The sequence below is a fragment of the Pseudoalteromonas sp. MB47 genome (assembly GCF_011319765.1).
Classification (GTDB): domain Bacteria; phylum Pseudomonadota; class Gammaproteobacteria; order Enterobacterales; family Alteromonadaceae; genus Pseudoalteromonas; species Pseudoalteromonas simplex.
This window is the reverse complement of the sequence record NZ_VFBD01000031.1, coordinates 346,029-461,371: the sequence shown is the minus strand read 5'-3', so window position 1 is coordinate 461,371 and position 115,343 is coordinate 346,029. Positions and strand designations below refer to the sequence as shown.

The 115,343-nt window shown below is 42.2% G+C and carries 98 protein-coding genes and 1 tRNA gene (2 of these 99 cut by a window edge); 64 read left to right on the top strand and 35 right to left on the bottom strand.

What is annotated here, in order from left to right:
• From cyoB to cyoE, 4 genes are all read left to right on the top strand, one after another.
• A protein-coding gene (gene cyoB / locus IMPJCBKJ_RS20350) for a cytochrome o ubiquinol oxidase subunit I (protein WP_054554289.1) crosses the window boundary here: on the top strand, positions 1–920 show its final stretch. The gene continues 1,069 nt to the left of window position 1, outside the view; the window shows 920 of its 1,989 coding nt (coding positions 1,070–1,989); its start codon lies beyond the left edge, outside the window; its stop codon occupies positions 918–920.
• A complete protein-coding gene (gene cyoC / locus IMPJCBKJ_RS20345; RefSeq protein ID WP_054554290.1) occupies positions 917–1,552 on the top strand; it encodes a cytochrome o ubiquinol oxidase subunit III in 636 nt (211 codons plus the stop codon). Before cyoB ends, cyoC begins: the two co-directional genes overlap by 4 nt.
• Positions 1,552–1,911, top strand: a complete 360-nt coding sequence (cyoD, locus tag IMPJCBKJ_RS20340; protein ID WP_135923748.1) for a cytochrome o ubiquinol oxidase subunit IV — start codon at positions 1,552–1,554, stop codon at positions 1,909–1,911. Before cyoC ends, cyoD begins: the two co-directional genes overlap by 1 nt.
• 141 nt (positions 1,912–2,052) lie before the next feature.
• The gene (gene cyoE / locus IMPJCBKJ_RS20335; protein ID WP_054554292.1) at positions 2,053–2,937 is read left to right on the top strand and encodes a heme o synthase; all 885 of its coding nucleotides are present in this window, start codon (positions 2,053–2,055) and stop codon (positions 2,935–2,937) included.
• An 81-nt stretch (positions 2,938–3,018) separates the two neighbouring features.
• On the opposite strand, the gene IMPJCBKJ_RS20330 is transcribed toward cyoE, so the two are convergent.
• The 3 genes from IMPJCBKJ_RS20330 to ettA form a co-directional block, all read right to left on the bottom strand.
• Positions 3,019–3,927 carry a histone deacetylase gene (locus IMPJCBKJ_RS20330; RefSeq protein WP_166341830.1) on the bottom strand — a complete coding sequence of 303 codons (909 nt, stop codon included), beginning with the start codon at positions 3,925–3,927 and terminating at the stop codon, positions 3,019–3,021.
• A gap of 53 nt (positions 3,928–3,980) precedes the next feature.
• Positions 3,981–4,346: a PilZ domain-containing protein gene (locus tag IMPJCBKJ_RS20325; protein ID WP_138600217.1), complete on the bottom strand. Its 366-nt coding sequence runs from the start codon at positions 4,344–4,346 to the stop codon at positions 3,981–3,983.
• A gap of 114 nt (positions 4,347–4,460) precedes the next feature.
• The gene (gene ettA, locus IMPJCBKJ_RS20320) at positions 4,461–6,134 is read right to left on the bottom strand and encodes an energy-dependent translational throttle protein EttA (protein WP_130151038.1); all 1,674 of its coding nucleotides are present in this window, start codon (positions 6,132–6,134) and stop codon (positions 4,461–4,463) included.
• 246 nt (positions 6,135–6,380) lie between these two features.
• Between ettA and metA the strand changes: the two genes are divergently transcribed.
• The 4 genes from metA (at position 6,381) to IMPJCBKJ_RS20895 (ending at position 12,409) form a co-directional block, all read left to right on the top strand.
• Entirely contained in the window at positions 6,381–7,328 is a 948-nt protein-coding gene (gene metA / locus IMPJCBKJ_RS20315) for a homoserine O-succinyltransferase (RefSeq protein ID WP_166341828.1), read from the top strand.
• Positions 7,318–8,385 carry a homocysteine S-methyltransferase family protein gene (locus tag IMPJCBKJ_RS20310; RefSeq protein WP_058586491.1) on the top strand — a complete coding sequence of 356 codons (1,068 nt, stop codon included), beginning with the start codon at positions 7,318–7,320 and terminating at the stop codon, positions 8,383–8,385. The genes metA and IMPJCBKJ_RS20310 overlap by 11 nt, the downstream gene beginning before the upstream one ends.
• A gap of 9 nt (positions 8,386–8,394) precedes the next feature.
• Positions 8,395–11,025, top strand: a complete 2,631-nt coding sequence (gene metH, locus IMPJCBKJ_RS20305) for a methionine synthase (protein WP_166341826.1) — start codon at positions 8,395–8,397, stop codon at positions 11,023–11,025.
• 343 nt (positions 11,026–11,368) lie between these two features.
• Positions 11,369–12,409, top strand: coding sequence for a GGDEF domain-containing protein (locus tag IMPJCBKJ_RS20895; RefSeq protein ID WP_166341824.1), 1,041 nt, complete (start codon positions 11,369–11,371; stop codon positions 12,407–12,409).
• Between the two features lie 40 nt (positions 12,410–12,449).
• Here IMPJCBKJ_RS20895 and IMPJCBKJ_RS20295 read toward each other — a convergent pair whose 3' ends face one another.
• Positions 12,450–12,647: a CsbD family protein gene (locus IMPJCBKJ_RS20295; protein WP_138619436.1), complete on the bottom strand. Its 198-nt coding sequence runs from the start codon at positions 12,645–12,647 to the stop codon at positions 12,450–12,452.
• Positions 12,648–12,842: 195 nt separating this feature from the next.
• Positions 12,843–13,610 carry a transporter substrate-binding domain-containing protein gene (locus IMPJCBKJ_RS20290; RefSeq protein WP_240921066.1) on the bottom strand — a complete coding sequence of 256 codons (768 nt, stop codon included), beginning with the start codon at positions 13,608–13,610 and terminating at the stop codon, positions 12,843–12,845.
• 169 nt (positions 13,611–13,779) lie between these two features.
• On the opposite strand from IMPJCBKJ_RS20290, the gene hrpB reads away from it, so the two are divergent.
• Positions 13,780–16,200 carry an ATP-dependent helicase HrpB gene (hrpB, locus tag IMPJCBKJ_RS20285; RefSeq protein ID WP_166341822.1) on the top strand — a complete coding sequence of 807 codons (2,421 nt, stop codon included), beginning with the start codon at positions 13,780–13,782 and terminating at the stop codon, positions 16,198–16,200.
• 46 nt (positions 16,201–16,246) lie between these two features.
• Here hrpB and IMPJCBKJ_RS20280 read toward each other — a convergent pair whose 3' ends face one another.
• Both IMPJCBKJ_RS20280 and IMPJCBKJ_RS20275 read right to left on the bottom strand, forming a co-directional pair.
• Positions 16,247–16,549 carry a DNA-binding transcriptional regulator gene (locus IMPJCBKJ_RS20280; RefSeq protein WP_138600233.1) on the bottom strand — a complete coding sequence of 101 codons (303 nt, stop codon included), beginning with the start codon at positions 16,547–16,549 and terminating at the stop codon, positions 16,247–16,249.
• On the bottom strand, positions 16,542–16,916 hold the full coding sequence (locus tag IMPJCBKJ_RS20275; RefSeq protein ID WP_166341820.1) for a type II toxin-antitoxin system RelE/ParE family toxin: 375 nt from the start codon (positions 16,914–16,916) through the stop codon (positions 16,542–16,544). Before IMPJCBKJ_RS20275 ends, IMPJCBKJ_RS20280 begins: the two co-directional genes overlap by 8 nt.
• 238 nt (positions 16,917–17,154) lie before the next feature.
• Here IMPJCBKJ_RS20275 and IMPJCBKJ_RS20270 point away from each other — a divergent pair, with 238 nt between their 5' ends.
• Positions 17,155–17,592, top strand: coding sequence for an MBOAT family O-acyltransferase (locus IMPJCBKJ_RS20270; protein WP_166341818.1), 438 nt, complete (start codon positions 17,155–17,157; stop codon positions 17,590–17,592).
• A gap of 4 nt (positions 17,593–17,596) precedes the next feature.
• On the opposite strand, the gene IMPJCBKJ_RS20265 is transcribed toward IMPJCBKJ_RS20270, so the two are convergent.
• Together IMPJCBKJ_RS20265 and IMPJCBKJ_RS20260 are read right to left on the bottom strand one after the other, a co-directional pair.
• A complete protein-coding gene (locus IMPJCBKJ_RS20265) occupies positions 17,597–18,688 on the bottom strand; it encodes an alkene reductase (RefSeq protein WP_166341816.1) in 1,092 nt (363 codons plus the stop codon).
• Between the two features lie 100 nt (positions 18,689–18,788).
• Entirely contained in the window at positions 18,789–19,676 is an 888-nt protein-coding gene (locus IMPJCBKJ_RS20260; RefSeq protein ID WP_166341814.1) for a LysR substrate-binding domain-containing protein, read from the bottom strand.
• Positions 19,677–19,786: 110 nt separating this feature from the next.
• Between IMPJCBKJ_RS20260 and IMPJCBKJ_RS20255 the strand changes: the two genes are divergently transcribed.
• The 7 genes from IMPJCBKJ_RS20255 to IMPJCBKJ_RS20225 all read left to right on the top strand — a co-directional run bounded on the left by IMPJCBKJ_RS20255 (position 19,787) and on the right by IMPJCBKJ_RS20225 (position 27,609).
• Positions 19,787–20,968: an MFS transporter gene (locus IMPJCBKJ_RS20255; RefSeq protein WP_054554305.1), complete on the top strand. Its 1,182-nt coding sequence runs from the start codon at positions 19,787–19,789 to the stop codon at positions 20,966–20,968.
• Positions 20,969–21,056: 88 nt separating this feature from the next.
• A complete protein-coding gene (locus IMPJCBKJ_RS20250) occupies positions 21,057–21,524 on the top strand; it encodes a nuclear transport factor 2 family protein (protein ID WP_054554306.1) in 468 nt (155 codons plus the stop codon).
• Between the two features lie 293 nt (positions 21,525–21,817).
• The gene (gene betI, locus IMPJCBKJ_RS20245) at positions 21,818–22,408 is read left to right on the top strand and encodes a transcriptional regulator BetI (RefSeq protein WP_166341812.1); all 591 of its coding nucleotides are present in this window, start codon (positions 21,818–21,820) and stop codon (positions 22,406–22,408) included.
• A gap of 1 nt (position 22,409) precedes the next feature.
• Positions 22,410–23,873 carry a betaine-aldehyde dehydrogenase gene (gene betB / locus IMPJCBKJ_RS20240; RefSeq protein WP_166341810.1) on the top strand — a complete coding sequence of 488 codons (1,464 nt, stop codon included), beginning with the start codon at positions 22,410–22,412 and terminating at the stop codon, positions 23,871–23,873.
• Positions 23,873–25,546 (top strand): choline dehydrogenase, encoded by a 1,674-nt coding sequence (betA, locus tag IMPJCBKJ_RS20235; protein WP_166341808.1) that lies wholly within the window; start codon positions 23,873–23,875, stop codon positions 25,544–25,546. Before betB ends, betA begins: the two co-directional genes overlap by 1 nt.
• Positions 25,547–25,672: 126 nt before the next feature.
• Positions 25,673–26,890 (top strand): choline transporter, encoded by a 1,218-nt coding sequence (locus tag IMPJCBKJ_RS20230; protein WP_054554310.1) that lies wholly within the window; start codon positions 25,673–25,675, stop codon positions 26,888–26,890.
• Positions 26,891–26,901: 11 nt separating this feature from the next.
• Entirely contained in the window at positions 26,902–27,609 is a 708-nt protein-coding gene (locus IMPJCBKJ_RS20225) for a TorF family putative porin (protein ID WP_138600250.1), read from the top strand.
• Between the two features lie 85 nt (positions 27,610–27,694).
• On the opposite strand, the gene IMPJCBKJ_RS20220 is transcribed toward IMPJCBKJ_RS20225, so the two are convergent.
• From IMPJCBKJ_RS20220 to IMPJCBKJ_RS20210, 3 genes are read right to left on the bottom strand one after another with little or no spacing between them, the layout of a single operon-like run.
• The gene (locus tag IMPJCBKJ_RS20220) at positions 27,695–27,910 is read right to left on the bottom strand and encodes a hypothetical protein (RefSeq protein WP_054554312.1); all 216 of its coding nucleotides are present in this window, start codon (positions 27,908–27,910) and stop codon (positions 27,695–27,697) included.
• A 48-nt stretch (positions 27,911–27,958) separates the two neighbouring features.
• The gene (locus IMPJCBKJ_RS20215) at positions 27,959–28,849 is read right to left on the bottom strand and encodes a dienelactone hydrolase family protein (protein ID WP_166341806.1); all 891 of its coding nucleotides are present in this window, start codon (positions 28,847–28,849) and stop codon (positions 27,959–27,961) included.
• 48 nt (positions 28,850–28,897) lie between these two features.
• The gene (locus IMPJCBKJ_RS20210) at positions 28,898–30,049 is read right to left on the bottom strand and encodes a hypothetical protein (RefSeq protein WP_166341804.1); all 1,152 of its coding nucleotides are present in this window, start codon (positions 30,047–30,049) and stop codon (positions 28,898–28,900) included.
• Positions 30,050–30,176: 127 nt separating this feature from the next.
• On the opposite strand from IMPJCBKJ_RS20210, the gene IMPJCBKJ_RS20205 reads away from it, so the two are divergent.
• Together IMPJCBKJ_RS20205 and IMPJCBKJ_RS20200 are read left to right on the top strand one after the other, a co-directional pair.
• The gene (locus IMPJCBKJ_RS20205) at positions 30,177–30,641 is read left to right on the top strand and encodes a MarR family transcriptional regulator (protein WP_054554315.1); all 465 of its coding nucleotides are present in this window, start codon (positions 30,177–30,179) and stop codon (positions 30,639–30,641) included.
• 86 nt (positions 30,642–30,727) lie between these two features.
• Positions 30,728–31,477 (top strand): RIO1 family regulatory kinase/ATPase, encoded by a 750-nt coding sequence (locus IMPJCBKJ_RS20200; RefSeq protein ID WP_166341802.1) that lies wholly within the window; start codon positions 30,728–30,730, stop codon positions 31,475–31,477.
• Between the two features lie 32 nt (positions 31,478–31,509).
• On the opposite strand, the gene IMPJCBKJ_RS20865 is transcribed toward IMPJCBKJ_RS20200, so the two are convergent.
• The 7 genes from IMPJCBKJ_RS20865 to IMPJCBKJ_RS20165 all read right to left on the bottom strand — a co-directional run bounded on the left by IMPJCBKJ_RS20865 (position 31,510) and on the right by IMPJCBKJ_RS20165 (position 37,681).
• Entirely contained in the window at positions 31,510–32,922 is a 1,413-nt protein-coding gene (locus IMPJCBKJ_RS20865) for a family 43 glycosylhydrolase (protein ID WP_054554317.1), read from the bottom strand.
• Positions 32,923–33,171: 249 nt separating this feature from the next.
• Positions 33,172–33,642 carry a hypothetical protein gene (locus tag IMPJCBKJ_RS20190; RefSeq protein WP_054554318.1) on the bottom strand — a complete coding sequence of 157 codons (471 nt, stop codon included), beginning with the start codon at positions 33,640–33,642 and terminating at the stop codon, positions 33,172–33,174.
• Entirely contained in the window at positions 33,642–34,793 is a 1,152-nt protein-coding gene (locus tag IMPJCBKJ_RS20185; RefSeq protein WP_152967169.1) for a PepSY-associated TM helix domain-containing protein, read from the bottom strand. Before IMPJCBKJ_RS20185 ends, IMPJCBKJ_RS20190 begins: the two co-directional genes overlap by 1 nt.
• 100 nt (positions 34,794–34,893) lie before the next feature.
• On the bottom strand, positions 34,894–35,733 hold the full coding sequence (locus IMPJCBKJ_RS20180; RefSeq protein WP_054554320.1) for a mechanosensitive ion channel family protein: 840 nt from the start codon (positions 35,731–35,733) through the stop codon (positions 34,894–34,896).
• A 33-nt stretch (positions 35,734–35,766) separates the two neighbouring features.
• Positions 35,767–36,477: an LrgB family protein gene (locus tag IMPJCBKJ_RS20175; protein WP_166341800.1), complete on the bottom strand. Its 711-nt coding sequence runs from the start codon at positions 36,475–36,477 to the stop codon at positions 35,767–35,769.
• Positions 36,467–36,820 carry a CidA/LrgA family protein gene (locus IMPJCBKJ_RS20170; protein WP_166341798.1) on the bottom strand — a complete coding sequence of 118 codons (354 nt, stop codon included), beginning with the start codon at positions 36,818–36,820 and terminating at the stop codon, positions 36,467–36,469. Before IMPJCBKJ_RS20170 ends, IMPJCBKJ_RS20175 begins: the two co-directional genes overlap by 11 nt.
• Before the next feature lie 69 nt (positions 36,821–36,889).
• Positions 36,890–37,681: a crotonase/enoyl-CoA hydratase family protein gene (locus tag IMPJCBKJ_RS20165; RefSeq protein WP_054554323.1), complete on the bottom strand. Its 792-nt coding sequence runs from the start codon at positions 37,679–37,681 to the stop codon at positions 36,890–36,892.
• 258 nt (positions 37,682–37,939) lie between these two features.
• Between IMPJCBKJ_RS20165 and IMPJCBKJ_RS20160 the strand changes: the two genes are divergently transcribed.
• The 5 genes from IMPJCBKJ_RS20160 (at position 37,940) to IMPJCBKJ_RS20140 (ending at position 44,049) form a co-directional block, all read left to right on the top strand.
• On the top strand, positions 37,940–39,142 hold the full coding sequence (locus tag IMPJCBKJ_RS20160; protein WP_240921065.1) for an efflux RND transporter periplasmic adaptor subunit: 1,203 nt from the start codon (positions 37,940–37,942) through the stop codon (positions 39,140–39,142).
• A gap of 9 nt (positions 39,143–39,151) precedes the next feature.
• Complete coding sequence (locus IMPJCBKJ_RS20155) at positions 39,152–42,265, top strand: multidrug efflux RND transporter permease subunit (protein ID WP_166341796.1); 3,114 nt, start codon at positions 39,152–39,154, stop codon at positions 42,263–42,265.
• 118 nt (positions 42,266–42,383) lie between these two features.
• Positions 42,384–42,704 carry an HI1450 family dsDNA-mimic protein gene (locus IMPJCBKJ_RS20150; RefSeq protein WP_054554325.1) on the top strand — a complete coding sequence of 107 codons (321 nt, stop codon included), beginning with the start codon at positions 42,384–42,386 and terminating at the stop codon, positions 42,702–42,704.
• A gap of 44 nt (positions 42,705–42,748) precedes the next feature.
• Positions 42,749–43,558, top strand: a complete 810-nt coding sequence (locus IMPJCBKJ_RS20145) for a DUF481 domain-containing protein (RefSeq protein WP_054554383.1) — start codon at positions 42,749–42,751, stop codon at positions 43,556–43,558.
• Positions 43,559–43,572: 14 nt separating this feature from the next.
• On the top strand, positions 43,573–44,049 hold the full coding sequence (locus IMPJCBKJ_RS20140; protein WP_166341794.1) for a hypothetical protein: 477 nt from the start codon (positions 43,573–43,575) through the stop codon (positions 44,047–44,049).
• A 36-nt stretch (positions 44,050–44,085) separates the two neighbouring features.
• Here the strand turns inward: IMPJCBKJ_RS20140 and IMPJCBKJ_RS20135 are convergent, their stop codons facing one another.
• Together IMPJCBKJ_RS20135 and ygfZ are read right to left on the bottom strand one after the other, a co-directional pair.
• The gene (locus tag IMPJCBKJ_RS20135; RefSeq protein ID WP_054554327.1) at positions 44,086–44,571 is read right to left on the bottom strand and encodes a peptidylprolyl isomerase; all 486 of its coding nucleotides are present in this window, start codon (positions 44,569–44,571) and stop codon (positions 44,086–44,088) included.
• 12 nt (positions 44,572–44,583) lie between these two features.
• Positions 44,584–45,495 carry a tRNA-modifying protein YgfZ gene (gene ygfZ / locus IMPJCBKJ_RS20130; RefSeq protein WP_166341792.1) on the bottom strand — a complete coding sequence of 304 codons (912 nt, stop codon included), beginning with the start codon at positions 45,493–45,495 and terminating at the stop codon, positions 44,584–44,586.
• Positions 45,496–45,615: 120 nt separating this feature from the next.
• Between ygfZ and IMPJCBKJ_RS20125 the strand changes: the two genes are divergently transcribed.
• Together IMPJCBKJ_RS20125 and IMPJCBKJ_RS20120 are read left to right on the top strand one after the other, a co-directional pair.
• Positions 45,616–45,867, top strand: coding sequence for a succinate dehydrogenase assembly factor 2 (locus IMPJCBKJ_RS20125; RefSeq protein WP_054562257.1), 252 nt, complete (start codon positions 45,616–45,618; stop codon positions 45,865–45,867).
• Positions 45,860–46,267, top strand: a complete 408-nt coding sequence (locus IMPJCBKJ_RS20120; protein ID WP_138600272.1) for a protein YgfX — start codon at positions 45,860–45,862, stop codon at positions 46,265–46,267. The genes IMPJCBKJ_RS20125 and IMPJCBKJ_RS20120 overlap by 8 nt, the downstream gene beginning before the upstream one ends.
• Here IMPJCBKJ_RS20120 and nadB read toward each other — a convergent pair.
• A complete protein-coding gene (nadB, locus tag IMPJCBKJ_RS20115) occupies positions 46,242–47,864 on the bottom strand; it encodes an L-aspartate oxidase (protein ID WP_054554331.1) in 1,623 nt (540 codons plus the stop codon). The genes IMPJCBKJ_RS20120 and nadB overlap by 26 nt on opposite strands.
• Positions 47,865–48,257: 393 nt before the next feature.
• Here nadB and rpoE point away from each other — a divergent pair, with 393 nt between their 5' ends.
• From rpoE to pdxJ, 10 genes are all read left to right on the top strand, one after another.
• Positions 48,258–48,839 (top strand): RNA polymerase sigma factor RpoE, encoded by a 582-nt coding sequence (gene rpoE / locus IMPJCBKJ_RS20110; protein WP_036969086.1) that lies wholly within the window; start codon positions 48,258–48,260, stop codon positions 48,837–48,839.
• Between the two features lies 1 nt (position 48,840).
• Positions 48,841–49,467: an RseA family anti-sigma factor gene (locus IMPJCBKJ_RS20105; protein ID WP_138600274.1), complete on the top strand. Its 627-nt coding sequence runs from the start codon at positions 48,841–48,843 to the stop codon at positions 49,465–49,467.
• A gap of 4 nt (positions 49,468–49,471) precedes the next feature.
• A complete protein-coding gene (locus IMPJCBKJ_RS20100; protein ID WP_054554333.1) occupies positions 49,472–50,425 on the top strand; it encodes a MucB/RseB C-terminal domain-containing protein in 954 nt (317 codons plus the stop codon).
• Positions 50,426–50,428: 3 nt separating this feature from the next.
• Positions 50,429–50,878, top strand: coding sequence for a SoxR reducing system RseC family protein (locus tag IMPJCBKJ_RS20095; protein ID WP_054554334.1), 450 nt, complete (start codon positions 50,429–50,431; stop codon positions 50,876–50,878).
• Between the two features lie 70 nt (positions 50,879–50,948).
• The gene (gene lepA / locus IMPJCBKJ_RS20090; protein WP_054554335.1) at positions 50,949–52,736 is read left to right on the top strand and encodes a translation elongation factor 4; all 1,788 of its coding nucleotides are present in this window, start codon (positions 50,949–50,951) and stop codon (positions 52,734–52,736) included.
• A 26-nt stretch (positions 52,737–52,762) separates the two neighbouring features.
• Entirely contained in the window at positions 52,763–53,698 is a 936-nt protein-coding gene (gene lepB / locus IMPJCBKJ_RS20085; RefSeq protein WP_054554336.1) for a signal peptidase I, read from the top strand.
• Between the two features lie 2 nt (positions 53,699–53,700).
• Positions 53,701–54,378 carry a ribonuclease III gene (rnc, locus tag IMPJCBKJ_RS20080; RefSeq protein ID WP_054554337.1) on the top strand — a complete coding sequence of 226 codons (678 nt, stop codon included), beginning with the start codon at positions 53,701–53,703 and terminating at the stop codon, positions 54,376–54,378.
• Positions 54,368–55,300, top strand: coding sequence for a GTPase Era (era, locus tag IMPJCBKJ_RS20075; RefSeq protein ID WP_054554338.1), 933 nt, complete (start codon positions 54,368–54,370; stop codon positions 55,298–55,300). Before rnc ends, era begins: the two co-directional genes overlap by 11 nt.
• Positions 55,301–55,317: 17 nt before the next feature.
• Positions 55,318–56,004: a DNA repair protein RecO gene (gene recO, locus IMPJCBKJ_RS20070; protein ID WP_138600276.1), complete on the top strand. Its 687-nt coding sequence runs from the start codon at positions 55,318–55,320 to the stop codon at positions 56,002–56,004.
• Between the two features lie 43 nt (positions 56,005–56,047).
• On the top strand, positions 56,048–56,779 hold the full coding sequence (gene pdxJ / locus IMPJCBKJ_RS20065) for a pyridoxine 5'-phosphate synthase (protein WP_054554340.1): 732 nt from the start codon (positions 56,048–56,050) through the stop codon (positions 56,777–56,779).
• A 70-nt stretch (positions 56,780–56,849) separates the two neighbouring features.
• Here the strand turns inward: pdxJ and IMPJCBKJ_RS20060 are convergent, their stop codons facing one another.
• A complete protein-coding gene (locus IMPJCBKJ_RS20060; RefSeq protein ID WP_166341790.1) occupies positions 56,850–57,176 on the bottom strand; it encodes a hypothetical protein in 327 nt (108 codons plus the stop codon).
• 28 nt (positions 57,177–57,204) lie between these two features.
• Positions 57,205–59,973, bottom strand: coding sequence for a two-component sensor histidine kinase BarA (gene barA, locus IMPJCBKJ_RS20055; RefSeq protein WP_138600321.1), 2,769 nt, complete (start codon positions 59,971–59,973; stop codon positions 57,205–57,207).
• 80 nt (positions 59,974–60,053) lie between these two features.
• On the opposite strand from barA, the gene rlmD reads away from it, so the two are divergent.
• The 5 genes from rlmD (at position 60,054) to eno (ending at position 67,537) form a co-directional block, all read left to right on the top strand.
• Entirely contained in the window at positions 60,054–61,379 is a 1,326-nt protein-coding gene (gene rlmD / locus IMPJCBKJ_RS20050; RefSeq protein WP_166341788.1) for a 23S rRNA (uracil(1939)-C(5))-methyltransferase RlmD, read from the top strand.
• Between the two features lie 7 nt (positions 61,380–61,386).
• Positions 61,387–63,546, top strand: a complete 2,160-nt coding sequence (gene relA / locus IMPJCBKJ_RS20045; RefSeq protein ID WP_054554344.1) for a GTP diphosphokinase — start codon at positions 61,387–61,389, stop codon at positions 63,544–63,546.
• On the top strand, positions 63,546–64,346 hold the full coding sequence (gene mazG / locus IMPJCBKJ_RS20040) for a nucleoside triphosphate pyrophosphohydrolase (RefSeq protein ID WP_166341786.1): 801 nt from the start codon (positions 63,546–63,548) through the stop codon (positions 64,344–64,346). The genes relA and mazG overlap by 1 nt, the downstream gene beginning before the upstream one ends.
• 157 nt (positions 64,347–64,503) lie before the next feature.
• Positions 64,504–66,138: a CTP synthase gene (locus tag IMPJCBKJ_RS20035; RefSeq protein ID WP_054554346.1), complete on the top strand. Its 1,635-nt coding sequence runs from the start codon at positions 64,504–64,506 to the stop codon at positions 66,136–66,138.
• A 100-nt stretch (positions 66,139–66,238) separates the two neighbouring features.
• Positions 66,239–67,537, top strand: a complete 1,299-nt coding sequence (gene eno, locus IMPJCBKJ_RS20030; RefSeq protein WP_062566760.1) for a phosphopyruvate hydratase — start codon at positions 66,239–66,241, stop codon at positions 67,535–67,537.
• A gap of 50 nt (positions 67,538–67,587) precedes the next feature.
• Here the strand turns inward: eno and mutH are convergent, their stop codons facing one another.
• Positions 67,588–68,259: a DNA mismatch repair endonuclease MutH gene (gene mutH / locus IMPJCBKJ_RS20025; protein ID WP_054554349.1), complete on the bottom strand. Its 672-nt coding sequence runs from the start codon at positions 68,257–68,259 to the stop codon at positions 67,588–67,590.
• A gap of 540 nt (positions 68,260–68,799) precedes the next feature.
• On the opposite strand from mutH, the gene rppH reads away from it, so the two are divergent.
• From rppH to IMPJCBKJ_RS19935, 18 genes are all read left to right on the top strand, one after another.
• Positions 68,800–69,318, top strand: coding sequence for an RNA pyrophosphohydrolase (gene rppH / locus IMPJCBKJ_RS20020; RefSeq protein WP_054554350.1), 519 nt, complete (start codon positions 68,800–68,802; stop codon positions 69,316–69,318).
• A gap of 33 nt (positions 69,319–69,351) precedes the next feature.
• The gene (gene ptsP / locus IMPJCBKJ_RS20015; protein ID WP_166341784.1) at positions 69,352–71,628 is read left to right on the top strand and encodes a phosphoenolpyruvate--protein phosphotransferase; all 2,277 of its coding nucleotides are present in this window, start codon (positions 69,352–69,354) and stop codon (positions 71,626–71,628) included.
• A gap of 338 nt (positions 71,629–71,966) precedes the next feature.
• Complete coding sequence (locus IMPJCBKJ_RS20010) at positions 71,967–72,776, top strand: sulfite exporter TauE/SafE family protein (protein ID WP_166341782.1); 810 nt, start codon at positions 71,967–71,969, stop codon at positions 72,774–72,776.
• Positions 72,777–72,790: 14 nt separating this feature from the next.
• Complete coding sequence (gene lgt, locus IMPJCBKJ_RS20005) at positions 72,791–73,594, top strand: prolipoprotein diacylglyceryl transferase (RefSeq protein ID WP_138618689.1); 804 nt, start codon at positions 72,791–72,793, stop codon at positions 73,592–73,594.
• A gap of 13 nt (positions 73,595–73,607) precedes the next feature.
• Positions 73,608–74,459: a thymidylate synthase gene (locus IMPJCBKJ_RS20000; RefSeq protein ID WP_138600286.1), complete on the top strand. Its 852-nt coding sequence runs from the start codon at positions 73,608–73,610 to the stop codon at positions 74,457–74,459.
• A gap of 26 nt (positions 74,460–74,485) precedes the next feature.
• Complete coding sequence (galU, locus tag IMPJCBKJ_RS19995) at positions 74,486–75,367, top strand: UTP--glucose-1-phosphate uridylyltransferase GalU (protein ID WP_054554355.1); 882 nt, start codon at positions 74,486–74,488, stop codon at positions 75,365–75,367.
• A gap of 428 nt (positions 75,368–75,795) precedes the next feature.
• On the top strand, positions 75,796–76,305 hold the full coding sequence (locus tag IMPJCBKJ_RS19990) for an SPOR domain-containing protein (RefSeq protein ID WP_054554356.1): 510 nt from the start codon (positions 75,796–75,798) through the stop codon (positions 76,303–76,305).
• A 73-nt stretch (positions 76,306–76,378) separates the two neighbouring features.
• Complete coding sequence (locus IMPJCBKJ_RS19985; protein ID WP_082389317.1) at positions 76,379–76,987, top strand: SPOR domain-containing protein; 609 nt, start codon at positions 76,379–76,381, stop codon at positions 76,985–76,987.
• A gap of 111 nt (positions 76,988–77,098) precedes the next feature.
• Entirely contained in the window at positions 77,099–77,692 is a 594-nt protein-coding gene (locus IMPJCBKJ_RS19980) for a DUF4402 domain-containing protein (RefSeq protein ID WP_054554358.1), read from the top strand.
• A 19-nt stretch (positions 77,693–77,711) separates the two neighbouring features.
• Positions 77,712–78,179, top strand: a complete 468-nt coding sequence (locus IMPJCBKJ_RS19975; RefSeq protein ID WP_054554359.1) for a DUF4402 domain-containing protein — start codon at positions 77,712–77,714, stop codon at positions 78,177–78,179.
• 8 nt (positions 78,180–78,187) lie between these two features.
• Positions 78,188–78,979: a fimbria/pilus periplasmic chaperone gene (locus tag IMPJCBKJ_RS19970; RefSeq protein ID WP_166341780.1), complete on the top strand. Its 792-nt coding sequence runs from the start codon at positions 78,188–78,190 to the stop codon at positions 78,977–78,979.
• A 20-nt stretch (positions 78,980–78,999) separates the two neighbouring features.
• Positions 79,000–81,966 carry a hypothetical protein gene (locus IMPJCBKJ_RS19965; protein WP_206004331.1) on the top strand — a complete coding sequence of 989 codons (2,967 nt, stop codon included), beginning with the start codon at positions 79,000–79,002 and terminating at the stop codon, positions 81,964–81,966.
• A 13-nt stretch (positions 81,967–81,979) separates the two neighbouring features.
• The gene (locus tag IMPJCBKJ_RS19960) at positions 81,980–82,474 is read left to right on the top strand and encodes a hypothetical protein (protein WP_166341778.1); all 495 of its coding nucleotides are present in this window, start codon (positions 81,980–81,982) and stop codon (positions 82,472–82,474) included.
• Positions 82,475–82,636: 162 nt separating this feature from the next.
• Complete coding sequence (locus tag IMPJCBKJ_RS19955) at positions 82,637–83,230, top strand: FlgO family outer membrane protein (RefSeq protein ID WP_054554363.1); 594 nt, start codon at positions 82,637–82,639, stop codon at positions 83,228–83,230.
• Between the two features lie 14 nt (positions 83,231–83,244).
• Positions 83,245–83,919 (top strand): FlgO family outer membrane protein, encoded by a 675-nt coding sequence (locus IMPJCBKJ_RS19950; protein ID WP_166341776.1) that lies wholly within the window; start codon positions 83,245–83,247, stop codon positions 83,917–83,919.
• 3 nt (positions 83,920–83,922) lie between these two features.
• The gene (locus tag IMPJCBKJ_RS19945) at positions 83,923–84,588 is read left to right on the top strand and encodes a FlgO family outer membrane protein (RefSeq protein ID WP_138618699.1); all 666 of its coding nucleotides are present in this window, start codon (positions 83,923–83,925) and stop codon (positions 84,586–84,588) included.
• 109 nt (positions 84,589–84,697) lie between these two features.
• Positions 84,698–84,772, top strand: a tRNA-Arg gene (locus IMPJCBKJ_RS19940).
• A 360-nt stretch (positions 84,773–85,132) separates the two neighbouring features.
• Positions 85,133–86,089 carry an alpha/beta hydrolase gene (locus IMPJCBKJ_RS19935; protein WP_166341774.1) on the top strand — a complete coding sequence of 319 codons (957 nt, stop codon included), beginning with the start codon at positions 85,133–85,135 and terminating at the stop codon, positions 86,087–86,089.
• A 42-nt stretch (positions 86,090–86,131) separates the two neighbouring features.
• Here the strand turns inward: IMPJCBKJ_RS19935 and IMPJCBKJ_RS19930 are convergent, their stop codons facing one another.
• From IMPJCBKJ_RS19930 to IMPJCBKJ_RS19920, 3 genes are all read right to left on the bottom strand, one after another.
• Positions 86,132–87,196, bottom strand: coding sequence for a zinc-binding dehydrogenase (locus tag IMPJCBKJ_RS19930; protein ID WP_166341772.1), 1,065 nt, complete (start codon positions 87,194–87,196; stop codon positions 86,132–86,134).
• A 181-nt stretch (positions 87,197–87,377) separates the two neighbouring features.
• Positions 87,378–88,811: a sodium:proton antiporter NhaD gene (gene nhaD, locus IMPJCBKJ_RS19925; protein ID WP_054554368.1), complete on the bottom strand. Its 1,434-nt coding sequence runs from the start codon at positions 88,809–88,811 to the stop codon at positions 87,378–87,380.
• 232 nt (positions 88,812–89,043) lie between these two features.
• On the bottom strand, positions 89,044–89,772 hold the full coding sequence (locus IMPJCBKJ_RS19920; RefSeq protein WP_166341770.1) for a glutathione peroxidase: 729 nt from the start codon (positions 89,770–89,772) through the stop codon (positions 89,044–89,046).
• A gap of 109 nt (positions 89,773–89,881) precedes the next feature.
• On the opposite strand from IMPJCBKJ_RS19920, the gene IMPJCBKJ_RS19915 reads away from it, so the two are divergent.
• Positions 89,882–90,781, top strand: a complete 900-nt coding sequence (locus IMPJCBKJ_RS19915; RefSeq protein WP_054554370.1) for a LysR substrate-binding domain-containing protein — start codon at positions 89,882–89,884, stop codon at positions 90,779–90,781.
• Here IMPJCBKJ_RS19915 and IMPJCBKJ_RS19910 read toward each other — a convergent pair.
• Positions 90,764–91,954, bottom strand: coding sequence for a flagellar assembly protein FlgT (locus tag IMPJCBKJ_RS19910; protein ID WP_166341768.1), 1,191 nt, complete (start codon positions 91,952–91,954; stop codon positions 90,764–90,766). The two genes, IMPJCBKJ_RS19915 and IMPJCBKJ_RS19910, sit on opposite strands and share 18 nt — an antisense overlap.
• Before the next feature lie 110 nt (positions 91,955–92,064).
• Between IMPJCBKJ_RS19910 and IMPJCBKJ_RS19905 the strand changes: the two genes are divergently transcribed.
• The 3 genes from IMPJCBKJ_RS19905 (at position 92,065) to IMPJCBKJ_RS19895 (ending at position 95,303) form a co-directional block, all read left to right on the top strand.
• A complete protein-coding gene (locus tag IMPJCBKJ_RS19905; protein WP_054554372.1) occupies positions 92,065–92,523 on the top strand; it encodes an LPP20 family lipoprotein in 459 nt (152 codons plus the stop codon).
• 120 nt (positions 92,524–92,643) lie between these two features.
• The gene (locus IMPJCBKJ_RS19900; protein WP_082389319.1) at positions 92,644–93,351 is read left to right on the top strand and encodes a transglutaminase-like cysteine peptidase; all 708 of its coding nucleotides are present in this window, start codon (positions 92,644–92,646) and stop codon (positions 93,349–93,351) included.
• Entirely contained in the window at positions 93,345–95,303 is a 1,959-nt protein-coding gene (locus IMPJCBKJ_RS19895; RefSeq protein ID WP_166341766.1) for a LapD/MoxY N-terminal periplasmic domain-containing protein, read from the top strand. Before IMPJCBKJ_RS19900 ends, IMPJCBKJ_RS19895 begins: the two co-directional genes overlap by 7 nt.
• Here the strand turns inward: IMPJCBKJ_RS19895 and IMPJCBKJ_RS19890 are convergent.
• From IMPJCBKJ_RS19890 to IMPJCBKJ_RS19875, 4 genes are all read right to left on the bottom strand, one after another.
• Entirely contained in the window at positions 95,300–95,887 is a 588-nt protein-coding gene (locus IMPJCBKJ_RS19890; protein ID WP_166341764.1) for a response regulator transcription factor, read from the bottom strand. The genes IMPJCBKJ_RS19895 and IMPJCBKJ_RS19890 overlap by 4 nt on opposite strands.
• Positions 95,888–95,909: 22 nt before the next feature.
• Entirely contained in the window at positions 95,910–97,331 is a 1,422-nt protein-coding gene (locus IMPJCBKJ_RS19885; RefSeq protein ID WP_166341762.1) for an HlyD family type I secretion periplasmic adaptor subunit, read from the bottom strand.
• Positions 97,328–99,466, bottom strand: a complete 2,139-nt coding sequence (locus IMPJCBKJ_RS19880; protein ID WP_166341760.1) for a type I secretion system permease/ATPase — start codon at positions 99,464–99,466, stop codon at positions 97,328–97,330. The genes IMPJCBKJ_RS19885 and IMPJCBKJ_RS19880 overlap by 4 nt, the downstream gene beginning before the upstream one ends.
• A 72-nt stretch (positions 99,467–99,538) precedes the next feature.
• Positions 99,539–101,551 carry a TolC family outer membrane protein gene (locus IMPJCBKJ_RS19875; protein ID WP_228290594.1) on the bottom strand — a complete coding sequence of 671 codons (2,013 nt, stop codon included), beginning with the start codon at positions 101,549–101,551 and terminating at the stop codon, positions 99,539–99,541.
• Between the two features lie 244 nt (positions 101,552–101,795).
• On the opposite strand from IMPJCBKJ_RS19875, the gene IMPJCBKJ_RS19870 reads away from it, so the two are divergent.
• The gene (locus IMPJCBKJ_RS19870; protein ID WP_166341758.1) at positions 101,796–114,503 is read left to right on the top strand and encodes an Ig-like domain-containing protein; all 12,708 of its coding nucleotides are present in this window, start codon (positions 101,796–101,798) and stop codon (positions 114,501–114,503) included.
• Between the two features lie 147 nt (positions 114,504–114,650).
• On the opposite strand, the gene IMPJCBKJ_RS19865 is transcribed toward IMPJCBKJ_RS19870, so the two are convergent.
• Both IMPJCBKJ_RS19865 and flgM read right to left on the bottom strand, forming a co-directional pair.
• Positions 114,651–115,082: a flagellar protein FlgN gene (locus IMPJCBKJ_RS19865; RefSeq protein WP_054553315.1), complete on the bottom strand. Its 432-nt coding sequence runs from the start codon at positions 115,080–115,082 to the stop codon at positions 114,651–114,653.
• Positions 115,075–115,343, bottom strand: the 3' portion of a protein-coding gene (gene flgM, locus IMPJCBKJ_RS19860; protein ID WP_054553314.1) for a flagellar biosynthesis anti-sigma factor FlgM. Its footprint extends 52 nt past the window's final position; 269 of the gene's 321 nt are visible here — the last part of the coding sequence; its start codon lies beyond the right edge, outside the window — the gene reads right to left on this strand; its stop codon occupies positions 115,075–115,077. The genes IMPJCBKJ_RS19865 and flgM overlap by 8 nt, the downstream gene beginning before the upstream one ends.

Sequence of the window (115,343 nt, the reverse complement as noted above, 5' to 3'; positions counted from 1 at the left end):
TTGCGGTACCGACCGGGGTTAAGTTATTTAACTGGTTATTCACTATGTATCGTGGTCGTTTACGTATTACTGTGCCTGTCCTTTGGACTTTAGGTTTTATGGTGACGTTCACTATCGGTGGTATGACCGGCGTGTTACTTGCTATTCCTGGTGCTGACTACGTATTACACAACAGCTTATTCTTAATCGCTCACTTCCATAACACCATCATTGGTGGTGCGGTATTTGGTTATTTAGCTGGTTTTGCGTTTTGGTTCCCTAAAGCAATGGGATTCAAACTTGACGAGAGCTGGGGCAGACGATCTTTCTGGTGCTGGTTAATTGGTTTCTTCGTGGCATTTATGCCGTTATACGTACTTGGTTTCTTAGGTATGACACGTCGCTTAAACCACACGAACAACCCTGATTGGAACATTTGGTTATACATTGCAGCTGGCGGTGCGGTGATCATTATGTTCGGTATCTTGTTCCAAGTTGTGCAACTTGTAGTGAGCTTCAAAAACCGCGAGCAACTTGACGATACAACGGGCGATCCGTGGAATGGTCATACTCTTGAGTGGGCATCTGCTTCACCTCCGCAGTACTACAACTTTGCGAAAATCCCTCATGTTGATGACATCGATGCGTGGACAGACATGAAAGAGAAAGGCTTAGCTTACAAGCAAGAAGCCTCTTATAGCCCAATTCATATGCCAAAGAATACATCGGCAGGTGTATTAATGAGCGCAGCTTTAACAACCTTCTGTTTTGCCATGATCTGGCACATTTGGTGGCTTGCCGCCTTTGGTTTACTGGGTGCTATCGTGGTGTTCATCAAGCGTTGTTATACCAGCGATGTTGATTATTACGTGCAACCAGATGAAATTGTTGAACTAGAAACGGCTCACAATACAGCCGCTACGAAGGAGGTGAATGCATGAGTAGCATTTCTGCAGGGCTCGACACCTTAAACGGCGCACACGGTCATGTCGATGCACATGACCATGAGCACCACGATACAGGTGGTAACACCGTATTTGGTTTCTGGCTTTACCTTATGACTGACTGTCTGTTGTTTGCATCATTCTTTGCAACCTACGCAGTATTGTTTATGAACACTGCTGGCGGTGTGTCGGGTAAAGATATTTTTGAACTTGATTTTGTTGCGGTTGAAACTGCAGCTCTACTACTTAGTAGTATCACATTTGGCTTTGCGATGATCTCTGCTCACGGGCAGAAAAAGGCGGCTACGTTAACTTGGTTGCTGGTTACCTTTGCCTTTGGTGCAGTGTTTATTGGTATGGAAGTGTACGAATTTCATCACCTAATTGCGCACGGTAATGGCCCTCAGCAAAGTGCCTTTTTAACATCGTTCTTCTCTTTAGTGGGCTTACATGGTCTTCACGTTACAGCGGGTCTTATTTGGATGACTGTCCTGATGATTGAAGTTGTGCGCCGTGGTTTAAACCCACAAACAGTGACACGCCTAAGTTGTTTAAGCCTATTCTGGCACTTCTTAGATGTGGTGTGGATCTGTGTATTTACCGTTGTTTATTTAATGGGAGCAATGTAATGAGTCACAGTGAATCACATGTAATTAATAACTTAGAAGTTCATGCACATAATGAACAATCACATGGCAGCGTTAAAGACTATTTAATTGGTTTTGTATTGTCAGTGGTTTTAACGGCTATTCCATTTTGGGCTGTGATGAGTGGTTCGTTTTCTAAAACGACCACTGCATGGTGCATCGTGAGCATGGCGATTGTGCAAATTTGGGTGCATTTGAAATATTTCTTACACCTAAACTTCAAAACTGAAGACGGCAAGGCAAGTTCATTGTCGTTTATCTTTAGTGCTTTAATCATTGTAATGGTGGTTGGTTTGTCGGTGTGGATCATCTACGAATCGAACGCCATGATGATGTACTAATAACAATTACTTTGTAATTGGTAAAAGATTTACGAAAGGAGCTGGTTAGTCTGAGGTTGTGTCTCCAGTTCTTACAGTCTGTTACTAGCTAGTTTCTTTCGTAATATTGCGTTTGTGCTGAAAATTAGAGGAGTCGAGGAAGTGTTTCGACGTTATTTAAATGTCACTAAACCTGGCATTATCATGGGCAATTTGATCTCTGTCGCGGGGGGATTCTTGCTAGCCTCTCGCGGTGATATTGACCCATGGTTAATGATCGCAACCTTACTAGGGTTATCTTTAGTAGTGGCATCAGGATGCGCGATCAATAACGTGATTGATCGTGATATTGATGTTGCTATGGCGCGCACTCGCAAACGCGTCACAGTAACTGGCGAAATGTCAGCAAAGGCGGCTATGGCACATGGCATCGTGCTTGGTGTTATTGGTTTCGGGTTATTAGCTGTGTATACCAACGTAGTGGCACTCTTATTTGCTACTTTTGGTTACGTCATCTACGTAGGTGTGTACAGCTTATATATGAAACGTCGTTCTGTGTACGGCACCTTTGTAGGAAGTTTATCTGGCGCAGTACCGCCTGTAGTGGGTTATTGTGCCGTAACTGGGCAGTTTGATGCTGGTGCTGTGATTTTATTGGTCATGTTTAGTCTATGGCAAATGCCTCATTCATATGCAATTGCAATCTTTCGTTATAACGACTACCAAGCGGCCAGAATTCCTGTGTTACCAGTAGCGCAGGGGATCGAGAAGGCAAAGCATCACATTGTTTTATATATCGCCGTGTATGCGTTGGTTGTGATGTTATTAACCATTAGTGGTTATACAGGTTTAGCCTTTATGGCTGTAGCTTGTACAACGAGTTTTTGGTGGTTGCTAATGGCGCTTCGTGGCTATCGTCGCAATATTGATGTAAGCGGCTGGGCGCGCCAAGTGTTTGCTTTTTCAATTGTAAACATCACGGTTTTGAGCATAGCGATGGCTTTAGATTACCATTCGGTAGCTCCACAGCTACTTGTTTTAACTTAGAAAAAAGTTGCTAACATATCCCAATGTTACAGTAGCAAAGGCCCGGTTTTTTCTCCACCGGGCCTTTTTTCTTTGTTGTTTTTAAAATCGAGCAGCTTGCTCTACTACAATGCCATGACGAGCCGCTAAACGGCGATGGTCTTTATCATAACCACCACCAATCACGGTTGCGACAGGTACATTGTGCTCAAGGCAACGTTTGAGAACTAAATGGTCGCGTTGTGCTATCCCTTGCCAGCTTATATCAAGTTTTCCTAAGCCATCTTGCTGCCACACATCTACACCTGCATCATAAAGCACTAAATCTGGGTTTAGGGTGTTTAATAAATAACTCAGCGTATCGTCAACAACGCTTAGGTATTCACTATCAGCGACATTCGGTGCTAAACCTATGTCTAAATCGCTGGCTGATTTTCGAAATGGAAAATTCTTTTCACAGTGAATAGAGCAAGTATAGGCGTAGGGCTGATGCGCCAGCATTGCTGCGGTACCATCACCTTGATGAACATCTAAATCAAAAATAAGTATATTGGTTACTTCACCACTTTTTATCAGGGTTTCGCTGGTGAAAGCGAGGTCGTTTACCATGCAATAGCCTGAGCCAAAATCAGTATGAGCATGGTGAGTGCCTCCCGCTAAGTGGCAAGCAATGCCATGTTTAAGAGCTAAGCGTGCTGTTTGTAAGGTGCCCAGAGGAGCAGTAAAGGTACGTGCCATCAGCTCTTTTGACCAAGGTAAGCCAATACGGCGCATCGCTTTTTCATCTAAGCGGTTGTGCCAAAGGTCGTGGATATAATTTTCGCAGTGCACTAACTCAAGGGGCTCAGGGCTGCCAAGCATCGGTTGAGTTAGGTTGTCATTTATTAATCCAAGACTTTGTACATGCTCATATAAATAAGCAAACTTACTCATCACAAAGCGATGGTTAGGATCGAAACTAAACGAGTAATTTGGATGATACACCAAGGGTAAGTGGGGATTTAACTGCATAGCTTATTAAATAGCTGAATTTGCTACAGCATAACGAATCTAACGGCAAATGTTTACTCTGGCGCGTGAATTAAATGAGCTAACTCGCGATGTAATAATGCCTCATCACCCAGATTTAGCTCAATCAATCGTTTTAAGTGAGTAATACTATCAATATCGATATGATCGCAGCGAAGGCCTGCATGCTGATGCTCAACATGGCACAGCTCCACTTGCATTTTAATCTCGATAGTTGACTCTGGTAGGGTAAAGATTAAGTCAGCTTTACTATGAATAGGCACTAAAAATGAATCACTTTTAGTAATGAGCGCACCTTGCAAAGATAGATCAAGTAACTGACAGTGATAGTCGTTATCTTCGATACGAAGGACCGCAGGGCAAGAAAATAATACCCGCGAAAACTCTCTGCGTTCATTCATAGCTGTATCTCCAACTTTAGTTACTTAATAGTATAGATCATAATGGAGTGAGTGATAGCAAAGCTTAATACAACAAAAAAGCCCCTGAGTAGGGGCTTTTTGAGTATCAGCTAATTAGCCAATTTTTTTGTATTTAATACGCTTAGGTTGTGCCGCTTCTGCGCCTAAGGTTTTCTTCAACCATTCTTCGTATTCTGTGTAGTTACCATCGAAGAAGTTAATTTGGCCTTCATCACGGTAATCAAGAATATGTGTAGCAATACGGTCAAGGAACCAACGGTCATGCGAGATACACATTACACAGCCAGGGAACTCTAAAATAGCGTTCTCAAGTGCACGTAGTGTTTCAACGTCTAGGTCATTGGTTGGCTCATCCAGTAGTAATACGTTACCACCAGCTTTTAGTAACTTAGCTAGGTGTAAACGGTTGCGCTCACCACCTGATAGGTCTTTAACGAATTTTTGTTGGTCGTTACCTTTGAAGTTAAAGCGGCCAACATAGGCACGGCTTGGGAATTCAAAGTTACCAATTTTTAATACGTCTTGGCCGTTAGAGATTTCTTGGAAAACAGTGTTGCTTTCGTCCATGTCGCCACGGAACTGATCAACCGTTGCAAGCTCAACAGTGTCACCAACAATGATCTCACCGCTATCTGGCGTTTCTTCACCACTTAGCATTTTGAATAGCGTTGATTTACCCGCACCATTGGCACCGATAATACCTACGATAGCGCCTTTCGGCATTGCAAAGTTTAGGTCATCGATTAATACGCGGTCGCCAAAGCTCTTCTTCAGGCCTTTCACTTCGATAACTTGATCACCTAAGCGTGGACCCGGTGGAATAAATAGTTCATTCGTTTCGTTACGCTTTTGGTAATCGTTTTGCTGAAGCTCAGAGAACTGTGCCATACGTGCTTTAGACTTAGCTTGACGGCCTTTCGGGTTTGAACGAACCCATTCAAGTTCTTGCGCGATTGATTTTTGACGTGCTTTTTCAGATTTCTGTTCTTGTTGTAAACGTAAATCTTTTTGCTCAAGCCACGATGAGTAGTTACCTTCCCAAGGAATACCTTCACCACGGTCAAGCTCTAAAATCCAACCTGCTACGTTATCTAAGAAGTAACGGTCGTGGGTTACAGCAACCACGGTACCTTCATAGTCGTGTAAGAAGCGCTCTAACCAAGCAACTGACTCAGCGTCTAAGTGGTTGGTAGGTTCGTCAAGAATAAGCATATCTGGTTTTTCAAGTAGTAAACGACAGATCGCAACACGGCGACGCTCACCACCAGAAAGGTGTTCAATTTTTGCATCCCAAGGTGGAAGGCGTAATGCATCAGCTGCACGCTCTAACACGTTGTCGATATTGTGACCATCGTGCGCTTGGATGATAGCTTCAAGTTCGCCTTGCTCTTTAGCAAGCGCATCGAAGTCAGCACCATCCATTGCATACTCGTTGTATACTTCATCAAGGCGGTTTAGTGCATTTTTAACTTCGCTTACTGCTTCTTCTACTGTTTCGCGAACTGTTTTGTTCTCGTCTAGTACAGGTTCTTGCGGTAAGTAACCGATTTTAGTGCCTGGTTGAGGGCGAGCTTCACCTTCAAAGTCTTGGTCAACACCAGCCATAATGCGAAGCAACGTTGATTTACCTGCACCGTTTAGACCTAGCACACCAATTTTTGCGCCTGGGAAAAAGTGTAAAGAAATATCTTTTAAGATAGTGCGCTTAGGTGGCACAACCTTAGAAACTCGACTCATCGAGAATATAAACTTATCTGGTAACACCATGAAAGGAGCCTTCAATTTATAATAAAAATTAACAGCAAGTATTGTATACCCAAACTACCTCAAAATACAGAATTCAGCGTTTATGATAGGCTTAATATCAAGGTGTTATTTACTCAAAGAGTCATACATTTTAATTAATGACCACTCAGAAATATCACTTCATTTAGACATCTAAACATCTAGAGGTTGAAATTTCTAACTATCCGTTCATAATTAGCAGTCAGATAAGTATGCTCGGAGCCAGCTATGCCCATTACAGTAAAAGATGAATTGCCTGCCATTGCAAAGTTACGTCAAGAAAACGTGTTTGTAATGCCAAAAAGTCGTGCTAAAACGCAAGAAATCCGCCCAATGCGTTTGGCCATCTTAAACTTAATGCCAAACAAAGTTGAAACCGAAGTGCAGTTTATTCGCTTGTTAGCAAACTCACCGCTGCAAGTTAATGTTGAGCTGTTGCGCTTAGATACCCATCGCACCAGTAGTAACTCTGAACAGCACATGGATACGTTTTATCGTTATTTTTCAGAGGTGAAAGATAATAACTACGATGCCATGATCATAACGGGCGCGCCGCTTGCTCATTTAGAGTATGACGAAGTTGCTTACTGGGACGAACTAAAAGTTATTTTAGATTGGGCAGAGCAGCATGTGACGTCTACGCTGTTTTCGTGTTGGGCGGCCCATGCGGGTCTATATCATCACTATGGCCTCAAGCGCGAACTTAAACCAAACAAACTCAGTGGCGTATTTACCCATAAAAGCTATTTTGACCACGCAGCGCTAACGCGTGGCTTTGATGATACCTTTTTAGTGCCACATTCTCGTTATGGTCATATTGATATCGATAAGATTAATGCCTGCGAAGAGCTGGTGGTGTTAGCCGGATCAGAACGAGTAGGTGCCTACTTAATTAAAAATAAATCAGGTAGCCAAGTGTATATTACTGGCCATCCAGAGTACGATGCTCATACCTTAAAAGGGGAGTATTTACGCGACCAAGAAAAATCAGCGGATGCACCTAAGCCAGAAAATTACTTCCCTGACGATAACCCAGACAACGAACCGTCGAAAACGTGGCAAAGCCATGCCTTTTTATTGTTTTCGAATTGGTTAAACTATTATGTGTACCAAACTACACCGTATGATATTAACTTAGTTAGCCAAGATGTAAGGACTAACAACTATGCCGAGTAATGCAGTGAATAAACGCGAACAATTAACCGAGGCGCTAAAACAGCGAATTTTAATCCTCGATGGCGCGATGGGCACCATGATCCAAGAATATAAATTAGAAGAACAAGATTATCGCGGTGAGCGCTTTAAAGACTGGCACGTACTTATTAAAGGCAATAACGATTTATTAAGCCTAACTCAGCCAAAAATCATTGCTGATATTCATCGTGCTTACTTAGAAGCCGGTGCTGATATCATCGAAACGAATACCTTTAATGCCACGACTATTTCGATGGAAGATTACGACATGGCGAGCCTTAGCCGCGAAATCAACCTCGAGTCAGCGAAGCTTGCACGCAGCGTGTGTGATGAACTTGAAGCAAAGGATCCTAGCAAACCGCGATATGTAGCCGGTGTGCTTGGGCCAACGTCAAAAACCTGTTCTATTTCACCAGATGTAAACGACCCAGGTTATCGTAATATCAACTTTGATAAGCTGGTGGCGGCGTATGTTGAGTCAACACTGGCATTAATGGAAGGTGGTGCTGACCTTATTTTAATAGAAACCATCTTTGATACCCTTAATGCAAAAGCGGCTTCGTTCGCTGTAGAAGAAGCATTCGAGCAAGCTGGTCGTAGTTTACCTGTGATGATCTCGGGCACCATTACTGATGCCTCTGGCCGAACTTTATCAGGGCAAACCACAGAAGCATTTTATAACTCAATTCGCCATATTAAACCGCTATCAATCGGCCTTAACTGCGCCCTTGGCCCTGACTTACTGCGCCAGTATGTTGAAGAGTTATCGCGCGTTTGTGAAACCTTTACCTCGGTGCATCCCAATGCCGGTTTACCGAATGAGTTTGGCGAGTATGATTTAGAAGCCCCTGAAATGGCAAAAGAAATTATCGACTGGGGCAAGTCTGGCTTTATCAATATTGTAGGTGGTTGTTGTGGCACTACACCAGCTCATATTAAAGCGTTTGCGAAAGGCCTTGAAGGTGTTAAACCTCGCCAATTACCTGAGCTTGAAGTGCGTATGCGCTTATCGGGCCTTGAAGCGTGTAACTTAAACTAGGAAACCGACATGACTGACCAAATTGCTGTATTTACTAACGTCGGTGAGCGTACCAATGTAACAGGCTCGGCTAAGTTTAAGCGCTTGATCATGGAAGAAGATTACGAGACCGCTCTCGATGTTGCCCGTGAACAAGTAGAAAATGGCGCGCAAGTAATTGATATCAACATGGATGAAGCCATGTTGGACTCGAAAGCGGCGATGGTAAAGTTTTTAAACTTAATTGCCTCAGAGCCTGATATCTCAAAAGTACCTATCATGGTCGACTCATCTAAATGGGACGTGATTGAAGCAGGCTTAAAGTGTATTCAAGGTAAGGCCATTGTTAACTCAATTTCACTTAAAGAAGGTGAAGAGCCGTTCATCCGCCAAGCTAAGCTAATTAAACGCTTTGGTGCTGCTGCGGTTGTAATGGCGTTTGATGAAACTGGGCAAGCAGAAACTGCTGATCGTAAGTTCGAGATTTGTCAGCGTAGCTACAAAATACTCGTTGATGATATTGGCTTTCCGCCAGAAGACATTATTTTTGACCCGAACATTTTTGCCGTCGCAACGGGCATTGAAGAGCACGATAACTACGCTGTTGAGTTTATCGAAGGTACGCGTCGAATTAAGCAAGGCTTACCGCACTGTAAAGTGTCGGGCGGTGTATCGAATGTGTCTTTCTCGTTCCGTGGTAATAATCCAGTTCGTGAAGCTATTCACTCTGTGTTTTTATACCACGCGATTAAAGCGGGTATGGACATGGGCATTGTTAATGCGGGTCAGTTAGCGGTTTACGACGATATCCCCGAAGAGCTGCGCAAAGCTGTAGAAGATGTGATCCTCAATACCGACCCAGGTGCTGGTGAGCGACTTGTTGAACTTGCACCAAAATACTCAGGTATGGCACAAGCAGAGAAAGTAGAAGATTTAGAGTGGCGTACTTGGCCTGTCGAAAAGCGCCTTGAACATGCGTTAGTAAAAGGCATTACCGAGTACATCGACGAAGATACCGAAGAGTGCCGCAAGAGCAAAGCTAAGCCTATCGAAGTGATCGAAGGCCCGCTTATGGACGGCATGAACGTAGTAGGTGACTTATTCGGTGCGGGTAAAATGTTCTTACCTCAGGTTGTTAAGTCAGCTCGTGTGATGAAGCGCGCCGTTGCCTATCTTGACCCTTTCATTGAAGCTGAAAAAGAAGAGGGCGCAACCAATGGTAAAGTGGTTATGGCAACCGTTAAGGGCGACGTACACGACATTGGTAAGAATATTGTAGGCGTGGTACTGCAATGTAATAACTACGAGGTTATCGACCTTGGTGTGATGGTGCCGGCAGAGAAAATCTTGCAAACCGCCATAGACGAAAAAGCCGACATTATTGGTTTATCAGGGCTGATTACCCCATCACTTGATGAAATGGTACATGTTGCGAAAGAAATGACTCGTCGTGGTTTTGAATTACCGTTACTGATTGGTGGTGCAACAACCTCTAAAGCGCATACCGCGGTTAAAATTGAGCCTCAGTATGATAAAGGTGTGGTTTACGTAAATAACGCCAGCCGCGCTGTGGGTGTGGTTTCTAATTTATTGTCGAAAGAGTTAAAGCCGGCATTTTTAGAGAAAACCAAGGCTGAGTATGAAAAAGTACGTGAACAACAAGCACGTAAAAAGCCACGCTCAAAACCCGTTACTTTACAGCGTGCTCGCGACAACGCTGTAAAACTTGATTGGGATAACTACACGCCACCTGTACCGAAAAAGCTGGGTGTGACTGAGTTTAAAGATGTTTCGATTGCGACGTTAAGACAGTACATCGACTGGACACCATATTTCATGACGTGGTCAATCGCTGGTAAGTACCCACGTATTCTTGAAGATGAAATTGTTGGTGAACAGGCTAAAAGCTTATTCGCTGATGCCAACGCAATGCTTGATGAGCTTGAGCAATCAGGTGCGCTGCAACCTTTAGGTGTCATTGGTTTATTCCCTGCAAACCGAGTAGGGGATGACATTGAGATTTACACCGATGAGTCGCGTACAACGCTTTTAACTACATCGTGTCATTTACGTCAGCAAACTGAAAAAACCGACTTTGCTAACTATTGTTTAGCTGATTATATTGCGCCAAAAGGCACTCCTGACTACTTTGGTGCGTTTGCGGTTACTGGTGGTCTTGAAGAAGATGACCTTGCCGATGCCTTCGATGCTAAGCAAGATGATTATAATAAGATTATGGTTAAAGCCGTTGCAGACCGTTTAGCTGAGGCGTTTGCTGAGTACTTGCATGAGCAAGTGCGTAAAGAGTATTGGGGCTATGCGGTAGATGAAAACCTATCGAACGATGAACTTATTCGTGAAAACTACCAAGGTATTCGCCCAGCGCCAGGTTATCCGGCTTGTCCTGAACATACAGAGAAGAAGAAAATCTGGCAGTTACTTGATACCGAACAGCGTATCGGCATGAAGCTAACAAGTTCATACGCAATGTGGCCGGGTGCGGCGGTTTCTGGTTGGTATTTCTCTCACCCTGAAGCTAAGTACTACGCAGTGGCGCAAATTCAACAAGATCAGGTTGAAGATTACGCTAAGCGTACCAACATGACGCTTGCAGAAGCCGAGCGTTGGTTGTCGCCTAACTTGGGCTATGAACCGGAATAATAACCTTTAGTTATTAGCTTTTGTTTAAATTAAAAACGAGCCCCCAAATGGCTCGTTTTTTTATGCCCATTTTTTATCATACTTTTTTCTTTTTAATTGCTTTAATACTGGCAAATTCCTTCTAATTTATATATTTGTGTTAAAGTTATACCAATTCGCTTAATAAAGTGGTCTATTTTGAGGCAATAAAACCTCGTTGATAACAAGGCAAAAATTTCGTTATTTAGTTGTTCTAAATCAGAAATTTTTAACGCAGGTAGCGACAGGTTTAATCCCTCAAAATGATTAAGTATTATTGCGGATTGGTATTGTTGAGATTGATCAAAAAATCTAAGGTGAAATAGTGATTGATACAGTGAATGCAAGTGACAAAGATAAAGCACGATTTTTACGTGTTTTTGCATTTATTGGTTCAATCACCTCGTTTTTAATGGCGATCACCAGCTATCAAGATGGTTACCATGCCCTTAGCTATTTATTGATTATTGGCGGCTTTGTGTTTGCCTCACCTTTTGTCATTAAAAATCGTGACGAAACCATCGCAGTACTTATGCTGTACGCTCTCTATTCGATGATGTGTTATTTAATTGTCTCTGGGGGGAGTAATGGCACTGGGCCGTTATGGCTATTTATCGTCTCTCCTGTGACATTTTTTATTCGTGGTTTAAAGCGCGGGGCGTTTGATCTTATCTTGCTTGCCATTATTATCTCGGTGCTTTTTTATTTTACTGATCAATTTGGCTATTACAGTTATCCGAGTCATTATTTTCCTACACGGGTCATGCTGTGCTTCTCTATTTTATGTATTTTGGGTGGCTTCTACGAATATTATCGCAACAAATACAGTTTGCAGTTAATGGAGCAACTTAAACTTAATCAAAAGCTGGCTCGCACTGACGCGATGACAGAACTCGCTAACCGTCGCTACGCAACCGAATGTTTGCAAGATAAGCGCTTTGGCGAAGGGGCTGTGTTCTTGCTGATGGATGTTGATAACTTTAAGCAAATCAACGACACATACGGTCATCAAGTGGGCGATGAGGTGCTAATATTTTTCGCTAATGTATTTAAAAACGTGTGCACAGAAGAAGATATTATTTCCCGTTGGGGCGGCGAAGAGTTTTTAATTGTGATCCCAACAGGGCATGAGCTTAGAGCCAGAAAAGTCGCTGAAAAAATCCATAAGAAGCTCGCTGAAAAGCCATTTACGAGTGACCAGCACCGGTTTCATGTCACCTTAAGTATTGGCCTGTACGTGCGCGTCGCTGATGAGAGCATGGATCATTGCTTAAACATTGCTGATAAACGACTTTACCGCGCTAAATCACAAGGTAAAAATCAAACGGTTGCTGAAGTAGATTTAGCAAAGCATGAGCCTGCTTGATAAATAAAGCCGCAATTAGCGGCTTTATTGATTGCTCAAATTAATGGCTTTTTTCAAAGTCGCTGACTTCACGTTCAGCTTCTTCCTTTGATTTACCGTATTTTTGCTGAAGTTTACCAACCAGCTCTTTACGGCTACCTTCAATTTTATCTAAATCATCATTGGTAAGGTCACCCCATTTACGTTGTGCTTTACCTTTAAGCTCTTTCCAGTTGCCTTCTAAACGATCGCTGTTCATCATAATCTCCTTACTCTGTTAAACATTCACCTTAGTAAGAGCAATCGCTGTACCAATTTGGTGAAACTTGTTAAATTATTGATTTGTAGTTGTTTTATGTTTTTAAATCTAATGAGTGGAATTTAAAAGTTTGCAATTACTACGTAGTTTTTAGAATCAGCCTGTAATATTTTCTGTTGCGCTAGTTTTAGATACTTAGTGGCTCTTAGAGGTATAGCGATTGATTATCCGCGTGTATTCTTCAGTTGATTTTAGTTTACGTAAACTCTCGTTAAACCGGTCTCTTAAGGCTTCATCATGAAACAAAAAACCATTGGGGCTTTTGCCGAACAAAGCAAACCGCTGCACCGGTTCAGACACATCAACCTCCTCATGTTTTGTAATTAACGCTCGGTAGTAGTCAAAAATTTTTCCGTCCATTTGGATCACTTCATACCGTTCACGATATAAAAGCCGTACTTGGGTTGATTGGTCGTATGTTTCTGAGTAATTAGGGTTTTCTTTTGCCATGTCGCGATATTCAGGTGAAAGTCGCGCTTTAGCACCTTGCCAAGATAGCACGGTATGATGTTTTAGTTGGGCGATGGACTTGAGGTCGAAATTTCGCTTGGCTAGGCTAAACGCAAAGTTCTCATAGTTGTAAGCAATATCTGAAAAGTAACCGCTCATTTGATTAGCTTCAATAACTTTATTGTTTATATCAGATACTACATCAACTAAGTTTTCATTATATAAAAGGATCCGTCTTGCATAAGGCACGTAGACGAATTGTAGTTGATAACCTTGAGCACCCAGTGTCGCGCGAAGTAAGTCAGGAATAATGCCTGTGTTGTCTTCAGCCATCACCCAAGGTGGAAGTGTATTGCCAAGTGCAACCGTAATCTTTTGCTGGCTATATGCTTTTTGAAGCGGTAAAGCTAAAAATAGCAAGGTGATTAAAATACGGGTGTAAATCCTGAACAAGTTTATTCCTTATTCTGACTTTTGTGCGGTCGTTTAATCAAGAATAAATCTAAACTGGCAGAATGCAATGTTTTCACTTTTAAAGCCCGAAATAGAAAATAAGCCTATAGCCATCGCAATTTTTAGTTTTTTGATACAATGCGTGAAAAGAAAGTAAGAGATACCTAACGTGCTGCCAGTTCAAGATATTTATCAATCCCTGTTAACCACATTACAGAGTAACCCAATGGCCTTATTGCAAGCGCCACCGGGAGCGGGTAAATCAACATGGCTGCCTCTTACCTTAATGCGCGAAGGGCACTTTAAACGCATTGTTATGTTAGAGCCAAGACGACTGGCCGCACGCAATATTGCCCAGTATTTGGCAAGTCAGCAGAATGAAATAGTCGGTGACAGTGTCGGCTTACGCATTCGTGGCGAATCAAAAGTAAGTTCTACAACTAAACTCGAAATTGTCACGGAAGGCATGCTGACGCGTATGTTGCAAAATGACCCAGAGCTTAGTGATGTAGACTTACTTATTTTTGATGAATTTCACGAGCGCTCAATTGCCGCAGATACGGCTTTGGCATTTGCCCTCGAAACACAGGCAGCACTTCGCGATGATTTAAAAATATTGCTGATGTCGGCAACCTTAGATGGCGAACGTTACAGTGAGTTTTTCAGCTGTCCTATTATTTCATCACAAGGTCGAAGCTACCCTATTGATGAAGTGTATATTCCACTTAAAGACGAAAGCCGTTGGCTCGATGACATACCTGCAGTAATAAAACAGGCGCTTAGTGAGCAATCGGGCAGTGCTTTAGTGTTTTTACCTGGACAGCGTGAAATCATGCGCGTTCAGCAGTCTTTAAATGATTTAAATGATAGCGTTGAAGTATTTAGCCTGTATGGTGAGCAAAATAAAAAAGAGCAACAAGCTGCTATTGCGCCCGCTAAAAATGGCAAACGCAAAGTGGTACTAACCACCAATGTCGCTGAAACCAGTTTGACCATTGAAGGAATACGCATTGTGGTTGATAGCGGCAAACGCCGTGCTGCCAATTTTAATTTAAAAACCGGTGTTACAGAGCTTGTTACGCAGAGTATTTCTCGTTCTTCTGCCATACAGCGCGCTGGTCGTGCTGGGCGAATTGAGCCGGGGGTTGTGTATCGTTTAGGCTCTAAGCAAACCTTTGAGCGCCGTAACAGTCATGATGCGCCAGAAATTCTGACCAGTGATATTAGTCAGTTGTTATTAGAGGCAAAGCAGTGGGGGGCATCACTTGCTGAGCTTAGCTTACTCGACTCACCTAGTAACCAGCAAATTAAACAGGCAACGGCACTTTTGAAAATGCTCGAAGCCATTGATAAAAATGAAAAGCTAACACCCCTTGGCAGTCAAATGCTGAGTTATGGAGCCGATATTCGCCTCTCGCACATGCTCATTAAGGCAAAGCAACTGGATCAGCGCATGCCTGGTATTTATGTATTAGCGGGGTATTTAACGGCGCTGCTTGAAAGCCGCATTAGTATGCCAGCTGATCTTAATTTGGCATTACATAGTCAGCACAGCAAACCACACCTAGTATTTAAGCAGCAATTAAATTATTGGCTATCGCGCTTGCAACTCAAGCCGGTTAATGAGCTTAAAACAGAGTACTTGTCGCTGCTGGTGGCACTTGCTTTTCCTGATCGCCTAGCCAAAAAGCGCGGTAATGGTTATTTACTTGCCAATGGTGCAGGCGCCGATTTAAGTGAGGAGTTTTGGCATAACGATGATTATATTGCTATTGCGCATATGGGCGGCCATAAGGGAAACCGTGTTTTTGCTGCTGTTGCCTTTATGCCAAGTGAGCTAGAAGATGATCTTTCGCATTTATTTACTGAGCAAACTCGCTGCGAATACGATGAAAAAGCAGGGCGCTTTATCCATCAAGATGAGCTCAAGCTCGGTGCTATCACCATAGCGAGTCAACCAAGTAAACAGCCCCTAGATAAGAGCGAGCGCACTAAAGCGTGGTTAAACTTATTTAGTAAGCAGGGCTTTTCGTTATTTAATGAACAGCCCGATAGTGAGCAGTTACTTATTCGAATGAGCTTGGCAAGTAAGCTGTTACCAGAGTCATTCCCGCTTTTAAATCACGATGAATTAATTGCCGATAACCAATGGCTTGCACCTTATTTGGATGATATTAAAAACCTTGAGCAATTAAAAAAGTTCAATTACAGCGAAGCAATTAAAAGCTGTTTTGATTGGCAGCAGCAAAGTTTATTGAATGAATTGCTCCCCTTACGATTAACGGTGCCAAGTGGTTCAAATGTAAAAGTGACCTATCAGCTAGATGGTCCTGCGAAGCTAAGTGTGCGCATGCAAGAGGTGTATGGCATGACCAGCACGCCTTTGCTGGCACAAGGTAAATTGCCATTATTAATGGAGCTATTATCACCAGCGCGGCGACCACTGCAGTTAACTCAAGACTTAGCTAACTTTTGGCAAACAAGTTACCGCGATGTGCAAAAAGAAATGAAAGGGCGTTACCCAAAACATTTTTGGCCAGATAACCCCGCAACCAGCCAAGCGACTAATAAAGTAAAAAGTAAGATGTGATTTTAATGAAGCTGAATGCTCAAAATTACAACACTTTGGATTAGGCTTAAGCGATTACTTCTAACCCTTTTTGCTCTGCCAGAGTGAGCATTTTCAATGCTGCTCCTCTTGGTGAGCTATCACCTTGCTCCCATTTTTTAACTAACTTGTCACTGACATTTAAGTATTGAGCAAAGACCGGTTGTGAGAGATTGTATTTCAGTCTTAAGTTACGAACTTGTTCGGGGGTAAATTCATGAACACTTGTAAGGCATAATGCGTCAAATTTACGCATCGTCGTTTTGTCTATAACTCCTGACTTTTTTAATCCACTCACTGTTTTGTGAACTGACTTTAATATGTCACTCATGATCATCACCTACAATTAAAAGTTCGCCATCATCGACTAGTTGTTCAAGTTCACTTTGGGAAAAACGAATAAACTCTTTTGCTAACTCTTTTAATGCTAATTTTTCTTTAGCATTTATATTAGCTCTAGCGTTTTTAGCAAACGCATAGAGAAAGAAATATTTATCACCAATTACCGCCCCGACGATAGTTCTATAACCAGTTCTTTTTCCTTTACTGCCCATGGCTACGCGCTTTTTATAAACATTACCACCTAGGTCTGCATCGTAAAGGCCTGCTGACATCTCTTTGCAAGCGTTTATTAAATCAGCATCAGACAGGCTTTCTTTTTTCGTGCGCGAAACAAAATCCTTTGTTTTATAAATCATAGTATACTCCGTTAGGGTACACTTTCAATGTTTCACTCAGTAGCCAATCAATGATAATGAGGTTTTCATTGGTGTCCCTCTAATGTTGATAGCAGAAGTAATGGGTGATTACCAGCTATCTATCTGCGCAAAACCAATACGAATAAAATAAACCGTTACAATTTCTAACCCTGTTTTGGTTTCTCTTTTATTGGCTGTTTAGTAGTCTAATTGAGTCATTAGTAAAAAGAGAAAGCCAGTGTCTGCAGCTATTTCCCTTGCTCAATACGTTAAAAAACGCACAGGTGTGCCCCTAGGGCATAAAGATTCGCTGCGCAATATGCTGACACGCTCGCTGGGTGCTAGCTCGTTTTATTTATTTTGGCGATATTGGAATCCGGTGTGGAGCTATTACTTATCTCGGTATGTCATGAAGCCTTGCAATGACATTATGCCGGTTTGGTGTGCCCTTGTTATTACTTTTGCCGTCAGTGGTGCGTTGCACGATTTAGCGGTGAGTTTAGTGAAGTTAAAGCCACTATTCTTTTTTACTCCTTGGTTTACTGTGATGGGCGCTTTGGTATTAGTAAGCAAGTACAGCCAACTCCAGTTTAGCTCTGCTCCTTGGTGGTTAAGAGCGCTCGCCAACATCAGCTTTATTGTATTGAGCTATTGGTTGACGAGCCACTTTTTTTAGTGCGTTACTGCGTTGCTAAATGGTAGTCAGTGTAGCCTTTAGCACCGCCTCCAAATAGGGTATCTGGATCATGCTGAGCCAGTTCAATGCCTTGTTCAATGCGCGCTGGCAGATCTGGGTTGGCAACAAACGGGCGACCAAAACCAATTAAATCAGCCCAGCCTGCGGCTAATGCTTGCTCTGCTTTATCGCCAGTGTATTTGCCCGCATAAATCATTAATCCAGCATAGTTTTCACGTAGCGCTTGCTTAAAACTTTGCTCCATTAAAGGTGCATCATCCCAATCAGCTTCGGCAATGTGCAGGTAAGCAACGTTAAGGTCATTGAGTACTTTTGCTGCGCCAATATAGGTTTCAAACGGGTTATCATCGACCGTCCCATTGAGGGTTGTGAGTGGAGCAAGGCGTACGCCAACTCGCTCAGCGCCAATTTCATCACATACCGCTTGTGTCACTTGTTGTAAAAAGCGTAAGCGGTTTTCTAAACTGCCGCCGTATTCATCAGTGCGTTGGTTCGACTCTGAATCAATAAATTGATTAATTAAGTAACCATTGGCAGCGTGAAGTTCAATACCATCAAACCCTGCATCAACTGCATTACGGGCAGCTTGGCGATATTCGTTTATAACCTGTTTGATGTCGTCATGGCTCATTGCGCGTGGCTGTGCAGTGGCAACAAAGTCGGGTTTGTCATCTTCATCAATAAAAACTTTTACGTCTTTAGCTGCAATCGCAGATGGCGCAATTGGTTGCTCGCCACCTGTATTACTTGGGTGAGATACGCGGCCAACATGCCAAAGCTGAGCGAACATAATGCCACCAGCTTGATGAACTTTGTCGGTTACTTTTTTCCAACCGGCAATTTGCTCGGCAGTGTAAATACCCGGTGTCCAAGCATAACCCTTACCTAGGGCTGATATTTGTGTACCTTCGCTAATAATTAAGCCAGCACTGGCACGTTGTGCATAGTAGTCGGCCATTAATTCATTGGCGATATCACCCGGTTGTGATGAGCGAGAGCGAGTCATCGGTGGCATGACAATACGGTTTTTTAAAGTATGACCGGCAAGTTGTATAGTATCGAATAATTTGTTCATTACGGCTCCTTGAAAGCGAATATGCTTTCAGCATAACGAAAATTATTTATGAAATTAATGCCGGTAATCACAAAACACTTTTGTTAAAAGTGCAAAAAAACTACAGCGTTAACCTGGGTGCTATAAAGTCTAAAAACGCTAATACTCGTGATGATACACCGCTGTTTTGATAATACACCGCATGCACTTTTTCGCGACGATTAGGGCTCAGTACTTCGCCTTCGAGCACTTTAACTAAACGGCCTGCTTTTAAATCTTCGTTGATCATAAATTCCGACAACAAGGAAATGCCATGACCTTGAATACAAAGCTGGCGCACAGTTTCACCACTTGATGCACTGATTGAAAATTTAAGATCTAAAGGCGTGGTCAGCGGCCAGTGATTTAAATGCGGCGCATCGGTAAAACCAATAAGCTGGTGCGAGGCTAAATCGGTTAGCTCATTTAATGGCGGTGCCGCTTTTAAATAATCAGGGCTGGCAACGAGCTGTAACTTACTAACTCCCAAAGTGCGCGCATGCAAGTTTGAGTCAGCAAGTTCGCCAATACGAATAGCAATATCGGTTTTATGCTCAAGCAAATCGATAATGTTGTCGTGGCTGGTGATCTCAAGTTTTATGTCAGGATAAGCTTGGTTAAAGGCTTTTAAATGTGGTGCTAATTGGTGAAACACAAAAGGACTTGCGGCATCGACTCTTAATTTTCCTGAAGGGGCGCAGTGTAGAAGCTTTAAGGCTTCTTCGCCTTGTGCAAGCTGACTCAGTGCTTCTCTAGCATAGCCTAAAAATAACTGACCTTCTTCGGTCAGCTCAATACGTCTTGTGGTGCGGTTGAATAAGGTAACGTTTAATGATTTTTCAAGCCGAGTTACCGCCCGTGATATTTTTGCTACTTGCTCATCTAAGGCATTGGCTGCACTTGAGAAGCCGCCGGTATCAACCACGCTAATAAATGCTTCTAAATCTTGGGTGTTGGAGATCACGCTCATGGTTTTACCTTTTCATTTTTGACAAAAGTATTTTGTCACTACTGCTATTTTTTGCAAATTTAATTTTAGCCACAATAGCCGCACTTTCAAAATTAAATAGAGGATATGTGATGCCAATAGCATTACTTGCATTAACTCTCAGTGCGTTTGCCATAGGCACCACTGAGTTTGTGATTGTCGGCTTAGTGCCAACCATCGCTGATGATTTAGCGGTTTCGTTACCGAGTGCCGGGCTACTTGTTAGCTTGTACGCATTAGGGGTTGCGGTGGGGGCGCCAGTATTAACTGCGCTTACCGGACGCTGGAATCGAAAACATGTATTACTTAGCTTAATGAGCCTATTTGTAATTGGTAATTTACTGGCTTGGCAAGCACCTAGTTATGGTAGCTTGATCACCGCAAGGATTCTAACAGGCCTTGCCCATGGAGTGTTTTTCTCAATTGGTTCAACCATCGCTACAGGGCTTGTCAGTAAAGATAAAGAAGCTAGTGCCATTGCGATTATGTTTACCGGTTTAACGGTTGCATTAGTAACCGGTGTGCCATTAGGAACGTGGATTGGTCAGCACTTTGGCTGGCGAGCGACCTTTTTAGTGGTGTCTTTACTGGGATTAATTGCACTGATCGGTAGCGCGTTTTTAATTCCGAGCAACTTAAAGCAAAGTAAACCAGCTACTTTGAGTGAGCAGCTAAAAGTAATGGTGCAACCTAGGCTTTTACTGGTGTACTTGATGACCATACTTGGTTATGGCGGCACATTTACTGCCTTTACCTATTTAGCGCCAATTTTAGAGCAGCAAACTGGATTTGCATCAGCCACCATTAGCTTAATTATGCTGGTATATGGGGTATCGGTTGCTGTTGGCAATATCTACGGCGGTAAGTTAGCTGATAAAAAAGGCCCGATTAGTGCGCTGACCATTATCTTTAGTGCTTTGAGTATTGTGCTGTTAGTGCTGACCTTTACCATGCAATCTAAAGTCGCTGCGGTACTGACCATACTTGTATGGGGGGCATTTGCGTTTGGTAATGTGCCTGGGCTGCAAGTCTATGTGGTTAAACTTGCCGAAAAGTTCACACCGAATGCTGTCGATGTTGCCTCAGGGTTAAACATTGCAGCGTTTAATATCGGTATTGCGCTGGGCTCAGTGTTAGGTGGTGTTGTTGTTGAAAACTACTCATTGCAAGACACTGCTTGGATTGGTGCTATCATTAGTCTAGCGGCGTTAATTGCAACACGATACAGCGGTTATTTAGATAAACGTGAGACCCCAAGGCCACAAACAGCTTAAACTAATATATTGATAGTTCGGGGCTTTGTCGTTATTTTAGGTGCATAGTTTGATTATTAGTCAATAACTAAAACCACAAGGAATAACGATGAAGCACCTTTATTTTCTAGCTATTTGCCTGTTAAGCACATTTACTAGCCAAGCAAAGCAAGCTAACCCAGAGCTCACAGCATTAGCACAGCAGTACTTCAATACCATGGTTGCAACACAAGCACCTAATGCTACCAACAAAGAGCTAGAAGCTTTTTTAGCTTTATTAACTGATGATGTAGCAAACCAACATTTACCTTATCAAACAGATGATTCAAGAGAGCCAGATGGCAAAGCGATGATGCGCAAAGGCATGACTTTTTACCTTGGTGCGCACACTGAATACCAAGCAAACTTACTCGATACCTTTATTTTTAATGATTCTGCCATTGCTTTGCGTTATACCCATCATGCTAAAGGTATACATCCGCAAAACCAGCAAGAAATTGAATACACGCAAACCATTATGGATGTGCTCGAAATCGAAGATGGCAAGATAGCGGTTATTCGTAAATACCACGAATGAGCCTCGCTTAACTTTTAGCCTAATATGAGCGCTTTTATAAGCGCTTTTTTATTAAAAATACGCCTGCAATAAATTTTCTCTTTTTTCCGTATTTCAGCCTAAATTCATACTTTTTAGGCTTTATTTTGAATAAATTTAAAACTTTTTTATATTTCGGATAATAAACGTAAGAACAGTGGGTTAGCTTAACTTACGAGTGTAGCTTTGCGGTTGTTTACAATTTGTCAACCTTGAATTGCCATGCTCATTACCTTAACCTTTATTTTAATTGAACGTTCAATCAATAAAAAATTATGCCGAAAGTTGGAATGGAACCTGTTCGTCGTCAGCAGTTAATTGACGCCACAATAGAGTCGGTTGCAGAGCTTGGTTTGCAAGGCACCACCATAAATAGCATTAGTAAAAAGGCGGGCTTATCGTCTGGCATTATCAGTCATTATTTTGGTGGTAAGCAGGGCTTAATTGAAGCCACTGTGCGTTATTTATTGACCAGCTTAAAGCAAGCTCTGATGAACCAAGTAACGCCGCAGACCAGCCCTGAGCAACGATTAATGTTTATCGTTGAAGCAAACTTTTCGCGCATTCAGCAGCAAAGCAATAACACCAAAACTTGGTTGAGCTTTTGGGCGCATTCAATGCACGACGCCCAGTTGCATCGCTTACAAAACGTAAATAGTAAACGTTTATTTAGTAACTTATTAAGCTCATTCAAACAGTTAATGAGCGATAGTGATGCCAAATTAGCCGCTGAGTTAAGTGCAGCCATGATCGATGGTTTATGGCTAAGAGCTGTATTAAGTAAGTCAGACCAAGATCAATTCGAACATAGTGAGCAATTAGCTAAAGACTACATTCGTTCACTGATAAAACAGTATGGAGCCTAAAATGACCACACCTGTTTACGAAAACTTTATTAATGGCCATTTTTTAAAGAATCAAACTGGCGATACCTTTGCGGTTAAGAACCCTGCAACGGATGAAGTGATTTATCACGTTGAAATCGCTGATGAGTTTATTCAAAACGCGGCAATCGAAAGCGCAAAACAAGGGTTTGCAGCATGGTCTGCAATGACGCCAATTGAGCGTAGCCGTATTTTATTAAAAGCCGTGGCAATCTTACGCGAACGTAACGATGAACTGGCAAAAGTAGAAGTACTTGATACGGGGAAGCCTTGGCAAGAAGCCGAGTGTGTCGATGTTGAAACAGGCGCCGATGTTATCGAATATTTTGCTGGTCTTGCTCCTGCGCAAGTGGGTCAGCAACAAATGGTTGGCAATGACTTTTACTACACACGTAAAGAGCCTTTAGGTATTTGTGCCGGTATTGGTGCATGGAACTATCCACTGCAAATTGCGTGTTGGAAATCAGGCCCAGCACTGGCTGCGGGTAATTCGGTTATTTTCAAACCTTCTGAAGAAACACCACTTGGTGCAATTAAACTTGCAGAGATTTTCATCGAAGCGGGTGTACCTGCTGGCGTATTCAACGTTGTGCAAGGCGCTGCTGAAGTAGGGCAATGGTTAACAGCAAACCCAAATATTGAAAAAGTGTCTTTCACTGGTGAAGTAGGCACAGGCAAAAAAGTAATGGCAAGCGCTGCTGGTTCACTGAAAGATGTGACCATGGAGCTTGGTGGTAAGTCACCGTTATTAGTATTTGATGATGCCGATGTATCACAAGCTGTTAGTGCGGCAATGTTAGGTAATTTTTATACGCAAGGCGAAATCTGCACTAACTGTACGCGCATTTATGTGCATAAAAATGTTTATCAGCAGTTTATTGATGAGCTGAAAACACGCACAGAGCAAAATATTATCGCTGGCGACCCAATGGATCCGGAGGTGAATTTAGGGGCGCTTATCTCTAAAAAACATCAAGAGCTTGTACTTGGCTATATCGATAAAGGTATTCAAGAAGGCGCAACCTTACTAACCGGTGGCAAGGCTCTGTCACCTGCATCTGCACCAAACGGTTACTTTGTTGAACCGACCGTTTTTGTCGACTGTAAAGACGACATGACCATAGTTAAAGAAGAGATCTTTGGCCCGGTAATGAGCGTGTTGGTGTTTGATGATGAAGATGACGTTATTCAGCGTGCAAACGATACCCACCTTGGCTTAGCCGCAGGCGTGTTCACTAAAGATATTCAGCGTGCACACCGCGTGATCCATCAATTACAAGCCGGTATTTGTTGGATAAACAGCTATGGTAATTCACCTGCAGAAATGCCAGTAGGTGGTTATAAGCAATCAGGAATCGGCCGTGAAAACGGTATCGAAACCTTAGATCACTATACCCAAACTAAATCGATTTATGTGGGTATGAGCAATATAGAGAGTCCATTTTAATGAGTACACAGAACTATGATTACATCATAGTCGGTGCTGGCTCAGCAGGCTGCGTGTTGGCAAACCGACTATCAGCAGACCCTTCTAATAAGGTGTTATTACTTGAAACGGGCGGTAGTGATAAAAGCATTTTTATAAAGATGCCTACCGCGCTATCAATCCCAATGAATACTGACAAATATGCATGGCAATTTCATACCGAGCCAGAGCCATATTTAGATAACCGCCAGATGCACTGCCCGCGAGGTAAGGTGTTGGGTGGTTCATCATCGATTAACGGCATGGTGTATGTACGTGGTCATGCCAAAGATTTTGATGAGTGGCAGCAACACGGCGCTAAGGGCTGGGATTACCAAGCATGCTTACCGTACTTTAAACGTGCTGAATCATTCTACTTAGGTGGTAACAGTTACCGTGGCGATAACGGCCTATTAGGGGTTAATAACGGTAATGAAATGGCTAACCCGCTTTATAAAGCCTTTATCAAAGCGGGCCAACAAGCAGGTTATGCGCAAACTGATGACTACAATGCAGCCCAGCAAGAAGGTTTTGGGCCAATGCATATGACGGTAAAAGACGGCGTAAGAAGCTCTGCTAGCCGTGAGTATTTAGACCCAGTTAAGTCACGTAAAAACCTAACGCTAATCACCGGTGCTTTAGCTGAAAAAGTTTTGCTCGAAGGCAAAAAAGCCGTTGGTGTTGAGTTTTCAGTGTCTGGCTCTAAGCAGCAGGCATTTGCAGCAAAAGACGTTATTTTAAGTGCGGGCCCAATTGGTTCACCGCATATTCTGCAATTATCAGGTATTGGTGATAAAGATATCCTGAGCGAAGCGGGTGTTGAGGTTAAACATCATTTACCAGGTGTTGGTCAAAACTTACAAGATCACTTGGAGTTTTACTTCCAATATAAGTGTAAGCAACCAATTACTTTAAACGGCAAATTAGGCCTTGTTTCAAAAGGGCTAATTGGTGCTCGTTGGCTATTAAACCGCTCAGGTTTAGGGGCAACGAACCATTTTGAATCATGTGCATTTATTCGCTCAAAACCGGGTGTTGAATGGCCAGATATTCAGTATCACTTTTTACCAGCAGCCATTCGTTATGACGGTAAAAGTGCCTTTGATGGTCATGGTTTCCAAGTTCATGTTGGGCATAACAAACCAAAAAGCCGTGGTGCAGTAACGATTAAGTCGGCGGATCCACAGGTTGCGCCAAAGATCCAATTTAACTACTTACAGCATCAAGATGACATTGAAGGCTTTAGAGCTTGTGTACGTCTAACTCGCGAGATTATCGAACAAGGTGCGTTTGATGAGTATCGCGATGGTGAAATTCAACCCGGTAAAGATGTTCAAAGCGATGAAGAAATCGATGCGTTTGTTCGTCAAGCGGTTGAGAGTGCTTACCATCCGTCATGTTCGTGCAAGATGGGTGAAGACGAGATGGCCGTGGTTAACTCGCAAACTCAAGTACACGGTATCGAAGGTTTACGGGTTGTAGATTCATCTATTTTCCCAACCGTTCCAAACGGTAATTTAAATGCGCCAACCATTATGGTGGCAGAAAAAGCGGCGGACCACATCTTAGGTAAGCCTGTGTTATCGGCATCAACTGCAGATGTTGCTATGGAAAAACAATGGCAATCAACGCAGCGTAGTTCGGAGATCAAATAAGGCCACCCGCAGTTTCGGCTGTGGGGCTTGCAGTGGCGCGCATCACGAGTTGTTTGTGATGCGTTAATGCGAGGAATAAAACTGGAGAAACAATGAAGTATTATTACTTATTTTGGGGGGGTAACTATGACCTTTTGGCTTAGTGCTGGCATCATTTTTACCCTGTTAGCAATTGCGGTTATTTTATTTAAATGGGGTACGGTAAGGTGTGTTGGCGTCACACCGGTTAGAACGTTTACGTTCATTGCAATTTTATTTACATCGGGCCTAGATGTTGGCTTGATTATGTTTCCACTGACAGAGTTTGCAGGTTATGCAGACATAAAAGCAAGCCCAGAGTATGCGTTTGCCAATCCATTAGCCATCGAGTTTGGTTTTTGGGGCTTCTTGATCTGGGGATTTTATTTCCTTACGTGCTTTTATTTCTGCGTAATAGAGCCCAAAGTAAAATTTTTTGAAATTGCTTGGGTAAAACTAATAAATAACATCGTTATTATTGGTACATGCGCATTTACTGCATTTTTACTGCTGTCGAATTTACCTTGGTATTTGCCGTCGCTTGGTGATGGTGAGTCAATTATTCCGACATTCTACTTAATGGTGTTTGCAGCGATTTGTTTTGCTGTGTATTCGAGCACAGACATTAAGTATGTACGCTTTTTAAGTATTTCTACTACTTGGTTGTTTATCGCTTTAATCGCATTTATGTGGTTCGGTGCCTTTGTGGGTTCTGATGCACAAACATCAGCATTTGTTGATAATCTTGCGTTAATTGGCAGCTACTTTGGCAACATCAATGAGTTTGTACTACCACTAAATGATTACCATGCCTTCTACCTGTTTTGGTGGTTTGCTTGGAGCATTATGATTGGTCAATTTACTTCGCGCTTTGTGGGTGGTTTAAAAACTTACCAAGTGCTGGCAGCTATGTTGATTTTCCCGTCTATTCCAATCGCTATCTGGTTTAGTGTTTTGTATCAATACCATGAAGCGGGTATTGCAACAGCAGGCCTGAAAAACATCGCTATGGTGTTTGTTGGTGTGGTGTTTGTGATCAACTCACTTGATTCTTTGATCCGTTTATACACAGATAACCTAAACTTAACGGTGAAACGTTTAGGTAAATTTAATTATATTGCCTTAAATGTGGTGGCGCTTTCATTGTTAACCCTGCTGTTTAAGTTCGACTTTTTACAGATCCAATGGGTTGGTGCGCTCGTTATTGCATTATTTTTCGGCTGTGCTGCGTTTATTGGCTACAGCAAGTTAAAAACAGTGAAAAATATCGAAGGCTCACCAAAAGACAATAAATTAGATTACACAAAAATAGAAACAGTTAGCTAGGGGAAACCAACATGACAACAAGACAAACAGTATTAGCAGCAGCGTTGCCATTGGCATTACTATCGACATCAGCCATGGCTGACTTATCGACTACGGTTACATTGGCATCAGATTACACCTTCAATGGTGTAAGCCAGACTCAGAATGATCCTGCAATTCAAGGTAGTTTAGATTACGCCTTTGCCGATTCAGGTATGTATGTAGGTACTTGGGCTTCAAATGTAGATTTTGGTGAAGGTACTGACATTGAGTGGGATGCTTATTTTGGTAATTATGTTGAGATAAACGATGCCCTTAGTGTTGATTATGGTATTGCTTATTACTCTTACCATGGTGAAGATTACTCAAGCGACGGTAATTATTTTGAGACTTATGCAAAGTTTGGTTACACCAATAGTCTGGGTTTCACAGAACTTAACTTTTGGTACGCTTGGGATTACTTCGGTACCGATGCTGGACATGTAATTTCTATGCTTGCGCATACCTTTGAAATTGCCCCAAATCATGCAATTCGTGCCAGTTTTGATGTATCTAACTCATTAGATGGCAATAAGTTTGCTTGGGATGGTAATGACAAGTCATACAACCATTATCGTTTAGCCTATCAAACAAGCTTTGCAGGTTTTGATTTTGAGCTTGCTGGCGAAAATACCAGCCTAGACTGGGATACCGCAGACGAGCGCATTGTCGCGTCTATTTCACGTAGCTTTGATTTATAAGTAGCGTTTTATTGTAAGGCTTTAAAATGAAACGGCTAACCAAGGTTAGCCGTTTTTTTATGCCTAGAATACTAGAGTATAAGAATTAAATCTCTTCGCCTTCGTGTTGCATCGCTAAATCATCAAGCTCTGCAAGGGTGTAATCAAAGCCACTATTATCGACTTCGTAACGTATTTTCACGCCATAACCACCTTGGCAAAGACTCGCAGTGACCTTAGCCACTGACCAATGCTTAAGCTTGTTTAAAAACCGATTGGCGGTTTGCTGTGAGTCAAAGCGATAACTGACTTGCGATTCCATCTCTTTTCTAGCCTAAAATTTTTTCGAGAGTGTATGAAATTGCTCTGTTTAAATCAATTGCTCATTGAAAAACGCCAATGTGCGTTGCCAAGAAAGCTCCGCCTGTTTTTCATCATACCGAGATGTAGAGTCGTTATGAAAACCATGATTTGCTTGCTCATACATGTGCATAGTGTAAGGCACTTGATGCGCTTTTAAGTCGCTCTCGTATTCTGGCCATGTTGCATTAACGCGTTTATCAAACTCGGCTAAGTGTACAAGTAGTGGAGCTTTGATGTTTTGTCTCAGCTCTTTAACAGCTGGAGTGCCGTAATAGGGCACGCCCGCATTAATTAATTTGCTATCAACTGCTGCTAGGTAGTTAACCATATAACCACCAAAGCAAAAGCCTACCGCACCGAGTTTGCCATTACTATTTGGGTGTCTTTTTATGTATTCAGCTGCGGCAATAAAGTCTTGTTGGATTTTTTGTTTATCCATAGAGCGCTGCATTGCGCGACCTTCATCGTCATTGCCAGGGTAGCCACCAAGAGGGTGTAATGCATCTGGCGCAAAGGCAATAAATCCAGCTTTGGCAAGGCGGCGAGCAACATCTTTAATATAAGGGTTTAAGCCTCTGTTTTCGTGGATCACTAACACTAATGGGTGCTTACCCGTTAAGTTAGCGGGTTCGACTAAATAACCTTTACCTTCGCCATGGCCTTTAAACGAGTCAAAGGTTTTATAGCTGGCTTTGATATCAGGGTCATTAAAGGACACTTGCTCAGCTAATGCGTAGTTTGGCAGTAAAGCGCTACTTAGCATTGCCATTGAATAACCAAGGGCGACTAAGCCACCCAGCTTTTTCATAAAGGTACGGCGGTCCATCAAGCCATGGGCGTATTCATCGTACCAATCGAAAGCTTCTTGGGGAATGTGGTTATGGCGTTGCTCAGTCATACTTATATCCTTTAAAAACGAGTTAGGTTTATAACTTTAGCTGAAATATCAGCGATTAACAGCCAGTTGCTTTGTTTGTATTACCATATCCATAAAGCGGCGCTGCCAAATAGCCTTAAAGGCTTTGTTAAATAGGTATAAAAATATTAGCGGCATTAATAACAGCTTTAAAATTAGTAGAGACAAGATATTCAAAAAGTCGATGAATAAGTCTTCGACGGCTGCCACCATGTTGCTAATGCCAGAGGTGACGGTATCGATAATTTTGCTCACTTGCGATGATTGGTCTTGGTTAAGTGATGCATTTAAGTTTTCTAGTTGTTCGTTTAAGGCGTCTTTGTCTAGGTTCAGCTGTCTTTGCTGGTTTAGTACCGCATTAAACTGCGCTGTTAATTGCTGCTTTTTATCAAGTAATGGCTTGGCTTGTTCAAGCTCAGTAAAGGTCAGTCGCTCAGACAAGCTGCGAGTTGCTTGAATCGCTTCTATTTGGGTATCGACCTCTGTTAGCTTAACTTTGAGTTCTGTCGCTTGCTGGTGGTTCTTAATCTGCTGCTCATTTAATAGAGAGAGCTTGTCGAAGATGGTTTGTTTTTCACTATCGACCTCGGCCTTTAGCTTGGCAGATATGGCCGAGGTATTATTTGCACTGCTATTCACTGTCTCGACTTTCTCGCTCACCAGCTCACTTTGCTGGTTAATTTGCTCATCTAAGAATATCTGGCTGACGAGGCCTGTTGTCAGCACCACCGCAGGCACTAAAAAGCGAATTAAAATCAGGCTCGCCATAATCTTATGACGTAAGTTAGGTAAATAGTTACGCCATTCACAAATAAAGTAAGCGACGACCGAAACAGTAAAAACACCACTAAAAATAACCCCAGAAGAAATGGTGTATAAAATGCGCTGTAAAAATAACGAGCCTATTGCAAGGCGCATAGCATCCGACATGTATTCAGCTAGGTCATTTACTGGGTCGAGTAGTTGTGCAGGTTGAATACTGGCAATACCAATGCCCACTTCGGCTGATTGCAATAGCGATATAGCAGCATTAACTGTACGAGATGAAGCGTACACTAGGGTTGATTGTACAAGGGCGCTGTCGATAAAGTGCATAATGAAATGGTTATAATGCTCTAGCCAACAAAGAAGTAGCAGTATTGTTAGAGATAAATACTTGATAATATGTTGTTTAGTTAGCATAACGCCCCCGACAGTTAGTACGCTTCTTCACGCTACACTATTCATAGCCGTTGAAGCAATCTAATAGGATTGAATTATTTTGCCGATTAACTGTCTATGAATTGCTATTCATCGCTTTAGAGGAAATATGAAAGAACCTGCATCAATTGGCCAGTGCTGTATTGAAGATTTAGATCCCGTGCAAGACTTAGGTCGCTTAGTCTCTTATTTACGTTCAAATCTGGTGACTCATCTTGATAATGCGTTAGAGGATAAAGAGTTAACGTCGGCTCAGTACATTGTGGTTGTGCTACTTGCACGCGGTAAAGTAAATACCTTGGCTGAGCTGTGTGAGCACATGGTGTATGACCGTGGTGCCATGAGTCGCTTACTTTCTCGTTTAGAAGACAAGGGCTTAGTTGCTAAAAAGCAGTCAGTTGAAGATCGCCGTTCAACTCTTTTATGCCTGACTGAAAAAGGCCAACAGCTCTACCCGGAAATTTTACCCACTGTAAATGATATCTATCGCAAAGCACTCACAGGCTTCTCTGATGATGAGCAAAAGCAACTCGCAAGCTTACTGTTTAGAGCAATTCATAATTTAAAAGCATAAATTTCTCTAAGCGGTACATTGTCGCTGTAGATGCATTTTGATAATATAGTTGCCTAGGCATTTAATTTTAACAAGTCCGGGTTGTTATGTTTGAATCATCTTTGCTTGCGCAGCTTCACGCTCAATTTCCAGCTCATCAATTTAGCCCAGAAGGTTTGTCGGTTGTTCACACAGGCCGCTTTGCCAATGCCATTGTCTATCGTTATAAAGACGCGCAATTTGATCTAATTATTAAAGACTTTCAGCACAGCCCGTGGTGGGTGAGAAAAACCATCGCGCCGCTTTTTATCAATCAAGAGTACAAGGGGCTGACACGCCTGCAAGACGTAGACGGAGTGGTCGATAACTTTTGCCGTTTGTCCTCAATTGCCATTGCTTATGATTTTATTGAAGGCACGCCACTTCGCCAGCTTGCCTTGCAACAGCAGCATTTACCGAGTGATTTCTTTAAAGAGTTTGAGCGTTTGGTAGCAAAAATGCATCGCCGCGGGGTGGTGCATCTGGATTTACGTAATTTGGGAAATGTGATTTGTTCAAAAGATGGCAAGCCTTATATTATTGATTTTCAGTCAGCGATTCGCTTTGCACGCTTTCCGCGCTGGTTACAGCGTTTTATGCGTGGTGCCGATATGAGTGGGGTTTATAAAGCATGGCATAAGTTAGCCAAAGACTCGTTACCGCAAGCAAAGGCGGATTATTTGCATGACTTTAATCATGTGCGTAAGCGTTGGATTTTTAAAGGTTATCCGATTCAACGTGCCTATTTGTGGTGTAGCGGAGCAGTTACTCAGATTCTTAATTCTGAATTTGTTCGCAGTCTTTTAGATAGATTGTAAAAAGCGCGCTTGCACGCGCTTAGTGGGGAGAACTAGTATTTAGGCCAACCGTTTGCATCCCAATTCAGGGTGCTGATGAGCAATTTAGGGGTGCCATTGTCACCTGCATCATAGGCATGACGAACAATCACATCGGTATTTAAAATGTCTTGTCCCCCTGGACCTACCCATTGGCTGTTACCCGCATCTAGAATGCTACCGCCGCTAGCTAGCATGTCGGTGCCATTTTTATCTAGGTATGGGCCGCGAATGTCACTAGAGCGACCATATGCAATACGGTAAGTACTATTCGTGCCATCACAGCATTTGCCAACTGAAACAAACAAATAGTAATAGCCTTGGCGATACACTATGGTAGGCGCTTCGATGCCACCAGAGCGACTTGCTAAAGAGTAGATTTGACCAAATGGTTTCATGGTCATTGGGTTAATACGCGTTAGTTTAATACCCGAATTCCATGAACCAAAGGCAAGCCAAGGTGCACCATCTTTTGCCACCACAAGATCAGGGTCAATGGCGTTATAATTATTGCTATTGGTCGTGTTAATGACTAAACCATCATCACGCCAATCACCGGCTGCTACACTGCTTGCTGATGTAAGGCCAATAGCGCTAACACGTGAACCAAAGGTCGAAATCGAATAATAAAGCCAGCTACGACCATTGTAGCTTTTTAATTCAGGCGCCCAGACATCAATTCCATCATGATCTGGCACATAGTTGCTCCACCAGCTTAAACCATTTGAGAAAATCGGTTGCGCATCATTCCAATCTACACCGTTACTTGAATATTTACCGTAGATACCAGGGCCTGTTTGAAAAACCCACCAAGTGCCATTTTCATAGCCAAGGGTAGGATCGTGGGTGACTAAATTACCAGTAAGTGGCCAGTGATCTGCTGCGCCATTGGTTGTGGATGGATCCCAAGGGGTTGATTCAACATTAGCAAGCTTGGTTAGCTGCCACTGCTGTGCATCGCTGCCGTTGTAGCTCCACTGGCTAATATTTGCGCCATCGTTGCCATCAAAAGCATAAAGGTCGAGTGCCTTACCACTGTGATCGTTAATGAAGCTGTAATAGCCGCTACCTTCATCATTAATTTGCCAGTGTTGGCTGGCAACATCAGCATACTCATATTGCACCACATTACCGCCATCAGCAGTCGAGAAGTCAAACACTTCGAGGGCTTTACCACTGTTTAAGTTAATAACCGAATAGTTGCTGCCACCTATGTTAGTGATTAACCAGCGCTGGGTGTCGTGATTAGTGTCAGCCCACTGACTAACATTCGCACCATCGTTGGTTTGCGCGCTGGCTACTTCAACAAATTTAGCACTGTACTTTGATTTAATGGTGTATACGCCATTATCAATCGCATAAGCATTGGGCAGTATGAGTGTTGCTGCCAAGCTGAGTGCAGCTAGGGCTTTTTTTGAAAGTATCATTGTGTCTCCAAATCATTGTTATTGAGCTTTCCTTGTGTGTTCTGCTCCTTGGATGAGTTTTGATCAACACCAATTAATTAAGAGTAATGGTGCAAATGAAAACTATTTATAATACTTTATTATATTATTACCTTTGTAAAGGTTAATGGTAAATTAATTAACAAAAATTTTACCTTCAACTGTTTTGGAAGGGACTTTAGTGTTTAGCTGAGATACAAAAAAGCCACTCAGTGAGTGGCTTTTCGGATGTTATTGAGTAATAAACTGGCTGGGAATATCCCATTTGAGGGTATGCAGTTGGCCTTGCCAAGTTTGGATGGTGATCCACAGTTTATCATCTGCTGATATGGTTTTAGGAGCTATTGCGTGGGCGTGCTGACCATGATTGGTGCCATGCATTATGCCTTCTTCATCTTTAGCAAACTCCGTTAGTGCTAAAGGCGCTTGGCCAATATTTAAATACGCCTGTCGAACATTGCTTATGTCACCTTGATTAAAGGCGATAAAGAAATCCTTCACATACTCATTGTGGTGTGAGTACGGGGCATCTTCATTTAGCGGCATCGGGGCGATTTTAAATTCGCCCGCTTGTTGCTCTTGCCAAAGTGCAGGAAACTGAGGGTTTAATGACTGATAAATAAACCATACAGGTAAAGCCAGTACCACAGCATGTAAAACATACTTTTTACGTTGCCACCAAGTTGCTTGTAAACGAGCCATTAGTTTGCCTCCTGAACGTTATTCACTGGCGCTGATTGGCGCGCTTTTACAGGTTTGTTATTTACTAATTTTGCGGCGTACATCATAAAACCAGTGATCGACATACCACTTAAAATCAAACCAAAGATAAACCAAATAACCTTTGTCCACAGACCGCCAATATTACCGTAATGCAGCGGATCGGCGATATGCGAAAGGGTGAGTAATCCCGACATGGTTTCTGGGCTTTTACTTGCTGCAATTTCACCCGTCCAAGGATTGATTGAAGTTGAGTAAGCGTAGTTATCGTAGAAAATAGTATCGCCACTGCCCATGATATTAAACATGCCGCGGTTATGCTCTGGCAGCATCACATAACTAGGTTTGAAATCTGGGAATTTCTCTTTGGTAATAGCCAGTGCCGCTTTTAAATCGGTTGGCGGTGTTTGTTTATTCGCAGGCAAAGTTGAAACCGCCACGAGCGGTGCATGCTCTTCTATGTCTATTTCGTTATGCCACATGATGGCTTGCACTAAATACCACAGGCCTGTGAGTGCCATTACTGCCATAAACCAAATTGACCAAACGCCACTTAGGGTATGTAAATCTTTTAGGAAGGTTTTTTTGCCTTGGTTAAAACGTAGTTTTGGCTGACTAAATGCACGCCAAAAGTTTTTATAAATCACTAAGCCTGTTACTAGTGCACCTAAAATAACAAAAGCCATGGCGCTGACAAGATAGTAACCTACGCTGTAACCCTCTTGCCAAGGGAAGAATAGCCAGCCGTGCAGGGTACGCATAAATTCAATGAATGAGATCGTTTCATTAACCGCTTGTACTTCGCCAGTGTATTGATTGACGTAAGCCACAGCGTAAGGTTTGTCGGTATCAGTGAAAATAACCGCATTTACCAAGTAAGGCTCATAATTGAGTACACTCATTACATCGGCAGTCGGGTAGGCTTTTTCAACGCTATTAATAACTTGATCAACACCAAGTGCTGGTAAATCATTTGGGTTGTTTGCACGTGCTTCACTGTTGGTCAGCCAAGTAAGCTCATGGCTTATCACAGATACAGTGCCTGTGACGCAAATAAAGCAAAATAGCACCCATACTGGGAGCGAAAACCAACCATGTAGTTGGAACCAAAGACGTTTACTCATGGTAAAAATAGCCCGACGTTAATTGATGATAGTAATTGTTATCATTTAAATTGTACTACAATCTTTTGAGTAAACACAATCTCTGTCGACGAGCTGCAAAAAAGGCGCTTTAAGCGCCTTTATCATTAGTTTGGTTGAGGGTAACAATTCGTTGTGGGAAAGGTATTTCGATATCCGCCTCTTGAATTACTTTAAATACATTGCGGTTCACCGCTAATTTGGTCTCAATAATTTTGGTGGTTGGCACCCAAAAGCGATAGCTCAAGGTAACACCGCTCTCAGCAAAGCGCTCGATACCGACTTGTGCATGAGGAGAATCACTAACTAGCTCATGATCGTTTAGCACCTTTTCGATAAGCTCAATTGCAAGGTCTGCATTGGCATCATAAGCGATGTCTATTTCACCTTTAACTAACGAATAGCTAAACGAGTTATGTATAATTTCGCCAACAATATGTTTGTTAGGAATGGTGATTTCGACTTTTTCTTCGTTAATTAGAATTGTGTGACCAAGTTCAATGGTTTTAACTTGTCCACTGACACCTTTTACTTCGATGGTATCGCCAACAACAAATGGCCTTGTTGCAATGATAGCAAGGCCCGCACCGTAGTTTGAAAGCATGCCTTGCATTGCTAAACCAGCACCTAAAGATGCGGCACCAATGGCAGCGACAAATGGGGTCACGCTAATGCCAATTTTGCCAAGGGCAATAACTAAGAACATAATGATCAGCAATACTTTGATGACATTACTGACAAAGTTGGTGAGGGTAATATCGATATTGTGACGTTGCATGAGGCCAGCAACCATGTTCGATACTTTTTGCGCAATCCATAGGCCAATAAATAGAATTAAGATAGCACCTAAAATTTGCATACTGTAGGTGACCAAATATTCCATGATTAGATTGTAGTATTTTTCGACTTGTTGTATTTCTGAGTCAATCATGTGTTTTCCTAACAAGGTTACTGCGAATTCTGACTATACCAGAACATGCTGTATTACAGGATAGAGTAGCGGCACGATTATAGCACTGAGTAGCGCACTTAATGCCATCGCCACAGAGGCAAAGGCACCCGCTTTTGGCTGATCACTAATCAATGATGCTGTGCCAATGGCATGGCAAGCCGTACCAATGGCAACGCCTTTTGCTTGGGCATTGCGAATATTTATCAGCGAGAAAATCAAATTACCAAATATTGCCCCAAGTACGCCAATAAAAATCACCATGGCTGCCGCTAAAGAAGGTATGCCGCCTAGCGACTCTGTTACTAACAAGGTGATGGGGGTTGTTACAGATAAACTTGCTAAAGATGCGCTTAACTGTGCTGGGGCTGCAAAAAAATAACAAATAAGCGACGCGACAAAGGTGGCATTGATCACCCCTAAACTACAACTTATGAGAATTAGCAGCAGGTTCTTTTTGACATGGATAAATTGCTGATAAAGCGGTAAAGCCAATGCCACAATGGCAGGCTCAAGCAACCAGCTTAGAACTTTACTGTGCTCGGCAAAAGGCTCATAGGGGAGCTTCAGTGCCACTAACAACGCTGCAATTAATACAATTGCCCAGCACACAGGGTTACTAAGCGCTTTAACAGTGGCGTGCTGGGTTTTCGCGTTTAAAAATCGCAGTACTAAGAAAAGTACAATAATAAGCGGGACGCTGAGCCACCATAAACTAACTGTCATTTTCACGGCCCTTAAAATAGGCGATAACAGCGCCTATGATTAAAACACTACTCAGCGGCACGACTATAAAAATAGTCAGTAATAAAGGCCAGTTCTGTGAAATTAAACCCAGATGTTCAATAATACCAACCCCTGCAGGGATGAAAAACAACGGCATGTAATTAAGTAAAGGGCTGGCTGTTGGTTTTAAATGCTGTTCTTTAACGAGGCCTGTTAACAGTAGCACGAGCAGTAACACCATACCGAGTAATGGAGCAGGGAATGAGCTTTGAAGCAAAGCCGTTAAAAACTTTGCAACGGCTAAGCAGGTAAGAATAATAACGCTACTGATAAGGTATTTCATAAGTCAGGATAATTGCGAATAAAGTACAACTACATCATACCCTTGTCAGTTGTACTATGCGACTTTAGCTTACCATGATTTGGCATTATTAAACTTGATATCCTCTGCGCCTTTCGCTTTTGCAATCGCTTTTTTAGTATTTGGATTCATCAGTAAGCGAATTTGACTCCAGGTTTCTTTAGCGAGAATCTTGCGCTGCTGTGAGCGAAAGCTTTGCTGTGTGATTCGTTTAATTGCAGCAAGGGTATCTGGCGAGCGCGCCATGAGGGTTTCTAGTACAGCATCGGTTTGTTTATCAACGTCATCAGTAAGTTGTGTAACTAAGCCATATTCTTTAGCGTCTTCAGCTGAGACAGGACCTGCATGACTTGCCAACCAAAGTGCTTGGTCACGCTTCATTAAACCTGCAAGCACCACGTTAGCCCCCATATCAGGGCATAAGCCCCACCGGGCTTCCATGATCGCTAATTTAGCGTTTTTATCGACGATGCGATAATCAGCGCCGAGTGCGATTTGCATACCGCCACCAAAGCAGTGTCCGGTTACTTTTGCTATCACCGGAATACTTAAGTCTTGCCAACCTAGCACCACTTTTTGCGCTAGATTTTGGTTTCCTGGTAACCATTTGAATAAAAGCTTGATGATATTGCTTGGCTTTTTCATCACTGCAGCAACATCCAGTCCAGAGCAAAAATGCTCACCTTCTCCAGAGATAACCACCGCACGCAAGCTGCGATCACGTTTAATTTCTTTGATTACGTTTGAAAGCTCAACGAACATAGCAAAACTGAGTGCATTTTGTTTCTCGGGACGAGCAAGGCTAACCCATGCGACTTGTTGTTTTATTTCTAGTTTTATCATGGTGACTCCTCTGACCTGTTTGTTAGAGCTTACGAGTTAATTACATCTAAGTAAAGAATTGCTGATGTGTCGCAAGTAATCATTATATTTTCCAAAAATGGGTAACCTTGTCATATATTTAGTTACAAATTGGTGTATATTTTTAAAACAAAGGTGCTAGTTCGCAGCTAGCTTTGTTTTGTGATTAGTTAGATACTTTCGCAAAATCTCATGACACGACTAGACTTAGTTTTAAGTCGCGCTACTAGGAGTAAATATATGCTGATGGGCAAAACAGCTCGCATAACTAAACAATCATCTCGTTCTTTGGCTTTTGCTGCAATTTCTGTCGCATTAACAACTACATTAGTTGGCTGTTCAGATGATAAAGCACAACAACAAACTACGCCGCCACCGGCCGTATCAGTATTTAATGTCGTCACACAGGAAGTTGGTAATTACCGAGAGTTTGTCGCGCGTACTGAAGCATTCCAAGAGGTTGCGATTAGAGCCCGAGTTGAGGGTGAACTCATTGAACGCCACTTTAATGAAGGCTCATCGGTTGAGAAAGATCAGCTTTTATTACGTATTGACCCATCTGAGTATCGCTCAACTGTTGCAGAAGTTGAAGCTGATTTAAAAAGTAAAATTGCCGCAGCGGGCGCCGCTGAAAGAGATTTAAAACGTGGTAAAGATGTGGCTGCGCAAGGTTTTATTTCGCAATCAGATCTCGATAAACTCACCACGAATTTTGAACAGGCTACAGCAGCTGTAAAAGCCGCGGAAGCTGAGCTTGAAAAAGCAAAACTTAATTTAAGCTATACTGAGATACGTGCACCGTTTGCAGGGCGCATCGGTAAAGTGAACTATGATGTGGGTAATATTGTTGGGCCATCATCCAATGAGCTTGCAGAGCTGACCGATGTTGACCCAATTTATGTAAGTTTTCAGGTTGAAGAAGCTGACTACATCTCTTATCGCCAAAATAATCAAGCACCTTCAGATAAAGACCCTCGTGATGTGCCTATCGACTTAACTTTGCGTTTACCAAACAACTCAACTTTTGCTGATAAAGGCGAACTTGATTTTGCAGATACCAAAATTAACCGCAATACAGGCACGGTTGAACTAAGAGCCGCTTTTGATAACCCTGATGGCATCGTTATGCCGGGTCTATTCGTCACTTTAATCGTTGAAAGTACGAATAAACAAGACTTGGCACTCATTCCTCAAGTTGCAGTGCAAGAAAACCAGCAAGGTAAGTTTGTGCTCGTTGTTGATGACGAAAACAAAGTGGCTATGCGGATTGTTAAGCTGGGTCGTCGTATTAATGCAATGTGGGTGGTTGAATCTGGTTTAGAGGCGGGTGAAAAAGTCATTATTGAAGGTTTACAAAAGGTACGCCAAGGCGCTGAAGTGAAAGCTGTTGAAAAAAATGTCGATGAAACAACCGGCACTATTTCTAGCAAAACTAACTCTTAGGAGTGAGATATGATCAGTAAAACCTTTATATCTCGCCCAAAATTTGCCTTGGTAATTTCGATTGTTATTACCATAGCGGGTTTAATTTCAATGGCCTTGCTGCCTGTGAATATGTACCCGCAAATAACCCCTCCGCAAGTACAAATTAGTGCCAATTACCCGGGGGCAAGTGCGCAAATTGTTGAAGAGTCGGTGATCCGGCCCATAGAAGAGCAAGTTAATGGCGTTGAAGATATGATGTATATCGAATCAACATCGTCGAATAACGGCACGGCCAACATAACTGTTTACTTTAAAGTCGGTACAGACACGGATATAGCCCAAGTTAACGTACAAAACCGTGTGGCACTTGCTGAAGCAGGGTTACCTGAAGAAGTTAAACGCCAAGGTGTATCGGTTAAGAAAAAGTCGAGTTCGATGCTTCTCGGTATCAACCTGTACTCTAATCAAGAAAATATCGACGCTATTTTCTTAAGTAACTATGCAACCAATTACTTAACCGAGCCACTTGGCCGTATTAATGGGGTTGCCTCTGCTGAAGTAATGGGGGAGCAAACCTATTCAATGCGCTTGTGGTTACGCCCAGATCGAATGGCATCTTTAGGTTTAACTGTGTCAGAAGTTCAAGCGGCACTGCAAGAGCAAAATACCATCGTAGCCGCGGGTAAGCTGGGTGCTGCACCCTCAGCACCGAGTCAGCAATTTGAGTATTCGATTCAGGCTAAAGGGCGCTTAAAAACCCCTGAAGAGTTTGGCCAAACCATTATCCGCTCGAGCAAAGATGGTAACTTTGTGCGCTTAAATGATATTGCCCGTATTGAATTAGGTGCAGCAAGCTACAGCACAACAGCAAAGTTAAACCAGCAAGACACTGCATTCATCGTTATTTATCAGCTAACAGAGGCGAATGCGACGCAAGTAGCTGCTGATGTAAAAGCCCGTATGGCAGAGCTTGCTAAACAGCTACCTGATGGTGTTGAGTACTCGATTCCTTATGACACCACAGAGTTCATCAATCGCTCGATTGATGAAGTGGTTGTCACTCTTGTCCAAGCGGTTGGTTTGGTTATTTTAGTGGTATTTTTATTCTTACAAAATTGGCGCGCTACGCTCATTCCAACGGTGGCTATTCCGGTATCCTTGGTGGGGACTTTCGCGTTTATGATGATGATGGATTACTCCATCAACTTAATCACTTTATTCGGTTTAGTGCTTGCAATAGGTATCGTGGTCGATGATGCCATTATCGTTATTGAAAACGTTGAACGAATACTTAAAGAAGAAAAGCTACCAATTAAAGAAGCGGTTACCAAAGCGATGGAGCAGGTATCGGGGCCAATCGTGGCAACGACCTTAGTATTGCTTGCGGTGTTTGTGCCAGTAGGCTTTATGCCGGGAATAACCGGGGAGCTTTATAAACAATTCTCGGTGACGATTTCATTTGCGGTACTCATTTCTTCTTTAAACGCACTGACATTAAGCCCTGCATTGTGTGCTTTATTGTTAAGCGAAAAGGCCATGAAGCCGATTAAGTGGTTAGCTCCGTTTGAAAACATTATTACCCGCTCAACCAATGGTTACAGTAAGGTTATTAACTTTATTCTCAAACGTAGCGCGAGAATGGCATTATTTGCTCTAGTAATTTTTGCTGCCGCAGGGTGGCTAGTAAAAACAGTGCCTACAGGCTTTGTACCAGCAGAAGACCAAGGCTTTCTGTTTGTTGATGTGCAATTACCTGATGCCGCAGCAAGCGGTCGTACTCAAGAAGTGATGCACAAGCTGGGCGATATTGTTAAAAATGAACCAGCGGCAACCGATTTTATTGCGGTGTCTGGTTTCTCATTACTCGGCGGTGCGGGTTCTAATAATGCGCTTGGTATCGTGGTACTCAAAGATTGGGAAGAGCGTACCAGCCCTGAGCTTGGTTTACGTGCAGTACTAACGCGCTTGATGGGGCAGTTTTGGGCAATGCCAGATGCGCAAATCATGGCCTTTAATCCGCCTTCAATACCTGGACTTGGCACAAGCGCAGGCTTTGAGTTTAGGTTACAAGACAGTGAAGGACGCGAGCCTGCTGAACTTGCACAAGTGTTAAATGGCTTAATTTATGAAGCGAACCAGCGTCCAGAGCTGTCAAATGTTTACAGTACATTTAGAGCAAATGTGCCACAGTATTTCCTTGAAATTGACCGTAATAAGGCAAAAGCTCAAGGGGTGGCGCTTAGCGATATTTTCTTAACCTTGCAGGCGCAACTTGGCTCGTTATACATAAATGACTTTAACCAATTTAGCCGTACTTACCGCGTTATCATGCAGGCGGAAAGCCGTTTTCGTCAAAACCCAGCAGACTTACAGTACTACTATGTACGTAATGATGAGGGAGCAATGGTGCCGCTCACTACATTGGCTAAGCTGGAGCCAATTTTAGGCCCTACAAGCTTAACGCACTTTAACTTATATCGTAGTGCAAGCATTAGCGGACAACCTGCAGCGGGTTATGCCAGTGGTGATGCCATTAAAGCAATGCAAGAGCTAGCTGAGCAATTACCTACAGGCTATGTGTATGAGTGGGCTGGGCAGTCTAAACAAGAGATTGAAGCGGGTAATATGGCGCCAATCTTATTTGGCTTAGCGGTGGTATTTGTGTATCTATTCTTGGTTGCGCAATACGAAAGCTGGACAATTCCGTTTTCGGTCATTGCAGCGGTACCGTTGGCGTTATTTGGTGCCATGCTTGCGCTGTATGTGATTGGTATGGAAAACAACATCTATGCGCAGGTTGGTTTAGTGCTACTGATTGGCCTATCCACCAAAACCGCTATTTTGATTGTTGAATTTGCTATGGAAGAGCGTGCGGCAGGTAAAGGTATTTTTGAAGCGGCTCTTAATGCGGCAAGATTACGCTTTAGGGCCGTATTGATGACGGCATTGTCGTTTGTACTTGGCGTATTACCGCTGGTGTTTGCAAGTGGCGCAGGGGCTGGCAGTCGAATATCGCTCGGTATTACCGTGTTATTCGGGATGTTAGCTGCAACCATTTTTGGCACCTTACTTGTTCCGCTATTTTATACGCTCGTGCAATCAATGCGCGAAAAGATAAAAGGCACAGCAAGTGCGGAGTAAAATCTGTTATTAATTACAAAAAAGTCAGGGCAACCTGGCTTTTTTTTTGGTAAAACTCAAAAGAGGTTTGTTATCATAGCCAGATTCAAAGCGATACACATGTGCAGAGGTTTAAGGAATGGCTGGTCCACGCTTATACAGTGAAGAAGAAGTAACTCATCAGGCTTATGATATCTTTTTAGAGTTAGCACCTGATAATTTAAGCGAGCAAGATATTGCTGATTTTAACGAGCACAGAGAAGAGCTTGGCTTTATTGAAGAAGGTGAGCCTGACGAGCAGTGGCAAGATTTTGTTGCACTAGAAATTGAACCTGAGCTATTTGTGCAAGTCTTAGTAGGACTTGAATTCGACAATCAAGATATCTTGTTTGCGAAAATTTTAATTAGCCGAGACAAAGATGCACCGTTTTGCCACATTCTTTGGAAAGATAGCGAATAACTCTCCAGCCGATGTTTGACTCTACTTTTAGTTGTTTTAATTCAATAAAACGAATTATTTTGCCCGCCCTGCTAGTTTGCAGTTGGCAGGCTTTTGCTGTTGATCCGTTTGAAGACTTTCATGAGTACGGGCAATTATCAGAAGAAGAAATCCATAAAATTCATAAAGGCGAGTTGCTGTACGGAGATATGGAGTTTGGTTTTATGGTAAGCCGCGGTAATACCAACTCAACTAGTTTCAAACTTAAAGGTAACCTTTACCAAGATTTCGAAAAGTGGCGTAACCAATTTAAGCTCGATACTTTATACAAACGTGACCGTAATGAAGAAACCGGTGATGAAGAAGTTTCTGCTGACCGTATTTTTGTATCAGGCCAAGGTAACTATAAGCTAAATGTGAAAAATGAGTCATTTTTCATTTACGGTGACTATGAGCGAGATAAGTTTAGTGGTCTTGAGTTTAAGAGCACCATAGCGACGGGTTACGGTAACCGCATTTACCAAGGCAGCAAGAATAAAGTCGATATCGATGTGGGCCCTGGTTTATACCGCTCGGTGGCTGATCAAGAGACTGCAACAGAAGAAGATGAAACAAAAACCGGTTATCTGCTTCGTCTAGCGCTGCAGTGGGAGCGTACGGTTTCTGCTCGCACTCGCTTTAATCAAGATGTCAGTTATGAACAATCATTGTCAGGGTTAAACTCGCGTTTAAAGTCAGAAACATCCCTGATCAGCAAAATTATGGGTGATGTATCACTCAAATTTACTTACATGTATCGCTATAACTCAAAACCAGAGGAAGATAAGCTCAAGTACGATTCTGAGCTGAGTGCAACCTTTGTTTATAGCTTTTAAGAGAATACTTCAGAATGTATCAACATAAACAGTACGCTATTTTTATTTTTGTTATCTTAGGCTGGATTGGCGCCTTCATTGCCTTAGCTTGGAACTTAATTGGTGCAGATATTCCTCTTATGGTGTTTAGCGCTATCTTAGTGCTGGTGGCCTTTTTGTTTCATGGTTTAACGATTAAGGTGAGCGATAAAACAGTAAGCTGGGCATTCGGTCCGGGTGTATTTGGAAAAACCGTGACTTTTGATGAGATTGAATCTGTTCGAGCGGTAAGTAATTCATTTCGTCATGGTATTGGTCTGCGTATCACCCATGATGGCTGGGTTTACAGTGTATCTGGATTTAGTGCTGTTGAATTGGCAATGAAAGACGGCACGTACTATCGCTTAGGAACCAATGACCAAGAAGGTTTACTGGCTGCGCTTAGAGAACATATTGCTGAACCTGTGACAGACGCTTCTGTGGATACAGAAGAAGTAGTCGAACAGATATAAGAAAAGCGCCAGTGGCGCTTTTTTTATAGTAATGGTTTAGTGGCTGTGACCACAACCACCTTCACCGTGCACATGACCATGTGCTAATTCTTCTTCAGTTGCATCGCGTACTTCAAGTACTTCAACATCAAAATGAAGGGTAATACCTGAAAGTGGGTGGTTACCATCTACAATAACGTCTTCGTCTTGAATTTCGATGATCATCACTGATTGGTCGCCAGCGTCAGTCGTAGCGCGGAACTGCATACCCACTTCAATTTCCATACCTTCAAACATTGATTTTGGTACTGCTTGCATTAGGTCATCGTGACGCTCACCATAGCCTTGCTCTGGCTCAACAGTTACGCTGAATGTGTCGCCCGCTTCTTTACCTAATAGCGCATTTTCGAGGCCTGGAATTAAGAAACCCGTGCCAACGATAAACACCAGTGGCTCGCCATCGAAAGAGTTGTCGATGGTGTTTTTGTTATTATCCAATACTGAATAATGCATTTTTACCACTTTGTTTGCTGCTACGATCATAGTCATTCCTATTTATTCATCTTCGAGAGAGTAAGGCAGAGCTTGAATAGATAACTCTACCTGAGGGAGGTGTTTAGCTCGCAAAATTTGGCCTGCTTCATTATCGTTCGGAAGCACAACAAGGCCCATTAAGGTTTGCGTTTGTTGATTAAAACTTTGGCTAATAAGCTTGCCTGCTCGGCGCCAGTTTTCGCCCAGTTGGGTTTCAAGTTCTAGCTCATCAAGCAAGCCTTCAGCTTTGCCCGAAACTATATACATAGCACGTTTATTTTTGCCTAGGTATTTCATACGGGCGACGGTTTCTTGCCCTGTGTAGCAACCTTTTCTGAAACTGATACCACCAAGCGCTTGTAAGTTAACCATTTGCGGTACATATTCGCCAATAGCGTCGCTGTTTAATGATGGTTCACCAGCTCCAATGGCTGCCTGTTGCCATAACGCGTCATCATCAAGAGCTGTGACGTTATCAGGTAAGCTAAATTCTTCGTTGACCATAAGCAATACGCGGTTATCTGCAAGCTTTAACGCTTTACCGCCAGCAAAATCGACAGCGTTGTGCTCGTCGTCAAAATTAATTGCTAAGGTTTCTAGAGTCGCTGTTAGGTCATCACCTAGTAAGCCAATTAGCGGTTTTTCAGATTGCTGAATTTCTACTTGCGAAAATACCGCATATTTTTTTAACTCGACTAGCGATTGCTCTACCTCAGGTTTTGACCCTGCAAGGTAATAGCTATCAAGGTGTGAAAACAACCTAAATACACCCCAAAGCTTGCCTTTTGCATTACAGTGGCCAGCCCAAAGGAAGTTATCATCAGTTAATTTGTTGATATCTTGCGTAATTTGTCCGTGAAGGTAAGACAACTTATCTTTGCCAGTTAGGCTGATAAGTGAATAAGATAAAGGACATGCGTAAACAGTCGACATAAAAACCTTCTTTACGATATGAATGAGCGCTAATGATAACTTAGTTAGGGTAGCAATTTAAATAGCTGTTTATTCGATTGCAATTTGGTAAACTGCAGACAAATAAGTACGAGGTTTAAAATGACTGAAATTCACAGTAAAGAACGTATTCGTTGGGCATGCCGTCGCGGTATGTTAGAACTAGATGTTTTATTTATGCCATTCGTTGAAGAAGCGTTTGACTCACTATCAAAAGAACAGCAAGCTGTTTTTCAACGCTTACTTGAGTGCGATGATCCTGATTTATTCGCATGGTTTATGGGTCATGAAGAGTGTAAAGACCCAGAGCTAAACGGCATGGTTGCGTTAATTTTAGACCGAGTTCGTGTATAGGTTTACCGTTACAAATAACACCCCCGACCACAAACCCTTTGTGGTCTTTTTTTGCTTAACAGCCATTATTTTATGTTTTGCTTATCAGCATGTTATCGCTCAGCTGTTGGCTTGTTTTGCGTGCTTTTTCTTAGCCATTCTTAGTTTTAAAAAAGTCCAACAAGCACAACCTGAAAAGGGTTTTATAATTTTAGAGCAAGCAGAGCTTAGATTTGTAAACGACAAACTGAAAGTACAAGGCCAAATAACGGCTAAAAGTTATGTGTTTGCTAATTTTGTGGTGCTGAGGTTAGCTGGGTTTTATCAATCACACTGGCTGATTATCAGCTCAGCCAGTGTTGATGAAGAAAGTTTCTCGCGTTTAAAGCGCGCGATTATTGCAGTGCAGCAACCGACTTAGGCGTTAAAATTGTCGGTGTTGGATTTTCGTTTTGCTCTGGGTAATCAATCGTGTAATGAAGACCACGACTTTCTTTACGCTCAAGGGCGCTGCGAATAATAAGCTCTGCAACCTGCACTAGGTTTCGAAGTTCTAATAAGTTATTTGTAACCCTAAAGTTTGCGTAATAGTCGTGAATTTCTTGCTGCAGTAATTCAACGCGGTGAAGCGCTCGCTCTAAGCGTTTTGTTGAGCGTACAATACCCACGTAATCCCACATAAATAACCTTAGCTCATGCCAGTTGTGAGTAATAACGATTTCTTCGTCTGAGTTTGTTACGCGACTTTCATCCCATAATGGTAAGGCTTCAAGGGCAGGGCTTGCATCGATTTTGCTCAGAATATCTTTCGCGGCTGCATGGGCAAATACAATGCACTCAAGTAGAGAGTTGCTCGCCATACGATTAGCACCGTGTAAGCCTGTGTAAGCTACTTCGCCAACCGCATATAAGTTATCTAAATCTGTGCGGCCATTAAAGTCGGTCATAACACCGCCGCAGGTATAGTGTGCAGCAGGCACCACAGGAATGGCTTCTTTGGTAATGTCGAGGCCAACACTTAAGCATTTTGCGTAGATAGTTGGGAAGTGCTCAATGATAAAATCTTTATCTTTGTGGCTAATATCAAGGTACACACAGTTCGCACCAAGGCGTTTCATTTCAAAATCGATGGCACGAGCAACAATATCGCGAGGGGCAAGTTCTTCGCGCTCATCAAAGTCTTTCATAAAGCGAGTGCCATCAGGGCGTTTTAAATACGCACCTTCACCGCGCATAGCTTCTGTGATCAAAAAGTTTTGCAGCTCCGGGTGATACAAACTTGTTGGGTGGAATTGGTTAAATTCCATATTGGCTACACGGCACCCCGCACGCCATGCCATTGCGATGCCATCACCACTTGATACATCTGGGTTAGAAGTATATAAGTACACTTTACTTGCGCCGCCTGTTGCCAGTGATACGAACTTGGCAGCGATAGTTTCAACTTTTTTATCAACACAGTTCCAAACATACAAGCCGTGAACATGCTTGCCTTTTTTGGCTAAGCTTTTATCTGTGATTAAATCAATGGCATTGTAATTTTCTAACAAGGTGATGTTAGGGTGGGCTTGTACTTGGCTAATTAAGGTTGTTTGCACTGCTCGGCCAGTGGCATCGGCGGCATGTAAAATACGGCGATGACTGTGACCACCTTCGCGAGTTAAATGAAAACGTTCTTTACCTTTTGAATCGAACTCCATATCAAAAGGTACGCCTTGCTCAATTAGCCACTTTAAACATTTTTTAGCATTGCTTGCTGTGTAGTGAACCGCATCACGGTCACATAATCCGCCGCCTGCATCGAGAGTATCTTCAACATGAGATTCAATGCTGTCATTCTTTTTATCAAATACTGCTGCAATACCACCTTGAGCATATAAGGTAGAACCCTCAGTTAATGCGCCTTTACTAAGTACTGTCACCTTACAGTGATTAGCAAGCGATAAGGCAAGAGATAGGCCAGCGGCGCCGCTGCCAATGATAGCGACATCAGTAATGTGATGTTTATTTTGGTTCATGTCTGTGGTCTTTGCGGTTACAATGCTCGGCTAGTAGTGCCAAAAGTTTGAGCAAATAAATTTTTATGTGGTATACGTATATGTACCATATTTGCTTTAACACTATTAGTCATTTTAAAACGTTATACCAATCTTATTAGTTTTATCGTCACATAAACAGTTTATTGTTAGCTGTTTTAAATTGTGAGTTTAATTTAGATAACCGTTGATTCTTAAGCAATTATTGAGGTTGTCGTGTAATAAGATTGGTATGACTCAATTTATTTGCGTGCTATTTTATAAAAAAATCATTTTAAACTGAACTTTTATATTCATGGTGCAGTCAGAGTTTGTGTAAACAATGGCGAGTATATGAATAGCAAGCAAGAATCAAACAGAGGAGTACCGGCTCGAATGAGCGAGCAGGATTTGGATTTAGCGCTAGTTAAAAGGGTCCAGCAAGGAGATAAAAACGCCTTCAACCTATTAGTTAGAAAATATCAGAATAAAATTGCAGGTTTGATTTCACGTTATGTATCGAACCAAGGTGATGTTGCTGATGTCGCACAGGAAGCTTTTATTAAAGCCTACCGTGCTTTACCTAACTTTAGAGGTGATAGCGCCTTTTATACTTGGTTGTACCGTATCGCCGTAAATTGTGCTAAAAATTACTTAGTTGCGCAGGGTCGCAAACCCCCAGCTAACGATGTTGATGCCGAAGAAGCAGAATTTTATGACAGTGCAGATGCAATGCGTTCAAACGCATCGCCAGAAAACCTGTTATTAAGTGACGAAGTACGTGCTGTAATTTTTAATACGATTGATAGTTTGCCTGAAGATCTAAAAACCGCGATTACCCTTCGTGAAATTGAAGGTATGAGCTATGAAGAAATAGCCGTGGTTATGGATTGCCCTGTGGGAACGGTGCGTTCACGTATTTTCCGTGCCCGTGAGGCGATTGATAATAAATTGAATCCATTAATAGGTGAGTCTTAGTATGACAAAAGCAGACGTTAACAAGTTGGATAATGAGCAGTTGTCCGCGTTACTTGACGGCGAGCAGCAGTTAACTGATCAAGCGATCACAAACGACGATGTGTCTACATTTGGTCGTTACGCAATGATTGGTGATGTAATGCGTGCTGAGGCAAATAACAACGCTTTTAATTTTGACATTGCAGATGCAGTGGCTGAATCACTAGAGCAAGAACCTGTTTACGCAGATTTCGCGAATAAAACAACGGCACCAAAAAGCGAAGAAATCGTGGCGGCAACAGGCACTGATAACGTAGTAGCATTTAATTGGCGTCGTCCATTTGCCCAAGTGGCCATTGCTGCTAGTGTTGCCATGTTTGCTATTGTGGGCGTACAAACTTTGCCACAAAACAGTGAAGTGCCACAAAATGACATCCCAACATTACAAACTGTACCATTAACCGGTATGGCCTCTCCTGTTAGTTACTCATCTGAGCAACCTGCATTAGAAAATGCAGAGCAAGGTTTACGTGAGTTACAACAACAGCGTATTGGTGCATTAGTGCTTGAGCACCAACGTCAAGCACGTGTTGCATATTCGCTAGAAAAATCGCAAACTGCAGAAAATGCAGACGAGGAAAAAAACTAATTAAATGAAAGTTTTTACTTTTATTTTGTCGCTGGTATTAACGGCTCCAGCCATTGCCAGCGACGAAAATCCCGCCAAGACTTTATTAAATGATATGGCTATGGCCGTTCATACTCGCAACTTTGACGCATCATTTGTGGTTGTAAAAGGCCAAGCCATGGAACCCTATCGCTGGTTACATGCAAAACAAGGCGATATTGAGCTTGAGCATTTAAGTTTACTCAACGGCGCTGGCCTAGAAATGGTGCGCGTTGACGATCAAGTGACCTATTTTGAGCCTCATTCTGAGCCTTATTCAGTGAAAACAGACTCTATAGCCGGGCCAATTCCTGAAGTACTTTTTAAAGATATTAATCGACTAAGCGCTCACTATGATTTTGTGCTTGGCGGAAAAGGCCGTATTGCAGGGCGCTCAGCACAGTTAGTGCGTATCGAATCAAAAGATGAATACAAATATAACTATTGGATTTGGCTAGATACTGAATCATCGTTGTTACTTAAATCTGCCTATGTGAATCACAAAGGTGAAATGCTTGAGCAGTTACAGTTAACTCATATCAGCGTAACAGAGCAGCCAGCACCTATGTTAGTTGAAATGCAAAATCGTGACTTTCCAGCAGTCCTTGCGACTAATGATTTAGCCAGCGACGGTGACGGCGCAGCGAATGATTGGAAAATTGGTTGGCTCCCTGATGGCTTTAAGTTATTAAAGTCAGATCGCCATAAACTTGATTTAAATAATGAACTTGCTGACTATTATTTATATTCAGATGGGTTTGTTGAAGTGTCTGTTTTTATTCAAAGACCGTTACCTGGAAAGCGTGCAAGCGGCGCTTTAACCTCAGGTGCAACGACTGTGTATGTGCACAATGGTGGTAGCTTTGATGTATCGGTTGTTGGTAATATCCCAGCTATGACAGCCAAAGCTATAGCTGAGTCGGTAGCGCGACCTCTTTAAATCATGATTGAACAAACACTCACTGTCGTGTCAGTTAAAGGCACGACAGCGAATTTAGAAGCAGAGCAAAAGCAAGCTTGTGCCGGCTGTAATGGTCGTTGTGGTTCGCAAGTTTTTGCAAAGCTGTTTGGAACAGCTAAAAAAACCTTTCCTTATACCTTCGAAAAAGAGCTCCAAGTAGGGCAAAAAGTAACTTTAGCACTCGATGATAGCCACTTAGTTAAACACGCTATGGCTGTTTACATGCTACCCCTTTTGTTTAGTTTAGGGTTTGCTTTAATCGCATTTTCGGCTTTTTCGCTTGCCGAAGGCTGGCAAATTTTAGCCGCCGTGATTGGTGGTTTGACGGGCTATGCGATAGCAAAATCAAGGGTTAAGAGCCTGAAGCATGATATTAAAGTAATAAAAATTCACCCAATTACTATTCCTTTCACTCAAATAGATGGTGATTAAAGCCAATTAAATGTAAAATTGTCGCTTTATACACTTAGTCCATTTTATATAGAAGTTTAGAATCCAGTTTATGAAGCATATCCGTAATTTTTCGATCATCGCCCATATTGACCATGGTAAATCGACTCTCTCTGACCGTCTTATCCAAGTTTGTGGTGGTTTAACAGACCGTGAAATGCAGCAGCAGGTGTTAGACTCAATGGACATAGAGCGTGAGCGTGGTATTACCATCAAAGCGCAAAGTGTAACGCTAAATTATAAAGCTAAAGACGGCGAAACATACCAGTTAAACTTTATCGACACGCCAGGACACGTTGACTTCACATACGAAGTATCACGTTCACTTGCAGCCTGTGAAGGTGCACTTTTAGTTGTTGATGCGGGTCAAGGTGTAGAAGCGCAAACTTTAGCTAACTGCTACACAGCAATCGAAATGGACTTAGAAGTTATTCCAGTTCTAAATAAAATCGACTTACCACAAGCCGATCCACTTCGTGTAGCAGAAGAAATTGAAGACATCATTGGTATCGATGCCCTAGATGCAGTGCAATGTAGTGCTAAAACGGGTATTGGTATTGAAGAAGTACTCGAAATTATTGTTAAAGATATTCCGCCGCCAGAAGGTGACAAAGACAAGCCACTACAAGCGCTTATTATTGATTCATGGTTTGACCCATACCAAGGCGTTGTATCACTAGTACGTATCAAACATGGTGAATTACGCTCGGGCGATAAAATTAAGATCATGTCGAATGATCAAGTTCATATCGCAGATAAAGTGGGTATTTTCACACCAAAACAAACTAACACGGGTATCTTAAAAACCGGTGAGGTAGGCTTTGTTATTGCGGGTATTAAAGAAATCCATGGTGCACCTGTAGGTGATACCATCACTTTACAACGTAATTCTGCGCCTGAGCGTTTACCGGGCTTCCAACGCATTAAACCGCAGGTTTATGCAGGTATGTTCCCAATTTCATCAGATGACTATGAGTCATTCCGTGATGCGCTTGATAAATTAAGCTTGAACGATGCGTCGTTATTCTTCGAGCCAGAAAACTCAACAGCACTAGGCTTTGGTTTCCGTTGTGGCTTCTTAGGTATGCTACACATGGAAATCATTCAAGAGCGTCTTGAGCGTGAATACGACATTGATCTTATTACCACTGCGCCAACAGTAATCTACGAAGTAGAGACTAAAGACGGAACTAAACAGATAGATAACCCGTCTGACTTACCGCCAGTGAATAATATTCTTGAAATCCGTGAGCCAATTGTTGAAGCTAACATATTAGTTCCGCAAGAGTTTTTAGGTAACGTAATTACGCTTTGTGTTGAAAAGCGTGGTATGCAAACTAAAATGAGCTACCATGGTAAGCAAGTTGCGGTGACGTACGAATTACCGATGGCTGAAGTAGTCATGGACTTTTTTGATAAGTTAAAATCAACAAGCCGTGGTTTTGCATCGCTTGATTATAACTTCAAGCATTTCCAAGCTTCAGACATGGTACGTGTTGACGTATTAATTAATGGTGAGCGTGTTGATGCGTTAGCGATTATTGTTCACCGTGATATTGCACAATCACGTGGTCGTCAGTTAGCTGAAGCACTGAAAGACTTAATTCCACGTCAGCAGTTTGATATTGCGATTCAAGCAGCGATTGGTCAGCATGTTATTGCCCGTACAACAGTTAAGCAATTACGTAAAAACGTAATCGCAAAATGTTACGGTGGTGACGTGAGCCGTAAGAAGAAACTGCTACAAAAACAAAAAGAAGGTAAAAAGCGAATGAAGCAACTAGGTAACGTTGAAGTACCTCAAGATGCATTCTTAGCTATCCTTAAAGTTGGTAAATAATTAGAAGTAAATAAAGGAATTAATGCATGGCGGGTTACTTTTCTATTTTCTTAGTGTTGTTAACGCTAGGCTCAGGATTAATTTGGTTAATTGACCACTTTATGTATGCGCCAAAGCGTCAGCAACGCATTGCCCTTGCTCAAAATGCAGCAGGTGGTGAACTAGACGAAGAAACCGCCGCATTAATTGCGCCTGAGCCAAGTATCACTGAAACGGCTAAGTCAATTTTTCCGATGATTGCAGCGATCACGATTTTTCGCTCTTTCATTTTTGAACCGTTTCAAATTCCATCTGGCTCAATGATGCCAACCCTATTAGTGGGTGACTTCATTTTGGTACAGAAGTACTCATATGGCATCAAAGACCCAATTTGGCGTAGCCAGTTAGTTGATGTTGATGAACCTGAACGTGGTGATATTGTGGTATTTAAATACCCATTAGACGAGCGTGTAGATTACATTAAACGTACGATTGGTTTACCGGGCGATAAAATTGTTTATCGCAATAAGCACCTTTATATTCAGCCAAAATGTGCCGAAGGTGAAACGCAGCAAGGTGATTTGCTGTGTAATGAATACAACAAAATTGATATGGAAATCCTCAATAGTGACGAGTTCAAGCAGGGTTCGATGAATTTAGTGCGCTTAGAAGAAAACCTAAGCACATTGAATCATAATATTTTAATTAACCCGCAAGCTCCTGAAATGAAAGGCCGTTATTATCAACAACCAGGTACACGCTCTGATGAGTGGGTTGTTCCTGCCGATCATTATTTCATGATGGGTGATAACCGTGATAATAGCCAAGACAGTCGCTTTTGGGGCTTTGTACCTAAAGAAAACTTGGTAGGTAAAGCCGTCTTTATATGGATGAGTTTTGAATTTGAGAATGGCCCAGATGACTTTTTACCAGGCTGGGTTCCAACTGGTGTTCGTTTTGAACGCCTAGGTAATATTCAGTAACGATGAAAAAAAACGTAACAGAGTTATACAACAAAATAGGTTATACATTTACTGATCAAGCTTTGCTTGAGCAGGCAATGACGCACCGCAGTCATAAAGGCCAACATAACGAGCGCTTAGAGTTTTTGGGCGATTCGATTTTGAGCTTTGTGATTGCGAATGCGCTTTACACTAAATTTCCAAAAGCACGCGAAGGTGATTTAAGCCGCATGCGTTCGACCCTAGTTCGTGGTCAAACGTTGGCTGAATTTGGCCTAGAGTTTGGCTTAGGCGATTACTTACGCTTAGGTCCAGGCGAGCTTAAAAGCGGTGGTTTTCGCCGTGAATCAACCCTTGCTGATGCCGTTGAGGCGATTATTGGTGCGGTGTTCTTAGACTCAAACATTGAACAATGTGGTGAGTTAATTTTAAGCTGGTACGAGTCGCGTCTTGATGCAATTTCGCCGGGCTTAAATCAAAAAGATCCGAAAACATTACTTCAAGAATACTTACAAGCGCGCAAATTATCGTTACCTGGCTACACTGTAATTGATACAAAAGGCCAAGCGCACAATCAAACATTCACGGTTGAATGTATTGTTGAAGGGATGGATAGCATTATCTCAGTAGGTAGCTCACGTCGTAAAGCTGAGCAAAAAGCCGCTGAAAAAGCCTTAAAGATACTTAAAAATGAATCTTGATGATTTAATTAGCAAAGAACCTGCAGAGCTAGACACGCACTGCGGTATGGTTGCCATTGTTGGCCGCCCAAATGTAGGTAAATCAACCTTACTTAACTATATTGTTGAGCAAAAGGTGTCTATTACCTCGCGTAAGCCACAAACCACACGTCACCGTATTATGGGTATTCATACCGAAGGTAAATACCAAGCTGTTTATGTGGATACACCAGGCTTACACGTAGAAGAAAAACGCGCTATTAACCGTTTAATGAACCGTGCTGCATCAAGCTCAATTGGCGATGTCGAACTGATCATCTTTGTGGTTGAAGGCACACACTGGAACGAAGACGATGAGATGGTACTAAATAAAGTACGTCAGAGCGGTCGCCCAGTGTTATTAGTTATGAATAAAATTGACCAAGTTAAAGACCGTGATTTAGTGCTTCCGCACATGCAGTTTTTAGGTGGTAAATTTGATTTTGTGGCTATTATGCCGGTCTCTGCGAAGCAGGGTAAAAATATTGATTTAATCAAAGATGAAGTGAAAAAGCGTTTACCGCTTTGTGAGTTTTACTTCCCTGAAGACTACGTAACAGACCGTTCAATGCGCTTTATGGCAGCTGAAGTGATCCGTGAAAAGCTGATGCGCTTTATGGGTGATGAGTTACCATATTCAGTCACTGTAGAGATTGAACAGTTTAAATGGCAAGAAAACGGTGTTTGGCAAATTAATGGTTTGATCCTCGTTGAGCGTGAAACGCAAAAGCGTATGGTGATCGGCAATAAAGGCGAAAAGCTGAAAGTTATTGGCCGTGAAGCTCGTAAAGACCTTGAAGATATGCTTGATAACAAAGTGTTTTTAGAACTTTGGGTAAAAGTGAAGTCTGGCTGGGCCGACGATGAGCGTGCGCTACGTAGCCTTGGCTATGGTGAAGACTAAGTAAAGTCTTACACGCCATGGATAGCGAATTCTACACAGCATACTTGCTGCACCGACGTCCATTTAGCGACTCGCAAGTCATGCTCGATATGCTGGTAGAAGGCGTAGGTCAGCTGAGAATGCTGGCCCGTGTTAGTGGTCGCCAGGCCACTAAACATAAAGCACAATTACAACCTTTCCAATCTCTGCTCGTACAATATAACGGCAAGTCTGATTTAAAATACATTAATCGTTTTGAACCCCATGGCCGGCAAACTATGTTGCAGGGTACCGAGCTTTATTGCGGCTTCTATATGAACGAATTAACCAATCGTATCGTACCTATCAATGAGCCGATGGAAAGTGTTTATCATCTTTATAAACAGCATCTAGGTGAATTATCAACCACTAAAAACCTGCAAGCGGTGCTTCGCTCTTATGAGTTTCAGTTACTTGAAATGCTTGGTTATGGCGTTGATTTTAGTGTTGATGCCGAAGGTGATGAAATTATCGATGCAGCAAATTACCAGTACTTTGCTGAATACGGTTTTTTACTGCATGACGACCCCCATAGTGGTTTTTCAGGAAAGCAATTAAATGCCATAGCAGCTCATGACTTTAGCGCCCCTGATGTGTTATATATGGCAAAGCAATTAAGTCGATACTTACTCAAGCCTTTACTTGGTAAAAAGCCATTAAAAAGCCGTGAGTTATTTATTAAGTAGGCTGATGTTCAGCCTTGAATCGTTGTTTTAAACAGGTAAAAAAATGAAAGATATTCTTCTTGGTGTAAACGTTGATCACATTGCCACTTTACGCCAAGCGCGTGGCACGAGTTACCCAGATCCTGCGCATGCTGCAGCTGTTGCAGAGCATGCTGGTGCAGATGGTATCACCATTCATTTGCGTGAAGACCGTCGTCATATTCAAGACCGCGACGTGTATGTGATGGCAAAAACGATTCAAACACGTATGAATCTTGAAATTGCAGTGACCGATGAAATGATCGACATCGCCCTTGAAGTGAAACCTGCTTATGTTTGTTTAGTGCCTGAAAAGCGTGAAGAGCTCACCACAGAGGGTGGTCTTGATGTTGTGGGTAATTTTGAAAAAGTAAAAGCAGCAACAGAAAAGCTAACAGCAGCAGGAATTAAGGTCTCGTTATTCATAGATGCCGACAACGCACAACTTGACGCTGCAAAAGCGTGTAATGCTCCATACGTTGAAATTCACACCGGTGCTTATGCTGATGCTGAAAATGACGAAGAGCTTCACACTGAGCTTGAGCGTATTCGTAGCGGTGTACAATATGCCGATAGCCTAGGTTTAATCGTTAATGCCGGTCATGGTCTTCATTACCACAATGTAAAACCCATTGCGGCAATGCCAGAAATTTATGAGTTAAACATTGGTCATGCGATTATTGCCCGTGCAGCGATTGATGGTTTAGAAAAAGCAGTCAGCGATATGAAACGTTTAATGATTGAAGCAAGACTTTAAGCTGACGCCTTTAATAAGAGCCAGCAAATTTGAATACTGAGCGCGGTGGATGTGATATCCACCGCGTTTTTTATTTACTCAGATAAACAATAAATTGTGCAAGCAATGAAGATAGCCAAGGGGAAAGGCAGAGTAGGACCACTAAATATTGATGCTTTTTCTTAAAGCTTTTCAAAACATCATCATCTTCGGCCGACAATTCACCTTTCTTAATTGAATGAATAACCATTGAGTCAGGTTTTACTTTCATTAAGCGGGCTTTATTCTCGTATGCTTGCCACTGTTCAGTGTAATTAGTTTTTACGTATTCGTTTGCTATCACACACAGCTTTTTAGAACTGAGTATGAACCAAAAGAACGATAATGATGTAAAAAACAAAAATAAAATAAAAAACATTAATCTTCCTTGATATCCTTCATAACTTTTAACGTTGCTGCTCAAGCATTCCAGCATCGCTCAACAAATTATTTAGCTCATCAACAAGCTCAAACAATTCAGGCTCAATGTAATTTAAATCGCAATCACCTTTTAGTGCTGTCTCGAGTGTTTCGGCGAGGGATTTAAGTTTTGGCACACCAGTGTAACAACATGCGCCATGGAACTTGTGCACAATGCTAAGCACATGTTCACAATCTTCTTTTTCTATAGCTTCATTGAGCAGACGCAAGGTTTCCGGCACGCTGAGTAATAACATATTGAGCATTTCTAGTGCTAGCTCTTCTTTACCGCCAGCACGTTGTAGTGCTAACTGCCAATCTAAGCGGGCACTTTCAAATGGAGGCTCTGAATTAATTGCCGGAACTTTGTTGCGTTCGCGGTTAATCGGTGATTGTGGACTATGATCGCTAATTATCTGCTTTAGCATATCTTCATCAATAGGTTTGGTTAAATAGCCTTTAAAACCATCCTTAAGTAGCTGTTCTTTTTCACCCGCTAGGGCGTGAGCGGTTACAGCAATGATAGGGGTATCTTCATTAAGAGATGACTCGCGAATAAGTTTACATGCGGTAATACCATCCATAATTGGCATTTGGATGTCCATGAAGATTAAGTCATATTTGTGGCTTTTACTTAAGCTGTAAGCTTGTGAACCGTTGTGTGCGGTATCTATCAGTTCTATTTGTTCATCAAGCAAGGTGCAAATAAGTTTAAGGTTGGCATCGTTATCGTCTACAACCAGTACTTTTAGCGGTAATAGTTTTTCATCGCCTTGTTCAATGTTATGTACAGGGTGATCAAGGCGATAAGGTGCAGCAAGCACTTCGCATAATTTACGGTGGTTAAGTGGTTTGCTTAAGCACGCATCTGCTCCGCTGCCAATAAAGGCTTCGCGCATATTATGCGAAACTGTATTGAGCATAAGGTAAAGATAGTCAGTGACAGGGCGAACGGCTTTTACATAACTCTTGAGCTGTTGCATATCATCAATTGCAGCTGTATGACCGATAATACAAATATCGTAACTGAAGTCTTTGTTAATCTCAGCTAAGAAACTTTCTTCATCTAAGCAGGCAGTTACTCGTGCTTGCCACTCATTGAGCAATGACAGAGTCGCTTGGTGTGTATGCTCGTGAGGTTCAAGGTAAAGAATACGCTTATTAATTAATGATTGAGTCGGTAAGTCACTGGTAATTGAGTTACTTGGCGTTCTGAATACGGCATTGAACGTAAAGCAGGTACCATTACCAGGTGCTGAGTTTAGGGTGATGCGGCCATTCATCGCTTCAACAATATGCTTAGTGATGATTAACCCAAGACCTGTGCCACCAAATTTACGGGTGATACTAGAGTCTGCTTGGCCAAATGGGGTAAATAACGCATCTTGTTTATCCATTGGGATGCCTACACCAGTGTCGGTGACAGACACTAAAATAGAGGCGCGTTCTTCATCTAATAAGCGATAGCCAACATCAACTTTGATTGAGCCTTTTTCAGTAAACTTAATGGCATTACTTAACAGGTTGATTAAAATTTGTTTAAAGCGGGTCGGGTCGCCAGTTAAGTTGTCGGGTACTTGTGGGTGGATAAATATCGATAGTTCAAGTTGTTTTTCGTGAGCACTTGGTGCCAACAAAGTCATAACTTCATTAATATTGTCACGGAGCTGGAATTGCATTGACTCAAGTTCCATGGCTCCGGCTTCTAATTTCGAAAAGTCTAAAATATCGCTGATAATTGTTAGTAGGCTATTTGCCGACAGCTCAATGGTATCAAGATAATCTTTTTGATGCTTATTCAGCGGAGTCTTATAAAGCTGGCGTGTAAAACCAATTACACCATTCAAAGGTGTGCGTAATTCGTGACTCATTTTAGCTAAAAAGTCTGATTTTACTCGGTTCGCATCTTGCGCGTCTTTTTTAGCAATACTTAACTGAATATTTTGGGTTTCGTATTGTTCGAGTGTTTCGCGGTAATCAGAGGTTGCTTGGTCAATGTGCTTTTGCATCTCATCACGTTGCACGACCATGGTTTCTGCAATGGTATTTAAACCTGTGCGTAATAACTCAAACTCACCAAACATTTTTTGATCAAGTCCAGTGTCTACTTTACCTTCAATAAGCTTGTCGGTAGCTAGTACTAACTTATTAAGAGGCTGAATAAACATGCGAGTTAGTCTAAACGCTAATACGATAGCAAGTATGAGCGCGAGTAATATCACTACGCCACTGACCAATAATGCTCGTTGCTGGCCAATAATGGCTTGTTGTTTGTTAAGCATGATCACCACAGTACCAAGTGATGCTTGATAGCTGTGATGATTCCAAATCGTGTCTTGGCGGCTATGATTAATTATGGCAGTGGAGAATGTTAAATAGTGCTCAGAATTTTGTACTTGGATGCCATCCATGTTGTTTGCATTGCTGCTAACAATTTCTTTGAACTCACTTTGGTATTTACTAAAAATCACTAACTCATTGTTTTCATCAAAAATAGCAATTGATTGGATAGCAGGGGAGTGTTTGTTGTGCGTATGACTAACTAAGCGAGTTAATAAGGCTTTATCACGCTTTAATAGCGGTTGCTCAACAGCAATGGCGAGGGGCTCAATAATAGTCACGCCCTGTTGATACAAAATTTCATCGAGCTCAATGTAACGATTTATTGTAAAATAACCGCCCAGCAACAAGCCTATGATCACAGTCGGTATAAGTGTAAGGGTTAAGACTGAGTCACGTAAGCCAAATTTAGTCATAAAGAATGTTGTTATCATTATTATCGTTGTTTAAGAGTATATACTTACTCCCGCTTTATCAATAATTAAGGTGTTGCCCAATGGCACAGATTTTCAAAGCCAAAAAGAAATCCGTTTCGCAAAAAATGCTAACCCTGAATGTCACTGCTATGGATCACCAAGGACGGGGAGTTGCTAAGCAGGGAAATAAAGTCTGTTTTGTTAATGGTGCTTTGCCGGGTGAAGAAGTAAAGGCATTATTGATTGAAGATAAGGCACGCTTTGCCAGTGCTGATTGTAAAAAAGTGCTATCAGCCTCAGCGCATAGGGTTACTCCTTTTTGCCAGCATTATCAGGTTTGTGGTGGTTGTCAGCTACAGCACCTTGATGCAGAGCAGCAATTGGTTGAGAAGCAAGCGGCGGTGAGTCAGCTGTTTAGCAAGTTTGCCAAAGCTGATAACTTAAATTGGCAAGCACCTCTGCTTAGTGAAGAGCACCATTATCGTCGCTCTGCGCGCATTGCCGTAATGCACGACAAAGCCGCAAAGAAAATGCGAGTAGGGTATCGGGCTCAAGGTTCTAAACAATTAGTGAGCATAGAAAACTGTGATGTGCTGAGCGGCACTTTTAAAGACGTTTTTTCAGTTTTTGATGTTCTTATCAACAGCCATTCAGGTCTGAGTAGCATTAGTCACTTACAATTATGTGAAGCTGATAACGCGGCCTTTGTGGTTATTAGGCATACCAAAGCCATTAACGCAGAGTTAAAAGCTATTGTAGTCGCAGCGTGTGATGAATATAGCTGGCGTGTTGTGTGGCAGTCACACAGTGGCGAAATTGATCACAGTGACCATCCAATGCCGTACTACCAGATACCGGCTTATGATTTACGCTTTGAGTTTGGCCTTGAAAACTTTATTCAAGTTAACCCGCAAGTAAACCAAGCTATGCTGCATCAAGCAAAACAGTGGCTTGATTTACAAGGTCATGAGCAGGTATTGGATTTGTTTTGTGGCATTGGTAACTTTTCATTATTGATTGCAAAGTATGCTAAATATGTTATTGGTGTTGAAGGGGTCGATTCTGCGGTTGCATTAGCAAAACAAAATGCGCAAACTAACTCATTGTCGAATACCGATTTTTATTGTTTTGATTTAACAAAATCACTGCAATCAGCTGCTTGGTTTAGTGCCGAACTTGACGTGTTAGTACTTGATCCATCACGTACTGGTGCAATGGCTATTTTAGAGCAGTTACCACTTACTCAGTTTAAAACGATTTTATACGTCTCTTGTGATCCTGTTACTTTAGCCCGTGACAGTGCAATTATTTTACAAGCAGGCTTTAGCATTGAAAAAATTGGGCTTATGAATATGTTCCCGCATACCGGGCATATTGAAACGATGGCGTTATTTCACAGGAGGTAAAGCGCACATGGTAGCTACTAGACAGTCACATCAGCTAACTAAGCCGAGTGATTTTGCCAGCCGTATCGAGCTGTTAGCGCTAACAGAAGACAAACATACCTTATTAGAGCAGGCTCACCAACTGTGCCTGCATTGCGATGATGCAAAACGTGAAAACACAGCCATTGAAATGGTGGAAATTTTAGCTGAGCTAAATTTAGACGCAGATTCCCTTGCTACTGCTTTTTTAACGCCTTATTTTTTAGCTGAAAAAATCTCGATAGAGACAGTCACTGAAAAGCTGGGTAACCACGTTGCATTATTACTAACAGGCGTAAGCCAAATGGCGACCATCAGTACCTTAGCCCACCAAGGGAAAGGCACTGTACAAATTGATAATATCCGCCGCATGTTATTAGCCATGGTTGAAGATGTGCGGGCTGTAGTGATTAAACTGGCAGAGCAAGTGTGCCACTTGCGTGATGTTAAAGACGCCAGTGAAGAAGAGCGCGTTATTGCCGCTAAAGAAACTCGCGACATTTTTGCCCCCCTTGCTAACCGTTTAGGGATTGGCCAGCTTAAGTGGGAACTTGAAGACCTGTCGTTCCGTTATCTGCATCCAGATACCTATAAAAATATCGCTAAACAGCTAGATGATAAGCGCCTTGCCCGTGAAGCTTACATGGAGAACATGGTTGCTTTAGTTAAAGCACGCTTGGCTGAGGCGGGTATTGAAGGTGAGGTGTATGGTCGCCCTAAGCATATCTACAGCATCTACAAAAAAATGGCACAGAAGAACTATGAGTTCGACCAGCTTTTTGACATTCGCGCTATGCGCATAGTGGTAGAGCGTCTGCAAGATTGTTACGCGGCGTTAGGTATCGTTCATACTAACTGGCGCCATTTAAATAAAGAATTTGATGATTACATCGCAACACCTAAACAAAACGGTTATCAGTCAATCCATACCGTGGTATTTGGCCCTGAAGGTAAAACCGTTGAAATTCAAATTCGTACGAGCGAAATGCATCAAGATGCTGAGTTAGGTGTCGCTGCGCATTGGATGTACAAAGAAGGTGCATTGCCAGGACGTGGGTCGGGCTACGAGCAAAAAATTAGTTGGTTACGTAAGTTACTGCAATGGCAAGAAGAAGTCGTTGATGGTAGTGATCTTGCGGAAGAGCTTAAAAACCAAGTAGTAGAAGACCGTGTTTATGTGTTTACGCCTAAGGGTGATATTTTCGATTTACCGCTGGGTGCAACACCACTTGATTTTGCTTATTACATTCACTCAAACGTAGGGCATCGCTGTATTGGTGCAAAAGTGTTCGGCAAAATCGTACCCTTTACTCATCAATTAAGTACCGGTGATCAGGTTGAAATTTTAACTCAAAAGCAGCCTAATCCAAGTCGTGATTGGTTAAACCCATCGCTTGGTTATATTAAGTCATCACGAGCTCGTTCTAAAATCCATCATTGGTTTAAGCAGCTTGATCGCGATAAAAACTTAAGTGCCGGTAAAGAGATTCTTGAAACTGAGCTGCAAAAGCTGGATTTATCGACCAAAGATCTAGCGCCAGCAATTGAGCGTTTTAACCTTAAAGGCCTTGACGACCTTATGGTTGCGGTAGGTGCTGGGGATGTTCGCTTAAACCAGTTATTAAACTTTATTAGTGACCGTGAGCATGACGAACCACAAATTAAGTTTAAAAAACCAAAAAGTGTCACTGGCGATAAGAACGGTATTGTTGTTGATGGGGTAGGTAGCTTAATGAGCCATGTTGCTAAATGCTGCCGACCCGTGCCGGGTGATGAAATCATCGGCTACATTACGCAAGGCCGAGGGATTGCAGTTCACCGAGAGGATTGTGATTCGTTTGAGAAACTTCGCCAGAAGCATCCTGAGCGGGTGATATCAGTAAGTTGGTCAGACGACATTAATGGCTCTTACTCATTAACGATTAAAGTTGAAGCCACTGACCGCTCAGGTCTTATTCGAGATATCAGCTCAGTGCTTGCAAACGAAAAAGTGAATGTGCTGAACATGAACGTCAACACAATTGAAGATAAGCAACTTGCGCTGTTTTCAATGCAGGTTGAAGTACATGACTTATCAAGCACCAACCGCTTATTGTCTAAGTTACACCAAATCGAAGGTGTACATGATGCAAAGCGTGGTCACTCGTAATGGATGATAAACAGGCAATTGAGCAGTCGCTTGCAATTATGGCTAAACTACGGGACCCAGAATCTGGGTGCCCGTGGGATTTAAAACAAGACTTTAAATCGATTGTACCGCATACCCTTGAAGAAGCTTACGAAGTAGCAGACTGCATTGAAAAAGGTGAACTCACTGAGCTTAAAAGTGAGCTTGGCGATTTACTTTTTCAAGTTATTTTTTATGCTCAACTTGCTAAAGAGCAGGGCTTATTTGATTTTGCCGATGTGGCTAATACGCTTAATGATAAATTAGTTCGTCGTCATCCCCATGTCTTTGCAAAGCAAAGTGAGCTGTCGGACGCTGAGCTTTCAGCGCAGTGGCAAGCTATTAAAGCACAAGAGCGAGCAGAAAAAACCGCCTCTCCACAAATGAGTTTATGGCAAGATATTCCTGATGCGATGCCGGGCTTATCAAAAGCGAAGAAGATTCAACAGCGCGTAGCAAGCCTAGGGTTTGATTGGCCAAGTTATCATGGGGCACTCGATAAAGTTGCTGAAGAAGTAGACGAAGTTAAAGAAGCATTGGCTCATGATCCATACTCAGAGCACAGTGCAGAAGAGCTTGGCGATTTACTGTTTGCAACGGTAAATGTAGCCCGTCATATTAAACGTGACCCTGAGCAATTATTACGAAGTGCCAATGCTAAGTTCGCGTCACGCTTTGAAAAAGTGGCTGCTTACTTAGGTGAACGTGGTCAAAGTTTAGAGACGGCTAGCCTCGAAGAAATGGACAACGCATGGGAAGCCATTAAAAAGCAGGCAAACTAAGTAAGTTATGATACGGCTTGGGTACAGCGTAACCAAGCTCGTTTTTTGTGCACTTATTTGCTAATTTTATCTGGATTGATAGCAGTCCCTTTGCTACAATATCGCCCCGTCTTGATTCTATATTATTCCTTTTAATTCCTGATATTCTAGGGTTCGCATGAGTACAAAATTTATCTTCGTAACTGGCGGGGTTGTTTCTTCGTTGGGTAAGGGTATTGCAGCAGCGTCATTAGCCGCTATTTTAGAAGCACGTGGTCTTAACGTGACTATTTTAAAGCTGGATCCTTACATTAACGTTGACCCAGGCACTATGAGCCCAATTCAGCACGGTGAAGTATTTGTAACTGAAGACGGTGCAGAGACTGACCTTGACTTAGGTCACTATGAGCGTTTCATCCGTACCAAGATGACTAGCCGCAACAACTTCACACAAGGTCGTGTTTATGAAGATGTATTACGACGTGAGCGTCGTGGTGAGTACCTTGGTGCAACAATTCAGGTTATTCCACACATCACAAACGACATTAAGCAACGTGTATACGACGGTGCTGAAGGTCGCGATGTAGCAATCGTTGAAATTGGCGGTACTGTTGGTGACATCGAGTCACAACCATTCTTAGAAGCAATTCGTCAGCTTGGCACTGAAATTGGCCGTGAGCGCGCATTGTTTATCCACCTAACGCTAGTGCCATTCTTAGGCCCTGCAGGTGAAGTTAAAACTAAGCCAACACAACATTCAGTAAAAGAATTACGTTCGATTGGTATCCAACCTGATATCTTGATCTGTCGTTCTGATCGTAAATTACCAAATAACGAGCGCGCGAAGATTGCACTTTTCACAAACGTTGAAGAGAAAGCCGTTATTTCATTACCAGACGTAGAAAGCATCTATAAGATCCCTGCGTTACTTAAGTCACAAGAATTAGATAACTTCGTATGTCGTCGTTTCTACCTTGAGTGCCCAGAAGCAGATTTATCTGAGTGGGAACAAGTGTTATATCAAGAGTCTAACCCGACAGGTGAAGTGACAATTGGTATGGTTGGTAAGTACATCGAACTACCAGATGCATATAAATCAGTAAACGAAGCATTAAAGCATGCAGGTCTGAAAAACCGTTTAACTGTGAACATCGAATATGTTGATTCACAAGACTTAGAAAGCAAAGGTACTGAGTTATTATCTCACCTTGATGCTATCTTAGTACCAGGTGGCTTCGGCGGCCGTGGTGTTGAAGGTAAGATCTTAGCGGCTAAATATGCACGTGAAAACAAAGTTCCTTACTTAGGCATTTGTTTAGGTATGCAAGTAGCGCTTATTGAATATGCGCGTAACGTTGCAGGCCTTGAAGATGCAAACTCAACTGAGTTTAACGCAAACTCTGCGCACCCAGTTGTTGGTTTAATCACAGAGTGGCAAGATGCTGACGGTAACGTTGAAATCCGTGATGAGCAATCTGACCTTGGTGGCACTATGCGTTTAGGTGCACAGAAGTGTCACTTAACACCAGGTTCAAAAGTAAGCGAAGTATACGGAAGTGACGAAATAGTTGAACGTCACCGTCACCGTTATGAAGTGAATAACCACTTTGTAGAGCAGCTTGAAAAAGCTGGCTTAAGTTTCACTGGTTTATCTGAAGATAAGAAACTAGTCGAAATCATCGAGAATAAAGATCACCCTTGGTTTATTGCCGCGCAATTCCATCCGGAATTTACGTCAACGCCACGTGATGGTCACCCGCTGTTTGAAGGGTTTGTTGCAGCTGCACACACTCACCAAAAAGCGTCATCGTAATTTAAATAGGCCGTGCTATATGCACGGCTTATTTGTTTTAAAAAGCCAGCAACAATAAAGCTGGCACTAACTCACCATTTTCGGGAAAAGAGGAATCAAGATGTCAGAAATCGTAAAAGTGATTGGTCGCGAAATCATGGACTCGCGTGGTAACCCAACTGTTGAAGCTGATGTACATTTAGCTGATGGTTCATGGGGCCGTGCTGCAGCACCTTCTGGTGCATCAACAGGTACTCGCGAAGCGCTTGAATTACGTGATGGTGATAAAGCACGTTACCTAGGTAAAGGTGTTTTAAAAGCAGTAGGCTATATCAATAACGAAATCGCTGAAGCGCTTAAAGGTCAAAACGCAGTGGATCAAAAAGCGGTTGACCAAGTAATGCTTGACTTAGATGGTACTGAAAACAAAGAAAAACTAGGTGCAAATGCTATCTTAGCTGTGTCTTTAGCAACAGCTAAAGCGGCTGCTAACTCTAAAGGCGTTGAGCTTTATGAGCACATTGCAGACTTAAACGGCACACCAGGTGTTTACTCAATGCCATTACCTATGATGAACATCATCAACGGTGGTGAGCACGCTGATAACTCTGTTGATATTCAAGAGTTCATGATCCAGCCAGTTGGCGCTACAAACTTCCGTGAAGCGTTACGCATGGGCGCTGAAGTTTTCCACAGCCTAGCAAAAGTACTTAAAGCTGAAGGTCACTCTACATCAGTAGGTGATGAAGGTGGTTTTGCTCCTAACCTTGAATCAAACGAAGCGGCACTTGCTGCAATCAAGGTCGCTGTTGCAAATGCAGGTTATGAGCTTGGTAAAGATATCACTCTAGCTCTAGACTGTGCGGCATCTGAGTTCTACGACAAAGAAGCGAATATCTACGATCTTAAAGGCGAAGGTAAAAAATTCACTTCTGAAGAATTCAACCACTTCCTTAAAGGCCTTACAGAGCAATACCCAATTGTTTCAATTGAAGACGGCTTAGATGAGTCTGATTGGGATGGTTTCGCACACCAAACACAACTAATTGGCGACAAAGTACAATTAGTAGGTGATGATCTTTTCGTAACTAACACAAAGATCTTAAAGCGTGGTATTGATAACGGTATTGCTAACTCAATCCTAATCAAGTTCAACCAAATCGGTTCATTAACTGAAACGCTTGCTGCTATCAAAATGGCTAAAGACGCTGGCTTCACAGCTGTTATCTCACACCGTTCAGGTGAAACTGAAGATGCGACAATTGCTGATTTAGCAGTAGGTACTGCAGCGGGTCAAATCAAAACGGGTTCATTAAGCCGTTCTGACCGTATTGCTAAGTACAACCAATTACTTCGCATTGAAGAAGTATTAGGTGAGAAAGCACCTTACAATGGTCTTAAAGAGGTTAAAGGTCAGTAATCTGGCTTTTAGCTCATCAAGACCTTAAAAACCTTCTTCGGGAGGTTTTTTTATAGCTGAAATTGTTGTTTTAGGATCTCGCCGGTAAAGCTGGTTTTTAGATAAAAGCCGCGAGGTAAGGTTTGTACTATCTGGCCATTCGGGCCAATTGCATCAGTCAGTGCTTTGCTATTGGCTGCTTTTGGCCTTATTTGCATTACATCACCTAAATGACCCGAAATTTCATCTACGCGCCCAAGGGCGATTAGCTCCATTTGTTCTTCCCAATCACGCTGTAAAAGGGCATCTTGCTCTGCACTTGGCTGCCATAAAAAGCCACTGCCTATGGTACGGTGAAAAGGCAGTATCTCACGTTCGCCTAAAATCGGTAGCCATAAAACATGATTCAACTTTTTACGAACCGTGCTTTGCTGCCAAGTCATTCCTGTAACATTTAATAGCGGCGTTACCGAAACAAAGGTTGTTTCGAGAGGTTTGCCTTTAAATGAAATCGGCAAGGTTTTTAGCTCAATACCTAACTCTTCAAAATCAGGTGTTGGTTTTGAACCTGCCGTTGCGCCAAGTACATATTCAATAAGTTGCCCGGTCCAGCCTTTTTCACGAAGTAAATCGTCAGGGGTTTTGAACTGATATTGCTCGGCTAGCTGCCCTAGGGTGAGGCCAGCAATAGCATCAACACGTTGCATTAATTCGTTTATAGAAGCGGGTTTTATAGGTCGCATAAGGCGTTTATTTGATTGTCTATTTATCCGGTTCATGATAGCAAATGCGCGCCTTAGTGGATATCTTTGTGTTTGGGTGTTTTTTGCGCACGTTAAGTGTGGGCTAAAAATAATCAGTTTTATTTTTCGGTGTCATAATCTAACTAATTGATATTTATCTATTTTGCTGTTTTTGTACAGTGTTTCTATTTCATTAATTAATCAGTTGTTTGTATAAATACAGATATATAAACATGTTTATCCACAGTTTCTGTGGAGAAAGTGGATATTTTAACTGTGTATTGTGGATTTGTTTGCAATTTAGGCATGATTTACAAAAGTTATGCACAAGCTGTGGGTAAGGTGATAAAAATACGGTTGTAAATAGTTATTTTAATCAAACAGCACATTTTTATGATAATTACTTCGTAACACCTTGATTAAACATGTTTGTTAAAAAATAATTTTTCAATCTAATTTAGGCTTAAGTGTAAAGTGTTTGCTGTATCGCAGGTTATGTGGAACAATCAATAAAAATCGACTTACAAATGAGGCACTAAGGTGATTGATGCCGAAGGTTTTCGTGCCAATGTCGGAATTGTAATTTGCAATAATCAGGGACAAGTATTTTGGGCTCGTCGCTATGGTCAACACTCTTGGCAATTTCCCCAAGGTGGTGTGGATGACGGCGAAACTGCTGAGCAAACCATGTACAGAGAATTACACGAAGAAGTGGGCTTGCTTCCTGAAGACGTTGAGATCGTCGCAAGTTCTAAACATTGGTTACGCTATAAATTACCCAAGCGTTTAATTCGCAGAGACTCAAGTCCTGTGTGCATTGGGCAAAAACAAAAATGGTTTTTACTGAAACTTCGTTGCAAAGATGAAGATGTAAATTTACTTAAAACTCATCACCCCGAGTTTGATGATTGGCGATGGGTGAGTTATTGGTATCCGGTTAGGCAAGTTGTTTCGTTTAAGCGCGATGTATATCGTCGAGTAATGAAAGAGTTTGCTCCGTTTGCAATGCCGTTTAATAAACGAGAGCAACACAAAGATCATTGGCGACATAAACGATAGGGGCAACCTTATTTAAATCAAAGGAGCAGCATCATGTTAGCCACGCTCAGATCAATTGCTGAGGCAGTGTCGCAACAGGCGGACTTAAACAGTGCGCTGGGGTGTTTTGTGCAAATGGTAAAAGATGCCATGCAAACACAGTGCTGCTCGATTTATTTTGCCGACTATAGCCAAGATAACTTTGTTTTGATGGCCACCCAAGGCCTCAACCCAGATGCCGTGGGTAAGTTCCGTATAGGTTTTACCGAAGGTCTCGTTGGCCTTGTTGCTCAGCGTGAAGAGCCCATTAATATAGCTTTTGCTAAATCTCACCCTCGTTTTAAACTCTCACCTGAAGTTAATGAAGAAGGCTACAACGCGTTTTTATCAGTGCCAGTCGTGCATCAGAAAAAGGTTTTAGGCGTTATTGTTGTTCAACAAAAACTAGCCCGTGTTTTTAGCCCTGACGAAGAGTCATTCTTAATTACGCTCTCGGCCCAGCTAGCTTCTCAGTTAGCGCATGCAGAAATAAAAGAAATATTACGCGTCGATGAGTTTTCACACCAAACCTCAGTATTAAAAGGGGTATCAAGTGCGCCGGGTATTGCCATAGGCGAAGCCTTTGTAGTGATCCCTAAACTTGACTTTAGCTCTATAGAACTGCAAAAAGACGACGATGTGAGCACCCAGCGCAAGCTATTTACACAAGCGGTTGCTGCAACGCGTAACGAGTTTAATACCTTATCTATGACACTGAGTGACTCCATTCCACAAGAGGCACTTGCTGTATTTGATGTTTATCAGCAGTTACTCGATGCAAAGAGTCTTGGTCAAAATGTTGAAGCGCAATTAAAACAAGGATGGAATGCTAAAAGCGCCCTAAAAATTGTAATTGAGAAATTGGTGACTCAATTCAATGCCATGCAAGATCCTTATATTAAAGAGCGTGCTGTTGACGTTAAAGATATTGGTTTACGGGTTTTACATCACTTAGTTAATACTGAGCATGCGGCAAAACCTTACCCTAAAGACACTATTTTAATTGCCGGTACATTAACCCCCGCAATGCTTGCTGAAGTACCTAAAGGGCACCTTGCTGGGGTTGTGAGTGTTAATGGTGCGGCAAATAGCCATGCTTCTATATTAACTCGTGCTATGGGGATCCCTGCTATTTGGGGCATTGAAGATGTGCCGTTATTGCAGTTTGAAGGCAAGCAAATGATTTTAGACGCCTATGCAGGGCGTTTATATATTTCTCCTTCACAAATGCTGCAAGAGGAATACAGCCAGCTTAAATATCAAGAAGCCTTATTGAACGACCGTTTTGTTGCAGAGCAAAACCTAGATGCCGTCACTAAAGATGGCGAACACATTAGCTTGTTACTAAACGCGGGTCTTGAATTAAATACCGAGCATGACAATAAGCCATTTTGCGATGGGGTAGGTCTTTATCGCACCGAAGCCTGGTTTATGCAAAAAGGCCAGTTTCCTTCACAGTCAGAACAAGAAAACTGGTATCGCGAAGTGCTCACTAGTTACCACCCTAATCCTGTGGTGATGCGTACACTCGATATCGGTGGTGATAAAGTTTTAGATTACTTCAATATAACCGAAGAAAACCCGTTTTTAGGTTGGCGTGGTATTCGCGTGACCTTAGATCATCCTGAGCTATTTTTAGATCAACTTAAGGCGATGTTAAAAGCCAACATTGGTTTGGGGAATTTAAAAATTATGCTGCCGATGATCAGTGGCTCAGAAGAAGTCGATGAATCTTTAAAGCTGCTCGAACAAGCCTATTTTGAGTTAAGTGAGCAATACCCCGAACAAGCCATTGAGCGCCCTGAAATCGGGGTGATGTTAGAAGTACCTTCAAGTGTATTTATGCTTGAAGAGTGGTCGCAAAAAGTCGATTTTTGCTCTGTAGGTAGCAACGATTTAACCCAGTATATGCTGGCAGTTGACCGCTCTAATGCCCGCGTTGCTGAGCTATTTAATCCTTATCACCCAAGTGTTCTTAGAGTGTTGTTAAAAATAGCACAGGAGTGTCAGCAACATGAGCTGCCATTTAGCTTGTGTGGTGAGTTAGGCGGCGACCCTGAAGGCGCATTACTGCTTATTGCAATGGGTTATCGAAGCTTGAGTATGAACTTTGCTTCGATTAGTAAAATTAAGTTTGTGCTTAGGCGATTAAATGTCAGTGATATGGAAAAGTTACTTGCTGAGTGTTTATTACAACCCACTGCAAAACATGTACTTAGGTTAACGCGTAACTTTATGATTGAACATCAACTCGGTGAGCTATTTTACACCCCAAGCCAAGGTCAAGCATGAGGGAAAATTGTGCTGTGAAGCACTTATACCCAAGCCACCTCAAGATGTAGAATTCAGCGTTTCACAGGTGCTCAATATCAAGGCGTTACTTTGCAACAATGGCAGTCCCTTTTAAGAAGTAACAACGATGAGAGTAAGTGCCTGTGAAGCGCCCAAGGGGTTGGTTTAAAAGCGATTTATACTGCGTTATTGATTTTAACAATAGAACCACTATTACTTGCAATCAATGCCTTGCCTAAATCGCTTTTAATTCCAACTGAAACTCGCATCTTGAGGTGGTTTGGGTATATATATTAGTTTAGTATATGTATATAACAAATTGAATATATGAGTGTGCTATGCATGATGTAATACTTTTAATGGTGTACTGCGCAATTTTGGGCAGCGTGGTTGGATTTTTAGCAGGCTTATTAGGCATTGGTGGCGGTCTGATTATCGTGCCGGTACTTAGTGCGCTATTAGTGTCGTTCAATGTTGCCGACCCAAGCCATGTATTAGTTATCGCGATAGCAACCTCGTTAGCATCCATTATTTTTACCTCGACGTCTTCAGCCTTTGCTCATCATCGTAATGCTAACGTGCCATGGGAAATTGCTCCTTGGGTTATGACTGGCGTTGGCCTAGGCGCATTGATCAGTGGCTTTGCAGCAAGCTTTATTCCTGAGCAACTGCTGCGCCTTGTTTTTGCCGGTAGCGTGGTGTTTATCGCACTTAGAATGGTGTTATCGACACGTAAAAAAGCCGCCAGTGAAAAGCCGCTTCCATCAGGGCCTATTCTTGGCTTTTTATGTGCCATAATGGGGGCACTTTCAGGACTAATTGGTATTGGTGGTGGGGCGCTTATTGTGCCGCTACTGCATTATTTTTCCGTTGATATTAAAAAGGCCATTGGTTGTGCTGCTGCTTGTGGTATTGTCATTGCGCTGTTTGGCTCGGTGGGTTACGTATCTGCTGGCTGGCAATTAACATCTTTCAGTGATGGATTTGCCGGATTTGTGTATTTACCTGCGTTAGTGGGGATTGTGGTTACCTCGTCGCTCATTGCGCCTATAGGTGCCAAAGCCACGCATTACTTGCCTGTGGCAACAATAAAAAAAGTATTCGCGCTATTACTTGTCATAATTGCGCTTAAAATGGTGTTTAGTTAAAGGTTTTTATTTTTATGGCTCTTCAATTTCCAGATATCGATCCGGTTATTTTTTCGGTAGGCCCGCTCAGCGTACGTTGGTACGGTTTAATGTATTTAATTGGTTTTGCTTTGGCGATGTGGCTTGCTAATCGCCAAGCAGCAAAACCAAACTCAGGTTGGACAAAAGAACAAGTCAGTGACTTATTATTTTACGGCATGCTCGGGGTAATACTCGGTGGCCGTATTGGTTATGTATTGTTTTATCAGTTCAGCTACTTTATCGAAAACCCACTGTATTTATTCAGAATTGACCAAGGTGGTATGTCGTTCCATGGTGGCACCCTGGGTGTCATTACAGCCATTGCAATCTTTGCTTGGACCCGTAAAAAATCATTGTTTGAGGTAGGTGACTTTGTGGTGCCACTCGTACCGCTTGGTTTATTAGCCGGACGTATTGGTAACTTTATTAATGGCGAACTATGGGGCCGAGTGACAGATGTACCTTGGGCATTTGTTTTTCCTACAGGTGGCCCAGAGCCTCGTCACCCATCCCAATTATACGAAGCCTTTTTAGAAGGCCTAGTACTGTTCTTAATCTTACAATGGTTTATCAAAAAGCCTCGTCCAGCGGGAAGTGTTGCTGGGGTGTTCTTACTTGGCTATGGTGCGTTTAGATTTATTGTTGAATACTTCCGTGAACCAGATGCTCATTTAGGTTTATTTGCAGGCGTTATCTCTATGGGTCAAATACTGTCATTGCCGATGGTAATTGGTGGCCTTGGTTTGTTAATATGGGCTTATAAAAAGCCGCAGCAAAGCGTGGCAAGCAAAGCATAACAAGAGCAATTCAATGAAACAGTATTTAGATTTATGTCAGCGTATTGTTGACGAAGGTGTGTGGGTTGAGAACAAACGCACAGGAACCAAATGTTTAACCGTAATTAATGCCGATCTTGAATATGATGTGGCAAATAACAAGTTTCCGCTCATCACCACGCGAAAGAGCTTTTACAAAGCGGCGATAGCGGAGTTACTGGGTTATTTACGTGGTTACGACAGCGCTGCACAGTTTCGTGATATCGGCTGTATGACTTGGAATGCCAACGCGAACGAGAACAAAGCGTGGCTTGAAAATCCGCATCGTCGTGGTGAGGATGATATGGGCCGTGTGTATGGTGTTCAAGGGCGCAGTTGGCAACGCCCTGATGGTAGCCACCTTGATCAGCTTAAAAAAGTTATCGATAACTTATCGAAAGGAATTGATGATCGCGGTGAAATCGTCACTTTTTATAATCCAGGTGAATTTGAGCTAGGTTGTTTACGCCCTTGTATGCACACGCACACCTTTTCTTTGTTGGGCGATACTTTATACTTAACATCATACCAACGTAGCTGTGATGTGCCGCTGGGTCTGAACTTTAATCAAATTCAATGTTTTGTGTTACTTGCTTTAGTTGCACAAATAACCGGACATAAACCGGGTAAGGCGTATCATAAAATAGCGAATGCGCATATTTATGAAAACCAACTTGAGTTGATGCGTGATGTACAACTTAAGCGAGAGCCTTTCGCGTCGCCAGAATTAAAAATAAACCCAAATATTAAATCATTAGAAGACATTGAAAGCTGGGTTACAAAAGATGATTTTGAAGTAGTAGGTTATCAGTGTCACGATGCAATTAAGTATCCGTTTTCAGTTTAAGAACAATAAAATTTAAGGAGAAATCAATGAAAGCAGTGATCCCAGTTGCTGGTCTTGGCACGCGTATGTTACCTGCAACAAAAGCAATCCCTAAAGAAATGCTTCCTATTGTTGATCGCCCGTTGATTCAGTACGTTGTAAATGAAGCAATATCAGCAGGAATTAAAGAAATTGTTTTAGTAACGCATTCAAGTAAAAACTCAATTGAAAACCACTTTGATACCAGTTTTGAGTTAGAAGCCACACTTGAAAAGCGTGTGAAACGTCAGTTACTTGCTGAAGTACAGTCAATCTGCCCGAAAGATGTGACTATTATCCACGTTCGTCAAGGTGAAGCGAAAGGCCTTGGTCATGCGATAAATTGTGCGGCGCCTATTATAGGTAATGAACCGTTTGTTGTTATCTTACCGGATGTTATCATCGATGATGTTGCGAGCGATCTTAAAAAAGATAACTTAGCTGAAATGATCCAGCGTTTTGAAACCACCGGTGAGAGCCAAATTATGGTTGAGCCTGTGCCGCAAAACGAAGTAGACAAGTTCGGTGTAGTAGACTTAGGTGATGTAACAATCAATCAAGGTGAAAGCGCCGCAATTTTGAATATGGTTGAAAAGCCTCCTATTGATCAAGCTCCATCAAATCTTGCTGTTGTGGGTCGCTATGTACTGAGCAAAAATATTTGGCCATTACTTGCAAAAACTCCAGCTGGGGCAGGTGATGAAATTCAATTAACAGATGCCATAGCCATGCTAATGGAAAAAGAAACAGTTGATGCATACTCTATGAAAGGTAAAAGCCATGACTGTGGTAGCAAAATTGGTTATTTAAAAGCCATCGTTGAATTTGCTTTACGACGTGAGGAATTCAAAGATGAATTGAGCGACTTCATAAAGTCGTTGGTTAAATAACCAATTCTATTTACTTAGTAATAAATTATGTTAAAAAAGTGCCTATATGGCACTTTTTTGTTATTTACAAGCAGCTGACAATTGTTGATTATTAACAAATTAGGGACTTTTCTGATATACCTTTGTCTTATAGGGTTGTTAAGATGAGTATGGTGATTAATTGCTCTAATTCAGTTAGTTAACTGAGTAATGAAAAGCATTAATAATTTTGCTGCAAATTGTTTATGTTATAAAGCTACTTTTTACTAACAACATGATTTGCAGCGAATTAAAGCACTAAACTGAAATTATAATAAAAACATAATGTTAGTGTTTATTTTCAATATCTTAAATTATCTTTTAGCTTTTGATGTACAGGTAAGTACTAACAGATAGTCTTCTTCAAAGTAAGAAGCAATTTTTTAACGGTACGTTTAAGAATCCTGATTATGAAAGATTACTTCAAGCCTTTTCGCTGCAGTATATACCTAATGGTGTTATTAACTGTTTCTGGTTGCAGTAATGAGCTGCTGCTAAGCTCTACCGTTAATTCTATGCAAAGTTTTGCACTTCGCTTAATCGATCCTATTTTTCAAATTAATGTAAAAACTAGTTCTGAGCTTCAATCAACGGCTACACAAAAAAATACCCTAGCCACTGCTGCTATATTAGCACCTACAAAACCTAATTATACTTTTGCGTTACAGTTAGCATCAGTTAGCTCTGAGACCGCAATAGAAGTCACCTTTCATAAAATGGCAAAACAAGCGCCTAGTATTTTTCAAGGTAAACCAATTTTGAATGTTGAAGTTGCAGACGTGCATGATAGAACTTTCTACCGCTTAAAGTTTGGAGGCTATAAGTATTTAAAAAATGCGAAAGCTGACTGCGCGGCTATTAAGCGACAAGGTATTGATTGTTGGGTTAGTAAATACACAGATAATCGAATTTATTTTTAGCGTCAAATATTCACTCTAAAGGTGGCATTTTTATTGCTAAGATTTAAGTCTGTTTTTTAGAATTGACGTCACCATGCATTTTTCTATTTTCTCTAAATATTTATTGTTAACCATCTGCTTAACTGCTTTAACAGCATGTATGATGAGCCAAGAACAAAGCCAGCCTGTTTATACTGAACAGCAGGTACAGCAATTTGCTGCCGAGTGGCAAAATCAACAGCCTAGCATTGAACGTCTTGCTGCAATGGAAAAAGACCTTGCGTTGTTAATCGAGGTACTTTCGGCTAATAGTGATTTAACTGCACAACCATCGGCATTTGAGCCGCAAAATGATGTGATCTATCACCAAAGTGAGCAAATACAATCTCAGCAATCATCATCAATCGACTCATTAGAAACGATTATTGCTGCAAACAAAGCAGCAGAAGCAGGTGTGCAATTAGGTTTATATTTAACGCCGAAAAAGGTCAGACATCAGGTCTTGAACCTTAAACGTGATTATCCTGCTGTTTTAAATGACCTAGATTTTCGCTTTAAAACTCGTGAGCAAAAAGGGGTAACCTTGTATGGATTACGAGCAGGTCCATTTGCAAATTATACTCAGGCGACAGCTTTTTGTGAGATAGCCAAAAGAATGGGGCAAACTTGTGTGACAGCCCCTTTTATTGGGGAGATGCTATAAGTATCTTTCCTCTTGGAAATTAGGGGATTAACCTTAAAGTATTTGTTCTAGAGGTCGATAAAGCTTAAGATACAGCAAAATGGCTTAGCCATTTATTTATAAGGACTTAATATGAAATTACCTCTTTCTTTAATTGCATGCTCATTAGCATTTTCTGCTTTTTATTCTTATGCCACTACTGAATCTTTCAGTGCAACAGTAAAGGTTCAAAACTCAGTTGTTTTAACAAAAGGGAATGATCTAAATTTTGGTACTATTCGTGCCGTAGCCGATCCTTCAGGTGCTGCGCAAGCTGTTTTAACAATTAACCCAGAACCTGATGCAAGCCCTGTTTCAACAAGAACAGATGCATCTCCTGCGATTATTTCAATTATTGAGCAAGGGTCTCCTGCTTCATTTACGGTATCGGAAGCGGTGCCAAATGCGCGTTTGTCGATTACTGATCCTACTGCTAATACTTTAGCTTCTGATGGACAAGGTTTAAATGAGCCAAACTTTATTGTTGATGAATGGAAGTATTTTATTACTTCAGGCCCAAATGCAAATGCTTATTACCTTCCAGGCAGCCCAAATTTAACAGCAGATGCAGACGGCAGTGTTGAGTTTAACATTGGTGCCAATTTATCTACCTCAAATTCGGCGTCATCTGAGCCTTATCGTGATGTTGAGTATACCGGCACTTTCCAATTAGAAGTTGCTTACTAATAATACTAGGTAATTAGTCATGCGCTTTTTGCTTTTAGCTACTGTTTTATTTTGTGTGTTCTCAACACCCTTACAGGCTGCGAGCACAGAGCAACAAGCGCTTGATTTTGGTACTCTAGTTATTCTAGCTAATACAAATACCAGCTCTGTAATCGTCAAAGATGATGGCAGTATCAATACGCAGGGCTCGGTTTATGTTCTTAAAAATGGCCGCCCTGCAGAATTATTACTTACTGACTTTCCAGCTAGAACTCAGCTAACTATGAATCTAGTTGCCCCAGTTGACTTAACACATGATATCGATGGCAACTCGAGTGCTGGATTTTCTGTACGCCTTAATGGTTTTCCTAAATATGTGATTACCAATGAATTTGGTGAAGCAAAAGTATTTATTGGCGGTATTTTAACGACAGACCGTAGCGCTAAACCATACGCTGATGGTCAGTATTCTTCTACAACTTATTTAGAAATATCAGTCGATTACTAAGGATAGATATGTTCGCAAAACGTCTTTTATGTGGACTTCTTTTTGTTTTTTTCAGTCAATATGCAACGGCAAACTTACTTATTTCACCAACGCGGGTTTCATTTGATGAGCGCCAACGAAGCGCAAAAGTCACCGTCATTAATAGCTCAGAAGAGTACCGTACATACCGCGTGGTATGGAGCGAAAAATTAGCGCTACCTGGTGGGGGCTATCAAACATTGAGTGAGCCAGTAACCACGAGCCTTTCTCCTATGGCACGCTTATCACCAAAGCAAATTCGCTTAGCACCTGGCGAAAGGCAAACGATTAAAATAGCAATTAGAAAGCCTAAGGATTTGGCTAAAGGGGAATATCGTTCCCATTTACTATTTCAAGCCTTACCAAATGAAGATAAGGCAGCTAAGGCTGGACTTAAAGTGAATATGATTTTGAGTTTTAGTATTCCAGTTGTATATCGTGAACAAGGTGAGCTGCCAAAAGTTGCATTTCAAACTGCAGAAATAGTTGAAGATTCTCTAAACAAAAAACCAAAAATTGCCGTTAAATTAACTGAACAACAAGGTTTTAGTAGTTACGGTCGACTTAGCGCGTATATTACTAATTCTGCAGGTAAACAAGAAAAAATCGCAGAAATCGGGAATCTAAGCCTATACCCTGAAGTTGAACAAGCGACTGTGTTGTTAGATTTATTCTCTGGTAAACAGTTGCCAAAACAAGGGAACATTGAGCTTAAATATCAAGGTGCCGATGAGTATGAAGGCGTCGATTTTGGCTCATATTCATTGCCTATTCGACATTAGGGATTAATGCGAAAAAATTTATGAATCGCTTATTTGCGTTAGGGCTTATGCTATTAAGTCCTATCAGCGTTGCTAATTCGACTGTGAGTACAGAGGATGTACTAGCTAGAGTCAATGCCATAAGAGCTAAGCTAAATGGCGAACAGCTTTACGCTCCACAATCTAAGCATATAACTGCTGTCAATCATTCTGCAGACACCTTTGACGCTCAGCAACGAATTGCCACTGGGGAATTTTTGCTATTTTCAATTTATTTAAATGAAAATTATTTAGGTGAGTTGTTTGCCCTTAAGTCTGATCAAGACATATTGCTTGGCGTTTCGGGGCTAGTTGATATTTTACAGCTTGCAATTAATGTCGATATATCAGCCGAGAGGGCCGAAGGTTGGTTCATTAACACCAATAAAACCTTTCAATTAACAGCTCAAAAACAGTTGATTACAGATACAAAAAAGTGGCAGCTTACAGAACAACAAATTAGTGTTGATGATGATATTTATATAGAGGCAGCAGTACTCGCTGAGGCTTTAGAATTTCAGCATCGCTCTGATTACGCAAGCTTAGAGCTGTATATTGAAACTGAGTCTGTTTATCCGGTTGTCGCCCAAGCGCAGCGACATAAAAAACAACTACAAAGCTATAGTACTCAAAAGCAACCAACTTTACCTTGGAAACCAAGCCCATATCAGGCCTTATCTGTCCCTGTGGCTGACTTACAATTGAACTATACCCAAGATAATGATGGTAGTCAGGCAAGTTACTCATTACTTGGCTCGCAAGATTTTGCATACCTTACTATGGAATACTTTTTATCGGGCCGTGAAAGTGATTTATTGAATAACTCAAGACTAACTTTCTCCAAGCAAGATGTGAATAATCAGCTGTTAGGTCCACTTGCTGCAAGTCTTATTGAGGTAGGTGATGTCACAGCTACGCAAGTTGGCAGCCGTTATAACAACCAGTACGGGCGCGGAGTTAAAATTTCGAATTATCAACTTGGGCAAGCAGTTAATAATAATCGAGTGAATCTAACTGGTGCAGTACAGCCAGGTTGGGATGTTGAATTATACCGCAATGGTATTTTAATTGAGCAGCAATTGAGCTTGGCGGATGGGCGCTATGTTTTTGCTGACGTTGATTTACTGTTTGGTGAAAATAACTTTGAGTTGATTTTTTATGGTCCGCAAGGGCAAGTAGAGCGAAAAACAGAATATTACTACATTGATGGTACGCAGCTTGAACAAGGGGAAGCAGTCTATGAGTTATCTGTTTCAGAGCAAGGCAAGCAGTTATTAGGTAATTACAGTAATAGTGCAAACAAGGGCTGGGTTGCTGCAGGGCGATACCAATATGGATTGAGTGATAACGTTGCTATGTACTCAGGCTTTATGGCGCAAAAGCAAGAGCAAGATGAGTTATACCATGTTGCTCTAGGAACGAATCTCAGCTTGTTAGATAGGTTATTAGTTAATCTGGAATATGAAGAAAACAATCAACAACAAAGAGAATTTGAATTAACAACAAGAACTAAACTGGCTGATCAGTCCTTGTTGTTCAGCGCTACGAACCGTACTGATAACCAGAATGGTCGAGATATAACGCTGAAAAGCTATCAATTTGATATGTCTGGTGAGCTGATGCAAAACAACTTTGGGCGTCTTAATTATCAAAACAACTTTTTAGTTCAACACGCACAAAGTGGTGATTTAAAGCAAATTTATAACCGTTTAAATTACAGCTATGCAAACGTCTCAATAAATAATTTATTGCAATGGCAAGACCCAAGCGCCGGGCAAGAAAGTGTAGATGGTATGACGCGTTTACAAACACGACTAGGCAGAGTGTACAGTCGGTTTGGTGTTAATTATCGACTTTCTCCAGTGAGTGAGATAGCAAGTTATGAAGCTGAATTTAGCCGAAGTTTAGGCCCGAGTCTCCAAGCAGAGTTAACTTTAAGGGACTCTCTAGATTACGATGTTAAGTCTGCAGAATTAGGACTAACGTGGCAAAATGACAGGATTAACTTAAGCAGTAATGTTAATTACGATAGTAATGACCAATGGCAAATTCGCTTAAATAGCCGATTTAGCTTTGGTTTTGATAGCCAATATAATCAACCATTTATGAGCAACAGAACATTGACCAATACAGGTAGTTTAATGGTTAATGTGTTTTTAGATGAAAATGATAATGGTATTAAAGACAGTACTGAGAAGGGCTTGGCGGGTGTTAAAGTAAAAGGCTTACAAAATTATCGCCAAGCGATTACTGATGAACAAGGGATCGCGATTCTTTCTGCTATGCCAGCTAACCGCACAACAGATATAGTGCTCGATCGTGACAGTTTTGCTGACCCTTTTATGATCCCCGCCCACGATGGTTTCTCTATAACACCACGAGCAGGCTTTGTTGAGTACATGGATTACCCAGTAAATAATGCCAGCGAAATAGAAGGCACTGTTTATCAGCAGACAGAGCAAGGAGCTAATGTTCAACCTTATGCCCAAATTACTTTAGTGGATGAGCAAGGTAATGATGTAGCAACTACGCAAGCGGCTTATGATGGCTATTACTTGTTTACTGATATTAAGCCCGGTAAGTATCAGGCGATTGTAGATAAGCAGTACCAAGGACAAAAATCACTGACTAGTACTCAAACACATAAAATACAGTTATCGCCCAAAGGTGATGTGCTGGTGGGAGTTGACATTACTTTGCGCCCACTCGAAAAGCGCCAGGGATATATAGCGAGTATTGGCAAGTTTAATTCACTGAAAATATTAAAGGTGTATTACTCATTGGTGAAACAGCGTTTGTTACAGCAAGGGTTAAAAAACGCTTTTTATATTCACGATAAAGCAAATGCACACTACACGCTTGCGATTGGCTATGACGCACAATCTGCAAACGAGCTTGAACAGCAATGTGTGCAGCTAATATCACAAGCAATTAAATGCCATGTAACAGAGCAGCATGTTCAACACTAGCAAGGAGTAAATTATGGTTTTTACGACTTTTCAAAATCTGAAGAAAGTATGGTTAGTTTTACTGGTTACTCCTATCTTTGGTTGCCAAAGCGTATCAGAGCCACAAGTGAGTGAAGAAAACTTAGTGAAAATTAGCAAACAAGAGCTTATGGAGCTAAGGCAGTCGCATCAGCAATTCCAAGCAATGAAGCCAGAGCTTGAGCGCTTGCTGACAATAGAAAGTGAGTTAACCTTACTCACTGAACAACTTACTTTGTTAAATACGCAACAAGCTGAGCCTGTAAATACTAAAAAGTCATCAGTAACCGCCCCTCAGTTTATTGCGGAGCCTGAAGCTAAGTTTGCACTACAGCTTGCTTCCGTAACAGAATTACCTCGACTAACAGCTCGCCTTGCTGAAATTAAAAAACAAGCGCCGGCACTATTTCATGGTCAGTTTATTGCTAATGTAGAGTCAGTAACTGTAAATGGCAGCACTTTCCATCGCTTGAAAATTGGTGCATATTAACAAAAGCAGCAAGCTGCTAATGATTGTAAAAAGTTAGCATCTGTCGGGGTGGCATGCTTGGTATCGCACTATGTGCAAAATCCGCTTGATTTATCCCATCAACAATAATACTTAGGCATAATTATTGCTTTATACTTACTAAGTTTAGTGAGGATGGCAATTATGCGCCTGTTATTTTATTCAGTTTTTTTAGTGTTGGTGGGTTGTAGCTTAACTGAAAAGCCACAAAAAGCGCCCCCTAGAGAAACCCCAAAATCGCCGATGGCACCTTATACGGTGCATCAATACGTTGCTGATCTAAGTAGTCAGCTGAGCCGTATTCAAGGCCCTTACAAAGGCAATGCACGTATTGCTGTGACCAGTTTCTATATGGCTGATGGCTTAGGTACTGATTTAGCAGAAGATCAGGGCAGTGGCTTGAGCCAGCAAATTCAAGAAAGTTTATTAACGCAATTTACTCAGCTTGGTTTTCATACCATAGAGTATCGATTAGAAAAGACTTTAAATTTGCAGCAATCGGCCGATAGTGTACTTAGTCGTGATGTAAATACCTTGCGTCAACGTCAGAATATTGACTTTGTTATTACCGGCACACTGACGCGGCAACAACATGCCTACATAGTTAACGCCCGATTGGTAAATACCAAAGATCTGCGAATAGTGTCAGCAGCAAGCACCGAGATCCCTATCAATGTGATGTGGGGCGCTGAAAAAGTTCAGCAACGTGATGGCCAGTTGTATCGAAGCGAATATTAAGAGGAACTCATTTAATGAAACGTTTAATTTTAACTTTATGTTTGCCTTTTGGCTTTGGTTGCTCGTCAATGTTAACTGGTGATGTAACACAACACGATAATGATCCTCAATTAGCTGCGCAAAGAGAAGTTGCCGCGCCGCATAGTAACTACAGTGTGTTTCAAACCAATCAGGCGGTGATGAATAACAGCACCTTTACCGCTGCACCAACGCGCAAAAATATTAATCACTATGTGCGTGGCATCATGCAGGACTTAGTTGAAAACTTGCAATATGTTAGCTATAACACGCCGGTTGCTGTTTCAAGCTTTGTATACCTTGATGCAGATTACAACTCAACGAATTTGCTAGGTAATCAAATTGCTGAAAGTTTCATTCATGAGCTTCATGCATTTGGTGTACCTGTCATTGATTTTAAAACCACTGATTATATGCGTGTCACGCCAAGTGGTGACTATGTTTTCAGTCGTGATTATTTAGAGCTAAGCCAAGATCAAAACTTCAATTATGTATTGGCGGGTACTTTGGTTAATCATCAAAGTGGTGTGCTCGTTAATGCCCGCATTGTTGGTTTAGCAAGCAAAGCAGTTGTAGGGTCAGCGCAAGGCTTTATACCACAATCAGTGGTTGATGCCCTTGATAGCACCAACCGTAGTGATGGTATTACACTTAAACAAGCAAGTGAGTAAGCTATGAAAGGTTTTATCTTCGCATCGTTAACGCTCGCGATTTCTGGCTGCCAATTGCTGCCAGAGCAATCAGCAGAGCCGCAAAATACCGCTCAAAGTGCACCTGCATCAGCAAGTACTCAAGTCGATTATGTTGCTATGCTGCAAGCGCTTGAGCAAAAAGATATGCAGCAGGATAACGCTAACCATCGTTTATTTGTGCCTTATCAACATCATAAAACCGTTGTTAATTATGTCGAGCAAATGGCCCTTGAATTAGTGGATACCATGCAACAAGAAAGCGAGTTAGGAATAGCCATTACTAGCTTTGTTGATTTAGATGCGAGCCTAAAAAACAGCTCTCAACTTGGTAATCAACTCTCTGAAACAATGATGCACCAGCTGCAAAAATTCGGCTTTGGCGTTGTTGATTTTAAAGCGATGGATATCATTAGTGTGACCTCGCGTGGTGATTTTGTTATGTCGCGGGATGTAGAAGAGTTAGCCGAGCGTCGCATCGCCAGCCATGTACTTACAGGCACGCTGATATACCGCCCAAATGGTGTTGAAGTGAATGCGCGAGTAATTAATTTAAACTCAAAGCTGGTTATTGCTAGCGCACAAAAAGTGATCCCATATTTTGTGCTAAAGAATGAGTCAATCAAATCAGCAACTGCTCGCGTTAACTAGCCTCATTATTTTACCGATCGGCTTGCTCTAAAGCCGGTTGGATTAATTTCTTGATTACCAAAGCCTTAGACCGTTATAATTTTCTGTAGCTTTACCTCAGCTTTTGAGTGGCCTCTTAGTTAAATGGATATAACGGCCCCCTCCTAAGGGGCAGTTACAGGTTCGATTCCTGTAGGGGCTACCAATAAAATCAATGGTTAGTCATGCTCTTCTTTGAAGCAAATTTGTAGCATTAAAGTTCCAAATCGATTGCCTAAATCAATATCCGATAAATTTGAGTGTTCTATTAAATAATACAGATTTCTTCATCCGAACAGTCTTCTTATCAAGTCGTTTTTTAGTGCTGCCAGCATTTCACTTACTCAACACTATGTCTATTTTCAATATTAAAAAACAATACGTTTGTCGTGTTCTTTACTGTTTTTCTTGCTGTTTGATTGAAATCTAAACTAATCATTATTTTGCAGATTAGTTTTAACCCCGCCTATAAAAGTGACAGGTTCTAACTATTTACTATGGCTAAAAACAGAATAAGGATATTGATATGTTGATTATTACGAATAGAAATATAAATAAATCAAACTTTAAAAATGGCGTAGGCGATCACAATGCTTTTGGTGACTACGCAAACGCTAAAGGACCTAATGAAGTTAGGCTCGCTTATGCAGATAAAGTAGAGGGAGTATGGCAAGTGCGACTAGTCACTGAGCCATCTAAAATCACAGAGAATAATATTCCCTCTAAAAAAGCATTTGCAGAAGTTCGTGAACGGCTCACTTCTTCAGGTAAAAACTGCGTTTTTTTTGTACATGGCTTTAATCAAAGCTTTTATAAGAACTTAGAAAAGTCATTAGCATTAGAAAAAGAGCATGGGGTTGAGGTTGTTGTTTTTTCTTGGCCCTCTAATCCTGGAGGTTTTAAGACAAAAGAATACCGAAGCGCTAAGAGAAATGCACAGGCGTCAGTTGGTGCTTTGGATGCTACGTTGGAAAAGCTAGGTCATTACATGAAAGAGCCGTTCAATAAAGAGGCCCTTGAGGCATGTGATATTAAATTTACCTTTATGACATACAGTTTGGGGAATTACTTGTTTCAGAATTACGTTATCAACGCTTTATACGAAGCTGAAACAAGAATGTTTGATAACGTTGTATTGTGCCAAGCTGATGTTGATAACGCAGGTCATCAACATTGGGTAAATAATATAGAAGCTGGAAAACGAGTTTATATTACGATCAATGAAAATGATTGGGTCCTAAAATGGTCTGATGCGAATTTTCAAAAAGATCGGTTAGGAAGAACTGCTAGGAATTTGGTCGCTTCAAATGCTTTTTATTTTGACTTTACTGGCGGCCCAAATGTTGGAAAAACCCATGGCCTGTTCTATGAAAAGACAAATGATGTAGTTAAATCATTTTTTACAACTGTTTTAAATGGCGGTAGAGGTGAGGAGACTGATGGCTTAGTTTTTGATAGTAGGTTGAACGCTTATAGATTTTAGCTCTAAAATGAGGCTATTATTTTTTTTATAGCCTCATTAAAATTAACCCGTTACTTTTTCAAGCTCGCCTGTGCGCCATGGTTCAATGATGATTTTGATATGGTCGTTTGGTTTAAATAAGGTATCAAATGCACCTTGTACGCCGTCTATGCCGACTTTACCAGTACGCATTTTTTGCCATGCAATTTTGCCTGACGCGATGTTCTCAAGTGATTGTGCAAACTCTTCTGGCTGGTAGTAATAAGAGAAAATAAGGTCTAACTCTTTCACTGTGGCATAAGCAAAGTTAACGTTTAGTGGCGCGGTATGTACACCAGTTACAATGATTTTTGCTTTTGCTGGCGCACGTAAAATGTAATCGTTTAATAAGCGGCTTACACCAGCACATTCAAAAATAACCACCTTGTTGTTACCCGCAAGTGCTGCGGCTGTAGCAACTTCATCATCCGCCATAGGGTTAACATATACTGTGGCGCCAAATTCAAGGGCAATTTGTTTTTTACTTTCTTGTGGATCAGAGGCAACGATGTGTTTTACGCCTTGAAGCTTTAACGCGGCAATCGCGGCAAGGCCAATTGGGCCACAGCCAACCACAATGGCAACATCATCATTATTCATTTGTGCACGGTTCACTGCGTGCAGGCCAACAGCAAGTGGTTCTGTAATGGCTGCTGCTTCTGATGGAACAGCATCAGGAATAGGTAATAGCAAGGCTTCATCAACAATAAAGTATTCAGAGTAGGCACCATATAGCCCAGGGGTTACACCTACGCCAGCGCCGCCCGCAGAAAGTAAAATTGGCACTGAAGTTACGCGGGTGCCTTTAGCTAATTCGCCTTTAGTATTTGGGCCGTAGCTAACGATTTCTGCCGCGTACTCATGGCCTAATAATACTTCTTGGTCATTGCCTGCCTCTTTAGCCATGATGCCAAGGTTTTTATAGATATCGAATACATCGCTTGTGTGGCGGGTTATATGAATATCAGAACCGCAAATACCGCAAGCTAGGCTTTTTACAAGTACTTGGCCGGGTCCGGGAGTAGGAATATCAATTTTTTTTACATGCAACTTGCCATTTTGCATGGCAACAGAATTCATTTGGCTCATATGTGTGTCCTCAACTCACCTTATTTGTGAATTATTAGACTAAAGTAAAGTGCCTGCCTTAATCTTGACTTTTTACGACAAAAACACAGCTTATTACGACGCTGTTGTTTATAAACTGCTCATTGTGAAATATTTAAAGTAAAAACCCTCAAAGTGATAAGGGTTTTTACTTTATTAAGTCTTAGCCGAAGTAGGCTGTATTGAGGTATAAATGAGTTAATACTCCAGCAAAGTAACCGAGTAAAATGACCGGCGACCATTTTAAGTGGCTATTAAAGGTGTAGATCCCTCGCGCTTGACCCATTAGTGCAACCCCTGCCGCGGAGCCAATTGATAACAGGCTACCACCAATTCCGGCTGTTAGCGTGATAAGCAACCATTGACCGTGCGACATATCAGGCATCATTTGCAGCACTGCAAACATCACTGGAATGTTATCTACTACCGCAGACATTAAACCAAGAATAATGTTCGCACCGGTGGCAGACCAGTTGTTATAAAGTAAATCAGAAAGTAGCGCTAAGTAGCCGATAAACCCTAAGCCACCAACACAAATAACGATGCCATAGAAGAACAAGAGCGTGTCCCACTCTGCTCTCGATACGCGGCTAAATACATCAAAAGGAACAACGTTACCTAAGCGAGATAAGCGCTCTTTATCACCTTCACGCTCTGCCATCGCACGCTTTCTGGCAAGAGAGCCGGGGAGTGTCACGCGTAAGAAGTAACCAAAAAACTGTAAATAGCCAAGGCCCATCATCATGCCCACAACTGGCGGTAAACCAAAGGCGGTTTTTAGCACCACGGCGGTTAAAATTGTCAGTAAGAATAAGCACAATATGCGAAGCGCACCGCGTTTAAGTTCAATATCTTCATCGGCCGTATCCGGGTGACGGTTATTGATAAATAAAGACATAACAAAGGCAGGAATAATATAGCTGACTAAAGCTGGCAGAAATAAAACAAAGAACTCGGTAAAGGCAACAACATCGGCTTGCCAAACCATCAGTGTCGTGATGTCACCAAATGGGCTGAATGCGCCGCCGGCATTAGCGGCAATCACTATATTTACGCATGACATAGCAATAAAGCGGTTATCATTTGCTGCAACTTTCATTACCACAGCACATAAAAGTAGGGCGGTTGTTAAGTTATCGGCTACAGGTGAAATACAAAATGCCAGTACACCGCTTATCCAAAATAATTGTTTGTAACTAAAGCCCCTCGCAACTAGCCAGCTTCTTAGACCATCAAATAAACGGCGTTCTTCTAGGGCGTTAATGTAGGTCATCGCAACGAGCAAAAATAGCATTAACTCCGAAAATTCTAACAAGGCATGACGAAATGCGTCGGTGCTAAGATCAGATAAGTTTTGTGCACTGTATTGCCAAGCAATAAGGGTCCAAATAATCCCGGCTGCAACTAATACGGGTTTTGATTTGCGTAAGTGAATTTTTTCTTCGAGTATGACGAGCACATAAGCAAAGATAAAAATAACAAGGCAGATAATGCCAACAGGATGGGTGAGTAAATCGATAGTACCAGTTGACGCAGCATGAGCTTGGCCACCGAAACATAGCAAGGATAGGATCAGTCCTTGTAATAGTTTTTTCATTGTATATTCCACTTAATTCATCTTAAATTCGTTACGGTTTGAGTAAATGTAGCTGCAGACATTTTAAGTTTATTCTTGGCTTTATGTAACAATTTGGTAACTAAGGTGTTGGTATTTTGAATATAAATATGGGTGATGGCGAGAGCAGACCAGTTATATAATTTATAATTGAATCAATTGGTTGAGGTTTTAAAATAATAAAGGGCTGCAACGAGCAGCCCCAACTTGAAAATTATGCAAAGTGTTTTTCTAAATCGTCAGAGCCACCAATGTGCTCACCGCCTATGAATACTTGCGGCACTGTCTCACGACCTGAAATCGCTTTTAAACTCGTTAGTGAAGCGTGTTGACCTAATACAATTTCTTCGTACACATAACCTTTTGCGTCTAGTAGCGCTTTAGCTTTGGTACAGAACGGGCAGTTAGGTTTAGTAATAATGCTCACTGATTCTGGTTTTACCTGTGCTGGGTTAATGTATTCAAGCATGGTATCTGCATCAGATACTTCAAACGGGTCACCTGGCTTTTGTGGCTCAATAAACATTTTTTCGATAACGCCATCTTTTACCAGCATAGAATAACGCCAGCTGCGTTTACCAAAACCTAAGTCGTTTTTATCAACGAGCATACCCATACCGTCGGTAAACTCACCGTTACCATCTGGTAATAGAGTAATGTTTTGCGCTTCTTGGTTTTGAGCCCATGCATTCATTACGAATGTATCGTTTACAGAAATACAAACAATGTCATCAACGCCGTTTTGTTTAAATACAGCTGCAAGCTCGTTATAACGAGGTAAGTGAGTTGATGAGCATGTTGGTGTAAATGCACCAGGTAATGCAAATAACACAACCGTTTTACCTTTAAAAATTTCGTCAGTGGTTATTGATTTCCACTGCTCGTCTACACGCGTTGCGAATGTAACGTTTGGTACTCTTTGGCCTTCGATATTGTTTAACATTGTTTTGATTCCTCTTGATTTGTTGAGTGCCATTATGCAATTTAATTTATGATAGCTCCAATCGTTTGTTTGTATTAGTATGATAGGTAAAAGCTATTGATGGTGTGATATGAATTTAAAAGACTTTGAATACGTAAAAGCGGTTGCACAATATAAGCACTTCAGAAAAGCTGCCGATGCGTGCTATGTCAGCCAGCCTACATTGAGTGGTCAGGTCAAAAAGCTTGAGCAAGAGTTGGGTGTTGTTATTTTTGACCGTTCAACTAAGCAGGTTACGTTGACTGTGCAAGGTGAGCAACTACTTAAACAGATCACAGTTATTTTAGAGCAAACACAGGTACTTAAAGAAATAGCTACCAGCTCACACGACCCACTTAAAGGTAAAATAAATGTCGGTATTATTCCTACCATTGCGCCTTATTTACTGCCAACGCTGCTAACATCGATGAAGCAAGCCTTTAGTGAAACTCAGTTTTCATTTATAGAAATGCAAACAGCACAAACGCTTGTAGCGCTTGATAATGGTGAGATTGATATTGCCATTGTTGCTGATGTGGCTGATTTAGCGCCTTATCATGTGTCACCGCTTTATAAAGAAGATTTTTTAGTAGCGGTTTCTGAACAACATGCATTAGCAAAATACCCTGAGGTTGCGCTGGCTCAATTACAAGGTTGTGATTTATTGATGCTAAATGAAGGGCATTGCTTTAAAGATCAAGCAGAACAATTTTGCTTTTCAGCAGGGGTTGAGGTGTCAAATCAATATAAAGGCAATAGTATTGAAACCTTACTCGCGCTGGTGGCAATGGATGATGGGTTAACTTTTGTTCCTAAGCTTGCTTGTACACCACGTGAAGGAGTAAAGTACTTAGCAATTACACCAAATCAGCAGCGCCAAGTTGTTATTGCAACCCGTAAGCATTACCCACATATAGCAGGCGTTGAGCAATTAGCCGACTGGCTAAATGCTCATAAGGGACTACAAGCTCATTTACTCGCTAGTAGCTAATTCAACAATATCGTTTATTTGAATGTTTGGTAGTGGTTGCTGATCAATACTTATGGCTACCGCTGATTGCTGATAAAGCTGAGTTACTTTTACCTGGTTAAGTGTGGTGATTTTATGCGGAAGCTTATTACCCTGAGCATCCGTTAGGTAATTATGATGGGCAATATTTAAAATTTGCCCTTGCTCAATCCCGTGCGCCTTACCCAAGTTGATGATTAGCCTATCGTTTTCGATATGCAGTATTTTTCCTTGCGTGGGTAAGCAGGCCATGGCTGCTTGTAAGTCATAGGTTAGGGTTTGGTTTATATCGCTGATAGCTTGGCCATAGTCAGTTGCCCAAAATCGGTCGCTATATACATCGATGATCTCAGTCTTTTTATACGGCCAAATGCCTTCTGTTTGGTAGCTTTTTTGCCAGAGCTTTTCGTAAGTGGTGCCATCAAATAATACGTAATCTACTTTGTATGCACGCTTGAAACTATCATCTTGCCAAAATGCATAATCGTTGTTGATCTTATGGTTAACCGATAAGTCACGAATACGGCTCAGTAATACATATTGCGAGTTACTGCGGCTAGTGATCTCTTCAAGTAGCGCATTACTGTAATCGTATTGCTGAGTGAAAAAATGATCTACTCGCAGTGGGATATTGTAATAGGCTGTTGGCTTTGCAGCCATTTGCGTACTGTTTAAGCTGGCATAGAGGTGTTCGCTAATAGCTTTGTTTACGTCAAAAATTTGGCCCATGCGCGCTTGCTCGCGGTTGGCCAGTTGGCTTTGTGTCACGGCAATAAATTTAGTGTATTGGTTTGCTGGGCATTCTTCTGCTTGAGCAAAAATATCTAAGCGAAGCGTTATAGCATAGGTGTCGTTATGGCGGTCTTCGCTGATCAGTTCTATTTTTTGGATTTCACCGTGGCTGCTTATTTTTAGCTGATCTTGCGTCAAAACCCCGTCAACGAGGGTTTGTACTGAGCTAACTCGAGCGCCAGAAAACACTAACGCCTGAGTTATGGCGTCTTTAATAGCGGCAGATTTGGCTTGGCTCGTATCGCCATTTTTTATAACAGCATGACCTGTAGATTCAAACCACTGCGCTAAGCTATTGTTAGAAAACAAAATTGTAAAGGCTAAAGCGAACCACTTAAAGTTGGCTCTTGTTTTATTTTTCATGCTGACACCTAGCATTAAAACCAATGAATAACCTTAACGAGCAAGGACTGTACCACAGTGGCATTAAACGTGCATATTTGTAGCCAAAGAGTTTTAAGCGGAAATAAATCATGCGAGCATTATTATTCGGCGGGCTGGTTGCCTGCGCAGCATTAACCGGCTGCAGTAGTATTTTTGATAAACATGTAGAATACACTTACATTGAGCCAGATAGCTACCCAGTGCTAAAAGCCGTGGGTTATGCGCCTATTAGTGCTCAACCTGGTAATAATGAATCGCAGCGTACCCTTCTTGCGATTAAAGCCTCAAAGCTTGAAGCGTATCGAGAGCTTGCTGAGCAAGTTTACGGGCAAAAAATTTCCGCAGGTACCACAGTGCAAAACAGTATCGCACATAATGATCAATTACAAAGCCAAGTACAAGGTGTGATCAAAGGTGCACAGGTGATCAAGACTTATGCAGTAGGCGATACCTATGCAACTGAATTGCAGCTCGATATGAAGCGTGTCCACGATTTATACATCGGCGAAGTAAAACCTCGACAGGTAAAAAAAGTAACGTATTATTAGCGCTTAAATTCTCATAGTTTCAGCTTGGGTGCTATGCTTTAAAAATCATATTTTTTTATTAAAGCATAATGGGTAACACACACGATTACATTCAAGCTGAATATCTCCAAGGCATGCCTTATGTTATCTAAGGCTTGTATCTTTGCTTGTCGTTTTATTGGGCGTTACCGCTTTTTATCTTCTTCAATTGTCATTCTATTTTGCGTCACTAGCGGTGCTTTAGCTGAGCGCTTAGTGATCGAGTTCTCAACCTTTATTCAACAAATGCAGCAACGCTACGGTGCCACGCGAGTTACTGTCGCAAGGCAATGGCAAGGCATGTTGCAGCATGCTCAAAATCTTCCTGAACAACAGCAAATTTTGGTCGTTAATGATTTTTTTGCACGTAGTTTACGTTATCAAACTGATATCCAGCTATGGAAACAAAATGATTATTGGGCAACCCCACTAGAAACAATGGGAACAGGGCTTGGTGATTGTGAAGATTACGCTATTGCTAAGTACGTCAGCTTACGCGCTTTGGGTATAAGCGATACCAAACTTCGATTGATTTATGTTAAAGCGCAATTACCTGGAACTAGGAAGACCCAAGCCCACATGGTGTTGGGTTATTACAGTCAACCCAATGCACAACCACTTATTTTAGACAGCTTAATCGTAAAAGTGTTGCCTGCTGCAAAGCGCACCGATCTTAGTCCTGTTTTCAGCTTTAACAGTAAGGGCCTTTGGGCTAACAATTCAGCACAAAGCGTAGCCGATCCGACAGCGAGGCTATCACGTTGGCGACATATTTTAGAGCAAACTCGTAAAGAAGGAGTTAAATGGTGAATGTAATTAAAGCGTTTAAACGCAAAAAAACCATTACTTTGAAACAAGAGTTATGGATTGCCATTTTAGTGGTGATCATTATTGGCTTTATTAGCAGTTTGATAATTAGTACAAGTTCGGCAAAAGACTATTTTACAGCCGAACTTAAAATGAAAAATGTAGATAATGCAAATTCATTAGCGCTAATGTTGAGTCAAATGGATAAGGACCCTGTGGAAATCGAACTGCTTCTTTCGGCGTCGTTTGATACAGGTTATTACCAACGTATTGAATTAAAAGATCCGAATGGCGAGACTATTATAAAACGTGCATTTAAGGGCGAGTTAGTGCTTGATGCACCGAGCTGGTTCCGCTATTTATATTCTCTTGAAGTAGCACCCGGCATTGCGCTTGTCAGTGATGGTTGGCAGCAATATGGTACTTTATATGTTGAAAGTCATAGTCAACATACACAAGATGCGCTTTGGCAAAGTTCGGTGCATTTGTTTTTTAGCTTTCTTGCTGTTGCAGTTGTTGCTTGTATAGCGAGCGCTTACTTCTTATCGAAAATTTTAAGCCCTTTGAGCGATGTAATGCGCCAAGCAATAGCGTTAGGAGAAAAGCGCTTTATTAAATCAAAGGTGCCTAGAACATACGAGTTTGCCAAATTAGTTTCTTCAATGAACTTACTATCTACACGTTTTAGCCGCATCGTGAAAGAGGACCGTCAAAGGCTTGAAGAAATGCGTTTTAAGAGCCAGCACGATGACCTGACTGGGCTTGCAAATCGTGAGTATTTTAATGCGACCTTAGATACCTTTTTAGATAATACACAAGGGCATGGCGCATTATTCCTTTTTAGGGTGGTTAATCTTGACGAGCTAACAGAGCAAGTTGGACGTGTAGAGATGGTCGAGTTTTTACGTCTTTTCTCGCAGTCGTTAGTTGCATTTCTAGAGTCGAATGAAGATAGCTTTAGAGAGAGCCATATTGCGCGAATGTCGCATGTCGACTTTTTGGTGTTGTTTTCTGATGTGAGTGATCTAACACTGTTGAGTGACAATATTTTGCAGTCTCATCAGCAATTAGTTGCTCAGTACGCACAGGTGGATCTTGCTGTATCTCATAGTTGCAGTTTAGTTACTACCAACGATACGCGAGGAGCGCTGTTAAAACGGGTTGATAGCTTATTAAAAGTGGCGATTGCAAAGCCTGGTTGTAATGCCCACTTTACTGTAGATGGTACTGCTGAGCTTAGAAATGATGACCTTAATTTTTGGCGAGAAACGATAGAATCAGCATTAAAAGAAAACCAACTAGAAATTGCATTATATCCCGTTACCTCGTTCAGCGACGTTCTTCTACAACAACAAATTTCACTGAGTTTATTGCTCAAAGGAGAGAAGTACGGAATAGGATTTTACTATCAATGGGCGCACAAACTTCAATTACTAGCGCGGCTTGATTGGAGCCTAATGAAATTGATGATTAAGCAATATGGTGAGTTAACAGACGGTGCCTTGCTGGGGATGGAGCTCTCAGCAGGTACCTTACATGATGATATGGCCGTAGCGTCAATTTTGACAGGATTGTGTGCTTACCCTGAACTTGCTAAGCGAATTTGCTTTGAGGTACGAGCAAACACTGCCATTAAAGATTTACCGTTATTCAGGCGTTTTTGCAGTCAGGTGCATAGCATAGGTGCAAAAGTTGCGTTAAAACGCGTTGGGGCTGAGTTTACAAAATTAACTAAAATCCAAGAGCTTGGCCTTGAGATGATAAAGGTAGATAGCGTTTATTGTCATAACATTAGTTTTAATGACTCAAATCAAAGCTTTTTGAGAGGGGTATGCTCATTAGCTCACTCGCTAGGGATTAAGGTTGTTGCTGAAGGGGTTAAAAACCCAAGTGATCAATCAACCTTAAAAGGGCTTGGTTTTGATGGTGTTGTTGCGGTTGAAGAGTCAGTTTAATGACCCTTCACAGCAAGCATTAATTGCATTCGATCGCGTACCTTTAATTTATGAAAAATTGAGCTCATGTGCTCTTTGACAGTGCGCTCAGTAATATTTAAAACTTGCGCGACTTGTTTGTTGGTTGCACCTTTTATAACTTCATCAACAACCTGTTTTTCACGCTTGGTGAGAGAACTCAGATCACATTGATGCGGATAGTTAATTGCTTGTCCTGATAACACGCCAACCAAGTTTGAAAGTAATTGCCCAGGAAGCCAAATTCCACCGGCGTTAACGGTTTCAGCAACTTGTTCGATGACAGTTTTGTTTGCAAATGCTTCAATGTATCCGCGTGCACCAAGTTGCAGTGCATCACACAGTTGTTGAATATCCAGCTGAGTTGTCATCACAATCACGGGTAGTCGTTGTGCGGTTAATTTTTGTAGCTGCACTTGCCAATCCGCAGAGTCTGCAAGTAACCAGACTAATGTGTCTGCTAATAATTTCTTAGGACAGGCTGTCTGAATTACGCAATTTGGAAATGCATTTAGCCAGTGAGGCGATTGCAAATCATCTTGTGTAATAAAAATACTGCGACGCATGATTACTCCATTAAAAAGCCCGCTAGCGTTCACTCATTGCCAGCGACGTTGCACGCAAAATTGGTTTGAATAAATACTCAAGAACCGTTTTTTTACCGGTAATAATATCGACTTGTGTAGTCATTCCCGGAATGATGGTTAGGTTGTCTGCAAAGTGATTACGATTTGTTTTAAGCTGCACTAAGTAAAATGTATTGTCTCTGTCATCTGTAATCGTATCAGCGCTGATATGAGTAACTTCAGCCTCTAAGCCGCCATAGATCGCAAAATCATAAGCACTAAATTTTATCATTGCAGCTTGACCTGGGCGTAAAAAAGCAATGTCTTTAGGTAGAATTTTAGCTTCAACAACCAATTGATCATCGAGTGGAATAATTTCAATTGCGTCGCTGCCAGGTTGGAGTACTCCGCCAACTGTGTTGACTAATAGGCGTTGAACCGTTCCATTGACGGGGGAGCGGATCTCCGTTTGTGCAACTTTGTCAGCAAGTCCAGACTCAGTTTCTTTCATTGCATCAAGCCTGAGTAAGGCTTCTGATAGCTCATTACTCCAGCGATTTATCATGGCAAGCTCAACTTCGGTGACTTTGTTTTTTGCTTCATTTATAGCTGATAGGCTACGATTTATTGCCGCTTTTGTTCGATTTATTTCACCTGTATGTTCAACAATTTGGCGCTCTAAGCGAATTATATCTATGTCTGATACCGCACCTGTGCGAAGTAAGGGGCGAGTTACTGCTAACTCTCGGTTAGCTAAACTCAATGAATTCGTGTGTTGCTGTAATGCAGCCCTAGCTTCGGCATAATCTTGTCGACGCTGCTCTAATTGGCGTTTATGAATGGTAACCTGTTGCTCAAGTTCTTTGTTACTGCTTTCAAAAATAGCTTGTTCATGTAGAACCGCGTCCGGTGCTTGCTCTATCAAGCTGGCAGTAAATAGCAGAGGTTTTTTTTGCGTAAGAGCTTTTAATCGCTCAACTTTAGCAGTCAAAGACAGTACCTTAGCTTGGTTTTCTCTAAATGAAGAAATAAACCGTGTGGGATCAATTTTTATTAAAACATCACCTGCATTAACAACTTGTCCTTCACGTACAAATATCTGCTCGACCATACCACCATCGTACGACTGCACTATTTGCAATTTGTGAGATGGGATTACACGGCCTTCTCCTCTGGCTACTTCATCAAGGTGAGCAAATCCCGACCAAACAATAAGTGCAACAATACTGATACAGATAATGTAAAGCAGTAATCGGGCACTTGCTGGTTGTTGCTGCATTTTTTCCCATTGTGCGTCAACGACCCAGTCTTGACTATTTGGCGGTGATAACCAACCGGAAAAAAGCTTAGAGAAAATAGAGGGACGTTTTGCTTTTTGCTTTTCCAGCACCTTGTTTAGATGTTCAAATGAGCGCTGTTCAATAGCTAAGTTTTTATTACTCATGATACTTTTCCTACTGTATGGTTATTTAAAGCCGATAACACCTGTGCCTTGGGGCCATCAGCAACCACTTTGCCGTTATCAAGTACAATGATGCGGTCTACCAGCTCGAGTAATGAGGTTCTGTGAGTGACGACAATTAAGGTCTTCTCTTGGCAGTTGCGCTTGATATTGTTAATAATTTTACTTTCGCTATTATGATCAAGTGCTGATGTGGGTTCATCCATCAGTAAGATGGGCGGATTGTTCAGAAGCGCACGTGCAATCCCAACAGCTTGGCGCTGCCCGCCAGAAAGTAGCCGGCCTTGTTCACCCACTTGTAGGTCAAAACCATCTGGGTGTGAGTTTATTAACTCAAATAATTGGCTTTGTTGACACGCAGATAAAATTTGCTCGTCTTTAGCATGCCATGCACTAAGGGTGATATTGTCTTTAAGGGTGCCAAAAAATAAAGAAATTGTTTGTGGTACATAGCCAATGTTATGTCGTAACTCGGCAGGATCGATCTGATGGATATCATTATTATCTATTAAGATACTGCCAGAAGTTGGTTCATACAGACCGAGAATTAATTTTTCAATTGTGCTTTTACCAGAGCCATTGCGACCAAGAATCGCTACTTTTTCACCAGACTTTATTTTAAAGCTAACACCACTTAATGCTTCATTGCTTTCTTGAGAGTACTTAAACCGAACATCATTAAATTCAATATCACCCAGTAGTACTGGGTGACTTAGCCAGTGCTTGCCGGCTGGGCGTTCAACTTCATTATCCATAATTTCATTGAGTGAATGCATTGCAATTGCGGCATGATGAAACTGAGCTAGCACAGCAGCAGATTGGGTAATTGGAGCCATAGTACGCGACGAAAGTAAGTAGGCTGCAATGAGCCCTCCTTGAGTGAGGTCACCGGAAATAATGAGATGTACGCCAACCATCATAATTATGACTCCAACACATTGCTGAACCCATGAACCTGCATTGCTGATAGAAGATGAAATTAAGCGGCTTTGCGCGTTAACGCGAGCAATGTAAATTGTTGATTTCTCCCAATTGGATTGAGTTTTACACTCACTATGAAAGCTTTTTACATCTTCAATATTAGTTAAGCTTTCAACTAAAATTGCATTGCGCATTGAGCTTGCTTTCATTGTTTGCTCTGAGAGGCTTTCAAGCTTTCGGTGGGCTGCTAATGCGTAACAGAGCAATATCAAAGCCCCGACGATTATTGGTAAGCTTAATTCGACGCCAATGATCGCGATTACGATTAAATAGAGTAAAACAAAAGGTAAATCGACAAGCGCAATAAGGGTCATAGAGCTAAAGAAGCCTCTGACCGCTTCAAATGATTGAATATTACTTGCAAACGAACCTGCAGAAGCGGGACGGTTTTTTAGTTTCATGCCAAGTACGCGTTCCATAATGACAGCTGAAACTTTGACATCAATACGACTTGCTGCCAGCTCCACAAAGTAACTTCGAACTAACCGTAAAATAAAATCTGCGGTGAGTGCAATTAAAACACCGCTTGCCAGCACCCATAGGGTTTCTACTGCATGATTGGGTACAACACGGTCATAAACATTCATAACAAAAAGCGGCATCGCAATTGATAATACGCCTAATGCAATGGCAGAAACGACTACATCTTTGTATAAACTTCGGCACTCTTTGATGACTCCCCAAAACCAGCCATCTTTGGCTAATTTTTGTAGTACAGGGGAGCGTGCGTCAAAAGCGAATTCGGGCTGTGCATAAATAACCATTGCTGTGCTGCTATCAGCAAGTTTTGTAATACTGATTTTAACGGCGGAGTCATTTAATTCAGGGTAGATGACCTCAGCGCTGTCGTTTTCGATATCAAGCTCAGTAATTACACAGGCTTTATTACCTTTTAGGATTAACACCGCAGGTAACAAAGCTGTATTAAGGTCGCATAGGGGTTTGTGAACAATTTTAGTTTTAAAGCCTATACGTTTAGCGGCACGTGAAAAACCTGACGGAGTCAATAAGCCGTTCTCAAGGGGTAAACCGCTTAATAATGTTTCACGAGAAAATTCTCGATCATGATAGCGGCATAGCGTTTCTAAACAGTCAACAAGGCTGCCACCATGATCTTGAGCATCAGTTTCTTGCATACAATATCCATACTTATACCAATGCGCAAAAATACTAAATTAAGCGAATTGGTATCAAATTCACCATGAGCTTTACGACCAGCCATCTTTCATGACTGCTGGGCGGCTACCTGCGTCGGTTATCACTGCTTCAATGCGACGATTTGCAGCATTTGCTCTAACTGAAATCTCATTTATTCTTGGTTGATCAACACCATAACCAAGCGATTTCACTCTGTTTGGGGCAATACCGTATTGCTGGATTAATATCTCAGCAACCGAAGATGCGCGTTCTTCAGAGAGCTTTCTATTGTGAAGGGCTGGTCCTTCAAGGGAAGCATGCCCTTGAATTTCAACATTTTTGTTGGGGTGTTCTTTTAAGAAATCAGCAAGTCGAGCTATTTCCTGCATATACTGAGGGCGCACAACACTTGAGTCTGCGAGAAAAGGAATGCCAATCTCTACATTACTCGTGTTGCTTCGATACTTTGTGCAGCCTTTTTCATCAACCTCCGTAAATGCAGGCGTAGATGGGCATTCATCTTGCGCATTTGCGATACCATCATTATCATCATCGGCAAATGTCGTAGCTGTTTCGACAGGAGTTGCCGGCATAGTTAAGTAGCTAGGCATAGCGGTTACTGTCATATATGCATTATCTTGCTGTTTTTTTTTCTGCAAGAATGCTTGTCTGCCAATCGTTGCAGCTACATCAAATTTTGGACAAATACTGTCTGCATTTAATGCAATTGGGTCATCAGTTAACTCTGTAATTTTTGGAAACTTGTCGGATGTAACGTTGAGCGTGTCGAGTAATTTCCCCATCTCCGCAAGCATAGTTAAAATAGCTGACTGTCTGTCATATAGAGCCGCGATATAAGAACGATTTGATTGAAATGCTTCATTTTCAGCGTCAAGCACATCAAGTAACGTTCTTTGGCCAATATCAAACTGGTCTTTATAGGCATATTTTACTTTATTAGATGACTCTTTATGACTAGCAAGAGAAGGGATCTTATTTTGTAAAACCTGCACATTGTTATAAGCAACTTGAAGGTTTTGTCTAATTTCAATACAGGTTTGGTCGCGCTGATATTTAGCAACATTAATCTCTTGATAGGCTTGATCAAGATTCGCACTGTCTAAGCCACCATTGTATAAATTGTAGCGAATATCTATACCAACTCTTGCCTCAGAGCGAGTTTCATTTAAACCTAACTCATCTCTATCTTGCATTCCGTAGCGTGCAGATAAATCTACATTAGGATGAAATGCGGAGCGTTGTGAATCAGCATTCGCTTTTTGCGCTTCGATATTATACAGAGACGCGTAAAAGTTAGGGCTGCTTTTGTAAGCTATATCAAGTGCTTGATTGATGGTGATGGGAATTGCATCATCACTTAGTCTTGCTTTTGCAGTTCCTTTTGTTGGCAGCTCTCCAACAATGCGTAAATAGCGAGCACTTACATCATGCAAGTTTGCATACTCTGTCATAACATTCGATTGCGCAAGCGAGAGGCGACCATTAATTTGTTCAAGATCTGCTGCTCTAGCAACACCAGCACCAACGCTTTGCTCTATTTGCTGATAGACAGCCTCGTGCTCTTTTAAGTTATTTTCAGCAAGCTCAACTAACTCAGTGAACTTTTGCACATCTAGGTAAGCAATACTTGCCTGAAGTGCAATTTTTTCAGCTTGATCAAGTAGTTCAAAATAACGTATCAGTTGAATTCGTTCAAAGCGCTTAACTGTGTTCGATGTTCTAAAACCATCGTATAGCATTTGCCCCAATGTGAGCTCTGCGGTATTGCGGTTGTATTCATCTTCAATACCGTAGTTACGTTTTTCATAACCTGCACTCGCTGATACATCGACGGTTGGTAAATAACCTGAACGAGCAGCATCAATGCCATACATTGATGCTTTAAATGCATGCCAAGCTTGTTGTACTTCTGGGTTAGATGAAATTGCTTTATCAGATACATAATGCAAAGGCATTACAGAGGTTTGTTCTGCTTGTGCGTCGAATACACTTCCATTCGCTGCAAACATTAAAATAAGTAAAGCGCTGAGCTTTTTGCTAGTGAACTGCTTGCTTATAGCCATATGATCCTCTTTTTAGACTAAATTTTATTCACGCTAAGTTAAGGTTTAGCCAACAATTTCAAATACTGCAAATGATACTTTTGTGTTGCTTTTAGTTTTTTATTAATTGTTTTGTTTATTCGAATATTAGTGAAATAGTGCTGTTTTTTAGTGTTCACCTGTACCATAGTCCAGTAACAAAGTGTTACTTGCTGGCTAAGCTTAAGTTATACAAATGTATTACTCATAGTTTGAGGAAAAGCAAATGGACGCAAATCAATTACTGGTTATTGATGTACAAGGTTCTGCAGGCTTAGTGCAAGCGGATGGTTCTATAAAAGCCCTCTCAGTTGGCGATGTGATAACGGTAGGTGATACTGTTGTTACCGCAGATAACTCGACCATATTAATTGATGTACAAGGAGAGTCGTTGGCGATCCCTGCCAATAAATCAGTGACTATAACCCCTGACTTGCTAGCAAAAGAGACGCAAGATAACTCAGAGAATACCCTTTTCGATGATAGTATCGACGAAGCCATTGCAAGTTTAAATCAACCCAATCAACCAACCCCAGAGCAACAAACAGGCACTGATATCAGTGATTTTTTAGATGCGCTTGAAGGGGGGGGAGACATTTTAGATAATTTAGAGGCGACGGCTGCTGGTGGAGGCGGTGGTGCTGCATCTGGCGGAGGCACCTCGTTTGTAGAGCTAGCACGTATCGCTGAAGGTATCGACCCATCTAGTTTAGCATTTGATGACAGCTTTAACGCTGATAACACTGGCATTTTCTCTCCTAGAGATACAACTGATGGTGTTGTACCAGGTGATGAGTTAATTGCAACATTGAGTGTCAATGAATTAGGTCTTACTAATAATCCACAACCAGTTATATCAGGTACATCTGAAAACCTAGTAGGACAAACGGTCACGGTGACAGTAACCGACGCGAATGGTAATACCCAAGTTGTGACTGTTGTAGTCCAACCAGATGGTACTTTTGTAACCCCACCACTTGACCCATTACCTGATGGTCCAATCACTGTCGATGTGGTTGCTCTTGATCCAAATGGTGACCCTGTATCAGATAATATTGGCGCAAGTATTGATACTGTCGCGCCAGTTGTAACGATTGATACACTTACTGATTCAGCGATTCAAAATGTACTAATTACTGGCACAGTGTCTGGTATCAGCAGTGGTGATACTGTCACTATCACTGTTACAGACAGCGCAGGACAAGTGCAGGTAATAGCGACGCAAGTAGATGATCAAGGAAATTGGAGTATTACAACTGAAGCACTTGCTGAGGGGCTTTATACAGTCGTTGCATCGGCAGTTGATGAGGCTGGCAATGAAGGCAGTGATAGTGAAAATGGTCTAGTCGATCTGACTGCTCCCGTTATAAGTATTGACACCATCGGCGAAACAAATGATACCACGCCAACTATTTCAGGAACGGTAAGTGGAGTCACTGTTGGTAGTGAAATCACTGTCGTGATCACTGGCGCAGATAATACAGTGCAGACCGTAACTGCAATTGTTGCTGAAGATGGTAGTTGGATCGTTGATGTGCCTGATGCACTTGTTGAAGGTGAGTTTACTGTAACTGCAACAGCCGTTGATATTGCTGGAAATGAGGCGCAAGCAACGACCACAGGTGTTATTGATAATACAGCGCCTGTGATTAGTATCACGCCAATTGATGATACGCAGGACACTACGCCAAATATCAGTGGTAATGTTGTTGGTGTTCAACAAGGCACACTTGTTACCGTTGTTGTCACTGATATTAATGGTCAAGTTCAAACATTGACAACGGTAACCGATGCTGATGGGAATTGGAGTTTAGATGTTGTCGCAGATCTTGCTGAAGGGATTTTTGACGTAAGTGCATCCGTAACTGATGCAGCCGGAAATACTGCCCAAGCTGACACCCAAGGGGTTGTTGACTTGACGGCTCCTGACATAACGTTAACAGCTATTGCCAATACAAATGATACAACGCCAACCTTTGTCGGGCGAGTTGAAGGGGTGCCAGAGGGCACCGAAGTTACAATACAAGTTGTTGATAGTAATGGTCAGTCGCAAACGTTGACGGCGCTTGTTCTTGCTGATGGCAGTTATAGTGTTGATGCAATAAGCCCTTTGCCTGAAGGCAGTTTTACGGCAATTGCTACCGTTAGTGATGCTGCGGGTAACTCAGCATCTGCAAATACGACAGGTACCGTCGCATTTTCTCCTATTTCAATCACAATTGATTCTATTGCTGATAGTAATGACACAACACCATTGCTGAGTGGGCAAACCGATGGCGTAGCTACTGGAACGACAATTTCGCTGACAATTACAGCAAGTGATGGGCGGGTTATTAATTTACTCGCAATCACTCAAGCTGATGGAAGTTGGTCTATTCAATTGACAGAACCTTTACCTGAAGGAGATTTTACAGTTGTCGCATCGGTATTAGATCCTCAAGGCAATGAAGCACAAGCAACCGCGATTGGTAATGTAGATTTAACAGTCAGTATTAATTTCATTATTGATACTAATGACACGACTCCAAGTGTATCTGGTTCAACACAAGATGTTGAACCAGGCGCAGTCGTTACTGTTACATTTACAGGAAGTGATGGAGCGACTGAAACTTTACAAGTTATTACCGATGCAAACGGTAATTGGACTGTTGAAGCAAGTACTGCATTGGCTGAAGGTCAATTCACAGTCACCGCGACAGTAACCGATGAAGTGGGTAATACAGCAACAGCAACAGAAATAGGGGTCATTGATTTAACCGATCCTACTATTTCAATCAATCCTTTAAATGATACTAATGACACAACTCCACTAATTTCAGGATCTGTTGCAGATGTACCAGCAGGAACGACAGTTACGTTAGTCATTACAGATAGTAATGGTGTTGTGCAAACGATAACAACCACCACAAATGCACAAGGTTTATGGCAAGTCGAAACTTTAAATGAGCTTGCTGAGGGAGATTATACTGTCACTGCAAGCGCAAGCGACGAAGCGGGTAACACCAGTTCAGCAACAGCAACTGGCACAATAGATTTAACTGCACCAATTATTAATATTAATGCAATTGCTGATAGTAATGACACCACGCCGACAATATCAGGCACAACACAAGGGTTAAATGCTGGTAGCACAGTTACAGTCACGGTTACCGACAGTAATGGGAGTGCACAAGTATTTGCAACTGTTACAAATGCCGATGGCAGCTGGTCGATTAATATTGATCAAGAGCTAGCTGAAGGCGAGTTCACTGTTGTTGCGCAAACTCAAGATGAAGCAGGAAATAGCGCACAAGACATTGAAACGGGTGTGATTGATTTAACTGCACCTACCATCACAATTGATGAGTTTAACGATTCTAATGATGTTACACCCATTATTTCAGGTGTTGTATCAGGGGTTGATGCTGGCTCGGTTGTTACGATCATACTCGTTGATAGTAATGGAAATCAGCAAATACTGACGACCACAGTTAATGCAGATAGCAGCTGGCAAGTTGGTGCAAATCAAGTGTTGGCTGAGGGTGAGTTTACAATTACCGCAACAGTGAGTGATCCTGCTGGTAATCAAGCTCAAGATACGACGACAGGGATCATTGATCTAACCGCGCCAATTATAAGCCTTGATAACTTAGGAAGTAGTGCTGACAACACACCTACAATTTCAGGTACAGTGCAAGGCGTTGCAGCAGGCACACCGGTCACTTTAGTTGTCACAGATGCAAATGGCAATAGTCAGACGTTTACTGCAATCACTAATGATAATGGTGTATTTAGTGCAGACGTACCAGGCAGCCTTGCTGATGGGCAATACACGGTTACCGCTACGGTATCTGACTTAGCTGGTAATCAAGCCTCGGATTCAGAAACGGGTACGGTGGATAGTTCATCTTTAACTATCTTAATTGATGCGTTAGGCGAAACAAACGACACAACACCCAGTATTTCAGGTTCAACATTAAATGCAACAGCAGGTGATGTGGTCACGGTGGTGATTATTCCTGCTTCGGGTCCAAGCCAAACATTTACAACAACAGTTGATGCAAATGGAGATTGGAGTATCAATGTATCAGATGAACTTGCAGAGGGTGAGTTTACGATTGATGCCACTGTTACCGACCAATTTGGTAATACCGCAAATGATTCGATCACCGCAGTGGTTGATACGACTGCACCGCTTATTAGCATAGATACCATAGGCGCTATCAATGACAGTACGCCTCTAATTTCAGGCAGTTCACAAGGAGCGACGGCAGGTAATACAGTAACAGTTACTGTTGTCGACTCTCAAAATAATAGCCAAACCTATACGACAACTGTTGATGCTGATGGAAATTGGGCAGTGCCTGTTACAAGTGCAGTGTCGCAAGGGGAATTTACTGTAACAGCCAGCATCACTGATAATGCAGGTAATACAGGCACGGATACTGAAGTTGGTACGTTCGATGGAATTAATCCTTTATTAACGTTAGATTTTGATCCTTTGACTAATGACAGTACGCCGTTGATCACAGGCACAACTGATGTCACTGCAGGCAGTATTGTTACTGTCAACGTTACTGACAGCGATGGCGTGGTACAAACGCTTTCTGCGGTTGTGGCTGCGGACGGAAGCTGGTCAATCAGCCCTACTACGCCTCTAGCTGAAGGGGCGTTCACGGTGACAGCAAGTGTAGAGGATGAATCTGGCAATCAAACGCAAATCACTCAAAACGGTGTTGTTGATCTCACTGCTCCAATTATTACGATTGACAATTTGGGAACGGTCAACGATACAACGCCTACAATTAGCGGACAAACGAATGAGCCTGCGGGTAGTATCGTTACGGTTGTTGTCTCAGATGGTATTAACAGCTATGAATTTAGCGCAACCGTTAATGCTGATGGCAGTTGGTCTGGGGATGTGCCTGCAGAATTAGACGATGGCAACATCAATGTTACAGCGTCAATAACTGATGCTGCAGGCAATCAGGCCCAAGCAACGAATAGCTTTATTTTAAATAGTGCTGCGCCTAGCATTGCAATAGATGCAATCAACGAAACCAATGACACAACGCCAGCTATAAGTGGCACCTCAGATGCCCCTAATGGCAGCGTCATAACTATAATTGTTGAAGACAGTAATAACAACAGCCAACAGCTTACTGCAACAGTGCTGAATGGTCAGTGGAGTGTAGAGATACAGCAAGCTTTAAGTGAAGGCACATTTACTGTTAATGCGTCAGTAACAGTTGATGGCTTGACCAGTGATGCTGCTGCTCAAGGCGTAATTGATGTAACAGCGCCGACAGTCAGTATTGATGCCTTAGTAGATAGCAACGATGTAACTCCGATCATTACGGGTCAGACGTCAGGTTTGGCGGCTGGTAGTGTCGTAACACTCACAATTACTGACAGTGCAGGAGCCGTTCAGACAGCATCTGTTGTTATCTCGCAAGATGGTTCATGGTCAGCAGAAGTTAGCAATGCGCTGGCTGAAGGACAGTATTCTGTATTAGCTGAGGTGGTAGATAATGCAGGCAATGAAGCGAGCGACTCTCAATTAGGTATCATCGATTTATCTGCGCCTACAATTAGCATTGATGCTATTGCTGATACAAATGACGTTACACCTACTCTAACGGGTCAAACAACAGGTGTACCGCAAGGCACGCAGGTAACTTTATTAATAACAGATAGTTCGGGTAATACCCAAACTTTAACTACTACCACATTAGCTGATGGATCATGGTCTGTTGATGCTGAGGTTATTATCGCTGAAGGAAGCTTCACTGTCGAAGCATCTGTGAGTGATGTTGCCGGAAACTCTGCTTCAACCTCGGCAACCGGTTTAATCGATTTAACAGCCCCTACTATTAGTGTTGATCCATTGTCAGATAGTGCTGATGTAACACCGCTGATCAGTGGTGTAGCGAATGGTGTGGCAACAGGTACACTTGTTAATTTAGAAATCACCGATAGTGCTGGTAATGTTCAAACAGCGACAGCGATTGTTCAAGCGGACGGCAGCTGGTCTGTTGAGCCAAGCGTAGCAATTGCTGAAGGAGAATTTACTGTTGTTGCTACAGTACAAGATACTGCAGGAAATCAAGGATCTGACACCGCAACGGGTAATATCGATACCACAGCACCAAGTGTATTCATCGATCCTCAAAATATCACAAATGATACAACCCCAGTATTCTCAGGACAAAGCTCAGGCGTTCCTGCAGGTACTGAGGTTAGACTAACGGTTACCGACAGTGCTGGTAATATTCAAACTTTAATTGCTATTACTAGTGCTGACGGAAGCTGGTCAGTTGCTGCAACTGAAGTACTTGCCGAGGGTAATTACACTATTGAAGCAGAAGTTTCAGATGCGGCAGGTAATACTGGTACCGATAGTGCCACTGGTGAAATCGACATTACCGCACCGACGATTAGCCTTGATACCTTGGCCGATAGTAATGATGTGACACCGCTCATTAGTGGGCAAACCACCGGAGCGGCTGTGGGCAGCTTAGTGCTGCTTACTATCACTGACAGTGCCGGTAATGTACAAAGTGCGACAGCGACGGTGCAAGCGGATGGCAGTTGGTCTGTTGAGCCAAGTACGGCATTAGCTGAAGGTGATTATACCGTGGTGGCCACCGTGAGCGACGCGGCGGGTAACGAAGGCAGCGATACTGAAACAGGCACCATTGATGTGACGGCACCAACGATTAGCATTGATGCGCCAGCACTGACCAGCGACAATACGCCGACGGTCACTGGCACCTCAGACTTAGCCAATACCTCACTCGCCGTGACCTTTACCGATGCTGATGGTATCAGCCATACCGTGACAGTCACCACTGATGCTTCAGGTAATTGGAGCGCCGAAGCAGGGCAAGCCTTAGCCGATGGCAACTACACAGTCAGTGCCAGTATCAGTGATGCAGCAGGTAATAACAGCAGTGCCAGTGACAGTGGTGAAGTCGACACCATTCCACCGGAGCTTGCTTTTGTGCCGACCTTCTTACTAGGTCAACTGGTGACCTTAAGTGGTACATCAGATTTACCCGCCGGTAGCACAGTGACCATCACCCAAACCTTATTAGGCGGTGGCAGTGTGACATATACGGCAACCACCGATGCCAATGGTGATTGGTCACTGACAGGATTAACCGTGCCGTTAGCGAACCTAGCGTCGATAACAGCCAGTGCATCGGATGCTGCAGGTAATGTACGTACTATCAGTTCAAGTGACTTTGATGGTACACCACCGACACTCACCGTTAACGTGGATGCAATAGGAAATGACAATACACCGCTCATCAGTGGTACCAGTGATGCAGGTGAAGGCGCACAAGTGACCGTGGTCGTCACCGATGCCAATGGTGATAGCAGCACCCTGACAGCGACAGTGGATGCCAGCGGTAATTGGTCAGTGAGTCCAACAACGGTCTTAGCTGATGGTCAATTTACTGTTGACGCCAGTGTGCGTGATGGGGTGGGGAACCTCACAGAAGAAACGGTGACTGGGGTCATTGATACCGTTGCACCAAGCTTAACCTTAACGGGCGTTGGGGCAGGCAGTGATGTGACGCCTGAGTTCACAGGACGCAGTAATGAAATTGGTGGCACGGTGACGGTAACGGTGACAGATAATGATGGCACCGTACAAACACTGACCGCAACCGTTGACAGTAGCGGTGATTGGCGCGTGGAAGTACCGAATGGACTCGCCGAAGGTGGCTACACTGTATCAGCAACAATTAGTGATGAAGCGGGTAACCCAACGACGGTCAATGCAACAGGCTCTATCGATACCACAACCCCAGTAGTGGTGGTTAACGACACTGGCTTGGGTAATGACAGCACGCCACTTATTACGGGCACCTCTACTGAGCCAGCAGGAACGGTAGTGAGCTTATCTATTGTGGATAGCAACAGCGATACACATACCGTCACAGCCACAGTGCAAGCGGATGGGTCGTGGCAAGCCACAGCACCGAGCTTGCCTGATGGCGCTTATACCGTGACAGCAACGATTGTTGATGCGGCAGGCAACGTTGGCACCGATACAGGCAGTGGCAGCATCGATACCTTGCCACCAAGCTTAGCGATAGACAGCTTGGGTACCATCAACGACGATACCCCAACAATCAGTGGGACCAGCAATGAGCCGGCGGGCAGTGTGGTTAACTTAAGTGTTTCAGACGGCACAAACACCTATACCTTTACAGCCACGGTACTGGGAGATGGCACATGGTCAGCAGATGTACCAAGCCCATTAAACAATGGCAGCATCAGCATTGATGCCAGTATCACCGATGCTGCGGGGAATGAAACAACCGCTAATGACACCGCGGTGCTGGATACCACCGCACCAAGTATCACAATTAATGTCATTGGCGAAACCAATGATACGACACCGACGATTAACGGCACCAGTGATGCGGTCAATGGCAGTGTAGTGACCGTGGTAATTGATGATGGTATCAACCCAGCAGAAACATTAACCACCACGGTTAATGGCGGAACATGGACAGTCACAGCAAGCAGCGCTTTGGCTGAAGGCGACTTTACAGTCACCGCAACCGTGACAGAAAACGGCATTGATGGAACGGCCACACGAACAGGTATCATTGATACCACCATGCCAGCGATTGATATAAATGCATTAGACGTCACCAATGACACCACGCCAACAGTCAGTGGCACAGCCAGTGCCCCGCAAGGCAGTACAGTCACTGTGGTCTTTACCGATGCAAACAACAACAGCCACACAGTCACTACCGTGATGCAAAGCAATGGCACCTGGTCAGTGGCGGCGAGCACACTGTTAGCAGAAGGAGAATACACGGTTACGGCGACGGTCAGTGATCAAGCAGGTAATCCAGCAACAGCCAGTGCTACTGGTGAAATCGACATTACCGCACCGACGATTAGCCTTGATACCTTGGCCGATAGTAATGATGTGACACCGCTGATTAGTGGGCAAACCACTGGAGCGGCAGTGGGCAGCTTAGTGCTGCTTACTATCACTGACAGTGCTGGTAATGTCCAAAGTGCGACAGCGACGGTGCAAGCGGATGGCAGCTGGTCTGTTGAGCCAAGTTCGGCATTAGCCGAAGGGGATTATACCGTGGTGGCCACCGTGAGCGACGCGGCGGGTAACGAAGGCAGCGATACTGAAACAGGCACCATTGATGTGACGGCACCAACGATTAGCATTGATGCGCCAGCGCTGACCAACGACAATACACCGACGGTCACTGGCACCTCAGACTTAGCCAATACCTCACTCGCCGTGACCTTTACCGATGCTGATGGTATCAGCCATAGCGTGACAGTCACCACTGATGCCTCAGGTAATTGGAGCGCCGAAGCAGGGCAAGCCTTAGCCGATGGCAACTACACAGTCAGTGCTAGTATCAGCGATGCAGCAGGTAATAACAGCAGTGCCAGTGACAGTGGTGAAGTCGACACTATAGCGCCAGACATTCGTGTGATCCCTTCATTTTTACTGGGTAATTTGGTTGGCTTGTCTGGGACTTCAGACTTACCAGAAGGAAGTGTGATCACGATCACTGAGCACCTTGTCGGTGGATTAATTGGATTAACATACACTGCCATTACAGATGCGAATGGAGATTGGACTTTAGCGAATATTACTGTACCACTGCTTAATTTAGCTTATGTAACAGCAAGTGGAACAGATGCAGCAGGTAACACTGCAACGGTGAGCACCCTTGATTTTGATAATGTAGCACCTGAACTAACAGTGTCTGTTGCCGCACTTACTAATGACACAACACCAACTATCTCGGGTACAACGGATATGGGTCAAGGAACGGTTATTAATGTGACTGTTCAAGACGCTAATGGAGATTCGCAAAGCTTTACTGCAACTGTGCAAAGCGATCAAACTTGGTCTGTTGATGTACCAGCAGAACTTGCTGATGGCACATTCACAGTAACAGCATCGGTTCGAGACCAGGTGGGTAATTTAACAACTGAACAAACAACAGGTGTACTGGATAGTATAGCACCAACTTTAAGCGTAAATGCTATTGGTGGCACAGCTGAAGCTCGACCAACTATCTCGGGTAGTAGTAATGAGATAGGTGGTTCAGTGGTTGTTGAAATAGCGGGTCAAACTCTGACTACGACGGTTGATACAGATGGCACATGGCAGCTTGAAGTACCTGTCGACATCGTTGATGGTAGTTACACGATTACGGCTAGCATAACGGATGATGCAAACAACACGCAAACTGCAACAGCATCAATAACAGTTGATACAGTTACGCCTGTTGTATTGCTTGACGTATTGGGAATTGGAAACTCAAGTTTGCCAGTTATTTCAGGTACATCAACAGAATCGCCGGGAACTCAAGTATCTGTCACGATTACAGACAGCAATAGTGATACCCAAACACTGACTGCGACAGTGTTGGGAGATGGAACATGGCAAGTTACACCAGCCGCGTTACCTGATGGAAACTATACTGTAACAGCGTCAATAACGGATGTTGCGGGTAATATTGGCAGTGATACTGAATCTGGTTCTATAGATACACTTGCTCCTTCGCTCACTATTAATAGCTTAGGAACGACAAATGATTCTACACCTACAATTAGCGGTACAAGTAATGAACCTGCAGGTAGCATAGTCTCTTTGAGTGTTTCTAACGGTGGGAATATTTATTCATTATCAGCTACAGTGCAAATTGATGGTACTTGGTCAGTTGATGTTGTTACACCACTTGACGATGGTTCAGTTACTATTACTGCAAGCATCACTGATGCTGCAAATAACACGACGACTGCCACAGACAATGCAACATTAGACACTAATGCACCAACAGTATCTATTGGCACGTTGGCAATTACAAATGATACAACCCCCATCATCTCAGGTACCAGTGATGCAGTAGACGGCACACAAGTTACAATAAATGTTGAAGATGCACTTGGAAATACACAAACAATAACTACAACGGTAACGGGTGGTATTTGGAGTGTTGAGCTTGCTACTGTACTCAGTGAAGGACAATACACGGTAGATGCAAGTGTAACTGAAAATGGTTTAACTGGAACAGCATCAAAGGTTGGTGAGATAGATCTCACGGCGCCATCAATCTTGGTTAATGCACCAGCAATTACAAATGATACTACACCGACAATTAGTGGTACCAGTGATGCACCTCAGGGCACCGTTGTCACGTTAGTTGTGTCTGATAGTTTAGGTAATGATGTTACTGCTTCTGCTATTGTTAATGCATCAGGTAATTGGTCTGTGGCATTACCTTCCTCAATAGCTGAAGGAGCATACACGGTTGAAGCCAGTATCTCTGATGCTGCAGGTAATAGCGCAACCACTTCGGTGTCTGGCATTATAGATATCACTGCGCCTGATGTTGTTATAGACACGATTGCTGTTGCAACCGATTTAACACCGCTCGCTTCTGGCAGTGCAACAGGAGCAGTCGCTGGTAATCGAGTGGTTGTCACCTTCGTTGATGCAGCAGGTGTTAGTCATAGTGTTGAAACAACGCTTGATTCAAGCCTTAACTGGCAAGTTGAAGCAACCCAAGCGCTTGCCGAAGGACAGTATACGGTAACCGCTGTTGTGACTGATACTGCTGGGAATGATGGTTCAGTAAGTACAACGTCTGCGGTTGATACTACGGCACCGATTGTGAGCATTGATCAAAGCAGTTTAATACTCACAAACGACTCAACCCCTGTTATCAGCGGCACATCTGATGCTGCAAATAGTACAGTAGTAATTGTGTTCACTGCCGCAGGCGGTTTACAACATACAGTTACTACCACAACTGATGCAAGTGGCAATTGGCAAGTTGAAGCAGGTCAAGCGTTAGCTGATGGAGTGTATTCGGTCACTGCAAGCATCACAGATACCGCAGGTAATACAGGAACTGATAGTAAAACGGGCGGAGAAGTTGACACTGTGGCTCCAGAGTTATCAATCACGCCGTCATTCTTATTAGGTAACTTGGTATCGCTTTCTGGTACTTCAGATTTGCCTGAAGGAAGTGTTATTACCATTACAAACTACCTAATTGGAGGTGGCATAGGAGTTCCTTACACAGCCACCGTTGACGCTAATGGTGATTGGCAAGTGCTTAATTTGTCAGTCTCTTTATTAACTCTCGCATATGTTGAGGCCTCTGCGACAGATGCTGCTGGTAATACAACCACTATATCGAGTATTGATTATAGTAATGACCCTAGCTTAGATGCTTTTGATGTTACTAACTATAATCCAGGTATATTAGGTTTACTCTTACCTTTCGCCGAAGGCACTGCTGAGCCGGGAACTGAGGTTTATGCCATTGGCTCTAACTTAATCGGCCTTAATTTACTCAATATTATCGACGCTTCAGTTCTTAGTTCTTCGCCAAGCACCACAACTGATAGCGACGGTGACTGGAGCATAGGGCTTTCTTTTCTTGATTTAGGGAATGAATATTACTTTGCTATTGTTGATACTGAAACTGGTGAGTATATCGTCAAGAACACCTCTAACGATTTAGTCGGTACAGGTGTGATTGAATCAGAGCCTGATAGCGGCATCATATCTCTTGGAGAAGAACCTGTTTTAGCAGGCTTAGAGAACTCTGAAGAGCCACCAGAAAATGAAAGTTCAACTTCAGGCGCTGAGCAGCTCGGTGAAAGTATTGATTTAAGCGTGATATTAGCTAAAGCGGATACAGAACCGACATTGCACTCTAACTCTGCTCCGCTTGAAGTAACAATCGATGATGTTTTAAGTGACTCAGAACAAAGTGAGGTACTGGCATTGAATATCGATAGCGAACAGCAAAGTTTAGCTTTTGATCCTAATGACTCAATAAGTTCACAACCTGCAAGTGATATTCAGAGTGAATCAGAGGACATGATTAAGAAACTAATCGAAGATGGAAATAAATCTGTAGATATTTAATCAATAAAAGAAAAGCGCTGAAATGCGCTTTTCTTACAGTACCTTGCTTAATTGAGTGATATCGTGGATTGGTATAATTCTGCAAACATTAAAAAACGCGATAACTAACTTAGTTATCGCGTTTTTTTAAAAGAATAATATTTGGGTTTAGGCTTTCAAATTGTGGACGATTTTTTTATCGCCTTGAATTACGCTGCCGCCTTGGTCGTAGGTCATCGATGAAGGCGCACCGATTAGAATGTCTTTAAGTTGTTTAACACTTAACTGTGCTTGGTGAGCTGCATGGGCGTTTACATCGTTTTTCTTTTTGCAGCTTGCTAGGAGAGTGTTAACTTGCTTAATAAGTGCACTCACGTCATCATCTTGCGATTCGTTGTGCGCGACAAGCTTTTGCACTTCTTTATCTATGGTTTGGATTTGTTGGAGCAAAGAAATTTTTTGTTGGGCAATACTCTTTAATCCTTCGCCACGTTTTGCAGCAATGGCTGTCAATTCATCATCTAACAACGCAGCAATAGACTCCAAGCACGAAACTTGCTGTGTTAGTTTGCTGGCTATTAAATGATTATGATCAGCCATAGACATCAAACTCGAATGCAGCGATGTTCTTTGCTAGCTTTTCAGCATCAATTTGGTATTTACCTTCGCTGATCGCCTTTTTCAGCTCAGCCACTTTATTGCTATCAAAACCAGAAGACTGCTCTGCTTTTTCTTGCAGTGATTTAAGCTGCTTTGCCTGAGGTGTTAAACTGACAGAATCTGCACTTGCTTTAGGTGCGGCTGATTTAGCAGCAGCTGCATTAGCATTATCTTTTTGTAAATCAAGCTTTTTTTGCTTGG

Excerpts from the sequence above, each read along its gene's own strand:
- lepA (WP_054554335.1), top strand. The coding sequence starts at position 50,949 with ATGAAGCATATCCGTAATTTTTCGATCATCGCCCATATTGACCATGGT.
- pdxJ (WP_054554340.1), top strand. The coding sequence starts at position 56,048 with ATGAAAGATATTCTTCTTGGTGTAAACGTTGATCACATTGCCACTTTA.
- metA (WP_166341828.1), top strand. The coding sequence starts at position 6,381 with ATGCCCATTACAGTAAAAGATGAATTGCCTGCCATTGCAAAGTTACGT.
- relA (WP_054554344.1), top strand. The coding sequence starts at position 61,387 with ATGGTAGCTACTAGACAGTCACATCAGCTAACTAAGCCGAGTGATTTT.
- IMPJCBKJ_RS19900 (WP_082389319.1), top strand. The coding sequence starts at position 92,644 with ATGTTATCTAAGGCTTGTATCTTTGCTTGTCGTTTTATTGGGCGTTAC.
- IMPJCBKJ_RS19980 (WP_054554358.1), top strand. The coding sequence starts at position 77,099 with ATGAAATTACCTCTTTCTTTAATTGCATGCTCATTAGCATTTTCTGCT.
- nadB (WP_054554331.1), bottom strand. The coding sequence starts at position 47,864 with ATGAACCAAAATAAACATCACATTACTGATGTCGCTATCATTGGCAGC.
- IMPJCBKJ_RS19890 (WP_166341764.1), bottom strand. The coding sequence starts at position 95,887 with ATGCGTCGCAGTATTTTTATTACACAAGATGATTTGCAATCGCCTCAC.
- lepB (WP_054554336.1), top strand. The coding sequence starts at position 52,763 with ATGGCGGGTTACTTTTCTATTTTCTTAGTGTTGTTAACGCTAGGCTCA.
- betI (WP_166341812.1), top strand. The coding sequence starts at position 21,818 with ATGCCGAAAGTTGGAATGGAACCTGTTCGTCGTCAGCAGTTAATTGAC.
- rlmD (WP_166341788.1), top strand. The coding sequence starts at position 60,054 with ATGGCACAGATTTTCAAAGCCAAAAAGAAATCCGTTTCGCAAAAAATG.
- IMPJCBKJ_RS20215 (WP_166341806.1), bottom strand. The coding sequence starts at position 28,849 with ATGACTGAGCAACGCCATAACCACATTCCCCAAGAAGCTTTCGATTGG.
- IMPJCBKJ_RS20140 (WP_166341794.1), top strand. The coding sequence starts at position 43,573 with ATGTATCAACATAAACAGTACGCTATTTTTATTTTTGTTATCTTAGGC.
- mutH (WP_054554349.1), bottom strand. The coding sequence starts at position 68,259 with ATGCGACCTATAAAACCCGCTTCTATAAACGAATTAATGCAACGTGTT.
- IMPJCBKJ_RS20125 (WP_054562257.1), top strand. The coding sequence starts at position 45,616 with ATGACTGAAATTCACAGTAAAGAACGTATTCGTTGGGCATGCCGTCGC.
- IMPJCBKJ_RS19920 (WP_166341770.1), bottom strand. The coding sequence starts at position 89,772 with ATGTTAAACAATATCGAAGGCCAAAGAGTACCAAACGTTACATTCGCA.
- IMPJCBKJ_RS20310 (WP_058586491.1), top strand. The coding sequence starts at position 7,318 with ATGCCGAGTAATGCAGTGAATAAACGCGAACAATTAACCGAGGCGCTA.
- betB (WP_166341810.1), top strand. The coding sequence starts at position 22,410 with ATGACCACACCTGTTTACGAAAACTTTATTAATGGCCATTTTTTAAAG.
- IMPJCBKJ_RS20060 (WP_166341790.1), bottom strand. The coding sequence starts at position 57,176 with ATGTTTTTTATTTTATTTTTGTTTTTTACATCATTATCGTTCTTTTGG.
- IMPJCBKJ_RS19955 (WP_054554363.1), top strand. The coding sequence starts at position 82,637 with ATGCGCCTGTTATTTTATTCAGTTTTTTTAGTGTTGGTGGGTTGTAGC.
- ygfZ (WP_166341792.1), bottom strand. The coding sequence starts at position 45,495 with ATGTCGACTGTTTACGCATGTCCTTTATCTTATTCACTTATCAGCCTA.
- galU (WP_054554355.1), top strand. The coding sequence starts at position 74,486 with ATGAAAGCAGTGATCCCAGTTGCTGGTCTTGGCACGCGTATGTTACCT.
- recO (WP_138600276.1), top strand. The coding sequence starts at position 55,318 with ATGGATAGCGAATTCTACACAGCATACTTGCTGCACCGACGTCCATTT.
- IMPJCBKJ_RS20210 (WP_166341804.1), bottom strand. The coding sequence starts at position 30,049 with ATGCTAACTAAACAACATATTATCAAGTATTTATCTCTAACAATACTG.
- IMPJCBKJ_RS20010 (WP_166341782.1), top strand. The coding sequence starts at position 71,967 with ATGCATGATGTAATACTTTTAATGGTGTACTGCGCAATTTTGGGCAGC.
- IMPJCBKJ_RS20095 (WP_054554334.1), top strand. The coding sequence starts at position 50,429 with ATGATTGAACAAACACTCACTGTCGTGTCAGTTAAAGGCACGACAGCG.
- IMPJCBKJ_RS20105 (WP_138600274.1), top strand. The coding sequence starts at position 48,841 with ATGACAAAAGCAGACGTTAACAAGTTGGATAATGAGCAGTTGTCCGCG.
- IMPJCBKJ_RS20205 (WP_054554315.1), top strand. The coding sequence starts at position 30,177 with ATGAAAGAACCTGCATCAATTGGCCAGTGCTGTATTGAAGATTTAGAT.
- IMPJCBKJ_RS20180 (WP_054554320.1), bottom strand. The coding sequence starts at position 35,733 with ATGATTGACTCAGAAATACAACAAGTCGAAAAATACTACAATCTAATC.
- IMPJCBKJ_RS20275 (WP_166341820.1), bottom strand. The coding sequence starts at position 16,916 with ATGATTTATAAAACAAAGGATTTTGTTTCGCGCACGAAAAAAGAAAGC.
- IMPJCBKJ_RS19960 (WP_166341778.1), top strand. The coding sequence starts at position 81,980 with ATGGTTTTTACGACTTTTCAAAATCTGAAGAAAGTATGGTTAGTTTTA.
- IMPJCBKJ_RS19870 (WP_166341758.1), top strand. The coding sequence starts at position 101,796 with ATGGACGCAAATCAATTACTGGTTATTGATGTACAAGGTTCTGCAGGC.
- IMPJCBKJ_RS20150 (WP_054554325.1), top strand. The coding sequence starts at position 42,384 with ATGGCTGGTCCACGCTTATACAGTGAAGAAGAAGTAACTCATCAGGCT.
- betA (WP_166341808.1), top strand. The coding sequence starts at position 23,873 with ATGAGTACACAGAACTATGATTACATCATAGTCGGTGCTGGCTCAGCA.
- IMPJCBKJ_RS20000 (WP_138600286.1), top strand. The coding sequence starts at position 73,608 with ATGAAACAGTATTTAGATTTATGTCAGCGTATTGTTGACGAAGGTGTG.
- IMPJCBKJ_RS19930 (WP_166341772.1), bottom strand. The coding sequence starts at position 87,196 with ATGAGCCAAATGAATTCTGTTGCCATGCAAAATGGCAAGTTGCATGTA.
- IMPJCBKJ_RS19990 (WP_054554356.1), top strand. The coding sequence starts at position 75,796 with ATGAAAGATTACTTCAAGCCTTTTCGCTGCAGTATATACCTAATGGTG.
- nhaD (WP_054554368.1), bottom strand. The coding sequence starts at position 88,811 with ATGAAAAAACTATTACAAGGACTGATCCTATCCTTGCTATGTTTCGGT.
- IMPJCBKJ_RS20170 (WP_166341798.1), bottom strand. The coding sequence starts at position 36,820 with ATGAAATACCTTATCAGTAGCGTTATTATTCTTACCTGCTTAGCCGTT.
- IMPJCBKJ_RS20325 (WP_138600217.1), bottom strand. The coding sequence starts at position 4,346 with ATGAATGAACGCAGAGAGTTTTCGCGGGTATTATTTTCTTGCCCTGCG.
- IMPJCBKJ_RS19875 (WP_228290594.1), bottom strand. The coding sequence starts at position 101,551 with ATGGCTATAAGCAAGCAGTTCACTAGCAAAAAGCTCAGCGCTTTACTT.
- IMPJCBKJ_RS20160 (WP_240921065.1), top strand. The coding sequence starts at position 37,940 with ATGCTGATGGGCAAAACAGCTCGCATAACTAAACAATCATCTCGTTCT.
- IMPJCBKJ_RS19910 (WP_166341768.1), bottom strand. The coding sequence starts at position 91,954 with ATGAAAAATAAAACAAGAGCCAACTTTAAGTGGTTCGCTTTAGCCTTT.
- IMPJCBKJ_RS19865 (WP_054553315.1), bottom strand. The coding sequence starts at position 115,082 with ATGGCTGATCATAATCATTTAATAGCCAGCAAACTAACACAGCAAGTT.
- IMPJCBKJ_RS19950 (WP_166341776.1), top strand. The coding sequence starts at position 83,245 with ATGAAACGTTTAATTTTAACTTTATGTTTGCCTTTTGGCTTTGGTTGC.
- IMPJCBKJ_RS19975 (WP_054554359.1), top strand. The coding sequence starts at position 77,712 with ATGCGCTTTTTGCTTTTAGCTACTGTTTTATTTTGTGTGTTCTCAACA.
- mazG (WP_166341786.1), top strand. The coding sequence starts at position 63,546 with ATGGATGATAAACAGGCAATTGAGCAGTCGCTTGCAATTATGGCTAAA.
- IMPJCBKJ_RS20330 (WP_166341830.1), bottom strand. The coding sequence starts at position 3,927 with ATGCAGTTAAATCCCCACTTACCCTTGGTGTATCATCCAAATTACTCG.
- IMPJCBKJ_RS19945 (WP_138618699.1), top strand. The coding sequence starts at position 83,923 with ATGAAAGGTTTTATCTTCGCATCGTTAACGCTCGCGATTTCTGGCTGC.
- IMPJCBKJ_RS19970 (WP_166341780.1), top strand. The coding sequence starts at position 78,188 with ATGTTCGCAAAACGTCTTTTATGTGGACTTCTTTTTGTTTTTTTCAGT.
- era (WP_054554338.1), top strand. The coding sequence starts at position 54,368 with ATGAATCTTGATGATTTAATTAGCAAAGAACCTGCAGAGCTAGACACG.
- IMPJCBKJ_RS20220 (WP_054554312.1), bottom strand. The coding sequence starts at position 27,910 with ATGGAATCGCAAGTCAGTTATCGCTTTGACTCACAGCAAACCGCCAAT.
- IMPJCBKJ_RS20155 (WP_166341796.1), top strand. The coding sequence starts at position 39,152 with ATGATCAGTAAAACCTTTATATCTCGCCCAAAATTTGCCTTGGTAATT.
- IMPJCBKJ_RS20100 (WP_054554333.1), top strand. The coding sequence starts at position 49,472 with ATGAAAGTTTTTACTTTTATTTTGTCGCTGGTATTAACGGCTCCAGCC.
- IMPJCBKJ_RS19935 (WP_166341774.1), top strand. The coding sequence starts at position 85,133 with ATGTTGATTATTACGAATAGAAATATAAATAAATCAAACTTTAAAAAT.
- IMPJCBKJ_RS20200 (WP_166341802.1), top strand. The coding sequence starts at position 30,728 with ATGTTTGAATCATCTTTGCTTGCGCAGCTTCACGCTCAATTTCCAGCT.
- IMPJCBKJ_RS20280 (WP_138600233.1), bottom strand. The coding sequence starts at position 16,549 with ATGAGTGACATATTAAAGTCAGTTCACAAAACAGTGAGTGGATTAAAA.
- IMPJCBKJ_RS19895 (WP_166341766.1), top strand. The coding sequence starts at position 93,345 with ATGGTGAATGTAATTAAAGCGTTTAAACGCAAAAAAACCATTACTTTG.
- IMPJCBKJ_RS20250 (WP_054554306.1), top strand. The coding sequence starts at position 21,057 with ATGAAGCACCTTTATTTTCTAGCTATTTGCCTGTTAAGCACATTTACT.
- IMPJCBKJ_RS20230 (WP_054554310.1), top strand. The coding sequence starts at position 25,673 with ATGACCTTTTGGCTTAGTGCTGGCATCATTTTTACCCTGTTAGCAATT.
- IMPJCBKJ_RS20865 (WP_054554317.1), bottom strand. The coding sequence starts at position 32,922 with ATGATACTTTCAAAAAAAGCCCTAGCTGCACTCAGCTTGGCAGCAACA.
- IMPJCBKJ_RS20255 (WP_054554305.1), top strand. The coding sequence starts at position 19,787 with ATGCCAATAGCATTACTTGCATTAACTCTCAGTGCGTTTGCCATAGGC.
- IMPJCBKJ_RS20295 (WP_138619436.1), bottom strand. The coding sequence starts at position 12,647 with ATGAACAGCGATCGTTTAGAAGGCAACTGGAAAGAGCTTAAAGGTAAA.
- IMPJCBKJ_RS20165 (WP_054554323.1), bottom strand. The coding sequence starts at position 37,681 with ATGATAAAACTAGAAATAAAACAACAAGTCGCATGGGTTAGCCTTGCT.
- IMPJCBKJ_RS20265 (WP_166341816.1), bottom strand. The coding sequence starts at position 18,688 with ATGAACAAATTATTCGATACTATACAACTTGCCGGTCATACTTTAAAA.
- barA (WP_138600321.1), bottom strand. The coding sequence starts at position 59,973 with ATGACTAAATTTGGCTTACGTGACTCAGTCTTAACCCTTACACTTATA.
- IMPJCBKJ_RS20035 (WP_054554346.1), top strand. The coding sequence starts at position 64,504 with ATGAGTACAAAATTTATCTTCGTAACTGGCGGGGTTGTTTCTTCGTTG.
- cyoD (WP_135923748.1), top strand. The coding sequence starts at position 1,552 with ATGAGTCACAGTGAATCACATGTAATTAATAACTTAGAAGTTCATGCA.
- ptsP (WP_166341784.1), top strand. The coding sequence starts at position 69,352 with ATGTTAGCCACGCTCAGATCAATTGCTGAGGCAGTGTCGCAACAGGCG.
- ettA (WP_130151038.1), bottom strand. The coding sequence starts at position 6,134 with ATGGTGTTACCAGATAAGTTTATATTCTCGATGAGTCGAGTTTCTAAG.
- IMPJCBKJ_RS19915 (WP_054554370.1), top strand. The coding sequence starts at position 89,882 with ATGAATTTAAAAGACTTTGAATACGTAAAAGCGGTTGCACAATATAAG.
- IMPJCBKJ_RS20190 (WP_054554318.1), bottom strand. The coding sequence starts at position 33,642 with ATGGCTCGTTTACAAGCAACTTGGTGGCAACGTAAAAAGTATGTTTTA.
- IMPJCBKJ_RS19885 (WP_166341762.1), bottom strand. The coding sequence starts at position 97,331 with ATGAGTAATAAAAACTTAGCTATTGAACAGCGCTCATTTGAACATCTA.
- IMPJCBKJ_RS20135 (WP_054554327.1), bottom strand. The coding sequence starts at position 44,571 with ATGATCGTAGCAGCAAACAAAGTGGTAAAAATGCATTATTCAGTATTG.
- eno (WP_062566760.1), top strand. The coding sequence starts at position 66,239 with ATGTCAGAAATCGTAAAAGTGATTGGTCGCGAAATCATGGACTCGCGT.
- metH (WP_166341826.1), top strand. The coding sequence starts at position 8,395 with ATGACTGACCAAATTGCTGTATTTACTAACGTCGGTGAGCGTACCAAT.
- IMPJCBKJ_RS19985 (WP_082389317.1), top strand. The coding sequence starts at position 76,379 with ATGCATTTTTCTATTTTCTCTAAATATTTATTGTTAACCATCTGCTTA.
- IMPJCBKJ_RS20175 (WP_166341800.1), bottom strand. The coding sequence starts at position 36,477 with ATGACAGTTAGTTTATGGTGGCTCAGCGTCCCGCTTATTATTGTACTT.
- IMPJCBKJ_RS19905 (WP_054554372.1), top strand. The coding sequence starts at position 92,065 with ATGCGAGCATTATTATTCGGCGGGCTGGTTGCCTGCGCAGCATTAACC.
- IMPJCBKJ_RS20225 (WP_138600250.1), top strand. The coding sequence starts at position 26,902 with ATGACAACAAGACAAACAGTATTAGCAGCAGCGTTGCCATTGGCATTA.
- cyoC (WP_054554290.1), top strand. The coding sequence starts at position 917 with ATGAGTAGCATTTCTGCAGGGCTCGACACCTTAAACGGCGCACACGGT.
- rpoE (WP_036969086.1), top strand. The coding sequence starts at position 48,258 with ATGAGCGAGCAGGATTTGGATTTAGCGCTAGTTAAAAGGGTCCAGCAA.
- rnc (WP_054554337.1), top strand. The coding sequence starts at position 53,701 with ATGAAAAAAAACGTAACAGAGTTATACAACAAAATAGGTTATACATTT.
- IMPJCBKJ_RS19965 (WP_206004331.1), top strand. The coding sequence starts at position 79,000 with ATGAATCGCTTATTTGCGTTAGGGCTTATGCTATTAAGTCCTATCAGC.
- lgt (WP_138618689.1), top strand. The coding sequence starts at position 72,791 with ATGGCTCTTCAATTTCCAGATATCGATCCGGTTATTTTTTCGGTAGGC.
- IMPJCBKJ_RS20260 (WP_166341814.1), bottom strand. The coding sequence starts at position 19,676 with ATGAGCGTGATCTCCAACACCCAAGATTTAGAAGCATTTATTAGCGTG.
- IMPJCBKJ_RS19880 (WP_166341760.1), bottom strand. The coding sequence starts at position 99,466 with ATGCAAGAAACTGATGCTCAAGATCATGGTGGCAGCCTTGTTGACTGT.